Genomic DNA, 113,929 nt, shown 5'->3' with positions numbered 1-113,929 from the left:
TCGAGCTCGGCGATCCGGCCGTCGCGCTGCGGGTAGTAGTTGTTGGTGTCGATGACGACCTTGCCGCGCAGCTCCTCGACCGGGACGGCCTTGTAGGCGCTGAGCGGGACCGTCACGACGACGAACTCTCCAGCGGCCGCCGCCTCGGCGGGCGTCGCCGCGCGGGCCTTCGGGCCGAGTTCCGCGACGAGACCGGCGAGCGAGTCGGGCCCGCGCCGGTTGCTGAGGACCACGTCGTGGCCTGCCGCGACCGCGAGACGCGCGATCGTGCCGCCGATGTTTCCACTGCCGATGAATCCGATTGTGCTCATACCCGGTCACAACGAGCGCGCAGCGGCGGTCATTCCGCTGGTTTGCGGTGATTCGCGTCATCGGAGGTGACCGCGAGCCGGGCGCGGTGCGTGCAGTCTCGCATCGCGCCCGGCTCGCGGGCGTGTTGCCTAGCCGCGCTTGTACTTCTCCCACCAGGTGAAGGCGCCCTTGTAGGCGTCCGGGGTGTTGTCGGCAGCGTGGCTGGCGAGGCCGTTCTTGCCGTAGAAGTAGTCGTGGACCTGGGCTTGGGCGACGCCCGCCATGTCCGTGTCGCCCACCGCATTCGCGTGGATGTGGTAGGTGAAGCCCTGCTCAGGGGTGCGCAGCCACGCCGCGAACCCGACGTCGCGCAGGGCCTTGACGGTCTGCCAGCGCTGCGTCGTGGTCATGGAGCTGACCGCGATGTCGACGACGCCGCCGCCGTCGTGCGTTCCGGCGGAGCTGGGGTTGCCGGTCGTGTAGGAGCCCTGGGTGAGGGTGATGCTCCAGGAGAGTTTGCCGTCGGCCGCGGCGAGCATGTTCTTGGTGCGGGTGTTGACGCGCTTGCCGCCGTAGGTGTCGGTGCTCGATCCGACGTTGATCGGGCGGGTGACGGTGTACAGGCCGGTGTCGGTGCCGAGCTTGGTGAGTGAGGTCGGGCCGGGGATGCCGTTGGCGTCGAGTCCGGTGTAGCCCAGGGACTTCTGGTAGTTGGCGTAGGCGGTGACGGTGGTGGTGCCGTAGTGGCCGTCGACGGAGCCTGCGGCGAGGAAGTTCTTGGCGTCGAGTGCCTGTTCGACGACCTTGACGTGGGGTCCGGCGGTGAGTGTGGTGCCGGTGCCGGACTTCGGCGGGTCGACCATCGCGGCGACGAGCACGAGTTCCATGTCGACCACCGCTGCGGCCTCGGCGGCGCCTGCCGTGAAGACGGCGGGGACCGTGGCGGCGGTGATCCCGCCTGCGGCGATGAGCGCGCGGCGCAGGAGCGTGCGCCGGGAGTGGGTGTCGGGTGTTGCTTCGGAGGTCATCTGTTGGTCCCTTCCTGGAGCTTCGCACCGAGGGGTGATCGACGCGACAATTGTCGAGTAACGGAACCATATCGGAGAAATCTTTCGTTGAGAAGTCCTCCAGTGAAACAAATCTTCATCTTGGCGGGAATCGCCGGTCCTCCACGTTGGGCGGCGGGCAAATATCATTGAGCGACACTCGTCTGAGAGGTGGACATGTCCCCGACCGTCGAAGTCGCGATCTCCACGGAGACCGCCAAATACGCCCCCGACAGCCCCCAATGGCGACGCGAAGTCGCCGCCCTCCACACTGAGCTGAGCAGTGAGACCGCTTCTGTCGCAATACGATCTGAGACCGCCTCGGGCACCAAGGGCGCTGCGGTTGACGTGATCCTGGCGCTCGGCACCTCCGGCGCGCTCGTCGCCGCAGTCGAGGTCATCCGCGCCTGGCTCGGCCGCGACAAGACCCGGACCATCACCGCGACGTGGACCGACGAGGACGGCAAGGAGCGGCGTTTCACCCTCACGGGCGAGAACATCGACCAGCAGTCGCTCACCGCGCTCAGCGAGTCGATCGGCCGGATGATCGAAGGCCGCTGATGCCCGACCGCCGCTACCGGGCCCTCCTCATCGGCAACGCCGTGTTCAGGCGTGACCCGCAGGGACTCCCGAAACTCCAAGGGCCTCGCGCCGACGTGGACGCCCTCTGCGAGGCCCTGGCCGACCCCCAGTCGGGCATGTTCGCCACCGAAGACATCGAAACGCACATCGACCGCAGCCATTCGAACCTGCGCGAGGAGCTCTACCGCTTCTACATCGAAGAGGCCACAAGGGACGACGTACTGCTCCTCTACTACAGCGGCCACGGCAAGCTCGATCTGCAGGGCCGACTTCACCTGTGCACCAGCGACACCCTCGTGAGCAGGCTCCGAGTGACCTCGCTGCAGTACAAGGAGCACATCGACGCTCTGATTCAGGAATCGCCAGCGGCAGCGACGGTCACGATCCTCGACTGCTGCCACAGCGGCGCCTTCCGCGGCGGCGAACTGAAGGTCAAAGCGACGGGCAACGGCCGCTGCGTGATCACCAGCGCCAGCGCCACCGAACTCGCCCTCGACGCCCTCGGTCCCGGCGGCACCAGCCCGTTCACCAACGTCCTGGTCACCGGCCTCCGATTCGCCCCCACCGAGAGCCAGTTGTCCGCCCAGGACCTCTACGACTACCTGGAGACCGAACTCAGGCCTGCCGGAACCTCCCGCCCCCAGTTCTACTTCGACGGAACCGGCTCGATCGTCCTCGCCCGCCGATCCGTACCCGCTTCGGAACCGTCGATACCGCCGACCGCCGAATCGGGTCACTTCATCCAACACGTCATGACCGGTACGGACCTCGGCGAGTTCAACATTCCCGGGCCCACGGCGGATCGAGACTCGCCGTCTTCATCACTGGGCCTGCACCTCCCGGAGCCGCGCACCCACCTCTGGAGGCTGCTCAACGAAGCTGTTGCATCCGCGCTGTCGGAAGATGATGAGAACGACAAGGACCCGAGCGAGCGCTTGCGCGAAGTCTTCGAAGCGGCAGCTCAGCTCGACGATCGGTGGCCGAAGGCGGTACTCAAGCGGCTTCCCCAAAGCCGCGAACAGTTCATAGTGGTCGAGGCCCTGTGCGCCGGGCTCGCGAGGATAGATGCCCGCGCGGCGATCGAGTTCGCGCAACGGTTCACTTTCGGGAGCGCCGAGCGAACCGGCGCCCAACTCGCCATCGCTGCTGCCCTGCCTGATTCGGAGCTCGTTCTGGCGCAGCAGATCCTGCAGGAGGCCATCGCGTCTTGCAAAGACGGGTATGGAGACAGGGAGACGCAGTTGCTAGTGCGGCTCTTTGAGATCCAGTGCAGCGCCGAGATACCGGAGCCTCCAGCGGATATCGCGCCTCTCGCCCGAGTCGCGAGGGCGCTCAATCAGATCGCCCCCGATATTTGGGGAGACCTCATCGAAGACCTGGAATCCCTGCTTTGGAACCAACCGGATCAGGCGGTCTGGACGCCGGTCCAGGCTGAAGCGGCTTTGCGGATGGCGAGATTCGCGCCCTCCACCGCTCAGCGGTTCTTCAGCCTCGACGGCCACATGCTTCACGAGAGCGATTTTGAACGACTCCCCATCGAGGACATCACCTGCGGCGGCTCCGCAATGCTCGCTATCGATCCCCCTATCGGCCATCGTCTTCTCGAAATCGCTGAGCGACGCTGCCGATCCCATGCCGACTGGGTCAAGCTGTTCAATGCCCTGCTCGATGCGCTGCAGACCTCGCCCGGCCCTTCGCCAGCGCAGGCCGAACATCTCATCACAATGGTCGAACGGGCCGTCGATCACGTTGCAGAGGAGGAACGGTGGCGGCTCTCCCACGCGGCTGATGCGCTCGTCGCCACCGCGCCCGTAGCCGCCAGTCGGCTCCTGCGGATCGACTCCGATGAGGACCGCATGCGCCGCGGCCTGATTCGGGTCGCCAAGCAGGCCGCGGCCGTCGATGCCGTGACGGCCAGGCCCATCGCATATGCGGCCGAGCGTCTCGTGCTGTCGATCCTCGATGAAGTCGCCGAGGCGAACGAGCTGATCTACCTCGCTGAGGCCTTCGCGGCGATCGATCCCGACCATGCGGTGCGGCTGATCAGGTCGATGCCGGAGAACGGGCTCAGCCAGTCGCTCGCGATCTCGAAGGTCGCCGCGGTGTTCGCGGCGACGTCGCCGGACCGGATCGCGCGACTTGTCCGCGATCTCGCCACCGGCGAGAAAGCCGAGCGGGTGGCGACCGACGTATACGACGGCGTCGCCGAGGTCGATCCCGAACGGGCGCTGGAACTTGTGGCATCGCTGCCCGAGTCGCCGTATAAGTCCAGCGTCATTGCGACTGCTGCCGAGGCGATTGCCGCGTTCGCGCCGCACCGCGCTGCGGAGGTCGCGGCCACCATCGACGACGAATACCGCCGCGGCCATACGCTGCTTTCGATCGTGCAAACCATCGTGAAAGACGATCCGGATTGGGCAGCCTTGATCGCTCTCACCATCCCGGACACAGCCGAATGCGCCTACGCCCGGGTCTCCGCACTGTGCATGGCGGGTCTGGCCCTTCCGGCCCAGGCGGAGGAGCTGCTCACCAGGGCAGAAATCACCGCTGGCCAGATGGACAACGACTATCTCAAAGGCTCGCTGCTGTGCGACATCGCCAACGCACACATCGAGATCGGCTCCGTGCCGCTTCGCGCGTCCCGACTGCTCTCACAGGCCGAACTGTGCGCCTCAGCGAGCGCCGAGGACGACGCCGACCGGCGGACCGCGCTGCTCGCCGAGGTCATGGTCGGCTGGGCCTCGATCGCGCCTAGGAAGGCCGAGAGGATCGCGGAGGGACTGCCCGACGACTGGAAGGACCGGGACACGCATTTCGAGCGCGCGGCGACAGCCTTGGCCGCTGACGACCCTCGCAGGGCCGAGCAGTTCATCGCGATGATCGGCGGACAAGATGAACTGCTGCGGGCGCAGAGCGCACTTGTCGAGGAATTCTGCAGATCCGCGCCCGGGCGCGCCGAGCAGCTGGCCCTCACGATGAAGTCCGGTTCAGAGCGGACTCAGGCGCTGCTCACCGTCGCCGAGGCCGAGCAGCGGCGCCGGTCCTGGTAGCGGAAGGCAGGGAAGTCGGCTTCGGGACCGGTCCCGGGCCGGATGGTTAGCGTCGGGTGCATGGATCGTGGATCGCCTGAATACGTCGAGTCCGACTCGTCGATCAGATTGCGCGGCTTCCTGTTCTGGCTGCTGAATGTCGCGACACTGGCGCTGGCTGCCTGGCTGGCGGTCGCCGATCGGGCTCCGTGGTCGGCACTGGTGACCGCGATCGCCGTCGGCCTGGCCGCCTTCCCGCTGGGGCTGCTGATCTTCTTCGCGGCGGCGTCGGCGGGGAACCGGGTCAAAGGGGCGCTGGCGACCGGGGCGTTCAGCGGATTTCTGGCGTATCAGATGCTCGACTGGGTCGACCCCGACACCGCTGGCGACGCACTCGTCGCCGTCGTCCTGTGGGCCGTCGGACTGGCGCTGGTCAGCTGGTGGGCTTGGCGCGCCGAGCGGCGCGCAGAGTCGTAACGCGAAGGGCGGCAACGCTTTCGCGTTGCCGCCCTAACGGTGTGCGTGTGGTGTCAGACGATGCGGTCGAGGATGATCGGGCCGCGCTTTGCGGGTTCGGCGCCGACCTTCCACTGGCCCTCGAGGGTTTCCTTCGCGGCGGCGAAGCGCTCGGGGGTGTCGGTGTGGAGGCGGAACACGGTCTCGCCCTGCTGCACGGGCTCGCCGACGGTCTTGAGGATCTCGATGCCCGCACCGAACTGGACCGGCTGGCCCTGGCGTTCGCGGCCCGCGCCGAGGCGCCAGGCCGCCACGCCGACCGCGTAGGCGTCCATCTCCGACACGAAGCCGTCGGCGTCGGCCTTGATCTCCTCGAATTCGCGGGCGACCGGGAGCGGCGCGTCGACGTCGCCGCCCTGGGCGGTGATCATCTTGCGCCACTTGTCCATCGCGCGGCCGTCGTTGAGGGCCGCGGCGGGGTCGGCGTCGGGCTGTCCGGCAGCGGCGAGCATCTCCTTGGCGAGGGCGACCGTGAGCTCGACGACGTCCTCGGGGCCGCCTCCGGCGAGGACCTCGACCGACTCGCGCACTTCGAGGGCGTTACCGGCGGTGCGGCCCAGCGGGATCGACATGTCCGTGAGGAGCGCGCGGGTGTCGACGTCGTGGTCCTTGCCGAGGCGGACCATGGTCTCGGCGAGTTCGCGGGCCTGGGCGAAGTCCTTCATGAACGCGCCGGAGCCGACCTTGACGTCGAGGACGATGGCGTCCGCGCCTTCGGCGATCTTCTTGCACATGATCGAGGAGGCGATGAGCGGAATGGCCTCCACAGTGGAGGTGATGTCGCGGAGGGCGTAGAGCTTCTTGTCGGCCGGGGCGAGGTCGCCGGTGGCCGCGCAGATGACCGCGCCGATGTCCTTGAGCTGCTCGATGACGCTCGCCTCGGTCATGTCGACCTGGAAGCCGGGGATGGACTCGAGCTTGTCGAGGGTGCCGCCGGTGTGGCCGAGGCCGCGGCCGGAGAGCTGCGGGACGGCGACGTCGAAGACGGCGACGAGCGGGGCGAGCGGGAGGGTGATCTTGTCGCCGACGCCGCCGGTGGAGTGCTTGTCGACACAGGGCTTGCCGACCGCGGAGAGGTCGAGCGTGATGCCGGAGCGGATCATCGCGGCCGTCCAGTCGGCGATCTCGCGCGGCTGCGCGCCGTTGAGGAAGATCGCCATGGCGAGGGCCGACATCTGTTCGTCGGCGACGACGCCCTTGGTGTAGGCGTCGATGACCCAGTCGATCTGGGCGGTCGAGAGTTCGCCGCCGTCGCGCTTGGTGCGGATGACGTCTACAGCGGTGATCATTGGGTTTCCCTCACAGACAATGGAATTCGAGGAGGGCGGGACAGTCTTGGCGCTGCTTGCGAGCCATAAATTGGCACTGTTCCCGCCCTCGCCCTACAGGTATTCGGGGCCGAACGCGCCCGGGAGCAGGGCTCCCACGGTCGTCGGCTCCGGCGCGGCGTCCACCAGGCACTCGGCGCCGCCGTGCTCGTAGAGCAGCTGGCGGCAGCGGCCGCAGGGGGTGAGGGGCTCCCCTTGGCCGTCGACGCAGGCGATCGCGACCAGGCGCCCGCCGCCGGTGCGCGCGAGCTCGGAGACCATGCCGCACTCGGCGCACAGGGTCAGGCCGTAGGAGGCGTTCTCGACGTTGCAGCCGGAGACGATCCGGCCGTCGTCGACGAGCCCGGCGACACCGACCGGGAACTTCGAGTACGGGGCGTACGCGTTGGCCATGGCCTGGCGGGCCTTGTCCCGCAACGTCTCCCAGTCGATGTCGGCCATGGCTACTTGTCCCCCGGGTTGTACGGCACGCCGTCGGCCGCGGGGGCCTTGGCCTTGCCGATGAGGCCCGCGACGACGACGAGCGTCACCGCGTACGGCAGCATCTGCAGGAACTCGCCGGGGACGACCGAGCCGCCCGAGGCGTCCAGGTCGCGGGCGACCTGGGTGGTGAACCCGAAGATGAGCGCGCCCGCGAGCACGCCGAGCGGGTTCCAGCGTCCGACGATCATGACCGCCAGGGCCACGAAGCCGAGACCGGCCGTCATGTTCTTGCCGAACGCGAGCGAGTTCGCGATGGTGAACCAGGCGCCGCCGAAACCGGAGATGAGACCGGCGAGGGCGACGTTCCAGAACCGCAGGCGGTTGACGTTGACGCCCATGGAGTCGGCGGCGGCCGGGTGCTCGCCGACCGCGCGGGTGCGCAGGCCCCAGCGGGTGCGGTAGAGCAGGAACCACACCACGAACACCAGCGCGAGTCCGATGTAGACGAAGATCTTCTGCTGGAACAGGACCGGGCCGAGCACCGGGATGTCCGCGAGCGGGCCCCAGTTGATCGTCGGCACCGAGAAGGCGCTGTTGAGCCCCTCGGCCTTCTTCAGCTGGTCGTACATGAAGCTGGTGAAGCCCAGCGCCAGCAGGTTGAGGATGACGCCCACGACGACCTGGTTGACCTGGTACTTCGTGGCGAGCAGGGCGAGGAGCATCGTCGAGAGGAACCCGGCGAGCATCGCGCCGACCATACCCGCATAGACGTTCCCGGTGATGTTCGCGACCAGGACGCCGGTGAAGGCGCCCATGAGGAACTGGCCCTCGATGCCGATGTTGATGACGCCCGAGCGTTCGCACACGACGCCCGAGAGCGCGCCGAACAGGTAAGGGAGCGAAAGGAACAGGGCCCCGGCGAGGATCGACTCCGCGCGGAACACCGTGCCCGGCTGGGAGTACGCCCAGAACAAGAGGCCCAGGACGAACGCGGTGACCGCGATCCCCGAGGCGAGCTTCAAGCGGCGCTTCGGGATCCCGGCGAGCATCCAGACGCCCGCGGCGGCGGTGACCGCGCCGAGGACCGCCACGCACACCGTCGTGGGCAGGGCCCACTCGAGGTCGGTGAGGGTCCGGTCGAACGCGATCGTGGTCGTGTCGCCCGAGCCGACCACCGCGAACGCGATGACGAGCAGGGCCAGGCCGAGCACGGTGAAGGCCGTGCCGGGCTTCGCGAACCGGGTCGGGACGCTCTCGTCGACGACCGCCGGTGAGGAGGTCATGGTGTCCACTGCCATGGGGCTCACCAGCCTTTCGCTTCGAGGGTGACCAGGCCGCCGCGCGGCGTGCGCAGGTGCAGGATCGCCTTGACCAGTGCGGGAGCGGCGATGAAGAGCACGATGATCGCCTGCAGGAGCGTCGAGATGTCGACCGGCACGTCAGGCTGGGCCGACAGGGCCCCGGCCTTCAGCGCGCCGAACAGGATCGCCGCGGCGACGATGCCGCCGGGGTTCGCGCGGCCCAGGAGCGCGACGGTGATGCCGTCGAACCCGTACTCGAGGGCCGTGTTCGTGGTGATGCCCGAGGAGCCGACGCCGAGCGACAGCGCCGCGCCGGCGAGGCCCGCGAGGCCACCGGCTACGGCCATCGTCGTCGTGTACGTCGAGCCGATGCGCATGCCGGCGGTGGCCGAGGCGTGCTCGTTGAAGCCGACGGCGCGGATGCGGAACCCGAACGTCGAGCGGGACAGCAGCCACCACGTGAACACGGCGGCGAGGATGCCCAGCGGCAGCGCCCAGTTCACGCGCAGGCTCTCCGACAGGCCCGACAGGAGCTTCGGCATCACGGCCGTCTCGTTGACGGGCTTGGTGATGAGGTCCGACTTCGTCTCCGAGTGGAGGAACTCGGTGCCGATGGCCCACACCAGGAACAGCCCGGCGATGTTGTTCAGCATGATCGAGGAGATGACCTCGTGCGCGCCCGTCGTGGCCTTGAGCAGGCCCGGCACGGCGCCGAACGCGGCGCCCGCGATCGCCCCGGCGATGATCGCCAGCGGCAGGTGGATCACGGCCGGGAGGCTGAAGGAGAAGCCGATGATGAGCGCGCCGAGCATGCCGAAGATCATCTGGCCCTGGGCGCCGATGTTGAACAGCCCGGCGCGGAACGCGAGGCCGACGGCGAGGCCGGTGAAGATCAGCGGGGTCGCGTACGTGAGCGTCTCGGACAGCGGGCGGAGCAGGTCGCCGAACTCGGCGGTCCCGGCCGCGTAGCGGTCGAGCGTGTTCAGGTTGAGGACGGCGCCCTCGAACAGCGCGATGTAGGAGTCGCGCACGAGGTACCAGGAGGCGGACAGGGCGTCCTGGGGGCGGGCGAAGAAGTACGTGTAGGTGGAGCGCACGTACTCGTCGGAGACGATGAGGAGGACCGCGCCGATGAGGAACGCCAGCAGCAGCGAGTAGATCGTGACCATGACCGAGTTGGCCTCGGTCAGGTAGCGGCCGAAGAGGCGCATGAAGCTCGGCTTCGCTTCGGGGGTCTCGCCCGCCTCAGGCTGGTCGGCGGCCGGGGCTTTCGTATCCGTGCTCATCGGTCACCTCCGTTGGCTTCCTCGTCGGTCTCGGCCGTGTCGGCCTCGGTCTCGGGTGCGATGTCGGCGCCGACCATGAGGCGGCCGATCACCTCGCGGGGCGTGTCGGGGGCGACCTCGCCGACGATGCGGCCGTTGTAGATCACGGCGATGCGGTCGGCCAGGGCGTAGATCTCGTCCAGTTCGGACGAGATGAGCAGGACCCCGGTGCCGGTGTCGCGCTCGGCGACCAGGCGCGAGTGGATGAACTCGGTCGCGCCGACGTCGACGCCGCGGGTCGGCTGCGCCGCGACGAGGAACCGGCGGGGCCGGGAGAACTCGCGGGCGATGATGACCTTCTGCGCGTTGCCGCCCGACAGCGACGAGACGGGCTCGTCCGGGGACTGCGTGCGGATGTCGAACTCGGCGATCGAGTCGACCGCGCGCTTGCGCACGGCCGCGGCGTTCACCGCGCCCCGCTTGCTGAACGGCGAGTCCCGGTACTGGTTGAGGACGATGTTCTCGGCAACCGTGAACTCGCTGATGACGCCGTCGCGGCCGCGGTCCTCGGGGATGTAGCCCAGGCCGTCCGCGATGCGGTGGGCCGGGCCCGTGCCGTGCACGTCCTTGCCGTCGATGGCGATGCTGCCCTCGTCGGGCTTGATGAGGCCGAGGATCGAGCGGGCCAATTCGGTCTGGCCGTTGCCCTCGACGCCCGCCAGGCCCACGATCTCGCCCGAGTGGACGGTGAGTCCGAGCCCGTCGAGGACTTTCACGCCCGCGTCGGAGACGACGGTGAGGTCCTTGACTTCGAGTCGTGCCTCGCCCGGCTCGGCCGGGGACTTGTCGACCTGGAGCGTGACGGCGCGGCCGACCATCGCGGAGGCCATCTCGGCCTCCGAAGCGGTCGGCTCCAGCTCGGCGACGACCTTGCCGCGCCGGATCACCGTGATGGTGTCGGCGACGGCCTGGACCTCTTTGAGCTTGTGGGAGATGAACAGGATCGACGTGCCGGACTCGGCGAGGTTCCGCATGATCTGCAGGAGCTCGGTGATCTCCGCGGGCGTGAGCACCGCGGTCGGCTCGTCGAGGATGAGCAGTTCCGTCTTCGGCCCCGACAGGGCCTTGACGATCTCGACGCGCTGCTGGACGCCCACGGGCAGGTCCTCGCAGATCGCGTCGGGGTCGAGTTTGAGGCCGTACTCCTCGGAGACCTGGCGTACGGCCTGGCGCGCGGCCTTGGCCGAGAGCACCCCCAGACCCTGGGTGTGCTCCCGGCCCAGCTGCACGTTGTCAGCGACGCTGAAGGGCCCGACGAGCTTGAAGTGCTGGTGCACCATCCCGATCCCGGCGGCGATCGCGTCGCCCGGACCGGTGAAGGAGACCGGCTCCCCGTCGATGAGGATCTCGCCGCTGGTGGGCGTGAGGATCCCGTAGAGCATGTTCATGAGCGTCGACTTGCCCGCGCCGTTCTCGCCGAGGATGGCGTGGATCTGCCCGGGCTCGACCACGAGGTCGATGTCGTCGTCGGCGGTGAACGAGCCGAACTTCTTCGTCAGGCCCTTCAGTTCGAGTCGCAATTCGTGTCCTTAGCTTCGATCCACTCGGCTACGAGGCGGCGGGGCTGGCCGGCGACTCGACGACGATGGTGCCGTCGATGATCTGCTGGGTCAGCGCCTCGATCTCGGCCTTGGTGTCGGCCGAGACGGCGGAGTCGAAGTCGTGGAACGGGGCGATACCGACGCCGCCGTTCTCCAGGGTGCCCACGTAGGAGCCCGAGATGGCCTCCCCGCCGTTGGCGGCGTCGTAGGCGGCGAGGACGGCGTCCTTCACGGCCGTCTCCAGGCCCTTCTCAGCGGAGGTGATGATCTCGGCGCCGTACTCGGTGGACTCGAAGCCGTCGGTGTCGACCCAGATGGCCGAGACGTCGGGGTTCTCCGAAGCGGCGGTCAGCGCGCCGATGCCGGCGGGGCCGGCGACCGGGAACAGGATGTCCGCGCCCTGGCTGATGAACGTGTCCGAGGTGCTCTTGCCCGCGGCCGCGTCCTCGAAGCCGTTGATGAACGTGCCGGTCTGCGCCGCCTCGTCCCAGCCGAGGAGCTCGACGTTGGTGCCCTTGTCCTCGTTGTGCTTCGCGATGCCCTCGGCGAAGCCGTCCATGAAGATGGTCACCGGCGGGATCTGGATGCCGCCCCAGGTCGCGACCTTGCCGGTCTGCGACTGCGCGGCGGCGACGTAACCGGCGAGGTACGCCGACTGCGCGGTGTCGAACTGGATCGAGTAGACGTTCGCGACCTCGGAGAAGCCGTCGACCGTGGCGAACGGGATCTCCGGGTTCGCGGTGGCGATCGTGTTGACGTTCTCGGTCATGAGGCCGCCGACGCCGACGACGAAGTTGCAGCCGTCGTCGACCGTGGCCTGCAGGTTCGGGTCGTAGTCGGTCTCGGAGGAGGACTCCTTCACCTCGACCTCGATGTCCGAGTTCTCGGCGGCGGCGGCTTCCATGCCGGCCCACGAGGACTCGTTGAAGGACTTGTCGTCCACGCCACCGGAGTCGGTGACCATGCAGGCTTTGAACGAAGCGTCGGCGTTGTCGCCGCTGCCGTTCTCGGACGGGGCCTGGCCGCAAGCGGCAAGGGCGGCGAGGCCGACGGCGGAGAAGCCCGCCAGGGCCAGCTTGAACGGCTTGACAGCCATCTCGGTCTCCTTTGACAATCCAAGGGGTAAGTCGATACCCGCATAATCATGGCCGCAGTCGGTGGCCTTTGACACCGACCTTGATGATTTCGTTACCGAAACATCCTATGACTGAGATCCAGCGGTGAACTGGTGTTTCACCCGGGCTACGGCGCGATTGCAGCTCCGGGCGCCTCCGAACGGTCACAAGTGGGTGAATTCCCGGTGGCCCGCTACGTCCAGAAGACGGCCACCCCGGCGGTCACCGCGATGAGCGCGCCCGTCGCGTAGAAGTGCCCCGCGGCGACCTTCTCACGCTTCTTCCACACCGGGATCGCGATCATGACGCCCAGCAGGAGGGCGAGCAGGAACTTCACGCCGAGCTTGGCGTGGTTCGCGTCGCCGTCGGCGCTCGCGATCCCGTACAGGACGATGCCGGTAGCGAGCTGGGTCGCGATGCCGTACAGCATCGCCGAGTTGAAGTTGAACCTCTTGGAGAGCAGGGACACGAGCCAGCCGCCGAAGACGGCCGCGAACCCGAGCAGATGGAGGTAGCGCAGCAGCAAGTGGACGAATTCCATGCGCCGGAGTATTCCAGAGGACCCGACGACCCCTTGCGCGAGCGGCCCGACCCGAGCCCCGGTCACACGGGCCCCGCGGCATCGACGGCGCGGAATATCCTAGGTGGACCCCCATCCCTGAGGAGGCCCGCGATGGCCGATCCGCTCTCCGTCCCCGATCTCGACGACGAGCCGCGCGCACCCGACCCGGACCCGATCCCCGGACCGGGGTTCGCGGCCGTCGCCGCACTGTGGCTCTTCGCCACCGCCTTGGGCGTCGGCTTCCTGTTCACCGCGGTCGTGCTCGTGTTCGACCTGACCGCCGACGACGGCAGGGCGGGCGTGACCGCCGAGGCCGTGATCGCCCTGGTGCTCGGCACGCTCGCGGCGCTCCACGCGGTCGTCGCCGCGCAACTGCTGCAGGCGCGCGAATGGGCGCGGAAGGCGGCGGTGCTCATCGAGACCGGAGCCGTCGCGGCCAGCCTGGTCGGGACCGTCGCCGCGTTCAGACTCGACGCCGCGATCGCTTCGCAGGCCTCCGGGGCGTGCCTCCTGGCCGTGCTCCTCCACTGCGGCGTCATCGCGCTCGTGACCGCCCGGTCAGTGCGGGACTGGTGCGGTGAAGTGCAAGAACAGCCGGGCGACTGACGCCTTCGACGCGGACGGCCGGGCCCCGCAGGACCCGGCCGTTCGCATTCACTTAGCTGACGCGGTGCGCTCCCGCGGCCGCGCGGGCCACGAAGACGCGCGGGGTCGGCAGGCCGTTCGCGGCCGCCGCCTCCAGCACCGCGGCCTCGACCTTCGCGGCCGCGGCCGACTCGACGAGCGCGATCGCGCTGCCGCCGAACCCGCCGCCGGTCATGCGCGCGCCCAGGGCGCCCGCGCCGAGCGCCGCGTCCACGGCCGAGTCGAGCTCGACCGAGGAGACCTCGTAGTCGTCGCGCAGCGACACGTGCGAGGCGGTGAGCAGGTCGCCGATCCCGGCCACGTTGCCCCGCTTGAGGATCTCAACGGTCTTCAGTACCCGCTCGTTCTCGGTGAGGATGTGGTGCATCCGCCGGTTCAGGCGCTCGTCGTCGAGCTTCGCGTGCTTCGGCGCGTCGCGCAGGAACGGCACGCCGAGCTGGCGGGCCGCCTCCTCGCAGTCGGCACGGCGCAGGCCGTACTCGCCGTCGACGTGCCGGTGCGGGGCCTGCGTGTCGATCACGAGCATGACCAGGTCCTCGGCGGCCAGGTCGAACGGGACCTGCTCGCGCGAGAAGTCCCGGCAGTCGAGGAACATGACGTTGCCCTCGGTGCACAGCAGCGAGGCGGACTGGTCGAGGACGCCCGTGGGCGCGCCCACGTACTCGTTCTCGGCCTTCTGCGCGATGCGCGCGGCCTCGGCGCGGTCGATCTCGTGGCCGTACAGGTCCGCGAGGGCGATCAGGACCGCGCACTCGAGCGCGGCCGAGGACGACAGGCCCGCGCCGTGCGGCACGTCGGAGTTCACGGCGACGCGCACCGGCCCGACCGGGTAGCCCGACTCGTTCAGCGCCCAGGCGGTCCCGGCGAGGTAGGCGGCCCAGCCCTCGACGCCTTCGAGGGAGTCGGAGCGGACCGTCGAGCCTTCGCCGTACGTCGAGTGGAACTCCCAGGAGTCCGACTTCGCGACCGCGACCGCCGCGTAGAACGGCAGCGCGAAGGGCATCACGAAGCCCTCGTTGTAGTCGGTGTGCTCGCCGATGAGGTTCACGCGGCCGGGCGCGGCCCAGGTCCCCTCGGGTTCGGCGCCGAAGACGTCGCGGAAAGCGGCCGCGGCGGTCTCGGCGAGTTCGACGGCGTGGAGGTCAGGAGTGGGCATGCTGGTAGTACTTCCAGGCGTCGGCGACCATGCGGTCGAGGGTGTCCCGGCTGGGCTTCCAGCCGAGTTCGGTGTGCGCGCGCTCCGAGGAGGCGACGAGTTCGGCCGGGTCGCCGGCGCGGCGCGGGCCGATGGTCACGGGGAAGTCCACCCCCGTGATCTTCTTGACGGTGGCGACGACCTCCTTGTTGGAGAAGCCGTTGCCGTTGCCGAGGTTGTAGATCTTGTGCTCCCCGGCCTCGGCGGCCTTGAGCGCGAGGAGGTGCGCGTCGGCGAGGTCGGCGACGTGGATGTAGTCACGGACGCAGGTGCCGTCCGGGGTCGGGTAGTCCTCGCCGAACAGGCCGAACGACTCGCGCTTCCCGGCGGCGGCCTCGAACGCGATCGGGATGATGTGCGTCTCCGGCTCGTGGTTCTCGCCGTGCCAGACACCGCTCTTGTCCTCGTAGGCGCCGACGACGTTGAAGTAGCGCAGGGAGACCGCGGCGAGGCCGTAGGCGGTGACCTCGGAGGCGATCGCCATGTCGCTGGAGAGCTTCGTGGCTCCGTAGGTAGAGGTGGGGGCCTTGACGGCCTCCTCCTTGATGGGGACCTCGAGCGGGTTGCCGTAGACCGCGGCCGTGGAGGAGAACACGAGGGTCTTCACGTTCGCCTCGCGCATGGCGTCGAGGAGTGCGAACGTTCCGGCCGTGTTGGCCTCCCAGTAGATGTCCGGCTTGGCCATCGACTCGCCCGCGGCGATGAGGCCCGCGAAGTGCAGGACCCCGTCGAAGGTGGCGTCGAGGACCTCGCGGGCGTCGCGGACGTCCTTCTGCACGAGCTGCGCCCCGGCCGGGACGCGGGAGGCGTCGCCGGTCGAGCAGTTGTCGAGCACGACCACGTCGTGGCCCGCTTCGAGCAGCATCGTGGCGACGATCGAACCGATGTAACCGGCGCCGCCGGTGACGAGGTACTTCACAGTGCTCCTTTGAGAATGTCAGCAGACGTCTCGGGGCCCAGGTCGTGGACCCAGCCGCCCATCACGGACTCCGAGGACGCCAGGAACTTGACGCGGCCGGGGCCGCGGCGGATCGAGACGAGTTCGAGGCGCAGGCGGCCCCACTCGCGGTCCTCGCCGACCGGCGCCTGGTGCCAGCCGGCCATGTACGGCATCTGCTCGCCCGGGTAGGCGGCGTCGCAGCGCTTGAGGATCTCCAGGTAGAGCGGCGCGAACGCGTCGATGTACTCCTCGGGCAGCTCGGCCAGGTCGGCGAAGCGGGCCTTCGGGTAGACCTGGACCTCGAAGGGCCAGCGCGCCGCGTACGGCGTGAAGGCGATCCAGTGGTCGTTCTCGGCGATGACGCGCGGGCCGGCGGACTCGGACGCGATGATGTCGTCGAAGAGGTCGCGGCCGGTGGTCTCCTTGTGGCGCTTGGCGGCCGCGAGGTACTTGCGGGTCTGCGGGGTCACGTACGGGTAGCCGTAGATCTGGCCGTGCGGGTGGTGGAGGGTCACGCCGACCTCGACGCCGCGGTTCTCGAAGCAGAAGACCTGGGCGATGTCGCCGCGCGCGGAGAGCTCGGCGGTGCGCTGGGCGAGGGCGCGGACGATGAGGGCGACGCGTTCGGGGCTGAGGTCCACGAGCGAGGAGTCGTGGTCGTCGGAGAAGACGACGACCTCGCAGCGGCCCGAGGCGGGCACCGAGCTCTCGAGGTTCGCGGGGGTCTCGGTCGGCGCGAGCGGGCCGGGCTCGGCGAAGCCGCCGAAGCTGGGGAAGCGGTTCTCGAAGACGGCGACCTCGTAGTCGGGGGCGGGGATCTCGGTGAGCTCGTCGCCTTCGCTCGGGCAGAGCGGGCAGGCGACGGGCAGGTTGGGGCGGCCGGAGCGCCCGGCCGAGACGGCCACCCACTCGTCGCGGAGCACGTCGTAGCGCAGTTCGCCGGCGCTGACGCGGTCGCCGAGGTCGCGCTTGTCGGCGTAGGCGGCGCGGCCGGTGCCCGGCCCGGTCGAGTAGTAGAGGATCTGGCGGCCGTCGGCGAGGTCGCCGGACTCCATGTTGAAGTCGGTCATGGTCTCTTCTCGGTGGTGTTCGTGCGTTTCCCGGGGCCGTGGTGTTCGGCCGGAACCGGAGCGAGCACGACCTGGTCGACGTGTTCGCGCAGTTGGCGCCGGGCCTCCTCGTCGAGGAGGGAGTCGGTGACGATGACGTCGGCGTCGTCGATGGACGCGATCGTGGCGATGCCGACGACGTCGAACTTGGTGTGGTCGGCGACGACCACGAGGCGGCGACCCTTCGCGGCGAGGGTCGCGACGGTCTCGGCCTCGAGGAGGTTCGGGGTGGTGAACCCGGCCCGCAGGGACATGCCGTGGACGCCGAGGAAGACGGTGTCGACGTTGACCTTCTCGAGGGAGGCCACCGCGAACGGTCCGACGAGCGCGTCCGAGGGGGTGCGGACGCCGCCGGTGAGGATGACGGTCTGGTCGGCGCGGCCGGCGCGGTAGAAGACGTCGGCGACGGGGACCGAGTTGGTGACCACGGTGAGGTCGGGGACGTCGGTGAGGCGGTGGGCGAGGGTCCAGGTGGTGGTCCCGGCCGAGAGGGCGATGGCCTGGCCGGGGCCGACCAGGGTCGCCGCGGCGTCGGCGATGGCCTGCTTCTCGGCTTCCTGGCGGACCTGCTTGACGGCGAAGCCGGGCTCGGTGGTGGAGCCGAAGTCGACGGCGGTCGCGCCGCCGTGGACCTTGGCGACGAGGCCGCGGTCGGCGAGGGTCTCGAGGTCGCGCCTGATGGTCATGTCGGACACGCCGAACTCTTCGACCAGTTCCGCAACGCGGACCGCACCGGTCCGGTGGACGCGTTCGGCGATCCGGCTCTGTCGCTGTTGCGCCAGCATGCCGCCTCCTCATGTTTCGAGAGCAGAGTGCTCAAGATCCAACACAATTAAACATCAGGATCGGCGGCGCCGCAATACCGGGTGGCCGCCTTCTCGGCGTGGATGTCAGAATCGGTCCATGACCACTGCCGACCGCAAACCGCGCGTCCTGTCCGGGATCCAGCCGACCTCGGACTCGTTCCACCTCGGGAACTACCTGGGCGCGATCCGGCAGTGGGTGGCGATGCAGGACTCCACGGACGCTTTCTACTTCGTCGTCGACCAGCACGCGATCACCGTCGATCACGACCCAAAGGTATTGCACCAGCGCTCACGCGTGAGCGCCGCTCAGCTCCTGGCGCTGGGCGTCGACCCCGAGCGGTGCACGCTGTTCATCCAGTCGCAGGTGCCCGAGCACGCGATGCTGGCGTGGATTCTGAACACCGAGACCGGTATGGGCGAAGCGTCGCGCATGACCCAGTTCAAGGACAAGTCGGCCAAACAAGAACGCACAACCGTCGGGCTGTTCACCTACCCGATCCTCCAGGCCGCCGACATCCTGCTCTACAACACCGACCAGGTCCCCGTCGGCGAGGACCAGCGCCAGCACCTGGAGCTGACCCGCGACCTCGCGATCCGGTTCAACACCACGTACGGCCAGACGTTCACGGTGCCCGAGCCCTACATCGTCAAGGAGACCGCGACGATCAAGGACCTCGCCGAGCCCGAGAAGAAGATGTCGAAGTCCTCGCCGTCGCCGCGCGGGTGCCTGTACCTGCTCGACGAGCCGAACCAGATGCGCAAGAAGATCAAGAGCGCCGTCACCGACTCCGACGCCGAGGTGCGCTACGACCCCGAGCACAAGCCGGGCGTGTCGAACCTGATGAACATCTACGCCGCGCTGGGCGCCACCACGCACGAGAAGCTCGAGTCCGAGTACGCGGGCCGGGGCTACGGCGACTTCAAGACCGACCTCGCCGAGGTCGTGGCCGACTACCTCGGTCCGATCTCCATCCGCACCAAGGAGTTCCTGGCGGACAAGGCCGAGCTCGACCGCATCCTCACCGAGGGCGCGGTGAAGGCCCGCCACGTCGCCTCGCGCACACTCGCCAAGGCCTACAAGAAGGTCGGCTTCTACCCGCCGGTGGCGCTTTAGTGGCGCCGACCGGCACGGCCGCACGGGGCGTCACCGTCGGCGTGGCGATCCCCGTGCCCTCGCCCTGGCGGCAGGTCCTCGACGACGCCCGGATCGCCTCCGGCGACCCCCTCGGCGGCATCGTCCCCGCCCACCTGACCCTGTTGGGCCCCACCGAGCTCCCGCCCGGCGGCCTCGACGCGTTCAAGGCGCACCTGGAGGCGGTCGCCCTGGCCTGCCCGGCGTTCACCCTCCACTTGCGAGGCACCGGGAGCTTCCGCCCGGTGACGGACGTCGTGTTCGTCGCCGTCGCGGAAGGCATCGCGGTCTGCGAGCAGCTGGAGTCGGCGATCCGAAGCGGGCCGATGCAGCGCGAGCGGTCGTTCCCGTACCACCCGCACATCACGATCGCCCAGAACGTCCCGGCCTTCGCGCTCGACCAGGCCTTCGACTCGATGTCCCGCTTCGAGGCCAAGTTCCGCGTCGACGCCTTCACGCTCTACACCCACCCGAGCCCGGGAGCCTGGACCGGCGAGACCCTCGCCGGAGCCCCCATCCCCTGGACCCCGAAGGCCACCTTCCCCCTCGCCGGGAACTGAAGGGCCGCAAGCGCGCCTATACGCACGTCAAGCGAGCTTCACCGGTCGGCCACCCATGCCGTCCAGTGCCGTCCGATCTCCGACCTCCTTGTTGCCGGTGGGATTTATGATGAATCCCCACCGGAACGCGAGGAGTCTTCATGACCGGCGAAACATCTTCGGGAACCCCGTTCGCGGAGGTCCTCAAAGAGACCCTGGCACTGTCCAAACAGGTACAGGCCAGCCAGAACGCCGACCCCGGAGAAGGCGATCAGGTCGTCGAGCGCGCCGAAGGCCTGATCAAGGTGACGGCGAGCTCCAACGGCGAAATCCGCATCACCCTGGACCCCAAGGCAATGCGCATGGGCTCCGAGTTCATCGGCGAAGAGCTGTCCGGTGCCGTCAACGAATCGCTCGCCGCGCTGAACGAGCAGCGGCTCGCCGCCCAGAACCTCGACCTCGACGCGATCAACCAGCAGGTCGAAGCCCTTCAGGAACAGGCCAGCGCCCAGCTCAACAACTTCATGGACGGCATCCTCCGCGCCCACCAGGCCGCGGGCGAGTCGGAAGCGGGCAAGGAGTAACCCGTGGCGGGATCGATCGACATGGACCCCGACCTCCTGGCCGAGATCCAGACTCAGCTCACCACCGTCGGCGACGACTTCAACACCATCGCCGAGAACTTCGTCGGGAAGATGGAGGCGCTCTCCGAAGCCTACGGAGGCGATGAGGTCGGCGGCCTCATCCTCGGCATTCACCAAGAGGTGCTCACCGCCTTCCAGCAGTGCCTCCAGGACGCCGGCGCCGACATCGACGCCGTGGGCTCCATCCTCGGCGAGGTCGGCACGGTCACCCGTGAGCTCGACGACGAAGTGGCCGGTATCTTCAACGAACTCCTCGGCGACCTGGGGGCCTGATCGCATGGTCATCAACCTGCCTCCCCAACTGGGGGAGATTCTCAACATCCTCGGCTTCGACTGGCCCGCATCGAATGAAGACCAGCTCTTCGAGATGGGTCAGGGCTGGATGGAGGTCGCCGGAGAGATCGACGCGAAACTCCAAGAAGCCGCCCAGAGCGCCCAGCGGGCCTGGGCCGACAACGTCGGCCAGAGCATCGACGCCTTCAAAGAGTGGTGGGAGGCCGACGACTCCCCCGCCGAAGCCCTCCGCACCGCCGTGTCCGGCGCCAACCTCGGCGGCGCTGCCCTCATGATCTGCGCAGGCATCGTGCTGGCGTTGAAGATCGCCGTCATCGTCCAGCTCGTGCTCCTGGCCATCCAGATCGCCGCCGCCATCGCCGCCGCGGCCGCCACCCTGGGCATCGCGGGAGCGGCGCTCCCCGCCATCTACGCCCTGGGGCGCAAGATCATCTCGAGCATCCTGCAAGAGGTCGTCATGCGACTGGCGATGGGGGCGTAGGACGCGATGGCCTGGAAACGCGCACCCGGAACCCCCTCATCGCAGCTCGCCACCCCGGCGATCCGGAAACTGCTGCTCGGCCGCAAACTCGAATACAAGGCGCGAGGCCACGCCGACCGCCCGATCTTCGACAAAGGCTCGAACAACAACCTCGCGATCCCGAACAAGCCGACCTACAACCCCGCGACCAAGAAATGGACGCTGCACGTCCAGCGGCACGAGGGCTGGAACGCCAAGGACTACCGCAAGAAGACCGACGCGATGATCAAGGCCGGCAGGGACGGCAAGCTCAAATATGTGAAGAATACCAAGCCGGAACGCAAAGGCGCCCAAGGCAAGAAGCGCGACCTTCAAGAGGAGAAGGCGATCCGCAAGGCCATCAAGATGGAGGATCGCGGCAACGTCGAAGGCGCGCAGAAGTACCTCGACAAGCGTCTGCGCACCCTCGACACCCAGGAAGCCGACCACATCAGGGAGCTGCAGATCGGCGGCAAAGACCTCCTGCACAACAACCTGCGCATGATCGACGCCGAGACCAACAACGGCATGGGCTCCCAACTGCGCAGCCAGATCGTCCAGGCGACGAACATGGGCATGAAGAACGGCGACCTCATCGAGATCGTCGAACTCCCGGGGATCCGCCGTAACATATAGGCGCCGACGGACCGTTTGCTGAAAGGGCACGATGAGCACCGACTTCGAGCAGATCACAGCGAAGATCGACTACCTACTCTCCCGCGACGACATCGCCTTCCCTCCGAACGTCTACTGGGACTGGAAGACCGAAGGGCTGCGGGAGCCGCTCACCGACGAGAGCCTCACCCCCCAGGAACGGCTCCTCGCCGTATGCGACGACCTGCGCATGGGGCAGCTGTGGTTCTACGGAGCCGACCGCCGCCGCGAACGGCTGGTCGACGAGTCCGAGACCGAGTGGGCCGGCGACCACGACTGGATCATCATCGGCGAGTCCGCGCTGGCCGAGACGACCGCGATCCTCCTCCACGCGCGGACCGGCGAGGTCGCGTTCTACGACGCCGACGCCTGGGACTGGGACCTGCGGGACAACTTCGTGTTCGTCAAGCAGTCCCTCGCCGCCTTCGTCGACGAGGTCGCGCTCGGTCTCGACTACCAGCTCCTCTACTACCAGAACCTCGAGGAACTGGCCGAGGTCCTCGGATTCGAGGACGACGAGTTCCAGGGCATCGAAGCCGACCCTTGGTACCATCTCCTGCGGGAAATGCGAGCGGACCTCTCCGGCGACGCCGCCGTCCCACGCGACAGAAGGCAGGAACTCCTCCGCCGCCTCGAAGCCGACGAGGACGAGGACTGATCCGCGGTCGCGGTCCGACGAGAGCTGAATCGAGAGGCACATGCCCACCCGCGAGGAATACCTGGAGCTGTGGGGCGAGGAGAACACCGTCCCGGTCCCCGTGGCCGAATGGCGGTCGAAGTTCGCGGCCCCGGCCCCGACCTGGCCGGAGGTCGACCTGCTGCCGATCGACATGTCGGTGGCGTTCACGTCCTACATCGACGGCGAGTACGACCTGTTCGACGAGTTCGAGATCCGCTACGAGGAAGAGGGCGACACCCAGACGTTCCTCATCCTCGGCAAGATGCCCGAGACGGCGACCTCGTTCTTCGTGCTCGACCCGGACACCGGTGTCATCCACCTCATGGACCCCGAGGACATGACGCTCGAGACGGTGAACGCGACCTTCGCCGCGTTCGTGCGGTTCCTCTACCGGTTCGCGCAGTTCGTGGAGGCCGACGAGGGCGAGGAGAACCGCCCGGCCAAAGCCCAGGTCCTGGAACGCGAGCTGAAGGCGATCGACCCCAGCGCGTTCCAGCGCCGCGACAACTGGTGGAACATGGTCGTGCTCCTGCTCAAAGGCGAGCTCGACTGATGGAACTGGATCCGAAGACCGCGTTCGTATGGACGCCCGACGACCTCATGGAGCTGCCGCGCCGCGGCCTCGTCGAGCTCGGGGTGCCCGCCGACAAACTGCCGGACGAGGACTGGGTGCCGCGGCGGCTCGCAGGCTTCTACGACGCCGACGCGATACCGGAGCCATTGCATGCGTTCTCGGTGATCCAGTTGCGGGCCGGTTCCATGACGATCGACGCCAAGCTCGTGGTCCTCGGCATCGTCCCCGGATCCCCCGGCCTCCTGTACCTCCTCGACACCGGGACAGGCGAAGTACTGCAGTTCGACCGGAACACCAACGGCGTCCGCGGGGTGAACTCCTCGTACCGGTGGTTCGTGGAGTTCCTGTGGCAGTTCGAGGCGCGGAAGAAGCAGACGGGCGCCGAACGCTTCGCCGACGTCCTCAACCCCGGCTTCCGCGCGACCCTCGACGGCATCGACCCCTTCGCCTTCCAAGCGGACCAGTGGTGGCCGGGCGTCTGGAAGGAACTGGGCTGATCTCGCCGCAGGGCAGGCGGGCAGACGACTAGGACCGAGCGGCTGGTGCCGTTCGGTCCTCGGGCGTCGCCGCTTCGGGCTAGAAGTCGAAGAGGTCTTCGAAGACGCTCTTCTTTTTCTTCTTCTTGTAGTAGTAGTCGTCGCGACGGTGGTCGTCGTAGTGGTCGCGGCGGTGGTCGTCATGGCGGCGGTCGTCGTAGCGACGGTCGTCGTGACGGCGGTCGTCGTATCGGGGGTCGCGCGGCGGCGGGCCGGAGGGCGCGACGGCGGCGGGCGGGCCAGCGTGGAACGACTGCTCGAACTTCATCAGGTGCTCGAGCTCGCCGCGGTCGAGGAAGATCCCCTTGCATTCGGAGCACTGCTCCACGACCACGCCGTTGCGCTCGTACTGGTGCATCGGGTTCTGACATTTCGGACAGAGCATCTGCATCATGACAACAACCTATCGTGAATTCCGCATGGATGCCTAACCCCAAACGGCCTCTCCACCTGTGAGTTCTCACAGTTAGAACGGCAGGAGTCGAGAATCCGACGAACGGCGTCCAGCCGTCGACACGGGCACGGAGTTCATGCCAGCGTCGTTCTGGTGCGGGCAATCCCCGCAAGTCGACTGAAATGGAGTAGACCGTGAAACGAATGATGATGGGGTTCGTCGGACTCGCTGCCGCCGCCGCGTTCACCGCCGGGACGGCGTCCTCGGTGCAGGCCGCGGAACCTGCGGCGACCGCGATCTGCTCGGCCGTCGCCGACGAGAACCGCGCGGTCTGGGCCGGGCCCGGCACCTCGGGCGGCACGGTCGGCTCGGTCGTCGCGAACCGCACCTACGACGCCGACTGCGCCCTCGTCCCCGGCCAGTCCTACACCGCGTGCGGCGCGACCACCAGCCAGTGGGCGTACGTCAACTACGCGGGCGACGAGTGGGGCTACGTGCCCAGCTCGTGCGTGACCTGGGCTTCGTAGACAGGCGAAGGGCCGCACGGACATCCGTGCGGCCCTTCGGAAGTGCCTAGTGGGTGAAGTGCCTCGTGCCGGTGAGGTACATCGTGATCCCGGCTTCCTTCGCCGCCGCGATCACCTCTTCGTCGCGGACCGAGCCGCCCGGCTGCACGACGGCCTTGACGCCGCCGTCGATGAGGATCTGGAGCCCGTCGGCGAACGGGAAGAACGCGTCGGAGGACGCGACCGAGCCGCCGGCCCGCTCGCCCGCGCGCTCGACCGCGAGCTTCGCGGAGTCGACGCGGTTGACCTGGCCCATGCCGACGCCGACCGAGGCGCCGCCGGAGGCGAGGAGGATCGCGTTCGACTTCACCGAGCGCACCGCGCGCCAGGCGAACGCGAGGTCGGCGAGGGTCGCCTCGTCGGCCGCGTCGCCCGTGGCGAGGGTCCAGTTCGCCGGGTCGTCGCCGTCGGCGTCGATCCGGTCGGGGCGCTGCGCGAGCACGCCGCCCGAGATCGGCTTGAGCTCGAGGTCGGCCGGGACCCACTCGGGGGCGCGGAGCAGGCGGATGTTCTTCTTCGCCGAGAGGATCGCGAGCGCCTCGTCGGTGAACGACGGGGCGACGACGACCTCGGTGAAGATCTCGGCGATCTGCGCGGCGGCCGCGGCGTCGATCTCGCCGTTGGCGGCGATGACGCCGCCGAAGGCGCTGACCGGGTCGCACTCGTGCGCGGCGCGGTGCGCGGCGGCGATCGAGTCGCCGACGGCGATGCCGCACGGGTTGGCGTGCTTGATGATCGCGACGCACGGCTCGGTGAAGTCGTGCGCGGCGCGCCAGGCGGCGTCCGCGTCGGTGTAGTTGTTGAAGCTCATGGCCTTGCCGTGCAGGACCTCGGCCTGCGCGAGCCCGGCCGCGCCCGGCGCGGCGTAGACGGCGGCGGCCTGGTGCGGGTTCTCGCCGTAGCGGAGGTCCGCGAGCTTGGCCATGGGGACGGCCTGGAAGTCCGGGAGCGCATCCTCAGTGGACTGCTCGGCGAGCCAGGTGGCGACGGCCGCGTCGTAGGTCGCCAGGTGCGCGAAGGCCTTGGCGGCCAGGCGGAGCCGCTCGGCGGCGGTGGTGCCCTCGACGGCGGCGGTGCGCACGAGGTCGTAGTCGGCCGGGTCGACGACGACGGCGACGTTCGCGTGGTTCTTGGCCGCGCCGCGGGTCATGGAGGGCCCGCCGACGTCGATCTTCTCGACGATGTCGTCGAAGCCCGCGCCGGAGGCGACGGTGTCCTGGAACGGGTAGAGGTTGCCGACGAACAGGTCGAACGCCTCGATGCCGAGCTCGGCGAGCTGCTCCCGGTGCGATTCGCGGCGGACGTCGGCGAGCATCCCGGCGTGGACCTTCGGGTGGAGGGTCTTGACGCGGTCGTCGAGGATCTCGGGGAAGCCGGTGAGGTCTTCGACCTTGGTGACGGGGATGCCGGCCTTACTGATGCGCGCGGCGGTCGAGCCGGTCGATACGAGCTGGACGCCCGCTTCGTGGAGGTCTGCGGCGAGTTCGACGACGCCGGTCTTGTCGAACACTGAGATGAGGGCTCGCTGAATGCGCTTCCGCTCGGACATGAATGCACTGCTCCTGATGGTCTATATGACTGCGGCCCAGGCGTTCGACCGCAGTAACAGGTTCAGCAGTGCCGCTCCCTGGTGGTGCTCCACCCAAGTGCGTCTTCGTCGGGTTTCCCCTCAACAACGAGCTGCCCGGTCCGTGCCACGGGAAACTTCGGAAGACGACTTCGCCAGTCGCGACGAGCCGAGCGTAACACGGCCGCTCCGGCCTCCGGCTCGACGACCGTGCGTGAGCGTCGCCACCACGGACGGGAGCAGAGGGCGGCCAGGACCGCGCCGGCCGCGTTCATGAGCGCGTCGTCGACCGAGACGACCCGGCCGTTGAGGAACGCGAACTGCAGGGCCTCGAGGGCGACGGCGGCCAGGACGGCGCCGACGGCGACCTGGCCGAGGCCGATCCTGAACCGGACGGGCAGGAAGAACCCGGCGGCGGCGAACACGAACAGGTTCCCGGCGAGCTGCTCGACGATGCGGCGCGGCGAGGCGCCGACCAGGTCGGCGAGGTCGACGAGCGGGACGAGCTGGAGCGCGTTCGCGCCCTCGCGGGGCGTCAGGCCGAGGAACAGCAGCGGCACGGAGCCGACGACCGCGCCGACCTCGGCGAGCGAGTGGAGCCAGGCCTCGCGGCGCGTGCGGCCCCGGCGGATGCGCCAGGCCGCGAGCGCCCAAGCCGTGGCGAACGCGAACGGCAGCAGGGCGAAGGCGACGTAGAGGGTGTTCGCTTCGAGGGAGTTGACGGCGAGGGGCGGGGTCATGCCCGGAACCCTAGCCGAGCGCGTCGCGTCCGGCGCTAGCCGAGGCGGACGCGGTGGCCTTCGACGGTCCAGCCGCCCTTGACCATGCGGCCGACGGAGGCGACCAGCTGGGCGCGTTCGGCTTCCTTGATGCGCTCGGTGAGGGAGTCGACGGTGTCGTCGTCCTCGACCGGGACCGCGCACTGGGCGATGATCGGGCCGGTGTCGACGCCCGCGTCGCAGATGAAGAGGGTCGCGCCCGCGAGTTTGACGCCCGCGGCGAGGGCCTCGCCGGGGCCGTTCATGCCGGGGAACGCCGGGAGCAGCGAGTTGTGGGTGTTGATGTAGCGGCCGGGGAACGCGGCGAGGAAGCGCGGGCCGCAGAGCTTGAGGAACCCGGCGGAGACGACGAGGTCGGGCTCGTAGGAGGCGACGTCGGCGGTGAGGGCCTCGTCCCATGCGTCGCGGGTCGCGTAGTCCTTGACGCGGTGCACGAACGTGGGGATGCCGACCTTCTCGGCGCGCTCTTGGCCGAAGGTGCCCTCGCGGTCGGCGCCGACGGCGGCGATGACGGCCCCGTAGGCGGGGTCGGCGCAGGCGTCGATGAGCGCCTGGAGGTTCGAGCCGGAGCCGGACACGAGGACGACGAGCCGCTTAGGTGAGGTCACGTGAGTACGGTAACGCGTCGTCGCGGCTCGGCGCGGGTTCGGGGATGACCACCGTGTCCCGACGCACGAGCTCGGCTTCGGCGGCGCGGCGGTGGACGGCGAAGAGGCGGGCGACGAGGGCCGCGCCGACGAGGCCGATGAGGAACTGGACGCCGCCGACCCCGGCGACGGCGAGCGGGTCGGGCCCGATGTCGGCCATGAGGCCGGTGCCCGCCGCGCCTCCGGAGAGGTAGGCGAGGACGCCGAGGACGAGGGCGGCGGTCGCGGCGGCCACGATCCCGGCCGTCGTCACGCGCGGGACGCGCAGGTCGGGCGAGCGGTAGGTGAGGACGACGCCGAACACGGCCGCGAGCATCAGCGGCAGTCCGATGAGGATGGTCGCGTACTCGGGCAGGGGCGCGCTCGGGACGGCCGCGAAGACGGGGAAGGCCGGGAGCGGGCCGAGTTCGACCAAGGAGGTCTGCACGGCCGTGTCCGCGCCGACGGCGAAGCCCGGGCCGGTGATGTACGCGGCGGCCCAGACCGCGCAGTTCGGCAGGTAGACCAGGCTGAGGAGGGCGACGATCCAGGACTCGGACCCGTAGAGCGCCATGGTGTCGGCGACGACGGGCCCGCGCACGGCGAACGCGACGCCGGTGGCGGCCGCGCCGCACGCGAGGAGCGCCCCGGCGGTGATCATGCCGGTGCGCAGGCCGCGCCGCATCCACACCGAGGCGGTGTCCCACGGGAGGACCCCGGCCTCACGGGCCGCGCCGAACGCGGTGGCGGCGATGACCAGCGGCGCGGCGTGCAGGAGCGCCTGGAGGAGGTCGACGTCGAAGGGCCCGGTGGCGCACAGGGCCGCGGCGCCCGCGACGAGTCCGGTGTAGAGGATCGTGATGAGCCCGGCGGCGGCGCGCACGGCGGCGGCGTCGCGGCCCCCGATCGCGCGGGTGGTCCCAGCGGCGGCCTTCGCGAGCCGCCAGAAGACGAGGGCGGTGAGCGCGAGCGGGGCGACGCTCAGGTGGATGGGTCCGATGTCGACGGGCACGCCGTGCCCGGAGAGCCACGCGATCCCGGCGGCGGCGACGACCTGCGAGACGGGGCCTTCGGCTCCGGCCTGCCACCAGCCGAGGATGACGACGACGAGGATCGGCGTGAACACGACCGTGACGGCCCAGACGGTCGTGGCGAGCGCGGACGCGAGGAGCGCTCGCGGTCGCTTCGCCTTGGCGCGCTTGGCGTACGCGGCGGTGTCGACCACTTCGGTGTCGGCGGTGCGGCCGCGCTGCGGCGGCGCGGCGTCGGCGGAGGCGTCCCCGGACACGGTGACGCCCCGCTTCGGCGACGCTTGCGAGCCGTCGATGCGCCCCTTCGGCGACGCTTGCGAGCCGTCAATGCGCACGGTGTCCCGCTGCGCGGACCCTGCTCTGCCAGGGCGTCGGTTCGGTCGTCGCTCCACGCCGACCAGTCTGTCACAGCCGGGCACGTCCAGCGCGGTTCCCGTCCACGGCTTCGGAATGCGAGGATGGCAAGGAAACGTCCGGCTACTGGGGCCGGCCGGGAGGAGGCACCACATGGAAGGTCCGGGCGACTTCTACGCGACGGTGGACGTGGTCGACGTGGTCGACGGCGACACGTTCCGCGCCGTCATCGACGGCGAGAAGGTCCGCGTGCGCATCATGGGGATCAACTCCCCCGAGTCCGGCGGCTTCCGCGAGGAGGAGGACTGGGGCGCCGAGGCGAAGGCGTACGCGCGCAAGAAGCTCGAGGGCCGCACCGTGCACCTCTTCACCGACCCGGGCGACCCCGCCTACGACCAGTACGACCGGCTGCTCATGCACGTGGTCATGGAGAACGGCATGAACTACGCCGTCCTCGCCGTCGCCGAGGGCATGGCGCACACGTACATCCTGCGCCACCAGGAGCTCGTCATCGGCGACACGCTCCGCAAGGCCGAGAAGCTCGCGAAGGCCGAGCGGCGCGGCATGTGGTCCTCGAAAGTCCACGACTGACACGCGAACGGGCGCTCCCTCCTGCGAGGGGGCGCCCGTCGGCGTCTGCTCAGAACTCGGAGGTCGCGGGCTCCTGCACCCGCACGGGCCGCCCCGGGCGTTCGCCCGCGTACAGCAGCGGCTGCACGACCGCGGCGAGGACGCCGCCGACGAGCGGTGCGAGCAGGAACACCCACACGTGCTCCAGCGGCTCGCCCCCGGCGAACAGGGCCGGGCCGAGCGAGCGGGCCGGGTTGACCGAGGTGCCGGTGAGCGGGATGCCCACGAGGTGGATGATCGCCAGCACCAGGCCGATCGCGGCCCCGGCGACGGGCGTCTCGCCGCGGTTGCTGGTGACGGCGAGGACGGTGAAGACGAGCAGGAACGTCAGGAACACCTCGATGACGATCGCGCCGGTGAGGTTCACGGTGGCGCCGTAGTCGTTCGCGCCGAGCGCCCCGGTCTGGTCGGTGACGTCGCCCGCGGTCGTCATGAACTTGAGCATCGCCGCGCCGGCGATGCCGCCGACGAACTGGGCGATCCAGTACTTGACGGCCGTCGCGGCGTCGATCCGCTTGGCCAGCAGCGCCCCCAGCGTGACCGCCGGGTTGACGTGGCAGCCGGAGATCGGCCCGACCGCGTACGCGAGTGCGAACAGCACCAGCCCGAACGCGAACGCGACCCCGGTGAACCCGATCGTGTCGATGCCGTAGACCGCCGCCCCGACGGCGAAGAACACCAGGCAGAAGGTGCCCAGCAGTTCGGCCCAGAATTCGCGCATGTCATCCCCCTACGTCGCCGAAGCTTCGTGTTCGAGGGTCGCAGGATCGGCGATCACATGTGCGGTTTCAGCACATTTAGGACTGATGGTGCGACGAATTCAGGCGCGTTCGAGGTAGTGGAGGACGGCGGCGACGCGGCGGTCGGTCTGGTCGTCCGGGGTCAGGTCGAGCTTGAGGAAGATGTTGCGGATGTGCTTGTGCACGGCGTTCTCGGTGATGAACAGCCGCTGCGCGATCGCCTGGTTGCCCAGGCCCTCGGCCATGACCGACAGGACCTCCTTCTCGCGCGGCGTCAGGCGCTCGATCGGGTCGTCGGCGCGGCGCTGCGCGAACAGCTGCGCGACCACCTCGGGGTCGATCGCGGTGCCGCCCTGAGCGACCCGGTGCAGGGCCTCCACGAACGCGTCGACGCGGCCGACGCGTTCCTTCAGCAGGTAGCCGACGCTGCGCGCGCCGTCCGCGAGGAGGTCGGTGGCGAAACTCTGCTCCACGTAGGCGGAGAGGACGAGCACCGCCAGGCCCGGGTGGGCGCGGCGGGCGGCCACGGCCGCCTTGATGCCCTCGTCGGTGTGGGTCGGCGGCATCCGCACGTCGACGACCGCGATCTCGGGCCGGTGCTCCTCGACGGCGGCGAGGAACTCCTCGGGCCCGCCGACGGTGGCGACGACCTCGAAGCCCTCCCCCTGCAGCACGAGGTTGAGGCCCTCGCGCAGGAGGAAGTCGTCCTCGGCGATCACGATCCGCATGGCAGCTCCACTCTGATCTCGGTCGGCCCGCCCGCCGGGCTCTGGACGGACACGGTCCCGTCGAGCGCCTCGACGCGCCGCGCGATCCCGGCAAGCCCCGAGCCGGAGGCGGCGTCGGCCCCGCCGCGGCCGTCGTCGGTCACGGTCACCGTGAGCGTATTCCCCCTGCGCCGCACGTCGACCGACGCCTTGGTCGCACGGGAGTGCTTGGCCACGTTCGTCAGCGACTCGGCGGCCACGAAGTACGCGGTGGCCTCGACGCTCGCCGGGCACCGGCCTTCCACGTCCACCTCGAGCGTGCACGGCACCGCGCAGTCCGAGGCCAGCGCGCTCAACGCCCCGGCGAGGCCGCGGTCCTCCAGGACCGGCGGCAGGATCGAGCGGACGACCGCCCTGAGTTCGGCGAGTGCGCCTTCGACGGTGTCCTGGGCGCGTTCGAGGATCTGGTCGGCGCGCGCGGGGTCGCGTTCGATCTCGCGGCGGGCCGCGCCGATGAGGACGTTGACGCCGACGATGCGGTTCTGCGCGCCGTCGTGCAGGGCCCGTTCGATGCGGCGCAGCTCGACCGCGTGCGCGTCGAGGGCGGCCGCGCGGGTCGCGGTCAGGCGCGCGACCTTCTCGGACAGGTCCATGCCCGGGTCGGGGCCGAGGAAGGCCGTGCCGGGCTTGGTCTGGAGTTCGAGGATCTTGGTGCCGAACAGGATCCACAGGGCGAACACGGCGACGCCGGTGGCGCAGCCGAGGAGCGCGGCGGTCGCGGTCTCGGCCTCGACCAGGCCGTTGAGGATGTACTGCTCGGAGTCGGGGGCGAGGAACCACCACAGCGGGTAGGTGACGTCGTGGACGGCGGTGAACGGCATCTGGAGGAGCAGCGCGCCGAGGATGAGGCCCCAGGTGCCGTGGATGACGAGCCAGGTGAGGTCGCGGCGGACGCTCGGGTCGGCTTTGAGCTCGCGGAACGTGCGGGGCGCGTCGACGTACGGCCCGAGGTAGGGGGTCTTGACCTCGTGGCCGAGGCGGCGCAGCCGCCCGCGTTCGAGGCCTGCGACGGTGCGCACCCAGCGGGCCATGGGGCGGATGAGGAACCGGCCGATCCCGAGGAACGCGAGCACGGTGGAGAGCAGGAGCAGCGGGATCGTGTACAGCGCGAGGAACGCGAACCCGGCGCCGACGATGCCCCACCCGGTGGCGCGCAGCGACGCCTGCAGGAGCGCGACGATGTCGGCGGCCTCCCCTTCGGGGCGCAGCTGGGCGTCGACCCAGGCCTTCGCCTGCCGCAGCCTCGTGCGGACCATCCGCGCCCTCCTCTCGGTCGTCGTCGCGGAACCGACTTTGAAACCTACCCGGGGTTTCGCGGATCGGCGGTAGTGCTGGCTGTACCTCCGGGGCTGTACCAGGCCCCACCGTGAATCGGCCAGTCAGCGTCATTGGGCCGCACCGTGTTTCGCCATAGCGTTTCCCTTATCCGATCCCGTTGGAGGGCAACGCCATGAACGACCAGTACCGCATCACCGAACCGCCGCCGCAGCAGGGCGGCGTCGGGCACTTCACGATCATGACCGTCGCGCTGTGGATCGGCGTGGTCGCCGGGTTCGTGCTGAACACGGGCCTGCAGGCGGTCGGGCTCCACTTCGCGGCGATCCCGTTCGGGGCGATCGCGCTGGGCTGCGGCATCGCGCTCATCGTCCGCGCCGTGAAGACCCGGAACCGCCGATGAGCACGCTCGCCGCCCCTCGCCCGGCCGCGCTCGCCGACACGGGCCGGCCGCCCGCGCTGCTGCTGCGCGACGTCTCGAAGGTCTACGACGGCGCGCACACCGCGCTCGACCGCGTCTCGCTCGAGGTGCGGCGCGGCTCGTTCCTGGCGGTCATGGGCCCGTCCGGGTCCGGCAAGTCGACGCTGCTGCACTGCGCGGCCGGGCTCGACACGCCGACGTCGGGCGAGGTCCTCATCGGCGGGACCGAGATCGCGAAGCTCAACGAGAACCAGCGGACCCGGTTGCGGCGCAGCCGGATCGGGTTCGTGTTCCAGTCGTACAACCTGCTGCCGTCGCTCACGGTGGAGGAGAACCTGACGCTGCCGCTGCGCCTGGCCGGGACCCCGGCGGACCAGCGCTGGCTGCGGGACCTGGTCGAACGGGTCGGCATCGCGGACCTGCTGCACCGCCGTCCCGGGGAGCTCTCGGGCGGCCAGCAGCAGCGCGCGGCGATCGCACGGTCGCTCGCGGCCCGCCCGGAGGTGGTGTTCGCGGACGAGCCGACGGGGGCGCTCGACCTCGACACCGCCGCCGAGGTCCTCGACCTGCTGCGGGAGCTGGTGGACGACTCCGGGCAGACGGTCGTCATGGTCACCCACGACCCTGCGGCGGCCGCCCGGGCCCACGCGACCGCAGTGGTCGCCGACGGCCGCATCGAGCACTACATGCCGGGTGCGAGCGCCGAGCAACTGGCAGCGCTCCTCGCCGGACTGCGCAGGCGCTGACCGCGCGTCGCCGTGCGCAAGGCAGCAGGCCGTGTCGCTCGCGGCGGAGCGGAGGCATGTTGCGCCCGCCCGGCGCTGCCGGACCGCAGCCGCGACTCCTCACCGACCCCAGTACTGACCTGAAAGCCCGGCGGCGAATCGGCCCGCCGCGCGACCGCCATTCCCTCGACAACGGAGGCCCTGACCGTGCCACGCACGCAACCCGAACGCCCGGCAGCGGACCGGCGCTCCCGCCGGTCGGCGAAGGCCTCGCCCGCGTTTCCGATGCTCGGGCCGTCGCTCTCGATGGCCCGCAAGCGGATCGGCGGGCTGATCGCCGTCGCGTGCGCCGTGCTCGGCGGCGCGGCGATGGTGACCGCCACGGCCGTCCTCGCCGAGACCGGCGCGTCCTCGCACCTGCCCGCCGAGCGCCTCGCCTTCGCGGACCTCGTCATCGCGGCCGACCAGGCCTACCCGCTCCCGGAGAACCCCGACCTGCCGTTCAGCGAGCGCGTGCCCGTCGCGGCCGACCTCGCCGCGCAGGCCGCCGCCGTCCCCGGTGTCGCAGCGGCCGTCCCTGATCTCTCCTTCCCCGTCGACCTGACCACCGGCACCGGCACCGGTGCCGTCGTGGAGGGCCACAACTGGGAGACCGCCGCGTTGTCCACAGACCCTGTGGACGGCGTGGCCCCGACCGGTCCCGGCGAGCTCGTCCTCAACGCCGCGACCGCCAGTCGACTCGACGTCACCGTCGGTGACTTCATCACGGTAGCAACAGGGTCCGACATCGCCCCTGAACTCGACGAATACCGCGTCACCGGGCTCACCGACGCCCCCGGCGTACACTTCGACCCCGCCACCGCGACCGCGCTCGCCGCGCACCCCGGCGGCGGCGTCGACCTCATCGCCGTCACCGTCGACGGCGACCTCGAGACGGTCGAAGCCGCCCTCGCCGACGCCCTCGCGGGCGAAGGCGTCAACATCGTCACCGGCGAGGCGCTCGGCGACGCCGAGACGCTCGCGGGCGGCACCGCGCGCGGCGAACTCATCGCCCTCGCCGGGGCCCTCTCCGGCACCGTCGTCCTCCTCGTCGGCTTCATCACCGCCGGAGCGCTCTCCGTGTCCGTCGCGAACCAGCGCCGCGACCTCGCGCTCCTGCGCGCCGTCGGCGCCACGCCCCGCCAAGTCAGGCGGCTCATCGCCACCCAGGCCAGCGCCGCGGCACTCGTCGCGCTCGTCCCCGGCATCGCCCTCGGCTACGTCCTGGCCGACGGCTTCATCGCCGTCCTCACCGAAGCGCAGCTCGTCCCCGCCGCACTCCCGTTGGCGGCCAGCCCGATCAGCGGCCTCGCCGCCGCCGTCCTCCTGCTCGCCACGGTCCAGCTCGCTGCGCGCGGCGCGTCCCGCCGGACCTCGAAGATGCCCGCCACCGAAGCCGTCGCCGAATCCCGCGTCGAACCGCGCCGCCCCGGGGCCGGACGCACCGTCGCCGGGTTCGCGCTCCTCGGCATCGCGCTCGCCCAGTCGGTGCTGCCGCTGTTCGTGCGCAACGAGGCCGCGTTCATCTCCGCCGCCACGGCCACGATGATGGCCGTCATCGGCCTCGCCCTCGCCGGGCCCGTGATCGTCAAGGCGGTCACCGGGATCGCCCGCCGACGCCTCGACGGCGCCACCGCCGCCCCGGTCTGGCTGGCGGTCAACAACAGCCACGCATACGCGCTGCGCACCGCCGGGTCGGTCACCGTGCTCGCGCTCGCCATCGGCCTCACCACGACGCAGGTGTACAGCCAGACCACGCTGACGCGCACCATCGCCGACGAGATCGCGGCAGGATCGGCCGCCGACGCCACCGTCACCGGCCCGCTCACCGCGAGCGACATCGCCGACCTCGCCGCGCAGGACGGCGTCGACGCGGCCGTGCCGCTCGTCGCCACCACCGTCATCCGCGAGTACGACCTCATGGGCGACACCGAAGCCGAGGTCACCCCGGCGCTCGCGCTCGGGCCCGGCACCGACCGCGTCATCGACCCGGACGTCGCCGACGGCAGCCTCGCCGACCTGCGCGGCGACACCGTCGCCGTCAGCGCCGGGACCGCGCAGCTGTGGGACGTCGGCGTCGGCGACCGCCTCGAACTCGTCCTCGCCGACGGCACCACCACCGAGGCCGCCGTGGTCGCCGTCTACGAACGCGGCTTCGGGTTCGGCGGCCTCATCGCCTCCACCGACCTCCTCGCCGCACACAGCGGACCGCGCCTGTACGACACGGCCCTCGTCAACGGCGACGCCGCAGCCGCGACCGATTGGGCCGCAACGCAACCCGGCGTCACTGCGACCCCGGGCGACACGGCGCTGCGCGCCCCGACAGGGATCAGCCCCGACCAGTGGATCAATCTGCTCGTCATGCTCGCCATGACCGGGTACGTGCTCCTCGGCGTCGGCAACAGCCTCGCCGCCTCCACCACGCGGCGGCGCGGCGAGTTCGCGGCGCTGCGCGTCATCGGCGCGACCCCGCACCAGGTCCGCCACATGGTCCGCCGCGAAGCCCTCATCACCGCCGCCATCGCCGTCGGTGCGGGCCTGCTCGTCTCCGTCCTCCCCATGTCCCTCTTGGGCATCGGCTTCATGGGCGAGCCGTGGCCGCAGGGCCCGCTGTGGGTGGTCCCGGCCGTCGCCGCGGTTACCACGGCCATCGCGTACGCCGCCGTCGCCATCCCCACCCGCCAGGCCTTGAAGGTCCCGCCGACCATGGCGCTGGCGACCGTCGACTGAATGCAGGGGAACCGGGAAACACAGTGGGGGCCACCGTTTCCGGTGGCCCCCACTGTGCGGGTGTTGTTATGGAGTTCTCAGGCGGCTTCGACCGCGGCGCGGCGGCCCAGCAGCGCGGTGGCGCTGGCGAGGAGGCCGACGATCGCGACGACGGTCACGAGGTACAGGCCGGGCCGGTACTGGTCGAGGTTGGTGGCGATGCCGCCGGAGATGAGGCCGGTGGCGATGGCCAGGACGACCGCGCCGCCGATCTGGCCGGAGGTCTGGACGAGGCCGGAGGCCAGGCCCTGCTCGTCGTCGGCGATGCCTTCGGTGGCCTGCACCATGGTCGCGGAGAAGCCGATGGCGAAACCGAGGCCCAGCAGCAGGAACGAGGGCAGGTAGTCCAGGAAGTAGGCGGGCTGGGGGTCGCCGGCGCGGATCAGGAACCAGATGTAGCCGAGGACGAACGAGGTCATCGAGGCGATGATCATCGGCGTGGTGCCGAAGCGGTCGATGACCTTGCCGGCCTGCGGGGACAGGATCGCGACGATGATGCCGGCGGGGGCCAGCGCGAGGGCCATCTGCAGCGGGTCCCATTCGAGCGTGTTCTGCAGGTAGAGGGACACGATCGTCTGGAAGGAGATGTAGGAGCCGAAGATGGCCATCGCGGCGAGGTTCGCCCGCACGATCGACTTGACCTTCAGGATGCCGAGCCGGATCAGCGGCTCTTGGATCTTGTTCTCCACCACCAGGAACGCGCCGATGAGGATGACCGCGGCGGCCGTGGTGGCGATGGTGAGGGCGGTGAAGCCGGTCTCGGGGACGGTGACGATGGTGTAGACCGCGGCGAGCATGCCGCCGGTGAGGAGCGCGGCGCCGCCGAAGTCGATGCGGCCGTGCTCAGGGGCGCTCTTGGGGACCACGAAGAAGGCCAGGATGATCACGCCGACCACCAGGACGGTGGGCACGTAGAACGTCAGCCGCCAGTCGATGCCGGTGAGCAGGCCGGAGACGATGAGGCCCGAGGCGTAGCCGGTGGCGCCGAAGACGGTGAAGAAGGACAGCGCCTTGTTGCGGTCGTGGCCTTCCTTGAACGTGGTGGTGATGATCGAGAGCGCGGCCGGGGCGGTGAACGCGGCGGCGACGCCCTTGACGATGCGCGAGGCGATGAGCAGGCCCTCGTTGTCGACGAGGCCGCCGACGAGGGACGCGATGCCGAAGACCACGAGCGCGGTCAGGAAGACCTTGCGGCGTCCGAGCAGGTCGGACATGCGTCCGCCCAGGAGGAGGAGGCCGCCGTAGCCGAGGATGTAGCCGTTGACGATCCACTGGAGCGAGCTGGTCTCGAGGCCGAGTTCGGCGCCGATGGACGGGAGCGCGACGCCGACCATGGAGACGTCGAGCGCGTCGAGGAACATCGCGAGACCGGCGACGAACAGGACGGCCCACAGCTTTGGCCCCCATCGGCTCGGGGCATGTGATTCGGGATCGGGGGTGTCGGGGAGGTCGTCGGTGCGGGGCTTGCTTTCGGTGATCGTCATGCCGAGAAACTTACATGCCCGTGCATTGAATGTCAACGCATCTAATGAGTGGACATTAAATGTCTTGACATGGTAATCTCCTGGTCATGGAGGCTGAATCAGGCGTAGACGTGGGCGCGAAGTGGTCTGAAACACTGCGCGTGTACCACAACACATCGTGCGAGCTCGAGAACGAGCTGCAGTCCCGGCACGAACTGGGGCTCAGCGAGTTCGAGGTGCTCCTGATCCTGGGCCGCACCTGCGGCGACCAGGCCGGGGGCAAGGCCAAGATGAAGGACATCGAGGCCGAGATGTACCTCAGCCAGAGCGCCCTCTCCCGCACCGTCACGCGGCTGGAGAAGGCCGGGCTCGTGACCCGCGCCGCCTGCGACTTCGACCGCCGCGCGAACTTCCTCATGCTCACGCCCGCGGGCCGCGAGCGCTTCGAGGCCGCCAAGCCCACGCACCGGGCCGTCCTCGTCAAGCACCTCGCCGACCCGGCGGCCTCGAAGCGCGCGGACGCCTGCGCCTAGCGCGTTACCCCTGGGCGCGTGGCGATCACACCTCGGGCTGGACGGCTTTCCCCGACTCCCAGCCCCGGTCGGTATGGTGAAGGCGAGAGCAGTCACAACCGATCCGGCCCGTGGAGCGTGGATGCAATGACTCCCCCAGAGAACGAACAACCCGACGAGGACGGCGGCACCTTCAAGCTGAAGCCCGGTGCCGCGGCCCCCGGAGCAGGCGCACCGACGCCTGCACCGGCCGACGAGTCCGGCCTCGACCGGACCATGAAGATCCAGCGCCAGGGCGGCGCACCGGCCGGGGCCTCGACCCCGCCCCCGCCGCCCTCACCGCTCGGCAACCCGACCGGCCCGGCTGAGCCGAACGTCGCGTCGTTCGCCGAGACCACGGTGATGCCGCAGCAGGGCGGCTCGCAGACCGGGTTCCAGCCCGCCTCGCAGCCCCCGCCGCCGAACCCGCTCGGCTCGGGCCCGATCCCGCAGCCGCAGGCGCAGCAGCCCTACGGCCAGCAGCCGCAGCCGTTCCCGGGCCCGCCGCCCCAGCAGCAGCCCGGCGGCTACCCGCAGGCCCCGGCCGCACCGGCGGGCGACGCGCCCGACGGCATCAAGCGCATCGGCCTGATGGTGCTCATCGCCGCCGGCGTCGGCCTCCTGTCGAACATCGTGTCCATCGCGATGAACCCGGCGGGCGCGGGCTTCACCGTCATCGGCCTCCTCCTGGCCGCCGCGTGGGGCTACTTCGGATGGGCCCTGCCGAAGGGCAAGATCGCCTCGAGCGGCCTGCGCATGACCGGCATCGTGCTCATCATGATCGGCGCGGGCTTCTCGATCCTCGGCCTCTTCGGCTCGTTCGCCACCATGGCGATCCTGCCGGCCGCGGGCGCGATCGCGCTCATCCAGAGCATCATCCTCGCGGGTGCGCTCGGCTACGCGTCCTTCATCTACTTCAAGGACCAGGCCGTCAAGGACTACATCAAGGGCGCCCCGTCCATGGCGGGCGGCTACCCGCCAGCCGGCTACCCGCAGCAGCCGTACGGCCAGCAGCCGCCGCCTCCTCCCGGCTACGGCCAGCCGCAGCAGCCCCAGCAGCAGCCGGGCGCGTACCCGCCGCCGCCTCCGGGCTACCCGCAGCAGGGCCAGCAGCCGCCGCAGGCCCCCTACGGCGGTTAGGCCTACCGCCTCACGCCGGTCGCGACTAAGCTCACTCGTAAGCAACGGCCGCGGCACGCACGGTTCGCCAAGAGCGCCGTGGGTGCCGCGGCCTCCTGTACGAGGAGGTACATCTATGTCCGCTACCGGCACACCGATCAGGGTGGTCGTCGCGAAGGTCGGGCTCGACGGGCACGACCGGGGCGCGAAGGTCGTGGCGCGGGCGCTGCGCGACGCGGGCATGGAGGTCGTCTACACCGGCCTGCACAACTCCCCCGAGCAGGTCGTCGCGACCGCGCTCGCGGAGGACGCCGACGCGATCGGCCTGAGCATTCTCTCCGGCGCCCATATGACGCTGTTCCCGCGAGTGCTGCGACTACTCGACGAAGCGGGCGCGCGCGACATCGTCGTCTTCGGCGGCGGCATCATTCCCGATGAGGACGCCGCGGAACTGCGCGAAGCCGGAGTGGCCGCGATATTCGGTCCCGGGGCCTCGACGCAGGTGATCGCCGAATGGGTGCGCGAGCATGTGGCCTCACCCGATCAGGGCCGTCCCGCAGCCGTGTAACAGGCCTCTGCCTGCGCAAACGCCCGCCTCAAAAAATTCTCTGGGAATCCCGTAACCGGCCGCGAGCGCCCTCGTTCTTAATAGTGTCGGACGCAGTGCAATACAGCGGAAGACGCATCGGCAGCGGGCCGAAAGGCCGCTATTGAGAAAGGCCGCCGCGGCACCGGGAGTTCACTTCCGGTTCGGATCGCGGCAATATCGCACGGTTTGTAGAGCTGTGCCACAAACTGCCGATGCCCTGTCGATTGAGGGGTGGCGATAGGGCATCGTGCCTAAGGGAGTCAAGCCTTTGAGGGGTGGGCTTGATTCCCGCTAAGGGGACCGGACGCCTGAGGGGTGCGTCCGGTCCCCGCCTCTTTGCCCCGGTCCCCGCCGGCCCCCGGGGTTCGGCGCTCACTTTCCCCTCCGCAGGCTGTGAACGCCCTGCACCGGCCCGTGTCAACGGGTTTTCAGCCTGACTCGTCACACCGGCGCACTGCCAGGTGTAACCGCGCGGTGCCTGGGATTACCCTGCGATTACGGGCACCTGTACCCGAACCCCGCCCACCGGCGGGACGGCCCGGGCCCGGTCAAAGAAGACTAGCTAGTGGAGCGGACTCTACAGTGGATCTGTACGAATACCAGGGCCGCGCACTGTTCGCCCGGCACAACGTGCCGGTACTGGACGGCGGCGTCGCCACCACCACGCAGGAGGCCGTGGAGCTCGCTGAGCGCCTCGGTGACCGGGTGGTCGTCAAAGCACAGGTGAAGGTCGGCGGCCGAGGCAAGGCGGGCGGCGTCAAACTCGCCGACAACGTCGACGAGGTCAAGACCCACGCCACGAACATCCTCGGCATGGACATCAAGGGCCACACCGTCGAGAAGGTCATGCTCACCGTGACCGCCGACATCGACGAGGAGTACTACTTCTCCTACCTCCTCGACCGGGCGAACCGCACGTTCCTGTGCATCGCCTCGACCGCGGGCGGCATGGAGATCGAAGAGGTCGCGCACACCGCGCCCGAGAAGGTCGTCAAGCTCCCGATCGACGCCGGCGTCGGCGTCACCCCCGAGATCGCGAACGACATCGTGAGCAAGGCCGGGTTCCCCGAGGACCTGCGCGACCAGCTCGTCGACGTGTTCGTCAAGCTGTGGGGCGCGTTCGTCTCCGAGGACGCCACCCTCGTCGAGGTCAACCCGCTCGTGCGCACGCCCGAGGGCAAGATCCTCGCGCTCGACGCGAAGGTCACCCTCGACGAGAACGCCGACTTCCGCCACCCCGAGAACGCCGAGTTCGAGGACAAGTCCGCGGTCGACCCGCTCGAGCAGCGCGCCAAGGACTCCGGCCTCAACTACGTGAAGCTCGACGGCTCCGTCGGCATCATCGGCAACGGCGCCGGGCTCGTCATGTCCACCCTGGACGTCGTGTCCTACGCCGGTGAGAACCACGGCGGCGTCAAGCCCGCGAACTTCCTCGACATCGGCGGCGGCGCCTCCGCCGCGGTCATGGCGAACGGCCTCGAAGTGGTCCTGTCGGACCCGCAGGTCAAGTCCGTGTTCGTGAACATCTTCGGCGGCATCACCGCCTGCGACGAGGTCGCCCGCGGCATCCTCGGCGCCCTCCAGACCCTCGCCGACCGCGGCGAGGACGTCACCAAGCCGCTCGTCGCCCGCATCGACGGCAACAACGCCGAAGAGGGTCGCCAGATCCTCGCCGACGCCAACCACCCGCTCATCACCGTGGTCGAGACCATGGACGCCGCGGCCGACAAGGCCGCCGAGCTCGCGAACAAGGGGGCCTAGTCCAATGGCGATCTTCCTCAACGAGAACTCCAAGGTCATCGTCCAGGGCATGACCGGCTCCGAGGGCATGAAGCACACCCGCCGCATGCTCAAGGCCGGCACCGAGATCGTGGGCGGCGTCAACCCGCGCAAGGCCGGCACCAAGGTCGACGTCGACGGCGTGAGCCTGCCGGTGTTCGCCTCCGTCGCCGAGGCCATCGCCGAGACCGGCGCGAACACCTCCGTCGTGTTCGTGCCCCCGGCGTTCTGCAAGGCCGCCGTCATCGAGGCGATCGACGCCGAGATCGAGCTCGCGATCGTCATCACCGAGGGCATCCCGGTGCACGACTCCGTGACCTTCTGGAACTACGCCGAGTCCAAGGGCAACAAGACCCGCATCGTGGGCCCGAACTGCCCCGGCATCGCGTCCCCCGGCAAGTCGAACGCGGGCATCACCCCCGCCGACATCACCGGCACCGGCCCGATCGGCCTCGTCTCCAAGTCGGGCACGCTGACCTACCAGCTCATGTACGAGCTGCGGGACCTCGGTTTCTCGACCTCCGTCGGCATCGGCGGCGACCCGGTCATCGGGACCACCCACATCGACTGCCTCGCGGCGTTCGAAGCGGACCCCGAGACCAAGGCGATCGTCATGATCGGCGAGATCGGCGGCGACGCCGAGGAGCGCGCGGCCGAGTACATCAAGAACCACGTGACGAAGCCGGTCGTCGGCTACATCGCCGGGTTCACCGCCCCCGAGGGCAAGACGATGGGCCACGCGGGCGCCATCATCTCCGGTTCGGCCGGCACCGCCGAGTCGAAGAAGGAGGCCCTCGAGGCCGCCGGCGTCAAGGTCGGCAAGACCCCGAGCGAGACCGCGCGCCTCATGCGCGAGGTCATCGAGAACCTCTAGGGGCGTACAGCGAGACGAAGGGCCGGACGGTTTCCCGTCCGGCCCTTCGCCGTACCCGGGGACCCGTGCCGCGACGCCGACCCGGCGCCCAAGCGCGCCAACACGAACCCGCGCCGCTCCCCGCGTCGACACGGTCCCGCCGCGTATCCGGGCCGGTGATGAGACACGCCGGCCTGGTGTCCGGTCGATAGCATGGCCGCATGCCCGACGCGCCCCTCGAGCCCGCCCGCCACCACCCGCCAGCGCGCTGGTCGGCGGCCCGCAGCGCGGGCACGGTCGGATGGGCGCTGCTCCCGCTGATCCCCGCCCTCGGCGCGCCGATCGCCTGCGCCGTCGCCGCCGGGCGCCGCCCCAGTGCCCGCACCATCGTCCCGCTCGTCCTCTACCCCGCCGCGTTCGTCGGCTTCATCGCGTTCATCCTCCCGTTCCCCGTCGAGGCGACGCCGGGATGGGCCGACGCGGGCGGGCTCGTGTCCCTGCTCGCCTCCACCGTCGGGGCGTCCGCGCACCTCTTCGCGATTCGCCGGTACGTGTGGGCCCCTTGGGAACCGCGACCCCGGTCGCCGAGACCCCCGAAGCAGACCCAGGCCGGGGACGACTGGGTCGCACCGGCGCTCGACCGCGCCGCTCGGCTGCGCCAGGACGCCCGGCGGCTCGCCGAAGGCGACCCGGCGCTGGCGAAGCGCAGCGGCGTCGGCCGCCCCGAGCTGCCGCGCCAGATCGACGACGGCGGGCTCGTCGACGTCAACCACGCGCCCGTCGAGGTCCTGCGGGAGCTGCCCGGGTTCAACGAGGCGACCGCGCGGCTCGTGCGCGAACGCGTGGAACGCCTGGGCCCCTTCCAGAACATCGACGAAGTCATCGTCGAGATCGACATCGCGCCGGGCTTCGAACGGCACCTGCGCGAGTACGCGCTCCTCATGCCGTGACGGGCCCGGTGGCGGGACGCCGGGGCGGTCGGGCATATTGGTGCGTGCACTAGCCGCGCGGCCAGTCCGGTCGCCGTGACGCGTCAGGAGAAGCCGATGACCGAGACCGTGCTGTTCACCGACGCCGCCGTGCTCGACACCGCCGCAGGCGAACTCGTCCCGGGCCAGCGCGTCCTGGTGCGCGGCGGCACGATCGACGCGGTCGGACCGGACCTGGAGGCGCCCGGGGGCGCCCGCGTGCTCGACCTCGCCGGGAAGACGCTCATGCCCGGCCTCATCGACTGCCACGCGCACGTCAACGCCCACACCGCGAACCTCGCGGGCCTCGCCGACGACTCGCCCGCGTACGTGGCGTTGAAGGCCGCCAAGGAGATGCGGGAGATGCTGCACCGGGGCTTCACCACAGTGCGCGACCCCGGCGGCGCGGACTTCGGGCTGCGCGAGGCGCTCGACGAAGGGGTCGTCGAGGGCCCGCGCCTGTACTTCGGCGGGAAGGCGCTGTCGCAGACCGGCGGGCACGGCGACGGCCGCCCGCGCGGGCGGAGCGTCCGCGAGGACCACCAGTGCTGCCCCGACCTGAGCACCGTCTGCGACGGCGTCGACGGCGTGCGCAGGGCCGCGCGCGAGCAACTGCGCACGGGCGCGCACCACGTCAAGGTCATGCTCTCGGGCGGGGTCGCGTCGCCGACCGACCGGATCGACTCGACCCAGTTCTCGCTGGAGGAGATCCGCGCGATCGTCGAGGAGACCGAGGCCGCCAACCGGTACGTCGCCGGGCACGCGTACACCGCGCGGGCCGTCAACCGGGGGCTCGCGGCCGGGGTGCGGTCGATCGAGCACGGCAACCTCATCGACGAGTCCAGTGTGGAGCTTTTTCTGGAGCACGACGCGTTCCTGGTGCCCACCTTGGTGACCTACGAGCGCATGGCCGCCGAAGGCGCCGAGCACGGGCTCCCCGCCGCCAGTCTCGCGAAGAACCCGATCGTCCTCGAAGCAGGCCTGCGCGCCCTCGAACTCGCGCACCGGGCGGGCGTCAACATCTGCTACGGCTCCGACCTCCTCGGCGGGATGCGCCGACACCAGTTGCAGGAGTTCACGATCCGCGGCGCGGTCCTCCCCGCCGCGGACGTGATCCGCTCCGCCACGGTCACCGCCGCGCGGCTCCTCGGCGAAGCGGGCCGCCTCGGCCAGATCCTCCCAGGCGCGCTCGCCGACCTGCTCGTCGTCGACGGCGACCCGCTCCGCGACCTCGCCGTCCTCACCGACCCCGAAGCGAACCTGCGCCTGGTCATGCAGGGCGGCGACGTGAAGGCCGACCGGCTCGGGAGCCCCGGCCGCGATTGATCCTGGACTCGCCCGATACAGGCGTTTAAGCTGTGTGCCAAAGCAACTCCCCCGATGGCACCGCAGCCGTGAGGAACGCCGATGCCCGCAGGACAGCTCATAGCCGACCGGTACCGGCTCGACGCGCTCATCGGCAGCGGCGGCATGGGCCAGGTGTGGCGCGCCTACGACACCGGGCTGCGCCGCGACGTCGCCATCAAACTGCTCCACCGCAACGGGTTCGAAGACGACGCCGCCGCCCACGCCCGGTTCGTCCGCGAAGCCCAGGCCGTCGCCCGCATCCGCCACCCCGGCATCGCCGTCCTCCACGACTACGGCGAAGCGACCGACGACCGCGGCACCTACTCCTACCTCGTCATGGAGTACATCGAAGGCGAACCGCTCAACGCCGTCCTCACCGAAGGGCCGCTCCCGCCAGGGGAGGTCATGCGCCTGTGCGCCGAGATCGCCGACGCCCTCGCGACCGCCCACGACGCCGGGGTCATCCACCGCGACATCAAGCCCGCCAACATCATCGTCGGCGCCGACACCCACCCCCGCCTCGTCGACTTCGGCATCGCGCTCCTGCCCGACCAGACCGCGCTCACCGGCCCCGACGTGCGCCTCGGCACCCTCACCTACGCCTCCCCCGAGCAGATCGACGGCGAACCGCTCACCCCCGCCAGCGACCTCTACTCCCTCGGGGTCGTCGCCTACGAATGCCTCAGCGGCACACCGCCGTTCACCGGGCCCAGCCTCTCCCCCGTCGTCCACGGCCACCTGCACAAGCCGCCGCCCGAACTCCCCGACACCGTCCCCGACAACACCCGCGCCATGGTCCTGCGGTCCCTCGAGAAGGACCCCGCCCGGCGCTGGGAGGGCGCCGCCGACCTCGCCGCCGCCTGCCGGGGCGAAGCCCTGCCCGGCGACACCTTCCCGCTGCCGCCGCCCAGCAGCGGCAAACCGCGCCGCCGCGCCCTCCTCGCCGCTGCGATCGGCGCGCCAGTCGCGGCCGGAGCCGCCGCGATCATGCTGTGGCTCAACGGCACTCGCGAGACGGACGGCGGGACGGGCGGCGACCCGACCGCGGAGACCAACGCCTCCAAGGACATCGCCTCCACCACGCTCCTCCCGCACGACGGGCTCGCCATCGCCGCCCACGACGCCCCGATCGACGCGATGACCGCCCTCGCGGGCCCGGCCGGACCCGTGCTCTACACCGCCGCCGGGACCGAACTGCGGGCCTGGAACCTCGCCGACGGCACCGAACTCGCCACGACCATGCTTGATGAACCGGTCGTAGCCCTGCTCGCCGCTGCCAACCCGGCGGGCGGCGAACGCCTGGTCGCAGTCGACCACGCGTCAGGCGTCCACACCGCCGACGCCGGAAGCACCGAACTCACCCCGATCGGCACCTTCGACGACGCCACGACCGACTACGCGACCCACGTCCTCGACGGCGTCCCGACGCTCACCGCCATGACAGCCTTGGGCTGCAACATGATCGACCTCGACACCGGCACCGTCAGCCCGGGCATGACGTTCGCACCCGGCTTCGCCGAACACGCCGCCCTCGCCCCCAACCAAGGCGAACTCGCCGTCGCCCACGCCGAGGGCGACGGCGCGATCGCCGTCCACAACCCGATCGACGGCTCCCTGATCGGACGCACCCAGCCCAGCGCCGACTGGAACCCCGCGACCGGACGCACCGGCGGACTCTGGTTCGCCCGCAGCGAAGACGGCACCTCCCGCGGGTTCCTCTACAACGCGACCGACCAGCGGTACTACCAGGCAGACCTGTGGAACTTCAACGCCATCGGCGGACCGGTCGCGCTCGGGCCCCTCGACGCCGTCCGCGACACCTGGCTGCTGCCCGGCGACACCGGCGAATCGCTCCTCCTCATCGACCAGGACCGCGTCTTCCTCACCGACACAGAGGAAGGCGACCGGTTGGAACTCGTTGCCGAAGACGCGGCTGCGCCGGTCCGGCTGGCGTCGGTGCGCGCCCCTGAGCTGCGCGCCGCCATCGTCGGGTACGCCGACGGCACCATCAGGACCTGGCAGCGCTGACCGCAGGGCCGTGAACGACGGCGGCGGGGGGGGGGGCCCCCCCCCCCCCCCCCCCCCCCCCCCCCAAAAAAACCCCCCCCCCGTGTAGAAATTCGGGGGGGGGTCAGATGTTAACAAGCGCTTGTGATAACACCCCCGGTGGGCGGGGCGGCCCGCCCCCGGCGCCACCGCGCCCCCCACCTCGGCCGGGGGGGGGGGGCCCGGGGGGGGGGGCCCCGGGGGGGGGGGGGGGGGGCCCCCCCCCCCCCCCCCCGCCGCCGTAATCGGCTACAGGTCGCTGTTCGATCAGAGATCGCTGTGCCATTCGTTCGATCAGAGATCGAAGTGACACGCCACCTTGTGGCCGCTCGCCGCCTCACGCCACTCCGGCACGACCTCCGCGCAGATGTCCTCCGCCCAAGGACAACGCGTGCGGAACCGGCAGCCCGAAGGCGGATTCGCCGGAGAAGGCAGGTCCCCCTTCAAGATGATCCGCTCCCGGTTCGCTTCGACCTCCGGATCCGGCTGCGGCACAGCCGAAAGCAGCGCCTTCGTGTAGGGATGGCGCGGGTTCTCGTAGATCGTCTCCGAGTCCGCCTCCTCCACGAGCTTGCCCAGGTACATGACCCCGACACGGTCCGACAGGTGGCGGACCACCGCCAAGTCGTGCGCGATCACCAGGTACGTCAGCCCGAACTCGCCCTGCAGCTCGTCGAGCAGGTTCATCACCTGCGCCTGGATCGACACGTCCAGCGCGCTCACCGGCTCGTCGCACACGATCAGGTCAGGACGCAGCATCAGCGCCCTCGCGATCCCCAGACGCTGCCGCTGCCCGCCCGAGAACTCGTGCGGGAACCGCTCGAGCACCGACTTCGGCAGGCCCACCGCGTCGAGCGTCTCGACCGCGAGCTTGCGCCGCTCCGCCTTCGACCCGACCCCGTGGACCTTCAACGGCTCCGACAACAGCATGTCCACATTGTGCCGAGGGTTCAGCGAACCCAGCGGATCCTGGAACACCATCTGCATCTTCGAGCGGAAGCGGCGCAGCCGCTCCCCCTTCAACGCCGTCACATCGTCCCCGCCGAGCCGCACCCGGCCGGACGTCGGCTCCTCCAGACGCAGCACCGCCCGGCCGAACGTCGTCTTGCCGCAACCGGACTCGCCGACCAGGCCGTACGTGCCACCCGCGTCGACCTGGAGGCCGACGCCGTCGACCGCCTGGACGTGCCCCACCGTCCGCTCCACGACGATGCCGCGCCGGATCGGGAAGTGGACCTTCAGATCCTCGACCTCCAGCAGCGGCGCCGCCGTGGAAGCCGAAGCGGCCATGGACAAGTCCGGCTCCTCAGTGCGCTGCGCGGGAACACGCGGCTCATGTTGCTCGGTGCTCATGCGACCTCCTCGGCCATGACGCAACGGTGGGCGTGCACGGCGCCGACCAGCGCGGGCTCACCGTCCACACAGGGCGATGCGACACGGTCGCAGCGCGGCGCGAACGCGCAGCCGTCGTGCCAGCGGATCACGTCCGCTATCGAACCGCGGATCGGCGTCAACGGCTCATGGATCGGCAGGTCCAGGCGCGGAATCGAACCCAGCAGCCCCACCGTGTACGGATGGGTCGGCTTGCGGAACAGCTCGCGCACCGGCGCGGACTCGACCACACGGCCCGAATAGAGCACGTTCACCTCGTCGCAGATACCGGCGACCACACCGAGATCGTGCGTGATCATCAGCAGCGCCGTGCCCTCCGTCTCCACGAGGTCCTTGAGGAGCTCGAGGATCTGCGCCTGGATCGTCACGTCGAGGGCCGTCGTCGGCTCGTCGGCGATCAAGAGCCTCGGCGCGCACGCGACCGCGATCGCGATGAGCACGCGCTGGCGCATGCCGCCGGAGAGCTGGTGCGGGTACTCCCTGAGGCGGCGGGTCGGGTCGGGGATGCCGACGCGGTCGAGCAGGTGCGCGGCCTCCTTGGACGCCTTGTCGCCCTTGAGGCCCCGGTGGCGTTCGAGGACCTCGGTGATCTGGCGGCCGATCGGGACGACCGGGTTGAGGCTCGACAGCGGGTCCTGGAAGACCATGGCGAGGTCCTTGCCGCGGCGGCGGCGCATAGCGGCCGGAGTGAGCTGGAGGAGGTCGGTGCCGTCGAAGACGGCGCGGCCCTGGACGTCGGCGCCGCCGCGGCGGCCCCGTCCTCCGGAGGCGGCGACGGTCTGCGGCGTCGCGGCTTTGAGCGCGCCGACCGGTTCGGAGGCGGCGGCCTGGACCGGTTGGCGCGGCCCGCGGCCGCGGCCCTTCGGGAGCAGGCCCATGATCGCCAGGCTCGTCACCGACTTGCCGCAGCCGGACTCGCCGACGAGTCCGACCACCTTGCCTTCGGCGACCGAGAAGGAGACGCCGTCGACGGCGGTGGACGCGCCGAAGGCGACCCGCAGGTCTTCGACTTCGAGCAGTGCCACTATTCCTGCCTCCTCAGCCTCGGGTCGAGCGATTCGCGCATGGCCTCGCCCAGGAGGGTGAAGCCGAGCGCCGTGACGATGATGCCGACCGCCGGGTAGATGGCCAGTTGCGGTGCGCCGGAGAGGAAGCGCTGCGCGTCGGCGAGCATCGTGCCCCATTCGGCGCTGCCCGGGTCGGGGTTGCCGAGGCCCAGGTAGGAGAGCGCGGCGGCCTCGATGATCGCGGTCGCGAGCACGAGGGTCGCCTGCACGATCACCGGACCGAGGGAGTTCGGCAGGATGTGCGAGACGACGATCCGTCCCTTGGGGACGCCGATGGCGATCGCGGCGAGCACGTAGTCCGAGTGGGCCTGCGCCAGCATCGAACCGCGCAGCAGGCGCGCGAAGATCGGGATCTGCGCGACGCCGACGGCGATCATGACCGTCCGCAGCGACGGGCCCAGCAGGGCCGCGACGCTCAACGCCAGCAGCAGCATCGGGATCGCGAGCGCGACGTCGACCGCGCGCATGATGACCGCTTCGACGCGTTCGCCCCAGCGTCCGCCGAACGTGCCCGCCGCGGCGGCGACGCCGCCGATGAACGCGCCGGCGACGAAGCCGATGAACGTCGCCACGACGCCGACGAGGAGGGTCTGGCGTGCCCCGACGATCATGCGGGAGAACATGTCCCGGCCCAGGTGGTCGAGGCCGAACCAGTTCTCCGGGCGCGGGCCCGGGAAGATGTTCCGGTTGAGGAACACCTCGCGGCCCCAGGTCTGGGCCGTCGGGTCGTACGGGGCGACCCACGGGCCGATGACCGCGACGACCACGAAGAGGCCGACGATGACCGCGCCGGTGATCGCCATCGGCGAGCGGCGCATGCGCCGGATCGACTGGCGCCACAGGGAACCGGTGCGGGCGTCCCGGGCGGTCGCGGTGGCCTCGACGAGGCGGTCGAGCTTCTCGATTTTCGCGATGGTCATTTGCGCACCCGCACTCTCGGGTCGAGCAGGCCGTACGAGAGGTCCACGAGGAGGTTGATGACCACGTAGAACACGGCGATGACGAGGATGAAGCCCATGAGCGCGGGGTAGTCGCGCTCGGTCGTCGCCTGGTAGACGAAGGAGCCGATGCCGCCGAACGCGAACACGCTCTCGGTGAGCACGGCGCCCGCGAAGAGGCTGCCGAGCAGCAGGCCGATGATCGTGGCGATCGGGAGCATCGCGTTCCGCATGACGTGGCGCCCGCGGACGGTGGAGGGCTTGAGGCCCTTGGCGTCGGCAGTGCGCACGTAGTCCTCGCCGACCACGTCGAGCACGCTGGCCCGGGTGATGCGGACGATGACGGCGAGCGGGATCGACGAGAGCGCGATCGCGGGCAGAATCAGGTGCTTCACCGCGTCCCAGGCGATGTCGAGCTCGCCGGTGATGAGGCCGTCGAACACGCGCAGGCCCGTGACCTCGGTGAAGTCGGCTCCGGCGGTGAGGCGGAACGTGGTCGGCAGCCACCCGAGTTCCTGCGCGAACACCACCTTGAGCATGGCGGCGAGGAAGAAGATCGGGATGCACGTCCCCAGGAGCGAGCCGGAGACGGTGCCGAAGTCGATCCAGGTGCCGCGGCGCTTCGCCGCGAGGTAGCCGAGCGGGATGCCCAGTCCTACGGCGATGATCATGGCGGCCAAGGAGAGTTCGATGGTGGCGGGCAGGCGTTCGGCGAGCTCCGTCGCGATCGGACGCCCGCTCGACAGGGACGAGCCGAAGTCGAGGCGGATGATCCGGCCGAGGAACTCGCCGTACTGGGTCCAGACCGGTTCGTCCAGACCCAGGGCGGCCCGCAGCGCCTCCCGCTGCTGTGTCGTGGCGTTCTCGGGGAGCAGCCGGTTCTCGGGTCCGCCCGGAAGGGCTTTGAACCACGCGAACAGCAGCAGCGAGAGTCCCAAGAGCGCCACGGACAGCTGCAGGAGGCGCTTAACGGTGTAGCGCAGCATATTCGGCTGTAATCGATCCGATTAGGAGCCGGTGGTGAAGTAGACCTGCGAGAAGTCCTCCCGCGTCAGCGGGGAGACGTCCGGCGGGTACACGTTCGGCGCGAACGCGATCGACGGCGGCGAGGACGAGATCGGCAGGCCCGGGAGCTCGGCCATCACGGCCTCGTTCGCGGTCTTCCACAGTTCGACGCGGGTGGCCTCGTCGGGCTCGGTGTTCGCCGCGGCGATCGCGTCGAAGACCTCGGGGTTGTTGAAGCCCCACTCGGTGGACTCCGTGGCGAACCAGGTGCCGAGGAAGTTGTACGGGTCGGCGAAGTCGCCGGTCCAGCCCAGGAGGTACAGCGGGCACTCGCCGGAGCGGGTGGTCGGGATGTAGTCGACCCACGTGATCGGCTTGGCCTCCACCGTGACACCCGCGGCCTGCAGGTCGGAGGAGATCATGTCGAAGATGTCCTTCGGCGCCGGCATGTACGGGCGGGTGACGTCGGTCGGGTAGCAGAAGGTGATGGAGAGGTCCTCCGCGCCCGCGTCGGCGAGCATCTGCTTGGCCTTCTCGGCGTCGTAGTCGTAGGTGGCGACGTCCTCCGAGTAGCCCTCGAGGCTCGGCGGGATGAACTGGGTCGCCACCATGCCGCCCGCGGGGAGCACCGAGTTGACGATTCGTTCGCGGTCGATGGCGTAGGAGAGGGCCTCGCGGACCGCGTGGTCCTCAAGGGGCGCATGGGACTGCGTGTACGCGAGGTACAGCAGGTTGAAGACGCCGCGGACGGGGACCTGGTATCCGGCCTCGATGAGCGCCTGCGCGTCGGCGGGGGCGGCGAGGTCGTAGCCGTGGATGTCGCCGGCTTCGAGGGCCTGGCGGCGGGCGGTCTCGTCCGAGATGGTCTTGAAGATGACCGTCTTGACCTTGGCGGGCTCGCCGAAGTACGCGTCGTTGCGGGTGAGCACGACCTCTTGCGAGCTGTGGTCCCAGCTCTCGAGCTTGTAGGGCCCGGTTCCGGCGAGGGTGCCGACGGTCTGGGTGTACTCGGGGAGCGGCGAGTCGGCCGCGGGGAGCTCGACGTCGGCGACGGCGTCGATCGAGTTCGGGCTGATGATCGAGAGCGACTCGAGGGTGAACGCGCCCGGGAAGCTCGAGGTGTACTTGCTCAGGCTGATGGTCGCGGTGAGACCGTCTGCGGTGCAGCCCTTGTAGATCGACTCGGTCTCGATGCCCATCGCGGGGTCGTTCTCGGCGAAGCCGCCGAACACCGACGAGTAGTAGTACGTGAAGTTCGGGGACTGGAAGCCGCCCTTGAAGTTCGCCCAACGCTCGAAGTTCTTGCACACGGCCGCGCCGTCCAGTGCCGCGCCGTCGTGGAAGGTCACACCCTCACGCAGGTGGAACGTCCACTCCGTGCCTTCCTCGTTCTGCTCGTAGGACTCGGCGAGACCGGGGACGGTGTCGGTGCAGTCCGCGTCGAGGAGCGTGTCGAAGACCTGGCGGTTGACGCGGAAGGTCTCCCCGTCGGAGGCGAGGATCGGGTCGAGGCTGGTCGGGTCGCCCGGGGTGCCGAAGACGAACGGCTGCGACTCGTTCATCGCGGCGTCCGCGGCGGGCTCGCCGTCGGTGCGCTCAGGACACGAGAAGTCGAAGTCCTCGGCGGTGTCGGCGTCCCCGCCGCCATCGCCGTCGGAGGAACAGGCGGTGAACAGGCCCAAGGCCATGGCGGCGCCGGCCGCCGCGGCGAGGGCGCGCCTGATTGGGGTTGGTGACGTGCGCATAGGTTGTCTCACCCGTCGGTCGTTGGGTATTCGGAGGTAGAGACAGCCTAAGACCAGGTGAGTTACACCACTGTTAAGCGTTATGTGATCGTGACCGTTTCGGCGAATATTGTTACCCAAATCGTAAGGATCGCACCGAAGTGAAACCCGTTGCGCCCCAGCAAGACCCAAAATCACCAGGCGCGACCACGAGTAACGGACAGTACATCTGCCGACTACACCCGAAGCCGCCGAAGGCCTCCGTGCAACCCCGCGAGACTCCACCCGACCCGCCGCACAACCCGTTGAACCCAACTGGCCCCAACCCCGGCCGGCTCGACCCCGCCAGCCGCACAACCCGTTGAGCCCAACTGGACCAAGCCCGGCCCGACTCGACCCAGCTCGCTTACAACCCCGCCCGGCCCGACTCGACCTATCCCGGCCTATCCCCTAGTCGACATCCCGCCGACCGGAGAAGGCCCGGCCCAGCGTCACCTCGTCCGCATACTCCAGGTCACCCCCGACAGGCAGCCCGCTCGCCAAACGCGTCACCTTGAACCCCATGGGTTTCACCAGCATCGCCAGATAGGTAGCGGTCGCCTCGCCCTCGGTGTTCGGGTCCGTGGCGAGGATCAGCTCCTTGGTCTCTCCCTTTTGGAGTCGAATCATGAGCTGGCGGATACGCAGGTCGTCCGGGCCGATGCCCTCCAACGGGTTGATCGCACCCCCGAGCACGTGGTACCGGCCGCGGAACTCCCCGGTGCGCTCGATCGCCAGCACGTCCTTCGGCTCCTCGACGACGCAGATCAACGCCTCCGACCGGCGCGGGTCCCTGCAGATGCCGCACTGCTCCGCCTCGGTCACGTTCCCGCAGGTCTCGCAGAACCGCACCTGGGCCTTCACCCGCTCAAGCGCCGAGGTCAGACGCTCCACATCGGCGCTCTCAGACGCGAGCAGGTGAAAGGCCAGCCGCTGGGCGCTCTTCGGCCCGATGCCCGGGAGCTGCCCCAGCTCTTCGATGAGGTCGCCCAAAGCCCCGTCGTACAAGGATCTTCTCTTTCCTGCGGCTCGTTCGTGATCAATGTGAATGCGGTGCCCGCGATTGCGTAAGCCCGCCAAAGCCTTCCAGCCCCGCGAACCCCTGCTGCCAAGGCCCACTCCGAACCACGTGCCCGAGAGGCTGCTGCTTCTGTATTGCGGGAGTCTTCGCGCTACTTACCCGAGAGGCTTCTGTTTCTGCTGCTTGCGGGGGTCTTCGTGCTACATGCCCGGGAGGCCGAGGCCGCCGGTCATGCCGCCGAGGGCGTCGCCGAGCGGGCCCATCTTCTCGGCGGCGAGGCGCTTGGCGTCGGCGTTGGCGGCCTGGACCGCGGCGAGGATGAGGTCTTCGAGGGTCTCGACATCCTCGGGGTCGACCGCCTTCGGGTCGATCTTGACGCCCTTGAGTTCACCGTCACCCGTGACCGTGGCGCTCACGAGCCCGCCGCCGGCGGAGGCGGTGACTTCGGACTCGGCCAGCTCGGCTTGGGCCTGCATCATGTCGGCCTGCATCTGCTGCGCCTGCTGCAGCATCTTCTGCAGGTCTCCTCCTGCGAACATGTCCATGTCGCTCCTCGCTGTCGGCTCCGGGTCTCCTTGGTGTCCCGCCAGCCTATCCGTCTCGAGCGACATCCGTGATTGTGGCGGGCGGCCGGGCTGGTGTGTCCGGCCGCCCGCGCCTTGCTCCCGCGGGAGCGGAAGGGGTGGGCTGGCACCTGGCGGGGACCACGCGCGGCTGGACTGCCGCGCGTGACCTCGGTATGGCGACGTATCGCGATTCCCTCTTGTCGCCGCCATCCCGCCGGTGCCAGATGGCTTGGTGTCCGTTTCCGTTTTTGCTATCTACTACAACACGGCCGTAGTCAAGTGGCAACGGAAAGTTTTCTGCCTGTGGATAACTTTGGGCGGAGGCAGCGTTTGGGCAGGTCGTTGCCTGTGGATAACTTTGCGAGGGTTGTTCAGGCGATTTGCTTGGCGCTGAAGGCGGTCGTCAGGAGTTTGACGGCCTGCTCCTCGCTCGTGCCGAAGCCGCCGGGGGCCACCGGGTCGTCGGGGCTCGGCTCGTCGTAGTCGTCGGCCGGGGGCTCCTCGAAGGACTCCGCGGCGGGCGCAGGGGCCTGGCGAGACGGCGTGCTCTGCGGGCGGCCCGCGCTCTGCGGCATGGCGGGCGCGGTGCGGCTCGGCGCCGGGCTAGGCGCTGCTCCCGTCACCGCTTTTGGGAGGGTCCCGGCCTCCCCGACCTCGCACCGGATCTTCCAGCTGCCGCCGAGCACCTCGTTGAAGACGCCGACGACGATCCCGTAAGCGGGTTCCTTCTGCAGGTTCTCGGCGTGGAAGGCGTGCTTGAACGCGAGCACCACCTCGTTGTCGGAGGCGTCGGCGATCGTCGCGTCCTGCAGCAGCGCGGCAGTGGTGCGCTTCTTGTCCTTGACCGCCATCATGATCCGGTCCCATTGGCGCCGGATCGACGCAGCGGTCATGCCGCCCGCGTCGGCGGCCGGCGCGTATGCGGGCGCCTCCGGCTCAGGGGCCGGGACGGGTTCGGCGTCGGCCCAGTCGTCGGCGGGGGGAGCGGCGGGCGCTGCGGAAGGAGCTGGTGCGGCAGCGGGCACCGGGGCCTGCTGCGGCGGGTTTGCCTGCGCCGCTTCGTCTTCCCACGGCGGGACGGCGGCCGGGACGGGTTCGGCAGGTATCGCGGCCGGAGCAGGCGCGGGGGCCGCGGGTTCGGCCGTCCTCGCCAGCGCGGCGCGTGCGGCTGCGGCGCCGGTGGGGCTCGCGGTGTCGCGGGCGGGGGCGGCGAAGGCGGCTCCGGCGGCGCGTTGTTCGAGGGTTTCGAGGCGTTGGGTGAGTCCGGCCATGGATTCGTCGGAGCCGGGGAGGATGGCGCGGACGCAGGCGAGTTCGAGGAGGAGGCGTGGGGCGGTGGCGCCGCGCATGCCGGCGAGTCCGGCGGCGATGACTTCGGCCATGCGGGTGAGGGTGGAGGTGCCCATGCGGGTGGCTTGGCTGGTCATTTTGGCGAGTTGGTCGGCGGGGGCGTCGACGAGTCCGGTGGTGCCTGCGTCGGGGACTTGGTGGAGGACGATGAGGTCGCGGAGTCGTTCGAGGAGGTCGCCGGCGAAGCGGCGGGGGTCGTGGCCGCCTTCGGTGACGCGTTCGACGGTTTCCATGACGGCGCGGCCGTCGGCGGCGGCGAAGGCTTCGCACATTTCGTCGAGGAGGCCGGCGTCGGTGACGCCGAGGAGGCCGGCGGCGCGTTCGTAGGTGACGCCTTCGGGTCCGGCTCCGGCGATGAGCTGGTCGAGGACGGAGAGGGTGTCGCGGGCGGAGCCGCCCCCGGCGCGGACGACGAGGGGGAGGACGTCGTCGGCGACGGTGGCGCCTTCTTCGTCGCAGAGTTTGCGGCAGAGTTCGCGCATGGCGGGGGGCGGGATGAGGCGGAAGGGGTAGTGGTGGGTGCGGGAGCGGATGGTGGGGAGGACTTTGTCGGGTTCGGTGGTGGCGAAGATGAAGAGGACGTATTCGGGGGGTTCTTCGACGAGTTTGAGGAGGGCGTTGAAGCCTGCGGCGGTGACCATGTGGGCTTCGTCGATGATGTAGATCTTGAAGCGGGAGTCGACGGGGGCGAAGACGGCGCGTTCGCGCAGTTCGCGGGCGTCGTCGACGCCGCCGTGGCTGGCGGCGTCGATTTCGATGACGTCGACGGAGCCGTGGCCGTCGGCGGCGAGGGCTTTGCAGGATCGGCATTCGCCGCAGGGTTCGGGGGTGGGGCCTTGGGCGCAGTTGAGGGAGCGGGCGAGGATGCGGGCGGAGGAGGTCTTGCCGCAGCCGCGGGGGCCTGAGAAGAGGTAGGCGTGGTTGAGGCGGCCGGCGCGGATGGCGTTGATGAGGGGTTCGGTGACGTGTTCTTGGCCGACGACCTCGGCGAAGGTCTGCGGCCGGTATTTGCGGTACAGCGCGAGTGCCACGTCTTCCTCCTGCTGGCCGGGTGGTGCGTCTTTGTCAGGGTACGGCGTGGGTCCGACATGGGGCGGCTCGACCGGTGGAGTTGGTGTGGCGGGCACAGCGGGGGTGTGGTCTGGGTGCGGCGGGTGTCGTCTGGTGTCGCGAACTCGCTGTTTTCGGGCGTTCGGAGGGGTGGTCCCGCTCACGTGTAAGCGGTATCCTCAAACGGTAGCAAGACATTTAAACGTTTCAATTAAAGGAGTTCCCCCTTGCGCACTCCCGCTCCGCCCCGCCGCAGGCGAAGTCTCCTGCGGTGGCTCGCCGCCGCCCTCGTCACCGTCTGCACCGCCGCGGGCCTCACCGCCCTCACCGCCGCTCCGGCCGCCGCCGTCGAGACCAACGTCTGGTACCGGATCGTCAACGACCACTCCGGCCTCGCCGTCAGCATCGAGGGCGCGTCCGCCACCGCGGGCGCCAAAGCCGTCCTCGCCACCCCTTCCACCGCCACCAGCCAGCAGTTCCGTTTCGTGGACTCGGGCAGCGGCTACTACCGGATCCAAGCCCGGCACTCGAATCAGGTACTCGACGTCTACGCCAAGTCCACCGCGAACGGCGCCGACATCGTCCAGTGGTCCGACAACAACGGCACCAACCAGCAGTGGCAGGTCAACACCCAGTCCGACGGCAGCGTCGAACTCGTCAACCGCAACTCCGGCAAGGCCCTCGACAACTGGGAGTGGGCCACCACCGCGGGCAGCCGCGTCTCCCAGTACGACCGGAACAACCTCGAGTCCCAGCACTGGAAGCTCGTGCCCCTCGGCTCCACCGGCGCCGCCGGGAACGGCTCCCTCACCGACCCGAACGTCCAGTTCTACGGCCGCTGGGACCGCGACGACGCCACCTGGCACCAGATGGGCTGGGCCGGCGGCTACGTCGAGACCGCCTTCTCCGGCTCCTCCATCGGCGTGAAGCTCCGCAACACCATCGACATGTGGTACTCGATCAACGGCGGCGCCGAGACGTGGATGCGCGCGGTCTCGGGCAACGTCACCGTCAGAAGCGGCCTCTCCGGCACCCACACCATCCGCATCGGCTTCCGCGAGCGCGCCGGGTCCTACACCGGCGACCCGTCCTTCGGCGGGTTCATCCTCGCCTCCGGCGGCGCCACCAGCTCCACGGTCCGCCCGGCTACGCACATCGAGTTCATCGGCGACTCCATCACCGTCGGCCAGCCGAACGCGGACCGCCCCTTCTCGACCTACGCGTGGAACTCGGCCGAAGCGGTCGGCGCCTCCCACATGCAGGTCGCCGAAGGCGGCGCGTGCGTCTCCCCCACCGACTGCCGCGGCATGATGGACTGGTTCCTGCGCACCACCAACCAGGACGCCAACGACCTGTGGGAGTTCAACACCTACGAGACCGACATCGTCGTGATCAACCTGGGCACCAACAACAAGGTGACCGCCGCCCAGTTCCAGGCCGACTACATCACGCTCCTGCAGCGGGTCCGCCAGTCCTACCCGAACGCGGAGATCCTCGCGATGGGCGTCTTCCGCGAACGGCTGCTCACCGAAGTCCAGAACGCGGTCGCGAACCGGAACGCCGCGGGCGACGCGAAGGTCCACTACGTCGACACGCGCGGCTGGGTCGACCCGGCCACCGACACCAGCGACAACGTGCACCCGCACGACGCCGGGCACGCCAAGATCGCGGGCCTGCTCACACCGGTCCTGCGCCAGTACCTCTAGGCGCGCGGACGACGCGACGGCCGTCCCTCCCGGGGCGGCCGCCGCTCCTTTTCTATTGGGCCGCAAGGGCCTCCGTCGGCGAGAGGCGGGACGCCCGGATCGCCGGGTACAGGCCCGCGACCGCGCCGATGAACAGCGTCGCGCCCACGCCCCCGACACTCGCCCAGTACGGCACCACCGCCGGCCAGCCCTGCGACGACGCGTACCCCACGGTCACCGCCGTCCCGATGAGGACCCCGCCGAGGCCGCCGAGCGCACTCAGCAGCAGCGACTCCGCCAGGAACTGCACGCGGACCTGCCCGCGCGTCGCCCCCAGCGAACGGCGCAGCCCGATCTCACTGCGCCGCTCCAGCACCGAGATCACCATCGTGTTCGCGACCCCGACACCGCCGACGAGCAGCGCCACCGCGCCCAAGCCCAGCAGCATCCCGGTGAACGCGCTGTCCACCGCCTGCTGCGCCTCGAGCGCGTCCGAAGGCCGCGACACCGACATCTCGTCCGGCGCCGACGGATCCGCCGTCGCCGCCAGCACCCCCGCCACCTCGAGCACGTACGCGTCCTCAGCGCGCGTGTACACCGTCGTCGCATGCCCGTCGAACCCCAGATAGGACGCCGCGGCCTCCCAGCCGACCAGCGCCGTCAAGTCCAGCTCGGGGGCCAGCGCCACCGGTTCGAGCACGCCGACCACGGTGAACCACTGGCCGCCGATGTAGACGTCGACGCCCGCGCCGGTCACGCCGAGCTGCTCGGCCGCGCTCGCGCCGAGCACCACGGCCGGGTAGCGGGACGTGGCCTCGTTGAGCCAGACGCCGTCGGCGAGTTCGGCGCCGACCGCGTCGAGCAGGGCGAGTTCGGCGGCGCAGACGGTCATGCCGCCGCTCTGGCCCTCGGGGATGCGGTCGGTGCGGTACACGTTGACGTCGGGGACCTGGCCGACCGCGGCGACCTGCGTGACGGGTGCGATGCGGGCGATCATGGCGACGGCCTCGTACGGGAGGACGCCGACCTCGCCGCTCATCATCGACGTGCCCGGGGAGACCGTGAGGAGGTTCGTGCCGAGCGCGGCGAGCTGGCGGTCGAGTTCGGCGCGGCTGGAGGAGGAGATGCCGACGACCGCGATCATCGCCGCGATGCCGATCGCGATGCCCAGGGCCGAGAGCCACGCCCGGAGGGGGCGGGTGCGCAGGCCGGTGGCGCCGACGCGGAGGACGTCGCCGGGGTGCATGCGGGCGGCCCGCAGTGTCTTCGCGGAAGGCCCTGTGGCGGGTGCGGTGCGGCGCAGGGACCGCATCCTCGCGGAGCCCCTGGGCGGCTTGGTGTCCGCGGCCGTCTCGGCGGGTCCGGCCGGTGCGGCCTCGGGTTGGCCGGGGGCCGGTGGCGGCCACGGCGGGCGTTCGCCGGGTCCGTTCGGCGGGGCCGTCATTCAGACCACCTCCCCGTCGCGCATGGCGACCTGCCTGGGCAGGGACGCCGCGATGTCCTGGTCGTGGGTGATGACGACGACGGTGGTCCCGGCGTCGTGGAGTTCGTGCAGGAGCGCCATGACGCCCGAGCCGGACACGGAGTCGAGGTTCCCGGTCGGTTCGTCGGCGAGGAGCACCGCGGGTTCGCCGACGATGGCCCTGGCGACGGCGACCCGCTGGCGTTCGCCGCCGGAGAGCTCGTTCGGGAGGTGGTCGAGGCGGTGCGCGAGGCCGACGCGTTCGAGGGCCTGGGCGGCGCGGGCGCGGCGTTCGGGTCCGCGCCGCCCGGAGTAGAGGAGGCCGTCGGCGACGTTGTCGAGGACCTCTTGGCCGACGGCGAGGTGGAACTGCTGGAAGACGAAGCCGATCCTGGTGGCGCGCAGCGCTGACAGCTGCTTGTCCTTCAGGCGTGCGACGTCGAAGCCGTCGATGCGGACGGTCCCTTCGCTGGGCCGGTCGAGGGTGCCGATGAGGTGCAGCATCGTCGACTTGCCCGAACCGGACGGGCCGACGATCGCGCACATCTCGCCCGCGTCGATGCGGAGGGAGACGCCGCGCAGCGCCCTGACCCCGCCCGGGTAGGTCTTGGAGACGGCGTCGAGTTCGACCACCGGCCGTGCCTCGGCGGGGGCGGTCATGACGGCACCACGACGGCCATGCCCGCTTCCAGGCCTTCGCCGGTCACTTCGACCGAGCCGTCGGCGAAGAGGCCGGTGTCGACGGCGATGATCTCGGTCGTGTCCCCTGAGGCGATCTCGAGTCCGTAGCCGCCGCCGTTGAGGCCGAGCAGGGCCTCGACGGGGACGGTGAGGACGTCCTCGGCGGTGTCCCCGGCGAAGCCGACGTCGACGGCGGCCTGGTCCAGTCCGTCGAACACGGCCGGGTCGTCGGCGGTGACGGTCACCTCGAGGTACGTGGCGGCCTCAGCGTCGCCTTCCGCTTCGGACACGACGGTCTCGGCGTCGGCGACCGTGCCGGGCGCCTCGGTCCCGTCGGGGAGGGTGACCTGGACGGCTTCGCCGACGGTGACCAGCTCCTGGTCCTCCAGGTCGACGTCGACCGTGACGACCTTGCCCAGGCCCGTGTAGTCGAGGACGGGCGAGCCCGGCTGGGCCGGGTCGCCGGGTTCGACGCCGACGGTGTCGACGCGGACCTCACCGGGGGCGTAGACGACCTGGCCGAGTTCCACGATTCCGGTCTCGGTCAGGCCGAGATCGTCCTGCCAGTCCTCGAGGGCGGCCGCCGTCGCGTCCGTGTACTCGTCGTCGACGGTGAACCCGTCGTAGCCGAGCGCCGCGAGGTTCTCCTCGAACTGCTCGACGTCGGCGCCTTCGGAGCCGGACGCGAGGGTCCGGTAGGCGGGCAGGCCGCCGTAGAGGAGGGTGACCGGCTGGTCGTCGACGGCGTAGAGTTCGCCGCCTCGGCCGATCACGTCGCCCGCGCCCGGCAGGGCCGTGAACGTTCCCGACCGCAGGCAGTCGAGGCCGATCACGTCGCCGTAGCCGAGGTCGCCGGTGGCCGTGACGGTCTCGGTGAGGGTCTGCCGGACGACCTCGGCGGTCGCCGGAGTCTCCTGCGTCGCCTCGGCCTCGACCTCCTGGAAGAACGCGCGCGGGTCGAACCCGAGCGCGGCCGCGGCGGCCCCCGCGGCGGCGACCGCCACGGCGGTCACGGCCAGGGCCCTGGCGGCGCCGCCCTTGCGGCGCTGGCGGGACATCACTCGTCCTCGCTGTCGTTCTGGGGGCCTTCGCCGCGTTCGGGGCGCAGTTCGGCGCAGGCCTCGTCGGCCGCCTGGAACTCCTCGGACTCGGGGTCGAAGCCCATGTCGCCGTTCATCATGATGCCGCCGTTCGGCTGCGGGTCGGGGAAGTCGGGGACGCCGTTCTCGCGCATGCACGCCGCGTAGTCCAGGAGCGCCTCGTAGATCTCGGGGTCGATGGTCGCGCCCTCCTCCGGCCCGGGCTGGAGGTCCTCGCAGGCCTCTTCGGCCGCTTTGAACTCCTCGGACTCGGGGTCGATGCCCTGGGGGAGGCCGAGGCGGACGCCCTCGCCGTCCTGCTCGGGGTCGGGGAAGTCCGGGACGCCGTTCTCGCGCATGCACGCCGAGTACGCCAGGGCCTCCTCGAAGCCGTCCAGTTCCTCGCCGCCGTCTTCGGACGCGGTCTCGGTGGCGGTGCCGCCGACGTCGGCCACCCCGCCGCCGCCGTCGTCGTCGCTGCAGGCGGCCGCCGAGAGGGCCAGGAGGCCCAGGAGGAGTGCGATCGTGTGTCGCCGCATGGATGTTCGTCCTTTCATCGCCGCCGGGGAGGTCCCGGCGGCAGCACCAGTACAGTCGCGGCGGCGTTGCCCGGCCGTAAGCCGCGGCGGCAACGCCCCGGCAACGCCGCCGCCCGGTCAGGCCCCGTCGTGAAGGGCCCCGTCGTCGGGCCGCTCGTCCTCGCACGCGTCGAGGGCGGCCTGGTAGTCGTCGCTGTCAGGGTCGATGCCGAGCTCGTCGAAACGGACGTTGAGGCCGTCCTCCTCGGGGTCGGGGAACTGGTCGATACCGGCTTCGCGCATGCATTCGGCGTAGTCGAGGAGCGCGGCGTAGGCGTCGGCGTCGACCATGTCCTCGGCGGCCGGGCCCGGCATGTACTGCTCGCACGCTTCGGCGGCGGCCTCGAACGCGTCGCTCTCGGGGTCGATCCCCTCGGGCAGTTGGAGGCCGCCACCGCCCTCGTGCTCCTCAGGGTCGGGGAAGTCCGCGATGCCGTTGTCCCGCATGCACTCCGAATACTCGAGTGCTTTCGCGAGCTCCGCTTCCTGCTCGCCCTGCGGGTCGTCGGCGGTGCAAGCGGCCGCGGCCAGCGCGAGCAGGGTCAGGAGGGCGGGAAGATGATGGCGCATGGGGGGTGCTCCGTTCTCACGCGGCCGGGCCGGTCCCGGCCGCCCCTCCAGTGGACCCGCCGGGGTGTTGCGCGGCCGTCGACCGGATCGGCAATGCCGGAGCAACAACGGGCGGGCCATGATGGAGGGCATGAGGATCCTGGTGGTGGAGGACGAGCCGCTGCTCGCCGACGCCGTGGCCGAATGGCTGCGGGGCGAGGCGCACGCGGTCGACGTCGCGTTCGACGGGGACGCCGCGCTCGAACGGCTCGGCGTCAACGACTACGACGTGGTCGTGCTCGACCGGGACCTGCCCGGCGTGCACGGCGACCAGGTGTGCCGGACGATCAGCGCCGGGTACGGGGAGACGCGGGTGCTCATGCTCACCGCCGCCGCCGACGTCGACGACCGCGTCACCGGGCTCGCGCTCGGCGCCGACGACTACCTGCCGAAACCGTTCGCGTTCCGGGAGCTCGCCGCCCGGGTCGCGGCCCTGGGGCGGCGGGCGCGCCCCGCCGCGCCCCCGGTGCTCGCGCGCGGCGGCATCACGCTCGACACGCACCTGCACCAGGTGTTCCGCGACGGCCGGTACGTGCCGTTGTCCCGCAAGGAGTTCGCGGTCCTCGCCGAACTGCTGCGCGCCGACGGCGCGCCGGTCTCGGCCGAGCAGCTCCTGGAGAAGGCCTGGGACGAGCACACCGACCCGTTCACGCAGGCCGTGCGCATGACCATCCTCAAACTGAGGCGCAAACTCGGCGAGCCGCCGGTGGTCCTCACGGTCCCGGGAGTGGGGTACCACCTGAAATGAGATCGCCTGTGCGCCTGACGCTCCGCGCCCGCCTCACGCTCGTCTACGGCGGCCTGTTCGTGCTCGGCGGGATGCTGCTGCTGTTCCTCACGTACAGCCTCGTCGCGAACGCCGTGCCCGGCACCGGCGGGGACACGAACGAGCTCCAGTCGTCGGTCAGCGGCATGGAGCCGCTCCCCGAAGACGCGGTCCTCACCGAGAGCCGCCGGATCGTCATGGTCGGCGAGGTGTGGGGGGAGGCGCTCGGGGAGATCACCAACCAGGGCGTCCTCGCGCTGTTCCTCGTCAGCCTCGCCACCATCGCGCTCGGGTGGTTCATCGCCGGGCGCATGCTCCGCCCCCTCCAGCACGTCACCGACACCGCCGCGCAGATCGCCGAGTCCCCCGCCGCCGACAAGGGCCTGCACCAGCGGATCAGGATCAGCGGGCCGCGCGACGAGCTCCGTGAACTCGCCGAGACGTTCAACCGCATGCTCGAACGGCTCGACCAGTCCTTCGACGGCCAGCGCGCGTTCATCTCCAACGCCTCCCACGAGCTGCGCACCCCGCTGACGGTGACGCGGGCGCTCCTGGAGGTGGCCGTGCACCGGCGGGACGCGTCGGCGGACGTGCGGCTGCTGGGCGAGACGCTGCTGGAGGTGAACAGTCGGCATGAGCGGCTCATCGACGGGCTGCTGCTGCTCATGCGCTCCGACCGCGAGCTCACCGATCGCTCTTATGTGGATCTTGCGGACGTGGCGGTGCATGTGGTCGCGCAGACGCCGTCCGGGGAGGTGACGGTGACCGCCGACTGCGAGGAGGCGCCCGCGCTCGGCGACCCGGTGCTTTTGGAGCGCCTGGTCCAGAACCTGGTGGAGAACGCGGTCCGGTACAACACGGGCGAGGACGGCTGGGTGCGGGTCGCGACGCGCCGCGACGGCGCCGCCTCGGTCCTGGAGGTCGCCAACTCCGGGCCGGTCGTGCCCGCGTTCGAGGTCGAGGGCCTGTTCGAGCCGTTCCGGCGGCTCGGCACCGAACGCCTCGCGACAGCCTCGAAAGGCGCCGGGCTCGGCCTGTCGATCGTGCGGGCGATCGCGAAGGCCCACGGCGGCGAGGCGGCGGCCGTCGCCCGCCCCGAGGGCGGCCTGGTCGTGACGGTGCACCTCCCCGCGGCCGACTGACCGCACGGGCTGGATACGACGAAGGCCCCGGCCGGAGCCGGGGCCTTTCGTGTTGGAGCCGCCTGACGGAATCGAACCGTCGACCTTGTTATTACGAGTAACACGCTCTGCCGACTGAGCTAAGGCGGCTGGGTCTCCCACGCACCCGACAGAGCCCGCTTATCCTTGCTGCCTTCCGGCCCTGGGGAGGTTCACAAGATGACGCCGCATGGGAGACGGGGAACAGACTACCGCACTCCGCCGCCGTTGCCGAACCGGGAGCGCCCTCACGGTCGCCGGCGTCACGACTCGACACGCTTTCCGAGCGTGCGCAGTGCAACGCAGGTCACCCCAGGGAACCCGCTTGGCGGGCGTTCGGAGCGTCCAGTAAAGTGCTCTGCGGAGGATTCGCATAGTGGCCTAGTGCGCACGCTTGGAAAGCGTGTTGAGTGAAAGCTCTCAGGGGTTCGAATCCCCTATCCTCCGCCACTGGCGAGAGAAGGAAGCCGGAGCACCCGCTCCGGCTTTTTTCGTGCCCGAAGGCGGACGCGGGCAGTGCTCGGCGCTGGGGCGGGCCGGGGACGATGAACGGGGCGGGACCTTTCGGTCCCGCCCCGTTCATCGTCTTACGGCAGTGCCGCTAGGCGGCGCCGCCCTGGCCGACCTGGCCGCCGCGCGGCCCGGCGCCCGGGCTCTTCGGCGGCATGGTCCCCGTGCCCGCACCCGGGCTCTTCGGGGCCCGCTCGCCGGCGAGCTCGGCCGGAGGCGTGTCCGGCACGCCCGCGGGCTTGTCGGCGCCGCGGAACGTCAGGTGCGTCTTCTCGACGTCCTTCGGGTCCCCGTCGACGTCCACGATCACGATCTGACCCGCCGTGAACTCGTTGAAGAGGATCTTCTCCGAGAGCGTGTCCTCGATCTCGCGCTGGATCGTGCGACGCAGCGGCCGCGCGCCCATGACCGGGTCGTAGCCCTTGTGGCCCAGGTACAGCTTCGCGTTGTCCGTGAGCTCCAGGGCCATGTCGCGGTTCGCGAGCTGGTCCTCGATGCGCTTGACCATGAGGTCGACGATCGCGACGATCGCCTCCTGCGTGTGCTTCGGGAACACGATCGTGTCGTCGATGCGGTTCAGGAACTCGGGGCGGAAGTGGTTCTTCAGCTCCTCCGAGACCTTCTCCTTCATCCGGTCGTAGTCGCCGCCCTCGGACGCGTCCGCCTGGAAGCCCAGCGACACGGCCTTGCCGACGTCCTTCGTGCCGAGGTTCGTCGTCAGGATCAGCACCGTGTTCTTGAAGTCCACGATGCGGCCCTGGCCGTCCGTCAGACGCCCGTCCTCGAGGATCTGCAGGAGCGTGTTGAACACGTCCGGGTGGGCCTTCTCGATCTCGTCGAACAGGACCACCGAGAACGGCTTGCGGCGCACCTTCTCGGTGAGCTGCCCGCCCTCGTCGTACCCGACGTACCCGGGAGGCGCGCCGACGAGGCGCGACACCGTGTACCGGTCGTGGAACTCGGACATGTCCAGCTGGATCAGCGAGTCCTCGGAGCCGAACAGGAACTCCGCGAGCGCCTTCGCCAGCTCGGTCTTGCCCACACCGGACGGGCCGGCGAAGATGAACGAGCCCGACGGGCGCTTCGGGTCCTTGAGCCCGGCGCGAGTACGGCGGATCGCCTTGGAGACGGCCTTGACCGCGTCCTCCTGGCCGATGATGCGCTTGTGGAGCTCCTCCTCCATGCGCAGCAGGCGGGAGGTCTCCTCCTCGGTCAGCTTGTAGACCGGGATGCCGGTCCAGTTCGCGAGGACCTCGGAGATCATCTCCTCGTCGACCTCGGTGACCTGGTCCAGGTCGCCGGCCTTCCACTCCTGCTCGCGCTTGGCGCGCTTCTCGTGGAGGCGCTTCTCGGTGTCGCGCAGGCGCGCGGCGGCCTCGAAGTCCTGGGCGTCGATCGCCGACTCCTTCTGGCGGCGCGTCTCGGCGATCTCCTCGTCGATCTCGCGCAGGTCCGGCGGTGCGGTCATCCGGCGGATGCGCATGCGCGCGCCCGCCTCGTCGATGAGGTCGATCGCCTTGTCCGGCAGGAAGCGGTCCGAGATGTACCGGTCGGCGAGCGTCGCCGCCTGCACCAGGGCGCCGTCCGTGATGGACACGCGGTGGTGCGCCTCGTAGCGGTCCCGCAGGCCCTTGAGGATCTCGATGGTGTGCGCCAGCGACGGCTCGGCCACCTGGATCGGCTGGAAGCGGCGCTCGAGCGCGGCGTCCTTCTCGAGGTACTTGCGGTACTCGTCGAGCGTGGTCGCGCCGATCGTCTGCAGCTCGCCGCGGGCCAGCATGGGCTTGAGGATCGAGGCCGCGTCGATCGCGCCCTCGGCCGCGCCCGCCCCGACGAGCGTGTGGATCTCGTCGATGAACAGGATGATGTCGCCGCGGGTCTTGATCTCCTTGAGGACCTTCTTCAGGCGCTCCTCGAAGTCGCCGCGGTAGCGCGAACCGGCCACCAGCGCGCCCAGGTCAAGCGTGTACAGCTGCTTGTCCTTCAGCGTCTCGGGGACCTCGCCCTTGTTGATGGCCTGCGCCAGGCCCTCGACGGCGGCGGTCTTGCCGACGCCGGGCTCGCCGATGAGCACCGGGTTGTTCTTGGTGCGGCGGCTCAAGACCTGCATGACGCGTTCGATCTCGCGCTGGCGCCCGATCACGGGGTCGAGCTTGCCGTCGCGCGCGGACTGCGTCAGGTTGCGGCCGAACTGGTCGAGCACGAGCGAACCGGACTGCTGCGCCTCCTGGGAGGTGCCGCCGGCGGTCGCGCCCGCGGGCTCCTTGCCCTGGTAGCCCGACAGGAGCTGCAGGACCTGCTGGCGCACGCGGTTGAGGTCCGCGCCGAGCTTGATGAGGACCTGGGCGGCCACGCCCTCGCCCTCGCGGATGAGGCCGAGCAGGATGTGCTCGGTGCCGATGTAGTTGTGGCCCAGCTGCAGCGCCTCGCGCAGGCTCAGCTCCAGCACCTTCTTCGCCCGCGGGGTGAAGGGGATGTGCCCGGACGGGGCCTGCTGGCCCTGGCCGATGATCTCCTCGACCTGCTGGCGGACGCCTTCGAGGGAGATGCCCAGGCTCTCCAGGGCCTTCGCCGCCACGCCCTCGCCCTCGTGGATGAGGCCGAGCAGGATGTGTTCCGTGCCGATGTAGTTGTGGTTGAGCATCCTGGCTTCTTCTTGAGCCAAGACGACCACGCGTCGGGCACGGTCCGTAAACCGTTCAAACATGCGCTTCTGCTCCTCGCGTCCGCCGCTACTTGTCGTCGTTACTGGTCGTGGCTTGCAAAACCCTGTGGGTACACCTTATCTCCCGGGTCTGCGGACGACGGGTGCCACGTGGGTGACAACAAGCGTGCCCCTTCGACCATTCCCGGTGATAACAGGTTCGCTGTGAGCGCAATACCCGCCGCTCCGGGGCGGCAATCCAATGGTGCCGGACGGGTACGACACCCGGTCGACTCGCCGTCCCGAACAACGGAACGCCGCCCCGTTTCCCTTCCTCTGTTCGCTTGACGCGAAATACCCGCTCCCCTGAGGGGGAGCGGGCATCGAAGTCGGTTCGCCGGAGGGCTGACTAGTTGTGCGCGGCGTTGTATTCCTCGACGATCGCCTGCGGGATGCGCCCGCGGGGCGAGACGCGCTTGCCGCTGCGCTCGGCCCACTCGCGGATGGCCTTGTTCTGCTCGCGGTCCACGGTCTGGCGGCGCGGGGCGACGGCGCCGCGGACCGGGCCGCGCGGTGCGCCCAGGCTGTAACGGCCGAGTCGGGTGCCGGCCTCCTGGAACTTCTCCAGAGCGTCGCGCAGTTCCTTGGCGTGTCCCGCCGAGAGGTCGATCTCGTAGGCCTGCCCGTCGATAGCGAATTTGACGGTCTCCTCAGCCTTGCTGCCGTCGATATCGTCGATCAGGATGACCTGTGTCTTCTTCGCCATGGCAAATTCCTCTCGAACTGTAGCGACTAGCGCTGCCGGTACAACCGTCCTGCTAGTGCCAGAGCATATACGAGTCCATTAGCGAAGGGAAAGAGGGTGGAGCAGTCGATTTGTGAATACGCGGCTACCGTCCAGGTCACCTGGCTGCTTTTATGGGGCCGAGTCGCCCCCGATCCGGGCGAAAAGGGACCGCGCCGGAGGCGCCCCGAGAAATGGGGCGGCCATCCGGCGCGGTTCCTTTGGCTTTGCTATTCGGGTTTCACCAGCGGGAAGAGGATGGTCTCTCGGATACCGAGTCCGGTGAGCGCCATAAGCAACCGGTCGATTCCCATGCCCATGCCGCACAGCGGCGGGAGGCCGTACTCCATCGCGCGGAGGAAGTCCTCGTCGACGCCCATCGCCTCGTCGTCGCCCTTCGCGGCCAGTCTGGCCTGCGCCTCCAGGCGCTCGCGCTGGATGACCGGGTCGATCAGCTCCGAATAGCCGGTGGCGAGTTCGAAGCCGCGGATGTACAGGTCCCATTTCTCGGTGAGTCCGGGAGTGGTGCGGTGACCGCGCGTGAGCGGGGAGGTCTCCTCCGGGTAGTCGAACACGAAGGTCGGCGCCGTGATGTGGTCGGAGACCAGCAGCTCGAACAATTCCTCCGCGAGTTTCCCGGCGCCCCACTTCGGGTCGACGCCGAGTTCGACTTTCTCCGCGTAAACCCGCAGCGTCTCGAGCGGGGTGTCCACGGTCACTGTTTCTCCGAGCGCTTCGGAAAGGGACCCGAAGAGGGTGATCTCGGCCCACTCGCCGCCGAGATCGTACTGGGTGCCGTCCGCGAGTTCGACGGTCTCGGAGCCGAACACCGAACGCGCCGCGCCTTGAATGAGCGACTTCGTCAAGCCCGCGATGGTGCGGTAGTCGCCGTAGGCCTGATAGGCCTCCAGCATCGCGAACTCCGGCGAATGCGACGAGTCGGCGCCCTCGTTGCGGAAGTTCCGGTTGATCTCGAATACGCGGTCGATGCCGCCGACGACGCACCTTTTCAGATAGAGCTCGGGGGCGATGCGCATGTACAGGTCGATGTCGTACGCGTTCATGTGCGTCACGAACGGGCGCGCGGTCGCCCCGCCCGGCTGCACCTGCATCATCGGGGTCTCGACCTCGACGAAGTCGCGGCCGTCGAGCTGGTCGCGCAGCGAGCGCACGACCTTCGCGCGGTTGCGGGCGTTCGCGCGCGCCTCCGGGCGGACGATGAGGTCGACGTAGCGCTGGCGCACGCGCGTCTCCTCGGCGAGCGGCTTGTGGGCCACGGGCAGGGGGCGCAGGGCCTTGCCGGTGATCTGGAACGAGTCGGCCATGACCGACAGCTCGCCGCGCTTGGAGGTGATGACCTCGCCGGTGACGCCGATGTGGTCGCCGATGTCGACCAGGCGCTTCCAGTCGGCGAGGGCCTGCTCGCCGACCTGGGCGAGGGAGATCATCACCTGGAACTCGGCGCCGTCGCCGTCGCGCAGGCGGGCGAAGCAGAGCTTCCCGCCGGTGCGCACGAAGATCACCCGTCCGGTGGTGCCGACGGTGACGCCGGAGGCCTCGCCGTCCTCGGAGAGGCCCGCGAACTGCTCGCGGAGCTCGGCGAGGGTGTGGGTGCGCGGGTAGCCGAGCGCGTAGGGCTCCTTGCCTTCGGCGAGGAGGGCGGCGCGCTTCTCGCGCCGGATCTGCATCTGCTCGGGAAGGTCGTCGCCGCTGTCGGTGTTCTGCTCGTGCTCGGTCACGCCCTCAAGGGTAGATGTCGCCCGAGCCGGTCAGCATGCGAGTTTCCCCTCATCGCGCCGTGTCACACCGCCCTCGCGGCCCGCGAGACGGCCCGGGCTATAGGGCACGCCCCTTCCCACCCGCATCCACCTCCGACCACCATGTGAAATAAGACGATGCTCCCACAGGGGTCCGACATGCCCGGAAATGCGAAACCTATTCGGCGCAGATGGCGCTCTCGATCGCGAAGGCCGGGTAGCCGACGACGCGGTCGGGCGTGCCCGCCGTGTCGGCCGACGTGGCCAGGGCGAGCTGGCGCGGGCGACGGCCGGTGGCGTCGGCCCAGGCGAGCGTCGCGCGCAGGGCGAACACCCCGCAGGCGTGCTGCGACGCGATCTCGCGCGGCCGCAGGCTGCGGATGGCCTCGGCCGTCGCGGCGTCGATCCGCTCGGCGGTCGCCTGGTCGTGGTAGTGCGACAGGTCCGTGGAGCAGACGATGACGGAGTCCTCGCCCGCCTCCTCGCGGAGCGCGGCGATGAGGCGCGCGCCGTCCGGGGACTGGCTCATGCCGAACGCGACGGGCGTGACCTCGATGTCGGGTCCGAGTGCGACCTGCAGGAACGGCAGCTGCACCTCGAGCGAGTGCTCGGCCTCGTGCGGCAGGCGCGAGGAGCCGACCACGTTGGTGGCCGCGACCGCGACCTCGCCGAGCGGGGTCGCCCAGCGCGCGTAGGGCGCGGCGGCGTGCCCGCGGAGCGGGTAGTGGTGGGAGGGGCCGACGAGGACGACGCGTTTGACGCGGCCGCGGTGGGCGGCCAGGCGGGCGTAGACCTGGGCGGCGACGGGTCCGGAGTAGCGGTAGCCGGCGTGCGGCGCGATGTAGGCGGCCGCGAGCGGTTCGCTCACGGGTCCCACGGCGTCGATGAGCCGCTCGATGTCGGCGCGGAGCAGCCCGGGGTCGGCCGGGTAGAAGGCTCCGGCGACGGCAGCGGGCCGTACGGTGTCTGATTTGATCGAAGGCATCGCAGGTCTTCCGGTGGTGGTTCCTATGGTCGGTGTGAAGGCTCTGGTCGGTGAGCCGTATGTTCGTGTGCCGGTGCTCGTCTGGTTGACGGCGGGGCTATGCGGATCGGTTGCCGCTTGGGACCCCAGTCTCCCGCCGGTCCGTCGAAAACTCCGGGAACGGCCGCGCCGCAACGGCCGCACTGTCCGCTATCCGACACTGCATACCGGTCAATTCGGTACCAATCACGCACTATGAGGGCTTCGCCACAGTCCGCGCAGACCGTGGTCTGGCCTTCGGGGTCGTGCACGTTGCCGGTGTAGACGTACCGGAGCCCCGCGTCGTGCGCGATCCGCCTGGCCCGGCGGAGTGTCGCGACCGGGGTCGGCGGCACGTCGCGCATCTTGAAGTCCGGGTGGAACGCGGTGAAGTGCAGCGGCACGTCGGTGCCGAGCTGCTCGGCGATCCATGCGCATTCGGCGGCGATCTCGCCGTCGGAGTCGTTGTGGCCCGGGATCAGGAGCGTGGTGATCTCGGTCCACACGTCGGTCTCGTGCACCAGGTATTCGAGTGTGTCGAGGACTGTCCTCAGTGAAGCGAACGCGATCTTGCGGTAGAACTCCTCGGTGAACGCCTTGAGGTCGATGTTCGCGGCGTCCATGTGCGCGTAGAGTTCTTGTCGCGCTTCGGGTCTGATGTACCCCGCCGAGACCGCGACCGCCTTGAGCCCGGCCTCGCGGGCCGCGTCGGCGCAGTCCGCAGCGTATTCGAGGAACACCGTAGGGTCATTGTAGGTGAACGCGATCGACCTGCAGCCCAGGCGTTTCGCCGTCGTGGCGAGCGTCTCGGGCTCGGCTTCCGAACTGAGCGTGTCGATCTCGCGGGACTTGGAGATGTCCCAGTTCTGGCAGAACCGGCAGGCGAGGTTGCACCCGGCAGTGCCGAACGACAGCACCGGCGTCCCGGGCAGGAAGTGGTTGAGGGGCTTCTTCTCGATCGGATCGATGCAGAACCCCGAGGAGCGCCCGTACGAGGTGAGCACGATCTGGTCGCCCCGGCGGGCGCGCACGAAGCACAGCCCGCGCTGGCCCTCGCGCAGGCGGCAGGCGCGCGGGCAGACGGTGCACTCGAGGCGGCCGTCGTCGAGGGCGCGGTGGAACCCGGTGCCGACGGTGAAACCGTCGGCGCCTTCGACCCGTGGCCTACGGGGAGTGAGGGTGGCCATACTCATACCGTAGCGCCCGCTCCGTTGCGGCCGCGTTTCGGCTCGGACACGAGCCCGATGCACGCGAAAGGGGTCGTGCCGAAGCACGACCCCTACGGTCTTGACCTGCTAACGGACCCCGATGGGACCCGAGAGCACTAGTTCAGGCGCTCGCCCGTGGTGGCGTGGAAGACGTGCTCGTGGCCCGGCTCCGGGACGACGTACACGGTCTCGGCCAGACGCGGGACGTTGGCCGACTCGGTGCGGACGACGAACCGCTCCGAGGAGCCGTTGTACGCGGCGTGGCCGTACACGTAGGCCTCCGAGCCGAGCTCCTCGACGAGGTCGACCTCGATCGGGATGCCGCCGGAGGTCTCCGAGCCGAGCTTGCAGTGCTCGGGGCGGATGCCGATGGTGACCTGCTTGTCGCCGCCGTCCTGGGTCGCGGCGTCGCGGACCTCGCGCGAGAGCGGGAGGGTCACGTCGCCGAAGAGGCCGCCGGCCTCGGTCAGGGACACGGTCTTCAGGTTCATGGCCGGGGAGCCGATGAAGCCCGCGACGAAGGTGTTCTTCGGCTTGTCGTACAGGGTGCGCGGGGTGTCGCACTGCTGCAGCAGGCCGTCCTTCATGACCGCGATGCGGTGGCCCATCGTCAGCGCCTCGACCTGGTCGTGGGTGACGTAGACGGTGGTGATGCCCAGGCGCTTCTGGAGCGAGGCGATCTGCGAACGGGTCTGGACGCGGAGCTTGGCGTCGAGGTTCGACAGCGGCTCGTCCATGAGGAACACCTGCGGCTCGCGCACGATCGCGCGGCCCATGGCGACGCGCTGGCGCTGGCCGCCGGAGAGGGCCTTCGGCTTGCGGCCGAGGTAGTCGGTGAGGTCGAGGAGCTTCGCGGCCTCTTCCACGCGCTGCTTGATCTCGGCCTTCGGCATGCGGCGCAGCTTGAGGGCGAACGCCATGTTGTCGAAGACGGACATGTGCGGGTAGAGCGCGTAGTTCTGGAAGACCATCGCGATGTCGCGGGACTTCGGGGGGAGGTTCGACACGTCGGTGTCGTTGATGAAGATCGAGCCTTCGTCGACCTCTTCGAGGCCGGCGAGCATCCGGAGCGAGGTGGACTTGCCACAGCCGGAGGGGCCGACGAGGACGAGGAATTCGCCGTCCTGGATCTCGATGTTGAGCTTGTCGACGGCGGGCTTCTCGGTGCCCGGGTAGATGCGCGAGGCACCCGCGTACGTCACTGTTGCCATGATGTTCAGTCCTTTTCCTGGCAGGTACGTGCCAGACGATCCGTGGTAAAAGGCGGTTGTCGCATCACAGAGCGGGGACTTCGCCGGGGCGGCGCGACCCTGCGCTGCGATCACGACCGCGTGATGCGCAGCACCGTGCGGTCGTGAGGTGAGCCTAGCCGCGGGGGAATGCCTTTGCCAAGTGGCAGCCGAACGTTTGTCCGGTTTCCCTCGAAGGTTTACCGAAACGTTATTCGACGCGCAGGGCCTGCAGCAGGCCCTCGTCCCCGGCCACGTCGCAGATCCCGAACGGCAGGCGGCCCCACAGGGCCAGCGCGATGTCCGAGGCCGAGCCCGCCGCGCGGGCCTGCAGCTCGGTGCGCGAGTCGGGCTGGTCGAGCAGCGCGACGCGGCCGCCGCGCAGGCGCACGAACCAGGTCGCGTCCGCGTCTTGGGCGAACAGCTGCACGAGGCCCGAGGCCTCCGGGTGCGCGCCGCGGCGGGCGCCGACCGGCAGGAACGCCTCGAACACTTCGGTGATCGCCTCGGAGGCGAGCGCGGCGGGGACGGGCGCGGTCGCGCCGACGGCCATCTGCACGTCCCAGCGGGCCATTCCGGTGGCGACGGCGACCCGGCGGTGCCAGAACTCGGCGCGCCACTCCACGGGCGCCCACGTCCACGCGGGCGAGTCGGCGCCGCGGGCCTCGATCGCGTCGAGGACGGCGGCGAGGGACTGGTCGAACACGTCGAGGATGGCGGCGCCCTGGGCGGTCGCGGGCGGCGGCTGCGGTAGGTCCTGGTCCTCTGCGGGGCGGGTGAAGAGGGCTTCGACGGCCCAGCGGTACTCGCGGGCGAGCTCGAGGAGGATGCCGCCGACGGTGGAGTCGGGGCGGGAGGGGGCGACGCGGTCGAGGACGCCTGGTCCGCACGCCGAGCGCAGGCCCGCGGCCTCGGTCTTCAACTCGGTGAGGTAGTCGGTGATGCGCAGCTTAGCCATGGTGACCGCCGTTCCTCGTAGCCTGCGTAAAGCTTAGGCTTTCGGGTGTGACACACGCCAGCCCAACGAGCGAGCAGGTCTCGAACGGCCCGATTCCGGGCAAATCCCTCAGCGAGTACACGACGCTGAGGATAGGAGGTCCGGCGCGCGAGCTGATCGAGGCCTCCTCCTCCGAGGAGGCGGTCGGGATCCTGCGCGCGGCGGAGGGGCCGACGCTGGTCCTGGCGGGCGGTTCGAACGTGGTGATCGGCGACGGGGGCTTCGACGGCACGGTCGTGCTCCTGCGCGGCGAGGGGGTCGAAACGGTCGGCGAAGGGCTGGTCCGGGTCCAGGCCGGGCACGTGTGGGACGAGTTCGTGGCGTGGACCGTCGCGAACGGCTTCTCAGGGGTGGAGTGCCTGAGCGGCATCCCCGGTTCGGCGGGCGCGACCCCGATCCAGAACGTGGGCGCGTACGGCCAGGAGGTCGCGAACACCATCGAGTCGGTGCGGGTCTGGGACCGCGAGGCCGACGAGGTCCGCGACTGGTCCCCCGCCGAATGCGGGTTCGCGTACCGCCACAGCGTCTTCAAGCACTCGGACCGGTACCTGGTCCTGAGCGTCGACTTCCGGCTCGAGGCGACGGGCGAGTCCCAGCCGATCGCCTACGCCGAGTTGGCGAGGCGCTTGGGCGTGGACGTGGGCGACCGGGTGCCGCTGAGCGACGCGCGCGAGACGGTCATCGCCCTCCGCAGGGGCAAGGGCATGGTCCTGGACGAGGGCGACCACGACACCTGGAGCGCGGGTTCGTTCTTCACCAACCCGATCATCAGCGCCGAAGACCTCCACGAGGTCGCCGAGCGGGCCGGAGGCGAACCCCCGCACTGGCCCGCGGGCGACGACCGCGTCAAGGTATCGGCGGCCTGGCTCATCGGAGCCGCGGGCTTCGAGAAGGGCCATCGGCGGGGGCCGGTCAGCCTCTCGACGAAGCACACCCTGGCCCTCACGAATCGGGGCGGCGCGAGCGCGAGGGACCTCTTGGGCCTCGCAGCCGAGGTGGCCGACGGCGTCGAGGACGCCTTCGGCATCAGGCTCCACCCCGAACCGGTCATGGTCAACGCGGCAGCGTAGGCCGACCAGTCGCGACCTTCTCGATGAGCGCGCGGACGAACGCCTCCGGGGACATCGAGTGCCATTCGGCGTGAGCCCTCAGGCGCTCATACAACCCGTCGGGCATATCGATCGTCAGGTCGCCGCAGTCCTCGTCCACTCCGCCACGGTATCGAGCAGCTTCGCGGCCACGCGCGCGCAACACGGCGAGCTAGCGGAGGAGGGCTGCCGCTTCCAGGGCCGCGTAGGTGGCGATGACGCCCGCTCCGGCTCGTTTGATGCTGGTGAGGGATTCGAGGACGGCGGCGTTGCGGTCGATCCAGCCGCGTTCGGCGGCCGCCACGATCTGGGCGTATTCGCCGCTGATGTGGTACGCGGCAACGGGAACCGGGCTGCGCTCGGCCGCGGCCTTGACGATGTCGAGGTACGGGAGCGCGGGCTTGACCATGACGATGTCGGCGCCCTGCTGGATATCGAGGTCGATCTCGTGGAGCGCTTCGGTGACGTTCGCGTTGTCCTGCTGGTAGGTGCGGCGGTCGCCCTGCAACTGGGATTCGACCGCGTCGCGGAACGGGCCGTAGAACGCGCTGGCGTACTTCGCGGCGTAGGCGAGCAGGCCGGTGTCGGTGTGGCCCGCTTCGTCAAGGGCCACACGGACGTAGCCGATCTGGCCGTCCATCATCCCGGAGGCGCCGAGCAGGTCCGCGCCCGCTTCGGCGAGGGCCAGGCCCATCTCGCCGTAGCGCACGAGCGACGCGTCGTTGTCCACAGTGCCGTCGGGGCGGAGCACGCCGCAGTGGCCGTGGTCGGTGAACTCGTCGAGGCACAGGTCGGGGATGACGACGAGGTCGTCGCCGACCTCCTCGCGGATCGCCCGCGTGGCGACGTTGAGGATGCCGTCCGGATCGGTTGCGGCCGAACCGATCGCGTCGCGCACGAGCGGGATGCCGAAGGGCATGAGCCCGCCGATCCCGGCCCGCGCGGCCTCGACCGCGAGCTTGCGCACCGAGTCCACCGAGTGCTGGTGGACGCCCGGCATGGAGGCGATCTCGACCGGCTCGGTCAGGCCTTCCTTGACGAACACCGGCAGGACCAGGTCCGCGGGGTGGACGCGCGTTTCGGCCACGAGACGGCGAAGGGCCGCAGTGCGTCGCAGCCTCCGAGGGCGGATGACCGGGAACTCGGGACTGTTCGGCACTGCGACCACTTCCTTTGCGTAGCTAGCGGAACCTCAGGGCGGTCGGGCCCTGGATCTTCTGGCCCCGGCGGGTCTTGATGGGGCCTTCGGCCAGGCGCTGCTTCAGCTCCATGGCGTACTCCGCGAGGGCCTCGATGAGGTCCGGCACGGAGGCGTTGTCGGGCTTGGCGTCCACGCGCAGGCCGAACTCGGTCGCGGTGTCCGCGGTGGCCGGGCCGATGCACGCGACGACGGTGCGCTGGTGCGGCTTGCCGGCGATGCCGACGAGGTTGCGCACAGTGGACGACGAGGTGAAGAGTACCGCGTCGAAGCCGCCGGACTTGATGGCGTCGCGGATGTCCGCGGCGGGCGGCGAGGCGCGCACGGTGCGGTAGGCGGTGACGTCGTCGACCTCCCAGCCGCGCTCGGTCAGGCCCGACACGAGGGTCTCGGTCGCGATGTCGGCGCGCGGCAGCAGGACCCGGCCGACCATGTCGAGGATCGGGTCGTGCGGCGGGAACACCTCGAGGAGGCCCTCGGAGGACTGCTGGCCGGTGGGGATGAGCTCGGGCTCGATGCCGAACTCGCGCACCGCGTTCGCGGTGGCCTCGCCGATGCAGGCGATGCGCAGGCCGCCGAAGGCGCGCGCGTCGAGGCCGTGCTCCTTGAACTTCTCCCAGATGGCCTTCACCGAGTTCTGGCTGGTGAAGACGATCCACGCGTAGCGGCCGTCGACGAGGCCCTTGATGGCCCGCTCCATCTGGGCGGGCGTGCGCGGCGGCTCGACGGCGATGGTCGGGACCTCGCACGGGATGGCGCCGTAGGCGCGCAGGCGCTCGGACATGATGCCCGCCTGCTCCTTCGTGCGCGGGATGAGGACCTTCCAGCCGTAGAGCGGGCGGCCCTCCCACCAGGCGAGCTCGTGGCGGTCGTCGACGCCGGGGCCGATGGTGAGCACGACCTGCCCGGCGTAGCCGAGGGCCGCCTCCACGAACGTGTCCACAGAGGACGTGGTGGTGTACTCGGTCTCGCCGGTCGCGTCGCCCGTGACGGCCACGGCCGTCTCGCCCGAGACGCCGCCCGCGAGCAGGATGTCGCGCAAGGACGACAGGTCCGAGACGTCGGCGGTGACGGTGAGGCTGCCGCGCTTGATCGCGTCGGCGATCATGAGCGGCTCGATCGAGGCGATGTCGTCGATGTCGATGACCGTGCGGATCTCCCCCGGAGGCATGCCCGCGTACACGGCGACGGCCTGCGCGTGGCTCATGCCCGGGATGACCTCGAAGCGGGCCTGCTCGGCGCTGGCGGCCTTGATCTCGGCCTTCGCGAGCCGGTTCGGGTACGCGTCGCCGACGATGAGGCGGGCGATGTTCTCGCCCTCGCGCGCCGCGGCGGCCATGAGCTTGCCCTGGTCGCCCGGGGAGGACTCGATGAGCTTGATCCTCGAGTCGTCGCCGTTGAGCTCCTTGGCGGTCTCGATGAGCGACTGCGGGAGCGACCGGTCGTAGTAGACCCGGTCGGCCTCGCGGATCGCGTCGAGGGCGCGCTTGGTCAGCAGTCCCGGGTCGCCTGGGCCGGTCCCGACGAAACGCACACGGCCCACCGGCTTACGGGCACTGGTCATGTTCTCTCCATCAACAGTCGTCTAAAGCTTCTTCAATAGTTGCTCGGCGCCGGCCTCGAGGAGGTCGTCGGCCAGCGCCCGCCCCACGGCGGCGGCACGGGCGGCCAGTTCGGCGGCGCCCGCATCGCCTGTGTCGGGGAGAGCGGCGGTGGTCGAGAGCCGCTCGATGACGGAACCGTCCTCGGCACCGACGGCCCCCCGCAGATACAGGTCGACCTCGTCCGGTGAGGCGCCTTCGGCGACATCGGCGAGTGCGGCGACGGGAGCGCTGCATCCGGCTTCGAGTCGTTGGAGAAGGGCGCGTTCGGCGGCGACGGCGGCCTGTGCGTACCGGTCGTTGAGCTTACTTGAGATCCGCGCAGATGTCATGTCGGCTTTGCGGCATTCGACCGCCAATGCCCCTTGTGCTGGGGCGGGAAGCATCACTAGCGGGTCCAGGTATTCCGTGATCTCCGCCTGGCGTCCGATGCGGCCGATGCCCGCCGCGGCGAGGATCACCCCATCGAGGTCGTCGTGGATGCGGCCGATGCGCGTGTCGATGTTGCCGCGGATCGGGACGCATTCGAAGCCGCGTCCCATGGCGTTGAGCTGCGCGATGCGCCGGGGCGAGCCGGTGCCGATCCGCGCGCCCGGGCCCAGGTCGGCGAGGGTGCGGCCGCCGGAGGCGACGAGGACGTCGCGCGGGTCGGCGCGCGGGGGCACCGCGATGACGAGGTGCTCGGGCTGGGCCGTGGGCAGGTCTTTGTATGAGTGGACGGCGATGTCGATCTCCTCGCGCTCCAGCGCCTCGCGCAGCTGGTTGACGAAGACGCCGACGCCGAGCTGGGCGACGGGAACGGTGGTGCCGTCTCCTGTGGTCTTGATCTCGACGAGTTCGACCTGCTCCCCCGAGAGGCGCGCGATCTCGTCCGCGATCATGCCGCTCTGCGCGAGCGCCAGCTTCGATCCCCTGGTCCCGACTCGGATCACAGGTGGTTTCCCTTCTTAAGGCCGGTGCGGCGAAGGCGCTCCGGGCTGCGGTGGGGCAGTGCCGAGGGTCCCGTCGGGCGTGTCGGCCGCGACGGGGTTGATCTTGAGCGCGTCGGCGAGGTCGCCGGTCTGCGGCTCGGCGACCTGGGCGGCGTCGAGCGCGAACAGGTCGCGCAGGGCGCGGGCGTAGTCGGGCGCGCCGGGCTGGCCGGCGAGTTCGCGCACGCGCACGGTGGGCTCGTGGAGGAGGCGCTGCACGACGCGGTGGACGGTGCGGGCGACCTCGGCGCGCTGGTCGTCGGTGAAGTCGCCGCGGCGGGCGACGCGGGCGAGCTCGGCGTCGACGATGTCGGCGGCCACTGAGCGCAGGGCGGCGACGGTGGGGGTGACGGCGTCGGCGCGCAGGGCCTCGTTGTAGGCCGCGATCTCCTCGGCGAGGAGGGCCTCGACTTCGGCGAGGGTGTCGGCGGCGGCTCCGGCGGCGTCGGCGCGCTGGATCTCGGCGATGTCGACGACGTGCACGCCGTCGAGCCGGGAGACCTCTTCGGCGACGTCCTTGGGCAGGGCGAGGTCGCAGACGACGAGCGGGGCGGTGCGGCCCGCCAGGTGCGCGGCGCGCAGGACCGGCTCGGGGGAGGCGGTCGCGCAGACGAGCAGGTCCACTTGCGCGGCAAGGGAAGCGAGGTCGTCGTAGGCGGCGGTCTCGGCGTCCCAGACGGCGGCGAGGCGTTCGGCCTTGTCGCGGTCGCGGTTGGCGACCTTGAGGGATTTGACGCCCGAGCGGGCGAGGGTCGCGGTGGCGAGGCTGCCCATGGCCCCGGCGCCGACGACGGCGGCGCGGGCCTGGGCGAGGCCGAAGAACCCGGCTTCGGCGAGCTTGCGCTCGGCGAGGTCGAGGGCGGCGGTGACGACCGAGGGCGCGGCGGCGTCCACGTCGGTCTCGGCGTGGATCCGCTTGCCGACGCGCAGGGCCTGCTGGAACAGTTCGTGCAGGTGGCGGCCGACCTGGTCGGCTTCACGGGCGGTCTCGTAGGCGTCGCGCAGCTGGCCGAGGATCTGGGGCTCGCCGGCGACCATCGAGTCGAGTCCGGCGGCGACGCGGAAGGCGTGGGCGGCGGCGTCGGCGCCGTGGCGCACGTACCCGCAGGAGGCGAAGTCGAGCTCGGATTCGGCGTCGCCGAGGCCCCAGACGCGGTGGAGCTCGTCGACGATCGCGGAGAGGCCCCCGTGGAAGGTGGCGGCGGTGGCGTAGACCTCGACGCGGTTGCAGGTCGAGAGCACGACGGCTTCGCGGACCTCGCCACCGCGCAGCAGCGCGCGCGAGAGGTCGGCGGCGGCCTCGGGGCCCACCGCGAGCCGTTCCAGGGTCTCGACCGCGGCACTGCGGTGCGAGATGCCGACTACCAGGAGGTTCACTTCACCGGTCCCGTCTCTTGACGTTCACATTCCCGAGCGTCTTGTGGTGTTCGTGGAAGGAGAGGATCTGCAGCTCGACGGCCAGGTCGACCTTGCGGACCGCCACGCCCTGCGGCACGGCGAGCACACATGGCGCGAAGTTGAGAATGCTTGTGACACCAGCATCTACGAGTAGGTCGGCCACGTGTTGGGCGGCCGCGCCCGGTGTGGCGATGACCCCTATGTTGATGCCCTCGTCACGTACCGCGGCGGTCAGGAGCGCCACGTCGCGCACCCGGATCCCGTCCAGGTCCCTCCCAATGATGCCCGGGTCGGCGTCGAAGAGGCCAACGATGTCGAACCCCCGTTCGGAGAACCCGGGGTATCTGGCCAGCGCCTGGCCCAGGTGGCCCAGGCCGATGATGGCGACGCGGGAGTCTTTCGTGAGTCCGAGCACACCGGCGATGTAGGCGGCGAGGGCGGCCACGTTGTAGCCGACGCCGCGCATTCCGGAGGCCCCGAGCTGGGAGAGGTCCTTGCGGAGCATCGCGGAGTTGACGCCGGTGGCGGCCGCGAGGATCTCAGAGGAGACGGTCTCGACGCCGGACTCCCCCAGCGAGCTGAGCGCCCGCAGGTACTCGGGCAGGCGCCTGACCGTCGCGGCCGGGAGGTCGGCGGCCGCCGCGGGAGGGCCGCTGGGGGCCCGGTGGTCGGTGCCTTCGCCGGTGGTCGTCAATGGTGGAACTCCAGGTCCGCTAGTTCCGCGCCGCCGTTCACCGGCGCGCAACCCAGCTTAGGAGAAGGACCGTGCGGGAACTCGCACAGGCGACGCTAACGGCGCAGGACGCGGCTCGGCGGCTCGCGGGACCGGTGCGGTACACCCCCGTAACACTGGGCGGAGCCCAGCTGTACCGAAGCCCGGTGATTCCCGGCGAGCCGCCGTTCGATGTGATCTTGCCCTAAAAATCCGGCAATGCCCGTAAATCGGGGTTTTTCGGCGCGTCGTCCTCGGTGCGCGCGGCGTCACGAATTCGAGGAGGCCTCGAGATCGCGCTCGAGGCGCGGCACGTCGACGTCCCAGTAGCTGTGCTCGCGGCCGTCGAGCAGCACCACGGGGAGCCGGTCGCCGTATTCGCGCGCCAACGCAGCGTCGTCGGCGACGTCGACCTCCGTCCAGTCCAGGCCCGCGCCGCGCGCCACGCGGTCGAGGTCGGCGCGCGCGGCGCCGCACAGGTGGCAATCCCTTGTAGTCAGCAGCGTCAGCCTGTTCACCCTGCTCCCTCCCTGAACCAGAAGATCGCACAGTCTGTGCGACACCCTCCGTCATTCCTCGATCACTATTGAGCCAGAACCGGTCCGCGAACGCGGACCTCCAAACATTTGGGGAGGTAATGGTGGGATTCCGCCCCCGCGAAGAAGGGTACGTCGGTGCGCCGGGCGAGCGCCGACATCGCCCGCAGTCAAGCCGTCACCGAACGCGACACGCCGAACGCAAATACGCGTCGGCGGGCTTCCTGATTTCTAGACTCAGGCGGGTCAGTCCCTGCGGGACCCGATCGCATGACTCGGCCCGACCCCTCACACGAGGAGGCCACTAGTGCCCGGTATTGCACCAGCAATGGTGTCGCCCTACGCGAACCGCACGATGCTCTACGCAGACTTCGCCCCCTACGCGAACGGCACCTACTTGAACGGCGGCGCCGTCCTCACGGCCCTGACGCGGCTGCCGGCCCCGACCTTCGAGCGGCTCCGGCAGGCCGTGTGGACGGTCCTGAGCCTCGACACCGGCACCGCCGAGCAGCACCACGTGCGCTCCGGCGGCGGCGCGGGCGGGGCCGCCGAGGCGGCCGGACCCGACCAGCACGACCCGAGCACCGACCAGGTCGACGGCGACGAGGTCGCCGACCTCGTGGCGCGCGCCCAGGACGGCGACCCGAGCGCCTTCGGCGAGATCTACGACCGCTACAACGAGACGGTCTACCGCTACATCTACTTCCGCGTGAACAACGCCCAGCTGGCAGAGGACCTCGCCTCCGAGACGTTCCTCAGGGCGCTGCGCCGCATCTCCAGCTTCAGCTGGCAGGGCAGGGCCTTCGGGGCCTGGCTGGTGACGATCGCGCGGAACCTGGTCGTCGACCACTTCAAGTCGGGCCGCTACCGGCTCGAGATCGTCAAACCGGACGTCCTGGGGACCGACTCCCCCGAGACCGACCCGACCACCTCGCCCGAGACCGCCGCGCTGGAGAAGCTCACCAACGCCACCCTCCTCACCGCGGTCAAGAAGCTCAACCCCGACCAGCAGGAGTGCATCGTCCTGCGGTTCCTCCAGGGGTTCACCGTCGCCGAGACCGCCCGCACCATGGGCAAGAACGAAGGCGCGGTCAAGGCCCTCCAGTACCGGGCCGTGCGCACCCTCGCGCGGCTGCTGCCGGACGGCTTCCGGGGCTGAGAGTCGAGGCGTTTCCGATCCCTTCTTTCCCTCTCCATACTCCGACGGCTCAGGCTGCTGTCGGAAACCCGACAAAAACCCGTCTCCGCGGGATCCGACCCGCGAACCCGTCATCACCGATCCGCCGGGACCCTCCCGACCGGACCGACACTGCCAGGTCAGGGCCGCACACCGGCCCTATGCCGCCGTGGAATCGCGCCGCGAGGCGGACAAAGTGGTCCGCGTCGCAAGGTTCTCGGCGAACCGTAACCTCAGGGGCTACTCGTGCGTTGTTCTCAGTACAGGAGCAGGATCCATGCAGTGAGAGGGGGTGTGCCCGGTGACTTTGAACCCTATGGAGCGCCGCCGCGCGGAGGAATTCGCACGGCTGCTTGACTCCGAGGAACCCTCCCTCCCTCACCAGCGCAGCGCTGACACCACGGCCGCGTCAGTGCACACAGATGCGGCAGAAGCGTTCGCCGAGCTCGTCGGCGTCACCGAGCGGCTCGGCGGTCTCAGCGAGCAGCTCATGGCCGCGAGCCGGCCGTCGCAGCAGTGGCAGGACGCCACCAGGCGGCGGCTCATGGCCGTCGCGGCCGACGAGGGCATCGGCGTCACCGCCCGCGCCCGCGCCAGCGCCGCCGTCCCCGAGACCAGACGCGCCCCCGTGCTCGACGACATGTTCCCCCGCCGCCCGCGCGGCGGCAGGCGCCTCGCGATCGTCGCGGCCCTGCTCACCGGCACCGTCGCCGTCTCCGGGGTCTCCGCGGCCTCGGGCGACGCCCTGCCAGGCGACTCGCTGTACGGCGTCAAGCGCTCCACCGAGCGCGCGCAGCTCGCCTTGGCGGGCAACGACCTCGGCCGGGCGCAGCTGTACCTGGAGTTCGCGCGCACGCGTATCCAGGAGGCCTCCGAGGTCGTCGGCGACGACGCCGCGGTGGCGAGCGCCCTGAGCGACGCGACGTCGGAGCTGCGCAGCGGCACCGCCCTGCTGGGCGAGATCGCCGTCGAGAGCGGCGAGCCCGCCCCGCTCGACTACGTCGACCTGTTCACCAACGAGCACCGCTGGGTCCTCGAAGACCTCGTGGCCGAGCTCGACGGGGACGCGCTGACGGCGGGCGAGGAGCTGGTCGCGGTGCTCGAAGCCGCAGCGGTCCGGTCGGTGGAGCTGCGCGGCGCGCTGGACTGCACCGAGTCCGGAGGCGAGACCGACGAGCTCGGCCCGATCCCGGGCTCGTGCGCGAAGGACGCCGTCGACGCGACGGCCCCGGTCGAGCCGAGCGGCTCCGAGGGCGCCGAGACCGGCGCGGCGGAGACCGGCAGCGGCGAGACCGGCGCTGAGGCCGAAGGCGAGGCCGAGCCCACCACGGGCGGCGACCCGAGCGGCGGCGGCACGGACCCGCAGACGGACCCGGCCACGGGCGGCGCGACCGACCCGGCGACCACGGGCGAACCGGCCGGCGAGACCGAGGACGAGGACGTCCTGGGCGAACTCACCGGGATCATCTCGGACCTGTTCGAGAACTAGAAGGTGTGGAGTACCGGGCCGGGACGCCGAAAGGCGTCCCGGCCCGACGCGTCCGGGGACGAACCGCCCAATGCGAGGCAGCGCTTCCCAACGCACGTAAGCGGGTCCATATAACCAGGGCCACACTGGAAATTCACCGGGCTCGCGTCCTGGCGTTACAGGGCGTCTGCCTGAGGCTTGTAGGCTTTTAGAGTGTCTGAGATCGAGGCTTCCTCCAACGCCTCCGCCACACCCCGTCCACGAACCGTGCGGGCTGGCGGCACCGCGCTGACCCATTCCGTCGTCGTCGAACCCGCCGCTCCGGGCGACGACGAACTCGCCCACCTCCCCACCGCCGCCTTCTTCGACGTCGACAACACCCTCATGCACGGCGCGTCCACCTACTGGCTCGCCCGCGCCCTCGCCAAGCACGGCGTGCTCTCCGGACGCGACATCCTCAGCTTCGCGTGGAAGCAGGCCCGCTTCAAGTTCGGCGCCGAGAACCACGGCCACATCTCCTCGGTGAAGTCCTCCGCGCTCGAACTCGTCGCCGGGTTCCCGGTCGACGAGATGCGCAAGCTCTGCGAAGAGGTCGTCGACCGCGACATCTCCCCGCGCATCCTCGCGCCCGTGCGCCGCCTCGCCGAACGCCACCTCGAATCCGACCAGGAAGTGTGGCTCGTGACCGCCAGCCCCGTCGAGCTCGCCGGGGTCCTCGCCTCGCGACTGGGCCTCACCGGCGCGCTCGGCACGATCGCCGAGATCGAGGACGGCTGCTACACCGGCCGCCTCGTCGGCGACCTCATGCACGGCCCCGCGAAGGCCGACGGGATCGCCCAGCTCGCGGCCGAACGCGGCCTCAACCTCGAGCAGTGCACCGCCTACTCGGACTCGGCGAACGACCTGCCGATGCTGCGCAAAGTGGGCCGCGCCATCGCCGTCAACCCGGACGCGCGCCTGGCCCGCCAGGCCCGCCACTACGGCTGGCCCGTCCTCGACTACCGCCGCGGCCGCCGCGCCGCGAAGCTCGCCCTGCCGACCGCGGCCGCCGCGGGCGTCGGCGCGGGCCTGCTGTACCTGTACAAGTCCCGCGAGCGGGACTAGACCCGAAGGGGCCCATGAACGACCTCGGGCAACGGCTCACGCTCGCCGGTGCGGCGGTGCTCGCCGTCGCCTGGCTCGCCTGGCCCTCCCCCGACCGCGCCGAGACCGCCGTCGTCCCTCAAACTGCGCCGACCGTGTGGGAGACCTGGGACGCCGAACCCGCCGACCTCCCCGGGACCATCGACGGCCGCGCCTGGACCCCGCTCGCCGCGCTCGACGACCCCGCCCCCGGCGCGACCGCGCTCCTCGGCACCGACGAAGCCGGGAGCCTGCTCTATGTGGAGCGGCCCGCCGAAGGAGAAGCAAGCATCGCGGTGATCGCCGAACCCGGCGGCGTGCCCGGGGTGGTCGCCGCCGCCGCCACCGACGACCGCATCGCGTGGCTGCAGTCCGTCCCGGACGAGCAGGGCCGCGTCGTCTCCGAACTGTGGACCGCCGAACGCGGCGCCGACGGCAGGCCCGGCGGCGCCCGGCTCCTCACCGCCGACACCGGCGACGTGATCACCGCAGGCAGCGCCTACGACCTCCAGTTCGCCGCCGAAGGGCTGCACTGGCTCGCCACCGCGCGCAGCGAAGCGCTCGTCACCGAGCACCGGTCCGTGGGCGTCGACGGCGGCGACGTCGAAACCGTCGGCCACCGCGGCGCGTGGCAGGCCGCCGCGTGGCCGTGGCTCGCCAGCGCCGGGTCCGACTCGCTCGGCGGGGCGCAGCTGGTGCGCACCGACACCGGCGCGGGCGTCAAGGTGTTCTCCGGGTCGGACGAGCTGACCCTGTGCTCGGCGACGTGGTGCCGCCTCATCGTGACCGCCGACGACGGCTCGCGCATCGACCTCGTCCGTCCAGACGGGAGCGAGCGGGTCACCGTCGCGGAGGGCTTCACATCGGCGGTGTCCCCGGACGTGGGCCTCATCGACCGGTTCGAGCCGCTCGCGCAGTCGCAGGCCGCCGCGGGCGACGCGACGACGGTGACACTGTTCGACCTGCAGGACGGCGAGGAGTACCTCGTGGCCTCCAGCGCGGGGCAGGCGGGCGCGGACGCGAAGTCGCTGTGGTGGTCCACCGGGACGGGCGAGCTCCTCGAATGGCACGTGCTGGACCTCACGGACCTCGCTTAATGCGAGGCGTTCGCGCACCGGGCACGGGTAACGTCGAAGCCGTGATCACTCCTGGAGTCCCCAGCGCAACGCCGGAACCGGGCCCGGCCCGGCCCGCGATCATGGGTGTCCTCAATGTCACCCCCGACTCGTTCTCCGACGGCGGACGCTACCTCGACTTCACCGACGCGGTGGCGCACGGCGAGCAGATGGGCGCCGAGGGCGCGGACCTCATCGACGTGGGCGGGGAGTCGACGCGGCCCGGCGCGGACCGGGTGGACCCGGCGACGGAGATCGCGCGCGTGGTCGACGTGGTCGCGGCCTTGTCCGAACGGGGCCTTGCGGTCTCGATCGACACGACCCGGGCGGCGGTCGCGGCGGCGGCGATCGGCGCGGGTGCGAGCGTCGTGAACGACGTGTCGGGCGGCCTGGCCGACCCCGACATGGCGCGGGTCGTCGCGGACACGGGCGTGCGGTGGGTGCTCATGCACTGGCGCGGGCACTCCGCGGACATGCAGCGGCTGCAGCACTACGAGAACGTCGTCGCCGACGTCAAGGCCGAGCTGGAGGACCGGATCGAGGCGGCCCTGGACTCCGGTGTGGACCGTTCGAAGCTGATCCTCGACCCGGGGCTGGGCTTCGCGAAGTCCCCTGAGCACAACTGGCGGCTGTCGGCGCACCTCGACGAGTTCGTGGGCCTGGGGTTCCCGGTGCTGTTCGGGTCCTCGCGCAAGTCGTACCTGGGGAAGCTCCTGGAGGACGAGAGCGGGAAGCCGCGCCCGGTGGGGGCGCGGGAGGCGGCGACGCTGGCGACGTCGGTCATGGCGTTCGAGGCGGGCGCGTGGGGCGTGCGGGTGCACGACGTGGCCGGGACGGCCGACGCGCGGGCCGTGTGGATGGCGACGCGCCGGGCCCGGTAGCTGACCGATCAACGACAACGCGCGGGCGCCGCGCGTCGCTCTGTGCCGCCCTTGACCAGGCGTGGAGCAGCTCACCGATCGGACCGGTGGGATTGCGAACCCATCTCGAAACTTGGAACAGCGGTTGCGGGTTCGGTCGAAACACCCGTAGCATTCGCCTCGTACTTCATCCAGAGCAGCTGAGGGGTCCGGCCCTGTGACGCTGCGGCAACCACCGACCCGCCCATCGCGGCGAGGCGGCAGGTGCCAATTCCGGCCCGCTGCGCGGGGAAGATGAGGGAGGAGCCTTCTCGTATGTCCAATGCACTCTTCAAAGACAGCCCGGCCAAGGGTCTGATCTGCCGTAACTGCGGCGCCACCTATGAGCTCGTGGCCCAGCACGCCTGTTGGCAGTGTTTCGGGCCGCTCGAGGTCGACTACGACCAGGCGGCGCTGGCGAAGGTCACGCGCGAGCAGATCGAGGCCGGTCCGCAGAACATCTGGCGGTACGCGCCGCTGCTGCCCGTCGGCGTCGACCCCGAGGACCGGGTGAGCCTGAACCCGGGCCTGACCCCGCTCATCGACGCGAAGAACCTCGCGAAGGCCCTGGGCATGCGCCAGCTCTGGGTGAAGGACGACTCGGCGAACCCCACCCACTCGTTCAAGGACCGCGTGGTGTCGACCGCGGTCTCGGCCGCGAAGAAGCTCGGCTTCGACCGCTTCGCGTGCGCCTCGACGGGGAACCTGGCGAACTCGGTGGCCGCGCACGCCGCCCGCGCGGGCGTCCCGTCGATCGTGTTCATCCCGCACGACCTGGAGCCGGGGAAGATCGTGCAGTCGGCGATCTACGGCGGCAAGCTGGTCGCGGTGCAGGGCTCGTACGACGACGTGAACCGGCTGTGCTCGGAGCTGACGGAGACTGACGACTTCGAGACGACGGCGTTCGTGAACGTCAACATCCGCCCGTACTACGCCGAGGGTTCGAAGACGCTCGGGTACGAGGTGGCCGAGCAGCTCGGCTGGCGGCTGCCGGAGCAGGTCGTGGTGCCGATGGCCTCGGGCGAGCTGTTGACGAAGATCCACAAGGCGTTCGAGGAGGCCGCGGAGATCGGCCTGGTCGAGCCGGGCAAGGTCCGAGTGTTCGGCGCGCAGTCGGCCGGGTGCAGCCCGATCGCGGACGCGTACGCCGAGGGCACCGACGTGATCACGCCGGTGAAGCCCACGGGCATCGCCAAGAGCCTCAACATCGGCGACCCGGCGGCGGGCCCGTATGCGATCGAGGCGTGCCGGTCGACGGGCGGCGGCATGGCGAAGGTGACCGACGACGAGATCCGCGAGGGGGTGCGGTTGCTCGCCGCGACCACCGGTGTGTTCGCTGAAACGGCCGGCGGCGTGGTCGTCGCTACGCTCCGTAAGCTCCTGGAGTCGGGACAGTTGGATCCTGAGGCCGAGACCGTCATTTACAACACCGGTGAAGGGCTGAAAACGCTCGACGCGGTGTCGTCGCTGGTGGGGCCCACGCACACGGTGAAGCCTTCATTGAAGGCGGCTAAGGAAGCGGGACTTCTGGAGTCCTGAGTAGAGCGGGGAGTTTTGGAAAGTGGACTTGTAAAACGCTTTCCGAACTCCCAAAATTATCACTCAGTGTGACCGTTGTGAAGTGGTGTGTCGGGTACCCGACAGAAATTGATCGTCCGTCGGGTCTTGACCCTATTCACTGAATAAGCAAGAATTCTTCTTGCGGGAGGCCGCAGCCGTCCTGTCGCCACTCACCCGGTTGACTGCGAGTCCTGGGGCTAGAACGTGTCGAGCAGCGCCAGCCGGTGTCAGGAACTGCGGTCTCCCGACCAATCCTCTTCCCTGCCTGCGGTCTTCGCAACCGTTATGCCCGGATTGCCGCTCCCCCAAACCTTTCCGTGCCGCTTTCAGTGAAATGCCCGGCCCCAATGGGCTTGCCTGCGTCGGACCCCTGCGCCAGACTCTGGCCATGACGCATTTCGACATCGTGCCGCTCGACCCCGGCAACCAGGCCCAGATCCGCTCGTACCTAGCGCTCCTCGAGGCCGTCGACGCGCGCGACCGCCCCGGCGCCCGGCCGTTCAACGCCGCGCACGCCCTCGCCTCGATGGCGGCCGGACGCGAGGACGCCCTGGTCGAACGCTGGCTCGCGGTGTGCGACGGCAAGGTCCTCGGGCACCTCTTCCTCGTGATGCCGCAGCTCGACAACACCCACGCGGCGCACTTCGACATGGGCGTCCATCCCGCCGAGCGCCGCCGCGGCGTCGGCTCGGCGCTGTTGCGCCACTTGGAGGAACGCGCAGCCGAGGAGGGCCGGAGCACGCTCTCATCGTGGCTGCCGGAGCCGGGCCCGGGCGCGCCGGAGATCAGCACGACAGGCGCCGAGTTCGCGATCGCCAAGGGCTACAAGCGGTCCCTGCAGGGCGCGGTCCGCGCCGTCGACCTCGACGCCGTGGACGAGGACGCCCTCGACGCGCTCTGGGACGCGGCCTCGGAGAAGGCCGGGGGCTTCGAACTGGTGCCCTTCACGGGACTGCCTCCTGAGGAGCTCATCGACGGCATCGCCTACATGCACGCCCGCATGTACACCGACATGCCGCTGGGCGAGTGGGACCTCCAGGAGGCCGAGATCGACCGCGGCCGCATCAAGCTCTGGTCCGACATGCGCCGCCTGCGCGGCGAACTGCACCTCCAGGTCGCGGCCGTGCACAAGGAGAGCGGCGACATCGCCGGGCTCACCGAGATCGTGATCGGGGGCGGCGCGGAGGAGCACTGCCAGCAGGGCGACACGATCGTCGACCCGCGCTTCCGGGGCCACCGCCTCGGCACGCTCCTCAAGATCGCGAACCAGCGGGCCGTGCGCGCGTGGCGGCCCCGCATGAAGTACGTGTGGACCGGGAACGCCGTCTCCAACGAGCACATGATCGCCATCAACGAATCGGTCGGGTACCGGTTCGTGTACGAGGAGAACGTCTACCAGAAGAAGCGCTAGCGGATCAGCCGCTCGTGCATGCGGCGGCGTTCGGCGTGGAGCCTCGCGATCTTCTCGCGCAGCACCGCGTCGCCGTCGCCCTTGCGGGACATGGCTTCCCGGAGGTCGTGGATCTCCTGCTCGACGTCGAGGCCGCGCCGGTTGAGCAGGTGCAGCGTCTCGTGCGGCTCGGGCTCGGGCGTGCGCTTGAGCAGCCGCAGGCCCTCCGGGGTGATGCCGAACTGGGCGAGCGCGTCGGCGTCGAACGTCACCGCGTTCGGATGGTCAGCCACTTTGGACATCCGCTCGGAGCCTTCGCGCTGCTGGTCCGACAGGCCCGTGTGGGCGTAGAGCCACCACATGGTGTCGCCGTCGATGTGGCGGACGCTGACGCCGGCGGGCACGAGCTTCTGCGCGAGCGTCGAATGGTTGCGGCGGTAGACGCTCAGCGCCCGCGACGCCGGTTCCAGGAGGCTGAGGCCGATCGACGGGCTGTGGTGGTAGGTGCGGTGACCGGCGGCCTCGGCCGGGACCCAGTTGCAGCCCAAGGTGGGCGAGAGGATCGCGGGCGCGGCGCTGCCTTCGGCGAGGTAGGCGGCGGCGGTCTCGTGGAGCTTGCCGACGAGGTCGCGGTGGACCGCGTCGTCGTCGTCCAGGCGCGTGGTCAGGGCCCAGCCCTTGCCGCGCGCGCGGGCCTCCTCCCGGGTCCAGGCGACGAGGTCGGGCACGAAGTCGCGTTTGAGCTCGGTCTCGGCGAGGCGGATCCAGGGGCGGGACGCGGCGAGCGCGTCGAGGCGCGCGCGGGCGACCGGCGGCATCTCGCGGTCGATCGCGATGAGCCACACGAAGTCGCGGTGCGACTGCGCGTCGAGCGAGGCGAGGGTCAGCTGCTCGAGCAGGAGCTGCCGGTACGCGAACCACTGCTCGTCGAACACGCCGATGCCGTGCCGGGTGGCGATGACGTGCAGGAACTCCGAGGACGCCGGGAGCGGCCCGTGGGCGGCGCGGTCGGGGAGCGCGGCGCGGAGCCTGCGGCGCAGCTTCGCGGGCAGCAGTCGCGTCAGTCGCATGGGGTTCCCTCCCGGCGGCCGGTGCGGCACGCCATCGGGCAGGCTAGTCCGCTTCGGTAACGGGCGCACCAACTCCGGGCAAACGGGACGCGAACCAGTCAGTCTCTTGTGGAGGTTCAGCCTTCGCGGTTGCCGGCGTAGCTCTCCAGATACTCGAGCTGCTCGGGGTCGAGGCTGGGGCGGACGCGCTCCATCGCCTGCGCCACATGGGAAGCGGTGACGATGCTCGCGTCCAGGGACTCGCGCATCGCCGTCAGGGCGGCCTCGCGCACCAGCGCGGCGCAGTCGGCGGCGGAGTACAGCCACAGCTCGTCGGCGACCTCGTCGAGATTCACGTCGTCGGCGAACGGGACGTTCTTGGCGTTGGCGCGCAGGATGTCGGCGCGGCCCTGCGAGTCCGGCGGCGGCACGTACACAAGGCGTTCGAGGCGGCCGGGCCGCAGCAGCGCCGGGTCGATCATGTCGGGCCGGTTCGTCGCGCCCACGACGACGACGTCGCGCAGCGACTCCGCGCCGTCCAGCTCGGTGAGCAGGGCGGCGACGACCCGGTCGGCGGTGCCGCCGTCGGTCCCGGCCCCGCGCACGGGCGCGAGGGCGTCCAGCTCGTCGAAGAACATCAAGGTCGGGCTGGCCTGGCGGGCCCGGCGGAACAGCTCGCGCACGTTCTTCTCGGACTCGCCCACCCACTTGTTGAGCAGCTCGGATCCCTTGACGCTGAGCACGTTCGCGTGCCCCTCGCCCGCGACCGCCCGCACGATGTAGGTCTTCCCGCACCCGGGAGGTCCATAGAGGAGGATGCCGCGCGGGGCCTCGATGCCCAGGCGCGTGAACGCGTCCGGGTACGTCAGCGGCCACAGCACCGTCTCGGTGAGCGTCTGCTTCAGGTCCTCCATGCCGCCCACGTCGGCGAGCGTGAGCCCGCCGAGCTCGACCGAGTCGCCGGACATGCTCGTGGGCCGCACCGATTCGAGCGCGCCGTCGAAGTCGGCGGTCTGCAGCGCCGTCGCGCCGCCGCCCTTGGCGCGCATCGCGGCGCGGACACCGGCCTCGCGGACCATGACGGCCAGGTCGGACGCGACATAGCCGGGGGCGCGGTGCGCCACCTGCTCCAGCTTCACGTCCTCGGCGACCTTCATGCCGCGCGTGAAGTAGACGAGGAGGTCGCGGCGGGCGTCGGCGTCCGGCATCGGCACCACGACCTCGTGCTCGAGCTTCCCGCGCAGGCCTGCGTCGACGTCCTCGACGCGCGCGGTCGTGCACACCACCGCGTGCTCGCCCGCCTCCGCCAGGACCTCGTCGACGAGACGGGCGAACATGGTGCCCAACGGGGTCCGCTTCCCGGCCGGGGCGATCGCCTCGACCCCGCGCACGAGCAGGACGCCCGGGACGGCGAGGGCCGCGACAGCGGCACGCAGCTGGTCGGCGGCCGCGTTCGCCTCCAGGGCGGCCAGGTCGTGGCCCGAGACCTCGCTGACGCGCGCGCCGACGGCGGCCGCCACGGATCGGGCCACGGTGGCCTTGCCCGCGCCCGACGGGCCCGAGACGAGGACGCCGAGCGCCATGTCCGTGCCCACGACCTTCAGGACCTCGCGGTGGTTGAACCCGAGGTCGAGCAGCTCGCGCAGCTCCTCGGCGGGGATCCGCGCCCCGGCCAGCTCCTCGTAGGGGATCGGCGCGATCCCGGGCTGGGCAGCGGGCTGCGCGCGCACGGCCTCGCGCGGCTCGGTGCGCGGGCGGGCCGCGGCGGCCTCCCCGCCGGAATAGGACGCGGGCATCGGCGCGCGGGCGCGGCCGAGGTTCGCGACCCGGCCGGACTCGAGCGGGATGTCGATGGAGGCGGGGACGTCGGACTCCCACTCCACGCGCGTGTCCGAGGTGATCATGGCCGCGCTCGCCGGGCTGGCCTCGACCACGTTGAGCACCATGGTGGTCCAGCCGATCCCAAGCGTGTTGTTCAGCGTGCGGCGCGTCGCCGAGACGATCTCGCGCTGCGCGTCCCCCAGCTCGATCGGCAGGAGCGACACGTCGTCGCCCTCGCCCACGACCTTCGACAGGAGCGCCAGCCGCAGCGTGTCAGGGTCGACCACGGCCACCGCCGAAGCGGGGCCCGACAGCACCACCCGGTCGGCCGCCGCCAGTCCCACGGGGCTCAATCGCACCGGGTCCCCGTCGCGCGCACCGATGTTCCCCAGCGTCAGGTCGTCGGCGTACAGCGCCCGCCGCGACGCGTACCGGTCGGCGGCAAGCGCGATCGCGGCCGTCGTGCGCCGCCCCGTCAGCTCCACGGCGTCGCCGGGACGCAGGCCCAGCGCGGTCAGGGCCTCGGGATGGAGGCGCACGATGCCGCGCCGGGCGTCGAGCCCGGCCTTGGCGCGGGTCGCGGTCAGAGTGAGGGAGCCGTCGGTCACGCCGCCCAGCCTATTACGGCCCGGCCCCGCGCGGCGACACGCGAGAGGCGGCCCACTGCCGCGCTACTCCTCGGCGGGAGTGAGGTCCATGCGGTAGACCTGGCGGCCGTCCTCGACGAGGATCGCGGCCGTCGCGCCCTGGTCGGCGAACTCGCGCCACCGCTCGCCCAGCCACGACTCCGCGTCGCCCTGGCTGCCCAGGTCGCTGTCGGGGGTGTCGATCGCGTTGCCTTCGGCGTCTTCGAGCTTCCAGGTCCAAGTCATGGAGCAACAGTACGCGACCGAGCGTCACCAGTCGAAGCGGTCGTGCGACGGCGCCGTCACCGGCGTGCGCTCCACCGGGGGCGGCTCCTCCTCCCGGCGGCGCGGACCGAACGCCATGCCCAGCGCGATCAACGTCCACAAAGGCAGGAGCGCGAGCCAGAACCAGGCCGGGGACACCGGCACGAACGGGATCGTCCACACCGCCCGGTCGACCGCGTCCAGGACCGCCGCCGCCCCGATGAGACTCGTGAACAGCCCGAAGAACACCATCCCGCACTGCCGCCAGGACCGACCCGCCAGCAGCCAGCCGACGCCCCACAGGCCGACCGCGAGCGCCTCGTAGTCCGCCCGGCCCGACCAGACCGCGAGCACCAGCAGCAGGCCGCCGGACCCGGTCGCCAACGCGGAGAACGTCATCCGGCCCGCGCGCGGCGGGTGTTCGGCACGCGCGGCCGCGAGCCAGCCCGCGCCCGTGAGGAACAGCAGCCCGGCGGCGAAGACGACGGCGGCCTGGAACTCGAGCCGGTCGGTGAACCGCGCCCCGAACCAGTCGCAGCCCTCCGGGACCCCGGCCGCCGTGTCGCCGATGCCGCAGTGCCCGACCTTGAAGGCCCGCAGCGGGTCGCCGACGAGCCGGGACGGCGTGTTGGCCCCGTCGCAGTCGGGCAGGGAGGCGGGGAGGGTCCGGAAGGAGCCGGGCTCGGCGAAGCAGTTCCCGGCGCCGACGCCGTCCCACCACAGGTCGAGGCGGTTGCGTTGGCGCTGGCCGTCCTCGCGGACGCCGAAGGCGTTGTCCTCGAAGCGGTTGCGGTCGCCGCTGCCGTCGAGTCCGGCGGTGCCCCAGGCGGCGATGGCGGCGGTCTGCTGGTTCCAGAGCCGGTTGCCGGCGACTTCGACGCCGGTGCCGTCGGCGACGAGGATGCCGACGCCGGAGGGGAAGGTGCGGCCGGGGCAGAGGGTCTGGGCCCAGTCGCGGTCGGCGGGGTCGGCGTCGCAGGCGCGGGTGCCGAGCCGCGCGTAGTGGTCGGTGTTGTTGCCGTAGACGAGGTTCGCGGTGGCGCGCACCTCGTGGCCGGGGGCGGTGCCGGTGATGGCGAGGCCGGTGGTGTTGCCGTGCAGGCGGTTCCCGTCGAGTTCGAGGGTGTCGCCGCCGGAGGCGAGGAGGCCGACGAGGTTCCCGGAGGCGTCGCAGCCGCTGACGAGGCCGTCGACGTTCTGGAGGGCGATCCCGGCGGTGTCGGCGGTGTCGGCGCGGCAGCCGGTGAGCGCCACGGCGGAGGAGTCGGCGATGCGGATGCCGTCGCCGCCGCTGTGGGTCGCGGCGACGTTGTCGAGGGTGGCGCCGGTGGTGGCGGTGAGCTGGAGGCCGGTCGCGCGGGCCTGGCCGAAGGCGATGCCGCTGAGGTGGAGGCCGTCGGCTTCGCGGGCGGCGAACACGGTGTCGGCGTTGAAGTCGGCGGTGACGAGGACGTCGTCGGGGGTGTTGCCGAGCCCTTCGATCTGGAGGCCGGTGAGGCCGTCGACGGTGATCGTGGATGCGGTCGGGTAGCGGCCGGGGAGGACGAGGATGCGGTCGCCGGGCGCGGCGGCGGCGATCGCGGAGGCGAGGTCGCGGTGGCCGCTGGCGAGGCAGTCCTCGTAGAGGCGTTCGTTCTCGACGCGGCGGAGGTCGGCGTCGTCGTTGCGTTCGGCGAAGTCCTCGGCGTCGTCGGTGCAGACGAGGAGGGCGGGGCCGTCCTCGCGGTAGGCGGGGGGCGCGGCGGCGGGCGGCTCGGGGTCGCCGGGCTCGGGCGAGCGGCTTTCGGCGACGATCCCGGCGAGGAACGCGGAGGCGCCCAGGCCGAGGAGCGCGGCCGCGAAGAAGACGGCGGCCGCGAGGCGTTGCTCGGAGCGGGGCGCGGGGGGCACGGCCCCAGGGTAGCCCGGCGGGGACGGTCTGTGAAGGGCCGGAATGCGCTGGCGCGCAGGCGTTCCGGGCCCCGATCGCTCCCCGGGCAGTCCCCCGCCCTCCCAGGGGGGCGACCCCGATATAAGCGTCTCGCGGGGGTACGACAGAAAACCCCGGTTCTTACCGTCGTAAGGAGAATTGTCACCCGAAAGAGTGAGCGCACGGCAGACACGGCATACCGTCCCTGGAGGGGGCGGTATGCCGCGCTCGCGCAGCGGACTACGCCGTCTGCACTGGAGGCCAGTACAGAGAAAGGGAGAACCACTCACAATACAATGAGCGGTCCTCCCTCGCTGAACTCAGTCGGCCTGAGCGAGCAACCCTGAAGGGCTGCTTACATCATGCCGCCCATGCCGCCCATGTCGGGCGCGCCGCCGGCGGACTCCTTCTCCGGGGCGTCGGCGACGACGGCCTCGGTGGTGAGGAAGAGCGCGGCGATCGACGCGGCGTTCTGCAGCGCCGAGCGGGTGACCTTGGTCGGGTCGGGGATGCCCGCGGCGAGCATGTCCACGTACTCGCCGGTCGCGGCGTTCAGGCCGTGGCCGGTGGGCAGGTCGCGGACCTTCTCCACCACGACGCCGCCTTCGAGGCCGGCGTTCTCGGCGATGGCGCGCAGCGGGGCGCCGAGCGAGCGGCGCACGATCTCGACACCGGTCGCCTCGTCGCCGTCGGCCTCGATCTTGTCGAAGGCGATCGCGCCGGCCTGGGCCAGCGCGGTGCCGCCGCCGGCGAGGATGCCCTCTTCGACGGCAGCCTTGGCGTTGCGCACGGCGTCTTCGACGCGGTGCTTGCGCTCCTTGAGCTCGACCTCGGTGGCCGCGCCGACCTTGATGACGGCGACGCCGCCGGCGAGGCGCGCGAGGCGCTCCTGCAGCTTCTCGCGGTCGTAGTCGGAGTCGGAGTTGTCGATCTCGGCGCGGATCTGGTTGATCCGGCCCTGGATCGCGTCTTCCTCGCCGCCGCCGTCGACGATGATGGTGTCGTCCTTGGTGATGACGACCTTGCGGGCCTGGCCGAGGAGGGACAGGTCGGTGTTCTCGAGCTTGAGGCCGATCTCCTCGGAGATGACCTGGCCGCCGGTGAGGATCGCGATGTCGCCGAGCATGGCCTTGCGGCGGTCGCCGAAGCCGGGGGCCTTGACGGCGGCCGACTTGAAGATGCCGCGGATCTTGTTGACGACGAGGGTCGGGAGGGCTTCGCCGTCCACGTCCTCGGCGATGATGAGGAGCGGCTTGCCGGTCTGGGTGACCTTCTCCAGGGTCGGGAGGAGGTCCTTGACCGCGGAGATCTTCTGGTTGGCGACGAGGATGTACGGGTCCTCGAGCACGGCCTCCATGCGGTCCTGGTCGGTCACGAAGTAACCGGACAGGTAGCCCTTGTCGAAGCGCATGCCCTCGGTGAGCTCGAGGTCGAGGCCGAAGGTGTTCGACTCCTCGACGGTGATGACGCCTTCCTTGCCGACCTTCTCCATCGCCTCGGCGATGATGGCGCCGACGGTGACGTCACCGGCGGAGATCGAGGCGGTGGAGGCGATCTGCTCCTCGGTCTCGACCTCGGTGGAGGTGGACTGGAGGTGCTCGACGACGGCGGCGACGGCCTTCTCGATGCCCTTCTTGATGGCGATCGGGTTGGCGCCGGCGGCGACCGCGCGGAGGCCTTCCTTGACGAGGGCCTGGGCGAGGACGGTGGCGGTGGTGGTGCCGTCACCGGCGACGTCGTCGGTCTTCTTGGCGACTTCCTTGACCAGTTCGGCGCCGATGCGCTCGTACGGGTCCTCGAGCTCGATCTCCTTGGCGACGGAGACACCGTCGTTGGTGATCGTCGGGGCGCCCCACTTCTTGTCGAGCACCACGTTGCGGCCCTTCGGGCCGAGGGTCACCTTGACGGCTTCGGCGAGGGTGTTCATGCCTCGTTCGAGCCCGCGGCGAGCCTCCTCGTCGAATGCGATCATCTTCGCCATGGTCGATGGCTTCCTTTCGGATAACGTTCGTGGTCGACGCTGAGGCGGCATTCCCGCGACGGTGAACCTGTTCAGGCTCGACCACCTCATCGCGTTAGCACTCGCCAGGTGCGAGTGCCAGCTCCAGGTATAGCACTCTCGCCTTGAGAGTGCCAATCCGGGGCGCGGAACACGTGGTGAAAAGCAAGAGGCCCGGGCCGGAGCCCGGGCCTCGCCGCGTCTTGCTACTCGTTCGGCATGGGATGTCCGGGCTCGCCGGGGTCGGCCGGGTCGACGGCGACGCCCGCGGCCTCGGCGGAGAGGGAGGTGGCGGAGACGGATTCGGCGCGGCCGCGCAGCCAGGCGTAGGTGCACAGGGACGCGGCGAGGATCCAGATCATGGGCACGAGCAGGAGCAGGGCCATGACCGCTTCGGTGAGGATGGTGAAGGCGGCGGCGAGCCAGGGCGCGAAGAGGCCGTGCCAGATCCCGGCGAGGAGGACGCCGACGAGGCCGATGACGAGGTTGGCGGCGAAGGCGACGAGGACGACGATGCAGATGCGGCCCAGGGCGGCCCAGAACGCGGAGTGCGTGAGCTGGATGGAGCGGGCGTAGGGGCTGCGGCGGGCTTCGAAGACGGCGGCGGGGGCCATGAGGCTGAGCGCGAAGATCGCCCACAGGCCGGGCAGGACGCACAGGACGAGGCCGGCGGCGATGGTGAGCCAGGCGAGCAGGAGCCACAGGAAGAACCTGCCGCCGCGTTTGAACCCGAAGGAGAAGGCCTCGCCGAGGGCGAGGAACCCGCCTGCGGCTTCGGCGGCGGCGGTGCGGACGGCGGCGAGGGCGGCGGAGCCGGAGACGTAGAGGACGGCGAGGGTGAGGATCGCGCCGATGACGGCGACGGCGGCGCTGGGGCTCATCGCGCGGACGATGGTGCCCCAGTCGGTGTCGGTCACTTCGATGTCGGGGGTGCGGACGGTGTTGTTGTAGGCGCCGAGGATCCAGCGGGGCAGGACGACGCCGATGAGGAGGATGAGTCCGACGGTGCGCCAGGAGCGCTGGACGACGTCCATGGAGGCGTGCCACCAGCCTTCAAAGGTGTCGGTCACGAGGGGGTCGCCGCCGGAGAAGCGGCCGGAGGGCTCGCCCTGGCCGGAGTTCCAGTATGGATCGTCGCTCATAGGCCGGATCGTAGACCAGCGAAAGGCGCATATCAGACAAACGGCTGCAACGCATCCGTTCGGGGATGACACGTTCGCGCGTTCGCCTGCCTGGCGGTGCGCGAGCCACTAGCGTACGCAGGTATCGGCGCACGTCGCGCCGGTCAGCCGACCACTTTGGGAGCGCCGATGTCCCACCGCGAGACGCGACCCGTCGGCCGCGAGAAGACCTTCTTCGGGCATCCCCGCGGCCTGGCCGTCCTTTTCGGGACCGAGATGTGGGAGCGGTTCAGCTTCTACGGCCTGCAGGGCATCCTGCTCACGTTCCTCGTCGCCGACACCGCGCAGAACGGCCTCGGGCTCTCCGACACCGTGGCCGTCCCGATCGCGTCGCTGTACTCGGGCCTGGTGTACCTGACGGCGCTGCCCGGCGGGTGGCTGGCCGACCGGATCCTGGGGCCGCGGCGCGGCGTCCTCATCGGCGGCATCATCATCATGGCCGGGCACATCTCCATGGCCATCCCCGTCTCGAACCCGGCGACGGTGTTCTTCGGCCTGTTCCTGGTCGTGGCCGGCTCGGGCCTCTTGAAGCCGAACATCTCGGTGATGGTCGGCAAGCTCTACGACGACGACACCGACGCGCGCCGCGACGCCGGGTTCTCCGTGTTCTACATGGGCATCAACCTCGGCGCGTTCCTCGGCATCCTCATCACCCCGTACCTGGCAGGGGACGACCGCTGGCACCTCGGCTTCGGCGCCGCCGCCGTCGGCATGGCCTTCGGCCTGCTCTGGTACGTGCGGGGCTGGCCGCGCCTGACGCACGCCGGGATCGGCCCGGCCCGCCCGCTCAGCGCGGCCGAGAAGAAGAAGACCAAGCGGATCCTGCTCGTCTCGGTCGTCATCGCCGCCATCGCGATCGCGATCTGGGCGTGGACCGGGACGCTCACGCTCGCGACAGTGCCCACGGTGGTGACGGGCCTGTCGATCGCGGCCGCCGTCTGGTACTTCGTGTACATCTTCGGCGAGGCCAAGGACATCACGCCCGCCGAGAAGGCCGGGCTGCGCGCCTACGTGGGGCTGTTCATCGCGTCGGTCGTGTTCTGGATGCTGTACCTGCAGATGGGCTCGGTGCTCACCGCGTTCGCCGCGAACTCGGTGGACCTCGACTCGTGGGGCTTCCACCTGCCCGCGGGCGGGGTGCAGAACTTCAACTCGATCTTCATCCTCGTCTTCTCGCCGATCTTCGGCGTCATCTGGCTCAAGGCCGGGACCCGGTTCGGGACGGCGTACAAGTTCGCGATCGGCGTGTTCCTCGTGGGCTTCTCGTACGTGTTCCTGGGCTGGCTGCAGACCCGCGCCGACGACGGCGTGCTCGTCGGGCTCGGGTGGATGGCCTGGGTGTACCTGCTGCTCACGTTCGGCGAGCTGTGCGTGTCGCCCGTGGGCCTGAGCGTGACGACGCAGCTCGCGCCGCCGAACCTCAAGGGCCAGATGATGGGCGTGTGGTTCCTCGGCCCGGCCGTGGGCACGCCGCTGGGCGGCCAGGCGTTCGCGTTCCTCGTCCCGCGCGTGGGCGAGGCCGCGTTCTTCTACATCCTCGCCGGGCTCGCGATCCTCACCTCGGTGGTCCTGGCGGTCTTCAGCCCGGCCCTGCACCGGCTCATGGGCCGCGGCGGGCACGGTCCGGACGCGACCATGGAGACGCCACCCGAACCCGAGTTCGGCCGGGACGGGCGCGAGTAGCGGTCAGTCGCGGACGCCGAACCACTCGCCCGCCTGGGCGACGAGGCGGCGCACCGGGTGCTGCGGCGGCAGCTCGGAGCGGCGCGGCCCCGGGTGCAGGGCCGCGAAACCGGGCTCGATCAGTCGCGGCTTGAGCGGGTCGACGGGCTTGATCCACGACGCCCTGGCGTCCCCGTCCGGGTCGGCGACCCAGCGGCGGCCCACCCGGTCGAGGCCGACCGGGTACACGGTGGCGCCGTCCGCGCCGACCCTGATCCGCAGGAAGCACTTCTGGTCGATGACGCTCATGCCCGCGAACAGCTCGTTCGCGTTGACACCCAAGCGGTTCGCGACCACCAGGTACAGGCCCACGAGCCAGGTCCCGACGAGCCCCGCCACGGGCAGGTACGCGAGGTAGGTCCACAGGCTCACGTCGTCGAACATCGTGATGACCTGCGCCCCGCCCCACCACAGGGCCACCTGCACGAAGCCGTGCAGGCCGCCGAGCACGTAGTGCCGCGAGGTGCGGCGCCCCTGCCCCGGGTGGGCGAAGCCGACGCCCGCGCCGAGGAGCACCGCCGTGACCGCCACGAACGTGCCCGTTCCCTCCAGGATGGACACCGTCGCGATGAGGCCCACGACCGCCATGAGGGCGACGAACCCCCGGTTCAGCCACGGCAGCCGCGCGAAGATCCCGAACGCGTACCCCATCGACTTCGCCTTCGACGGGTACTCCTTCGTGAGCCGGTAGTCCCGTTCGCGCGCATCGGGTTCGGGCACCGACTTGCGCGGCGCCGTCAGGTCGTCGGGGAGGGTGTGCGTCGGCGACAGGTACGCCCCGCCGCCCCCGGCCGTCACCAGGTGCCGCGAGCCGTCGACCTCCTCGTAGTGCGCGTAGTGGTGCCGGTCCCCGGTGAGGACGAGCGGCACGCGGGCCCCGCGCGGCACCACCACGTCCCTGATGAAGTGGTCGATCCGGTCGAACGAGCGCGGATCGTCCTCCGTCCACAGCCACGACGGCTGCGGCACGCACAGGATCACCTGGTCGCCCTCGCGCATCCGCTCCGCCGCGTGCCGGAAGTACTCGATCTGCGTCTGGTCCAGGTGCGTGTCGAACTGGGCGTCCACCGCGAACAGCCACCACCGGTGCGGCAGCTCCAACGCGAAATAGGACCGCTTCTGCGCGGTCTTGTACCCGCCCACCGACCGGCCCTCGGTGAACTGCCGCGCGAACGCCGTCAGACCGTCGAACCAGTCGTGGTTCCCCGGGATCGCGTACAGCGACACCGGATGCGACGGGTTCGCCGCCTCGTACGGGCCCTTCATCCGCTGCTCGTACTCGAGCCAGTCCCCCGCCGGGTACACCTCGTCGCCGCCCATGACGAGCACCGAGCCGCGCGGCAGCCGCTCCCCGCCGACCTCGATGTGGTCCTGCGCGAGCAGGTACGCGACCGAATAGGTGGCGTTGAAACCGTCGCCGACGTCCGCGACGTAGTCGATCCACAGCTCGTCGGTGTCGGCGTGGTTGTACACGCCCTGCGGGCGGCCGCCGATGATCTCGCGCTTGTCCACATAGCCGCCGAAGACCCGCGCGAGCCCGAACCGCATGCTCGTGTCCAGGAGCGTGCGCGGCGACAGCCAGCGCACGGGCCCCTGCGGCCGGAAACGGAGCTGCTCGGGACTGAGGTCCTTGGGGCGGTGGGACATAGACCACATCATGGCACGTTCTGCGCGCCAGCGGTACCCGCGAAAGGGGTGGGCGGAGGCGGGGGCGCGGCCGTAAGCTCCCGGCATGACGAACGCACGCCACGCCGACCTCGGCGACATCGACGAGATCATCCGCCTCCGCGAAGTGATGCTCGCGCCCTGGTTCGACATGGGCGACACGGGATGGAAGGCCGAGACGGCCGCGATCCTGCACCGCCGCCTCGACGAGCCGAAGCCGAGCATGGCCGTCACCGTGGTGGAGGCCCCGGACGGCTCGGGGCGGCTGGCGGCTTGCGCGACCGGGGTGATCAGCGAGCGGCTGCCGAACCCGGTGAACCCGTCGGGGCGGTACGGGTGGATCTTCAACGTGGTCACCGACGAGCAGTGGCGCAAGCGCGGCTACAGCCGCTTGTGCACGACGGCGCTCCTGGACTGGTTCGCCGACCAGAGCGTGCAGGTGCTGGAGCTGCTCGCGTCCGAGCAGGGCAGGGGGCTGTACGAGGAGCTCGGGTTCAGCGTCTCGGAGGAGCCGGCGATGCGGCTGAACACTAGTCGTTGACGCTCATCGACGGGAGCCGGAACCAGCCCGAGGCGGCGAGCAGGAGCAGCAGGAGCACCGCGAGGGCGAGGGCGGCGAGCACCAGCGCGGGCAGTGCGAAGGCGATGAGCGCGATCACGGCGAGGGACGCGAGCGCCAGGATCCGTGAGACCGCGACGCGTCCGCTGGCCGCGCGCCGGGCGGCCAGGTCGCCGAGGAGGAAGAGCGCGGGGCCGCCGAGGACGGCGGCGATGGTGGCGGCGTCGGCGTTGCCCCAGGGGTCGGTGAGGACGAGTGCGACGCCTGCGATGACCGTGAGGCCGCCGGTGGCCATCAGGGCGAGGGCGAGCGGGTGGCCGCCGTGCGCCTTGTCGTCGTCGGCTTGCACGGCCCGCACGTCGAAGTAGAGCTTGCAGAGGACCGCGACGGTCGCGAGTCCGATTCCGATGACGCCCACCGCACCACCTCCTGATCGGTTCACCCGAATCTAGCGGGAAAGGGCGGCCGGAGTCGGAACTCCGGCCGCCCTTCGCTGTGGTGGACGGTCGCTAGCCGAGGGTGCCGTGGAGGCGGAGTTCGGCGATGTCGATGAGGGCGCCGTTGGCGATGCGCAGGTAGCGGTAGCTCTCGGCGTCGTCGGCCGGGAGGTTCTGCCACGAGAGCGTCTTGAAGGACGGGTCGGTCAGGGTGGTCCAGTTCTGGAGGTCGTTCGAGCCTTGCAGGACGAGGTCGTCCATGCGGACCAGGCCGTTGTTGTCCTGGCGGGCAAGGAGGTCGAAGCGTTCGGCGGTGACCTGGTTGTCGGCGCCGAAGTCCCAGATCAGGTAGAACCGGCCGTCGACGGCGGCCACGTCGCTGAAGGTGGCGGGGTTGCCGTCGAGCATCAGCGCGGCGTGGGCGGCCTTGGCGGTGTCGGCGGTGCCGTCGGCTTTGACGACCTGGGCTGCGGCGAGGTCGACGAGGTCGCGTTCGTCGGTGCCGTAGAGGGCGGTGCCGTCGGTGGTGCCGTGGATCGCGGCGGCGGCTGTGCCGTCCTCTGTGGTGTGTTCGATCGCGACGTCGAGGATCCCGCCGCCAGTGATCTCGGCGAGGGTGCCGGTGGCCGTCCAGGACAGGGAGTCCGCGCTGGTCGCCGCGAGCTCCTGGCCGCCGATCGTGACGGCGACATCGGTGATCGGCTTGGCGCTGGTGAACGTCACGGTGACGGCGTCGCCGCTGGTGACCTTGCCCGCCAAGGCGTCAGATGAGGCGACGGAGACGTCGGTGATGTCGCCGGGGACTTCGGAGCGTTCGCCGAAGACGCGGAACTCGCCGATGGACCAGATGCCCGGGTAGGCCGGGTCGATCGGGATGCCCGGGTTGTCGACCTGGATCTTCAGGTAGCGGAACTCCTTGCCGCGCTGTTCGGCGACGACCGGGATGGTCTCCATGTCGTTGGTCTCGGCGGTCTCGCGTTCGGTGAGGAGCGTCCAGCTGCTGCCGTCGTTGGAGCCGTACACGTTGGTGCCCTGCGAGCGCATCGGGAACGAGTAGCGGGCCTGGAAGCCGAATTCGTCGGCCGCGACCCGGTACTGGGTGCCGAAGTCGAGGGTGAACGACGCGGTGCGGAGGTCCCCGGCGTGGCTGGTGCTGTCGCCGTCGGCGAGCGCGTCGACCGCTCCGGTGCTGATGCCCACGGGGGCGACGGCGTCGGTGTAGTCGAGCGAGCCGTCCGCGAGGTGCGGGTTGAGCAGTTCGAGCGCTTCGATCGCTTCGATCAGGGCCTCGAACGCGGTGCGGAACTCGGCGTCGGTGCCCTCCCCGGCGGCCTGCTCGGCGGCGGCGAGCGCGGCGTCGTAGGGCTCGCGGGTGGCGGTGGTGTAGACCGCGCCCTCCTCGGTGCCGTCGGCGACGGCGGCGTCGATCATCTTGGGCTTGTTCTTGGCGACGTAGAGGTCGAAGGTGCGGGCGGCGACGGCCTGGCCGTCGTCGGCGACGATCTGGATCTCGTTGGAGCCCTGGTCGTGCCGTGTCGGCTTCCAGGTGACGGTGCCCGTGGCGGCGTCGAGGGTCGCGCCCCGGGGCAGGTCGGCGGCGGTGTAGGCGGGTGCGCCGCCGGCGTCGGCCGCGCCGAGTTCGAAGGTGGAGGTCGCGTTGGGCCACAGGTAGTAGCGGTCGCGGGTCTGCTCGAACGCGGGCGGGGTCAGCTGGGTCTGGGCGTTGAACATGAGGGCGTCGAGGTCGACGTGCGCGCCGTCGCCGCTGACGCGGTAGAAGTGGGTGTTGAGCCCGCCCGCGGGGTAGGTGACGTACCGCCATTCGCCTTGCGTGTCGGGCAGTTCGATGCGGGCCATGGTCTTGGGGTCGGTCTCGTCCTCGTTGCGGGGGTCGGCCTCCTCCTTGTCGAGGACTTCGAGGACGGCGGGGCCGTCGGTGCGCACGAGCACGCCCATGCGGCTGCCGCCGGGGAACATGATGCGGGAGACGACGCTGGTGGTGCCGTCCTCGTCGGCGGTGGCGCGGGCGAAGGTCGTGCCGCCTTCGGTGATGATCTCGGTGCCGTCGTCGAGCGGGATGGCGTAGTGGCCGAAGGTGAGCGCCGTGTCCTCCACAGTGGTGGGCTGGGTTCCGGCGAGTTCGGGCGGGAACGCGACCCAGTACTCGATGCTCTTGTCGCCCGGGGCCCAGAAGTTCTGGACGCCGGTGCCGTAGTTGTAGAACGGCCCGTCCATGCGCTCGTGGAGGAGGGCGAGGTTCGGGGCCTCGGCGGCGACGTCGACGCCTTCCTTGTACGTGTACTGGTAGTACAGCTCGGAGAGGGCGTTGAAGATCCGGCCGCGGTAGGCCTGGGAGATGGTTCCGCCGGTCTCGCGCTCGTCGACCCAGGGGGTGTGCTGGCCCATCATGAAGCCCGCGAAGGCGTCGGCGCCTTCGAGGAGGCGGTTGCCGAGGAAGCCGTAGGCGGTGACGGCGTCGTCGGCGGTGGAGACGGTGCCGTCGACGGGGTCGATCCTGGTGCCCTGCACGTCGAGGAAGCGCGCGAGGGCGGCGAAGTTGTCGATGTTGCATTCGGCGTGGGCCTGGTCGCGGCCCATCTCGCGCAGCTGCGTGAACTCCTCGCCGTACGGGTTGAGCGGGTCGTCGGCGGCGATGACCTGGATCTGCTCGGCGAGGGAGCCGTTGATGTAGTTATCGAACGTCGAGTTGACGGTGAACCACTCGACGCCTTCGGCGTAGCCCGCGGCGTCGTCGGCGTAGATCGCGGTGGCGATGCGGCCGTAGAGGCCGAAGTTGTGCTGGTTCATCCACTTCTCGTTGGAGAAGTTGAAGACGTCGACGATCGGGTTCGCGAAGTTCCCGAGGAGCTTCTCGTCGTCGGCGGCGGTCCATGCGACGCTGTAGCCGTCCTGCGTGCCGGGGGTGTCGTCGGCGAGCGGGTCGGTGGCGCGGATGATCTCGGCGGCCATGAGGAACTGCGAGAGCGGCTTGCCGGTGTGGATGTGCGCGTCGGGGAAGTACGCGTACCCGTCGGGCTTCATGTTCGACCAGGTGCGCAGGCCCATGATCGCGCCCTTGCGGTACACCTCGTCGCCGGTCATCGTCCACAGTAGCGCCTGGGTGAGGACGCCGAAGGAGTCGCGGGTGAGGCGGTTGCGCATGCCGCCCTGGGTGAACGTGTCGGTGACGGGGACGTCGGGTCTGCCGCGCACCATGTTGTCGACGGTGTAACCGGCGGCGGCCCAGGGCCGGACCTGCGTCATCGCGTCGAAGTAGGAGGCCCAGGGCTCCTGACCGGAGCGGACCATCTCCTGGGCGTTGCGGAGGTCGTCGGCGGTGAGGCCCACGCCGGGGTGCACGAATCCGGCGTCGCTCACGGTCTCGTGGATCGCGACGACGTTGGCGGTGAGCAGGTCGTCGTAGGACGTTTCGGCTTGCGCCGCTTGGGGGACGGCGGCGACCGCCGCTATCCCCGCGGTCAGCGCGGCGGTGAGCGCGGTGAGGCGCGGCCGCTTTCGTTGCCCGACTTGCGTCATTGCAGGCGTCCTTTCTCAGGGGCGGGGCAGCTGGATATGGGAATCCGTCAATGCGGACCCTAACCGCTGCGGAAGCGAGAATCAAGGCTCTGGCAGATAACGCTATCTCTTCGATCCGAGCGCGCCCGAGACCCGGCCACGGCCGGTTACCGAATCGTTATTTCTTTCTATAACGTTGTCTACCAGGAAGATCAAAGCCATCTCCGGGCCCGTCGGCGTCAAGTGATGGAGATTGGTCGATGCGGAGGTCTCGACAAACCGCGATCTGAGATCTAACTTAGAAACCGATATCTATCCGGCGACCCCGAAGGACCCCGAGTGGCACCACGACCTCGCGCACTCCTGGCCATGGACCCCGTGTTCCTCCACCAGCTCTTCCCCGAGCCGCTCATGCGGCGCCTGTCGGCCGTGCTCGACTTCGACCCCGAGTTCATCGCCCGGGACTACACCGACCCCGCCGCGAAGGCCGCGCTCGCCGAAGCCGAGGTGGTCGTCTCCTCCTGGGGCGCACCGCTCCTGGCCGACGACGTCCTCGCCGAAGCACCCAAGCTCAAGGCGGTGCTGCACGCCGCGGGCACCGTCAAATGGATCATCGGCAAGGCCGGCTGGGAGCGGGGCCTGGCCGTCTCCAGCTCCTCGGGCGCGAACGCCCTGCCCGTGGCCGAGTACACGCTCGCCGCGATCCTCCTGGCGGGCAAGGGCATCTTCCAGCTCCGCGAGGACTTCCGCAAGGAGCGCACCTTCACCCTGGGCTACGTCCACCCCGAGGTCGGCAACTTCGGCCGCACCATCGGCCTCGTCGGCGCCTCCAAGATCGGGCGGCGCGTCGCGGAACTCCTGCGGCCCTTCGACTTCACCGTCCTGCTCGCCGACCCGTACGTGGACGAGGCCGAGGCGACCGCGCTCGGCGCCGAGCTCGTCGCGCTCGACGACCTCGCGGCCCGCGCCGACATCGTCAGCGTCCACGCCCCCGACCTCCCCGAGACCGAGCACCTCATCAACGCCGACCGCCTGGCGCTCATGCGCGACGGCACCGTCGTGGTCAACACCGCGCGCGGCCGCCTCGTCGACACCGACGCGCTCACCGCAGAAGTGCTCAGCGGCCGCCTCGCCGCGGTCATCGACGTCACCCACCCCGAGCCGCTCCCCGCGCACTCCCCGCTCTACGACCTCCCGAACGTCTTCCTCACCCCGCACGTCGCCGGCTCGCACGGCAACGAGCTGTCCCGCATGGGCCTGTTCATGGTCGAGGACGCCGAGCGGTACGCCGCGGGCGAACCGCTCCTCCACCGCGTGGACCCGACGACCCTCGAAAGACAGGCCTGATAGAAACCGTTATCCATTCGATTTGCGACCAGCGGCGACCTCGCCGAACCAGCATCCAGACGGCAACGAATTGGCATCATCCTGCTAATACGTTGCGGCGCAAGTAAACACAACTCACCGGGAACCGAGAATCCGGGACACGAAGCATTGACTGATTTCCATGCCCAGTGATACCGTTATCTCCCCGGCGACCTGGAACAAGACCCGGCAGGCCATCCCTCCCGGTCGCCGCCATAACCTTCACAGCAGCCACATCCCTCACCCCTGTATCAACGTTGATTTAAGGAGGCCCCTCATGGTCGAATTCAACCGCCGCAAGTTCCTCGGCGCCGTCGGTGCGGCCGGAGCAGCAGCCGCGGTCGGCACCACCGCAGCCGGATGCTCCGAGAACGCGGGCGGCGCGGCGGGCGGCGACTACGACATGCCCACGTACCAGCCCGCCCCCGACCTCGACGTCCAGCCGTACTACGCGACTGAGACCGACGGCATGGAGAACGTCTACACCGAGTACCCCAAGGAGTACTTCAAGTCGGTGGAGCGCGAGCCCGGCTCCGGCGGCACCGTCACCAGCTTCCAGCTCACCTGGGGCGACCCGTCCAAGCCCCTGGACGAGAACCCGTACTGGCAGGAGCTCAACGAGCGCCTCGGCGTGAGCTTCGAGCCGCAGTTCGTGCCCCAGCCGGTGTTCGACCAGAAGTTCGCGACGATGCTCGCCTCCGGCGAGGTCCCGGACCTGGTGTTCGTCAACGACCAGTCCGCGGTCAACCTCCAGGGCATCCGCGACGGCGCGTTCGCCGACCTCTCCGAGACGCTCTCGGGCGACAACATCCTCAAGTGGCCCAACCTCGCCGCCCGCAAGGAGGAGATCTGGCAGGCCAGCCTCAAGGACGGCCGCATCTACCAGATCCCCTCGATCGTCTGGGCGCTCACCAACCTGCCCACGATGCGCACCGACCTGGTCGACCAGACCTCGATCGGCCGCGCCCCCAAGGACGCCGACGAGCTGTTCACCATGCTCAAGGAGGTGTCGGCGCTCGGCACCGGCCCCGGCGGCCAGAAGGTCTACGGGCTCAACAAGTACGACGCCCACCCCGGCACCGCCTCGATGTTCCAGCGGCTGTTCAAGACCGGCCCCGAATGGCAGCTCAACGGCGACGGCGACCTCGTCCACATCACCCAGACCGAGAACTACAAGGCCATGCTCGAATGGCTCGCGCGGGCCTGGGCCGAGGGCATCTTCGACCCGGTCTCCATGTCCCCCACCCCGACCGACATCGTCTCCGGCGCGGCCCTGCGCTACGACGCCGTCGGCGCTGCGATCGGCGCGACCGGCCTGTCCCAGTGGGAGGCCGACCTGCCGGGCGCGAAGTACGACTTCTTCGACATGCCCGGCTTCGACGGCTCCGACCAGCTCGTCGTCCGCAACATCCCCTACGGCAAGTCGACCTGCGTCTCCGCCGCCGCGGCCGAGGACGAGGACCGGCTCACCGAGATCCTCAACGTCCTCGACTACTTCTCGGCCCCGTTCGGCTCGGAAGAAGCCCTCTTCATCGGCTCCGGCCAGCAGGGACGCCACTTCGAATTCGACGAGTTCGGCATGCCCGTCACGAACATGGACAACATCACCGAGCTCGGCGTGCAGTACGTGGGCGTCTCCTCCGGCGACAACTCCTACCGCATCCACCCCAACGCCGCACCATGGGCCGACTCCTTCGTCACCGTCATGGAGTCCATGGCCCAGAAGTCGATCGCGCGGCCGCTCGAAGGCCTCGAAGCCGCCTCGCAGACGTTCGTCACCAAGGGCGCCCAGCTGAAGCAGCTGTGGACCGACTTCGAGAACGGCGTCATCACCGGCCGCGAGAGCGTCGACGACCTGGAGTCGTTCGCCTCCAACTACATGTCGCAGGGCGGCACGCAGGTCAAGGACGAGTACACCCAGGCCCTCAAGGACGCCGGCAAGTGAGCGTCACCGCCGAGAAGGCCGGCCCCGCGACCCGCACCGAGCGGGTCGCGGGGCCGCCCGCGCCCAAGCGCAAGACCACACTGCGCCAACGCATCTGGCGCGAACGCTGGTCCTACACGTTCATCGTCCCCGGGGCGCTGTTCTTCCTGGTGTTCGCGTACGTGCCGATGCTCGGCAACGTCATCGCGTTCCAGGACTACTCGCCGTTCCGCGGCATCGAGGGCTCGCCGTGGGTCGGCATGGCCAACTTCAACGCGATCTGGACCGACCCCGAGATCCTGCAGGCCCTGCGCAACACGCTCATCATCGCGGTGTTGCAGCTGGTCTTCGCGTTCCCGGCCCCCATCGCCCTCGCGCTCCTGCTCAACTCGCTCATCTCCGACCGCGTCAAGCGCTTCGTCCAGACCGTGGTCTACCTGCCGCACTTCCTGTCCTGGGTCATCGTCATCTCCGTGTGGCAGCAGGTCCTGGGCGGCGGCGGACTCGTCGCCGGGATCCTCGACGGGATGGGGATGCCGGGGTTCGACGCGATGACGAACGCCGACACCTTCAAGATCCTCGTCGTCCTCCAGGGCATGTGGAAGGACGTCGGCTGGGGCACGATCATCTTCTTCGCCGCCATCGCGGGCATCCCCTCGGACCGCTACGAGGCGGCGGCGATCGACGGCGCGACGCACTGGCAGCGGACCTGGCACATCACGCTGCCCGCGCTCGTGCCCGTGGCGACGCTCCTGCTCATCCTCAACATCGGGTCGATCCTCACCGTCGGCTTCGAGCAACTGCTGCTCCAACAGCCCATGGTCGGCGCCGCGGCCGCCCAGGTGCTCGACACGTTCGTCTACTTCCGCGGCGTCCTCGGCGGCCAATGGGGCGTCGCCACCGCCGCGGGCCTGCTCAAGGGCGTCATCGGCACCATCCTGGTGCTCTCGGCGAACCGCCTCGCCAAGCGCATGGGCGGAGAGGGGATCTTCTGATGACATCACTCGCCAAGGGCCACACCGGCATCCCGCCGTGGATGAGCCCACCCTCGATCTGGGTCAGGGCCGTCAAGGCGATCGTGATCGTGCTGATCGTGATCACGATGATCTACCCGCTGGTGTACGTCATCGCGATGAGCTTCGCCGCGCCCGCTCAAGCCCGCGCCGGAGTGGTCTTCCCGACCGAGTTCTCGCTGGACGCCTACCGGGCGATCTTCAACGGCGGCACCGTCACCCAGGGCCTGATGAACTCGTTCTACATCACCGTCGTCGGCACGCTGCTCTCGCTGGCCGCGACCTCGATGCTCGCCTGGGGCCTGGCTCGCACTCGCCAGGTCCCAGGTGCCAAGGCGGTCCTCATCATGGTCCTGGCGACCATGTTCTTCGGCGCGGGCATCATCCCGAACTTCATGCTCATCAAGTACCTCGGTCTCCTGGACTCGACCTGGTCGCTGATCATCCCGGGCCTCATCTCGGCCTTCAACATGATCGTCATCAGGAACTTCTTCCAGGGCCTCCCAGAGGAACTCATCGAAGCCGCGAGGATCGACGGAGCAGGCGAATGGCGGATCTTCCTCCAGATCGTCCTGCCGCTCTCCAAACCCGTGCTAGCGGTCATGGGCCTGTTCTACGCAGTGGGCTACTGGAACACGTACTTCAACGCGCTCCTCTACATCAACGACAGCGAGAAGTGGCCCATCCAAGTGGTCCTCCAGCAGTACGTCCTCGCGGGCGTCGCCATCCCGGGCGCAGTGGTCTCCCCCGACCAGCCCCCGCCCCCCGGCGTCACCCTCCAGATGGCGGTCATCGTCCTCGCCACCGTCCCCATCCTCATCGTCTACCCGTTCCTCCAGCGCTACTTCACCTCCGGAGTCCTCACTGGAGCCATCAAAGGCTGAGAACAAGGGGCCGGTCACCGCAAAAAGCGGCGACCGGCCCTGACTTTTCTGTTTTTGTAGGGTTCGGCGATGGCGCGCCGCTTACGGGCGCGAACGTGTCGCTTACGCTGCAGCGGTTTTCAGAGGCAGGTCGTGGAAGTCCTACAAATTCTGAACCGTTCAAACCTGGACTTCACTATAGGTGTTGTTGACTTCACTTAAAGTGATGCATAGATTCTCCTTCGACCGGCAACCCACCGATCGATTCCGGAGGAACCATGAACTGCCGCAAAGACTTCAGCGACGTTCCCACCCAACTTTCGCCCCGCCAGGCCGTTTCGTACTCGACCTTCTTCCTGCATGTGCTGACAGGGCGCAAATCTGCCGCTGAAGCCCGGCTGCTCGCCACCGACGCCGGATGGACCGCTTTCACCAGGGTGCGGCGCCGGGTGCCGACACGGTTCCGCCAAGTCCGGGTGGTCGACGCCAAATGCCCGACCCGCGATGCCACCGAGATCGTCGCGATGGTCGAGAACGGCAGTGCGCACCAGGCGATGACGTTCACGTTCCGTGCGACAAGGCACGGTTGGCGGCTTGACCATTGCGACCTCATCCATGCCAACCGGCGGCACCGGCCCATGCACCGGCTCTAGTCCACGAGACGGCCCCCGGCGCTTCAGGCGGTTTCTAGGGGTGGTTGCAACACCGCTGGTTAGTCGCTGTCGGCCAGGAGCCTAGCAAGACGCTCGGCTGGGGTTTCCCAGCCGAGCGTTT

General features: G+C 70.1%; 100 protein-coding genes, 2 tRNA genes, 1 other RNA gene, 2 pseudogenes and 2 riboswitches (1 of these 107 cut by a window edge). Of the genes and pseudogenes, 45 read left to right on the top strand and 60 right to left on the bottom strand.

The annotated features are described in order from the left end of the window. On the bottom strand, positions 1-311 hold the start of the coding sequence (locus ACGGCP_RS17975; protein WP_392967477.1) for an NADPH-dependent F420 reductase. The gene continues 385 nt to the left of window position 1, outside the view; only the first 311 of its 696 coding nucleotides appear in the window; its start codon is at positions 309-311; its stop codon lies beyond the left edge, outside the window. 129 nt (positions 312-440) lie between these two features. Then, positions 441-1,319: a peptidoglycan-binding protein gene (locus ACGGCP_RS17970; protein WP_392967475.1), complete on the bottom strand. Its 879-nt coding sequence runs from the start codon at positions 1,317-1,319 to the stop codon at positions 441-443. 195 nt (positions 1,320-1,514) lie between these two features. Between ACGGCP_RS17970 and ACGGCP_RS17965 the strand changes: the two genes are divergently transcribed. From ACGGCP_RS17965 to ACGGCP_RS17955, 3 genes are read left to right on the top strand one after another with little or no spacing between them, the layout of a single operon-like run. Further along, positions 1,515-1,898: a hypothetical protein gene (locus tag ACGGCP_RS17965; protein ID WP_392967473.1), complete on the top strand. Its 384-nt coding sequence runs from the start codon at positions 1,515-1,517 to the stop codon at positions 1,896-1,898. Continuing rightward, entirely contained in the window at positions 1,898-4,969 is a 3,072-nt protein-coding gene (locus ACGGCP_RS17960; RefSeq protein WP_392967471.1) for a caspase family protein, read from the top strand. Before ACGGCP_RS17965 ends, ACGGCP_RS17960 begins: the two co-directional genes overlap by 1 nt. A gap of 60 nt (positions 4,970-5,029) precedes the next feature. Further along, on the top strand, positions 5,030-5,425 hold the full coding sequence (locus tag ACGGCP_RS17955; RefSeq protein ID WP_392967469.1) for a hypothetical protein: 396 nt from the start codon (positions 5,030-5,032) through the stop codon (positions 5,423-5,425). A gap of 53 nt (positions 5,426-5,478) precedes the next feature. Here ACGGCP_RS17955 and ACGGCP_RS17950 read toward each other — a convergent pair whose 3' ends face one another. The 7 genes from ACGGCP_RS17950 to ACGGCP_RS17920 all read right to left on the bottom strand — a co-directional run bounded on the left by ACGGCP_RS17950 (position 5,479) and on the right by ACGGCP_RS17920 (position 13,038). Then, positions 5,479-6,753 (bottom strand): thymidine phosphorylase, encoded by a 1,275-nt coding sequence (locus ACGGCP_RS17950; protein WP_392967467.1) that lies wholly within the window; start codon positions 6,751-6,753, stop codon positions 5,479-5,481. Positions 6,754-6,846: 93 nt separating this feature from the next. Then, the gene (locus ACGGCP_RS17945) at positions 6,847-7,233 is read right to left on the bottom strand and encodes a cytidine deaminase (RefSeq protein ID WP_392967465.1); all 387 of its coding nucleotides are present in this window, start codon (positions 7,231-7,233) and stop codon (positions 6,847-6,849) included. 2 nt (positions 7,234-7,235) lie between these two features. Then, positions 7,236-8,513 (bottom strand): ABC transporter permease, encoded by a 1,278-nt coding sequence (locus tag ACGGCP_RS17940; protein ID WP_392967464.1) that lies wholly within the window; start codon positions 8,511-8,513, stop codon positions 7,236-7,238. A gap of 5 nt (positions 8,514-8,518) precedes the next feature. After that, positions 8,519-9,802 (bottom strand): ABC transporter permease, encoded by a 1,284-nt coding sequence (locus ACGGCP_RS17935; RefSeq protein WP_392967462.1) that lies wholly within the window; start codon positions 9,800-9,802, stop codon positions 8,519-8,521. Next, positions 9,799-11,361, bottom strand: a complete 1,563-nt coding sequence (locus tag ACGGCP_RS17930; RefSeq protein ID WP_392967460.1) for an ABC transporter ATP-binding protein — start codon at positions 11,359-11,361, stop codon at positions 9,799-9,801. Before ACGGCP_RS17930 ends, ACGGCP_RS17935 begins: the two co-directional genes overlap by 4 nt. Before the next feature lie 28 nt (positions 11,362-11,389). Beyond that, positions 11,390-12,478 carry a BMP family protein gene (locus ACGGCP_RS17925; RefSeq protein WP_392967458.1) on the bottom strand — a complete coding sequence of 363 codons (1,089 nt, stop codon included), beginning with the start codon at positions 12,476-12,478 and terminating at the stop codon, positions 11,390-11,392. Positions 12,479-12,690: 212 nt separating this feature from the next. Continuing rightward, on the bottom strand, positions 12,691-13,038 hold the full coding sequence (locus ACGGCP_RS17920) for a hypothetical protein (RefSeq protein WP_392967456.1): 348 nt from the start codon (positions 13,036-13,038) through the stop codon (positions 12,691-12,693). A gap of 132 nt (positions 13,039-13,170) precedes the next feature. Here ACGGCP_RS17920 and ACGGCP_RS17915 point away from each other — a divergent pair, with 132 nt between their 5' ends. Further along, positions 13,171-13,665 (top strand): hypothetical protein, encoded by a 495-nt coding sequence (locus ACGGCP_RS17915; RefSeq protein ID WP_392967454.1) that lies wholly within the window; start codon positions 13,171-13,173, stop codon positions 13,663-13,665. A 52-nt stretch (positions 13,666-13,717) separates the two neighbouring features. On the opposite strand, the gene galK is transcribed toward ACGGCP_RS17915, so the two are convergent. Genes galK through ACGGCP_RS17895 form a run of 4 tightly spaced genes read right to left on the bottom strand, consistent with a single transcriptional unit; the run spans position 13,718 to position 17,733 of the window. Further along, positions 13,718-14,860: a galactokinase gene (gene galK / locus ACGGCP_RS17910; RefSeq protein ID WP_392967452.1), complete on the bottom strand. Its 1,143-nt coding sequence runs from the start codon at positions 14,858-14,860 to the stop codon at positions 13,718-13,720. Continuing rightward, positions 14,847-15,818, bottom strand: a complete 972-nt coding sequence (gene galE, locus ACGGCP_RS17905; protein ID WP_392967450.1) for a UDP-glucose 4-epimerase GalE — start codon at positions 15,816-15,818, stop codon at positions 14,847-14,849. The genes galK and galE overlap by 14 nt, the downstream gene beginning before the upstream one ends. Continuing rightward, entirely contained in the window at positions 15,815-16,909 is a 1,095-nt protein-coding gene (gene galT, locus ACGGCP_RS17900) for a galactose-1-phosphate uridylyltransferase (protein WP_392967448.1), read from the bottom strand. The genes galE and galT overlap by 4 nt, the downstream gene beginning before the upstream one ends. Then, a complete protein-coding gene (locus ACGGCP_RS17895) occupies positions 16,906-17,733 on the bottom strand; it encodes a DeoR/GlpR family DNA-binding transcription regulator (protein ID WP_392967447.1) in 828 nt (275 codons plus the stop codon). Before ACGGCP_RS17895 ends, galT begins: the two co-directional genes overlap by 4 nt. A gap of 118 nt (positions 17,734-17,851) precedes the next feature. Between ACGGCP_RS17895 and trpS the strand changes: the two genes are divergently transcribed. From trpS to ACGGCP_RS17850, 9 genes are all read left to right on the top strand, one after another. Further along, positions 17,852-18,868: a tryptophan--tRNA ligase gene (gene trpS / locus ACGGCP_RS17890; RefSeq protein WP_392967445.1), complete on the top strand. Its 1,017-nt coding sequence runs from the start codon at positions 17,852-17,854 to the stop codon at positions 18,866-18,868. Next, on the top strand, positions 18,868-19,446 hold the full coding sequence (locus ACGGCP_RS17885; RefSeq protein ID WP_392967443.1) for a 2'-5' RNA ligase family protein: 579 nt from the start codon (positions 18,868-18,870) through the stop codon (positions 19,444-19,446). Before trpS ends, ACGGCP_RS17885 begins: the two co-directional genes overlap by 1 nt. Positions 19,447-19,586: 140 nt before the next feature. After that, on the top strand, positions 19,587-20,009 hold the full coding sequence (locus tag ACGGCP_RS17880; protein WP_392967441.1) for a hypothetical protein: 423 nt from the start codon (positions 19,587-19,589) through the stop codon (positions 20,007-20,009). Positions 20,010-20,012: 3 nt separating this feature from the next. Beyond that, the gene (locus ACGGCP_RS17875; RefSeq protein WP_392967439.1) at positions 20,013-20,342 is read left to right on the top strand and encodes a hypothetical protein; all 330 of its coding nucleotides are present in this window, start codon (positions 20,013-20,015) and stop codon (positions 20,340-20,342) included. A 4-nt stretch (positions 20,343-20,346) separates the two neighbouring features. Next, positions 20,347-20,844: a hypothetical protein gene (locus ACGGCP_RS17870; RefSeq protein ID WP_392967437.1), complete on the top strand. Its 498-nt coding sequence runs from the start codon at positions 20,347-20,349 to the stop codon at positions 20,842-20,844. Between the two features lie 6 nt (positions 20,845-20,850). After that, the gene (locus ACGGCP_RS17865; RefSeq protein WP_392967435.1) at positions 20,851-21,498 is read left to right on the top strand and encodes a hypothetical protein; all 648 of its coding nucleotides are present in this window, start codon (positions 20,851-20,853) and stop codon (positions 21,496-21,498) included. Positions 21,499-21,529: 31 nt separating this feature from the next. Further along, on the top strand, positions 21,530-22,174 hold the full coding sequence (locus ACGGCP_RS17860; protein WP_392967433.1) for a hypothetical protein: 645 nt from the start codon (positions 21,530-21,532) through the stop codon (positions 22,172-22,174). Between the two features lie 40 nt (positions 22,175-22,214). Further along, positions 22,215-22,748, top strand: a complete 534-nt coding sequence (locus tag ACGGCP_RS17855) for an SUKH-4 family immunity protein (protein WP_392967431.1) — start codon at positions 22,215-22,217, stop codon at positions 22,746-22,748. Beyond that, on the top strand, positions 22,748-23,266 hold the full coding sequence (locus tag ACGGCP_RS17850; RefSeq protein ID WP_392967429.1) for an SUKH-4 family immunity protein: 519 nt from the start codon (positions 22,748-22,750) through the stop codon (positions 23,264-23,266). The genes ACGGCP_RS17855 and ACGGCP_RS17850 overlap by 1 nt, the downstream gene beginning before the upstream one ends. Before the next feature lie 79 nt (positions 23,267-23,345). On the opposite strand, the gene ACGGCP_RS17845 is transcribed toward ACGGCP_RS17850, so the two are convergent. Next, complete coding sequence (locus ACGGCP_RS17845; protein WP_392967427.1) at positions 23,346-23,699, bottom strand: zf-TFIIB domain-containing protein; 354 nt, start codon at positions 23,697-23,699, stop codon at positions 23,346-23,348. Positions 23,700-23,893: 194 nt separating this feature from the next. On the opposite strand from ACGGCP_RS17845, the gene ACGGCP_RS17840 reads away from it, so the two are divergent. Beyond that, positions 23,894-24,226, top strand: a complete 333-nt coding sequence (locus ACGGCP_RS17840; protein ID WP_392967425.1) for a hypothetical protein — start codon at positions 23,894-23,896, stop codon at positions 24,224-24,226. 46 nt (positions 24,227-24,272) lie between these two features. Here ACGGCP_RS17840 and purH read toward each other — a convergent pair whose 3' ends face one another. The 4 genes and pseudogenes from purH to ACGGCP_RS17820 all read right to left on the bottom strand — a co-directional run bounded on the left by purH (position 24,273) and on the right by ACGGCP_RS17820 (position 28,660). Next, positions 24,273-25,814 carry a bifunctional phosphoribosylaminoimidazolecarboxamide formyltransferase/IMP cyclohydrolase gene (purH, locus tag ACGGCP_RS17835; protein ID WP_392967423.1) on the bottom strand — a complete coding sequence of 514 codons (1,542 nt, stop codon included), beginning with the start codon at positions 25,812-25,814 and terminating at the stop codon, positions 24,273-24,275. A 27-nt stretch (positions 25,815-25,841) separates the two neighbouring features. Next, positions 25,842-26,005, bottom strand: a riboswitch (ZMP/ZTP riboswitch). A gap of 78 nt (positions 26,006-26,083) precedes the next feature. After that, positions 26,084-26,572 (bottom strand): annotated as a pseudogene (locus ACGGCP_RS17830) (VanZ family protein); the annotation flags it as partial. 35 nt (positions 26,573-26,607) lie between these two features. Further along, the gene (gene purN, locus ACGGCP_RS17825) at positions 26,608-27,219 is read right to left on the bottom strand and encodes a phosphoribosylglycinamide formyltransferase (protein ID WP_392967421.1); all 612 of its coding nucleotides are present in this window, start codon (positions 27,217-27,219) and stop codon (positions 26,608-26,610) included. After that, the gene (locus ACGGCP_RS17820) at positions 27,206-28,660 is read right to left on the bottom strand and encodes a DUF6350 family protein (protein WP_392967419.1); all 1,455 of its coding nucleotides are present in this window, start codon (positions 28,658-28,660) and stop codon (positions 27,206-27,208) included. Before ACGGCP_RS17820 ends, purN begins: the two co-directional genes overlap by 14 nt. 115 nt (positions 28,661-28,775) lie before the next feature. Between ACGGCP_RS17820 and ACGGCP_RS17815 the strand changes: the two genes are divergently transcribed. Further along, a complete protein-coding gene (locus tag ACGGCP_RS17815) occupies positions 28,776-29,213 on the top strand; it encodes a thermonuclease family protein (RefSeq protein ID WP_392967417.1) in 438 nt (145 codons plus the stop codon). A gap of 49 nt (positions 29,214-29,262) precedes the next feature. Here the strand turns inward: ACGGCP_RS17815 and ACGGCP_RS17810 are convergent, their stop codons facing one another. The 3 genes from ACGGCP_RS17810 to ACGGCP_RS17800 form a co-directional block, all read right to left on the bottom strand. After that, positions 29,263-29,973: an MIP/aquaporin family protein gene (locus ACGGCP_RS17810; RefSeq protein WP_392967415.1), complete on the bottom strand. Its 711-nt coding sequence runs from the start codon at positions 29,971-29,973 to the stop codon at positions 29,263-29,265. Between the two features lie 99 nt (positions 29,974-30,072). Beyond that, positions 30,073-30,720 carry a LuxR C-terminal-related transcriptional regulator gene (locus ACGGCP_RS17805; protein ID WP_392967413.1) on the bottom strand — a complete coding sequence of 216 codons (648 nt, stop codon included), beginning with the start codon at positions 30,718-30,720 and terminating at the stop codon, positions 30,073-30,075. Continuing rightward, the gene (locus ACGGCP_RS17800) at positions 30,708-32,015 is read right to left on the bottom strand and encodes a sensor histidine kinase (RefSeq protein ID WP_392967411.1); all 1,308 of its coding nucleotides are present in this window, start codon (positions 32,013-32,015) and stop codon (positions 30,708-30,710) included. Before ACGGCP_RS17800 ends, ACGGCP_RS17805 begins: the two co-directional genes overlap by 13 nt. A gap of 194 nt (positions 32,016-32,209) precedes the next feature. Between ACGGCP_RS17800 and ACGGCP_RS17795 the strand changes: the two genes are divergently transcribed. The 3 genes from ACGGCP_RS17795 (at position 32,210) to ACGGCP_RS17785 (ending at position 35,949) form a co-directional block, all read left to right on the top strand. Next, complete coding sequence (locus tag ACGGCP_RS17795; RefSeq protein WP_392967409.1) at positions 32,210-32,437, top strand: hypothetical protein; 228 nt, start codon at positions 32,210-32,212, stop codon at positions 32,435-32,437. Continuing rightward, entirely contained in the window at positions 32,434-33,201 is a 768-nt protein-coding gene (locus ACGGCP_RS17790) for an ABC transporter ATP-binding protein (RefSeq protein WP_392967407.1), read from the top strand. The genes ACGGCP_RS17795 and ACGGCP_RS17790 overlap by 4 nt, the downstream gene beginning before the upstream one ends. Positions 33,202-33,387: 186 nt before the next feature. Next, entirely contained in the window at positions 33,388-35,949 is a 2,562-nt protein-coding gene (locus tag ACGGCP_RS17785; RefSeq protein WP_392967405.1) for an FtsX-like permease family protein, read from the top strand. A gap of 77 nt (positions 35,950-36,026) precedes the next feature. Here the strand turns inward: ACGGCP_RS17785 and ACGGCP_RS17780 are convergent, their stop codons facing one another. After that, entirely contained in the window at positions 36,027-37,472 is a 1,446-nt protein-coding gene (locus ACGGCP_RS17780) for an MFS transporter (RefSeq protein WP_392967403.1), read from the bottom strand. Between the two features lie 86 nt (positions 37,473-37,558). Here ACGGCP_RS17780 and ACGGCP_RS17775 point away from each other — a divergent pair, with 86 nt between their 5' ends. The 8 genes from ACGGCP_RS17775 (at position 37,559) to ACGGCP_RS17740 (ending at position 46,685) form a co-directional block, all read left to right on the top strand. Beyond that, a complete protein-coding gene (locus ACGGCP_RS17775; RefSeq protein WP_392967401.1) occupies positions 37,559-37,984 on the top strand; it encodes a MarR family winged helix-turn-helix transcriptional regulator in 426 nt (141 codons plus the stop codon). A 126-nt stretch (positions 37,985-38,110) separates the two neighbouring features. Then, complete coding sequence (locus tag ACGGCP_RS17770; RefSeq protein ID WP_392967399.1) at positions 38,111-39,142, top strand: hypothetical protein; 1,032 nt, start codon at positions 38,111-38,113, stop codon at positions 39,140-39,142. Between the two features lie 115 nt (positions 39,143-39,257). Further along, positions 39,258-39,689, top strand: a complete 432-nt coding sequence (locus tag ACGGCP_RS17765) for a cobalamin B12-binding domain-containing protein (RefSeq protein ID WP_392967397.1) — start codon at positions 39,258-39,260, stop codon at positions 39,687-39,689. Between the two features lie 603 nt (positions 39,690-40,292). Continuing rightward, positions 40,293-41,471, top strand: coding sequence for an ADP-forming succinate--CoA ligase subunit beta (gene sucC, locus ACGGCP_RS17760; RefSeq protein WP_392967395.1), 1,179 nt, complete (start codon positions 40,293-40,295; stop codon positions 41,469-41,471). 4 nt (positions 41,472-41,475) lie between these two features. Further along, on the top strand, positions 41,476-42,363 hold the full coding sequence (gene sucD, locus ACGGCP_RS17755) for a succinate--CoA ligase subunit alpha (protein WP_392967393.1): 888 nt from the start codon (positions 41,476-41,478) through the stop codon (positions 42,361-42,363). 200 nt (positions 42,364-42,563) lie between these two features. Continuing rightward, positions 42,564-43,292, top strand: a complete 729-nt coding sequence (locus ACGGCP_RS17750) for a ComEA family DNA-binding protein (RefSeq protein WP_392967391.1) — start codon at positions 42,564-42,566, stop codon at positions 43,290-43,292. Positions 43,293-43,388: 96 nt separating this feature from the next. After that, on the top strand, positions 43,389-44,636 hold the full coding sequence (locus tag ACGGCP_RS17745) for an amidohydrolase family protein (protein WP_392967389.1): 1,248 nt from the start codon (positions 43,389-43,391) through the stop codon (positions 44,634-44,636). An 81-nt stretch (positions 44,637-44,717) separates the two neighbouring features. Beyond that, entirely contained in the window at positions 44,718-46,685 is a 1,968-nt protein-coding gene (locus ACGGCP_RS17740) for a serine/threonine-protein kinase (RefSeq protein WP_392967387.1), read from the top strand. 312 nt (positions 46,686-46,997) lie between these two features. On the opposite strand, the gene ACGGCP_RS17735 is transcribed toward ACGGCP_RS17740, so the two are convergent. The 8 genes from ACGGCP_RS17735 to ACGGCP_RS17700 form a co-directional block, all read right to left on the bottom strand. Further along, positions 46,998-48,056 (bottom strand): ABC transporter ATP-binding protein, encoded by a 1,059-nt coding sequence (locus tag ACGGCP_RS17735; RefSeq protein WP_392967385.1) that lies wholly within the window; start codon positions 48,054-48,056, stop codon positions 46,998-47,000. After that, positions 48,053-49,120 (bottom strand): ABC transporter ATP-binding protein, encoded by a 1,068-nt coding sequence (locus tag ACGGCP_RS17730; RefSeq protein ID WP_392967383.1) that lies wholly within the window; start codon positions 49,118-49,120, stop codon positions 48,053-48,055. Before ACGGCP_RS17730 ends, ACGGCP_RS17735 begins: the two co-directional genes overlap by 4 nt. Beyond that, a complete protein-coding gene (locus ACGGCP_RS17725) occupies positions 49,120-50,082 on the bottom strand; it encodes an ABC transporter permease (RefSeq protein ID WP_392967381.1) in 963 nt (320 codons plus the stop codon). Before ACGGCP_RS17725 ends, ACGGCP_RS17730 begins: the two co-directional genes overlap by 1 nt. After that, entirely contained in the window at positions 50,079-51,086 is a 1,008-nt protein-coding gene (locus ACGGCP_RS17720; protein WP_392967379.1) for an ABC transporter permease, read from the bottom strand. The genes ACGGCP_RS17725 and ACGGCP_RS17720 overlap by 4 nt, the downstream gene beginning before the upstream one ends. A gap of 21 nt (positions 51,087-51,107) precedes the next feature. Continuing rightward, a complete protein-coding gene (locus ACGGCP_RS17715; RefSeq protein ID WP_392967377.1) occupies positions 51,108-52,850 on the bottom strand; it encodes an ABC transporter substrate-binding protein in 1,743 nt (580 codons plus the stop codon). A 429-nt stretch (positions 52,851-53,279) separates the two neighbouring features. Beyond that, complete coding sequence (gene recR, locus ACGGCP_RS17710; protein ID WP_392967375.1) at positions 53,280-53,876, bottom strand: recombination mediator RecR; 597 nt, start codon at positions 53,874-53,876, stop codon at positions 53,280-53,282. Between the two features lie 213 nt (positions 53,877-54,089). Beyond that, the gene (locus ACGGCP_RS17705; protein ID WP_392968031.1) at positions 54,090-54,428 is read right to left on the bottom strand and encodes a YbaB/EbfC family nucleoid-associated protein; all 339 of its coding nucleotides are present in this window, start codon (positions 54,426-54,428) and stop codon (positions 54,090-54,092) included. A 398-nt stretch (positions 54,429-54,826) separates the two neighbouring features. Next, a complete protein-coding gene (locus ACGGCP_RS17700; RefSeq protein WP_392967373.1) occupies positions 54,827-56,836 on the bottom strand; it encodes a DNA polymerase III subunit gamma and tau in 2,010 nt (669 codons plus the stop codon). Positions 56,837-57,082: 246 nt separating this feature from the next. On the opposite strand from ACGGCP_RS17700, the gene ACGGCP_RS17695 reads away from it, so the two are divergent. Next, entirely contained in the window at positions 57,083-58,561 is a 1,479-nt protein-coding gene (locus ACGGCP_RS17695) for an RICIN domain-containing protein (RefSeq protein WP_392967371.1), read from the top strand. A gap of 52 nt (positions 58,562-58,613) precedes the next feature. Here ACGGCP_RS17695 and ACGGCP_RS17690 read toward each other — a convergent pair whose 3' ends face one another. From ACGGCP_RS17690 to ACGGCP_RS17670, 5 genes are all read right to left on the bottom strand, one after another. Continuing rightward, positions 58,614-59,852, bottom strand: coding sequence for an ABC transporter permease (locus ACGGCP_RS17690; RefSeq protein ID WP_392968029.1), 1,239 nt, complete (start codon positions 59,850-59,852; stop codon positions 58,614-58,616). 132 nt (positions 59,853-59,984) lie between these two features. Then, positions 59,985-60,662 carry an ABC transporter ATP-binding protein gene (locus ACGGCP_RS17685; protein WP_392967369.1) on the bottom strand — a complete coding sequence of 226 codons (678 nt, stop codon included), beginning with the start codon at positions 60,660-60,662 and terminating at the stop codon, positions 59,985-59,987. After that, positions 60,659-61,741, bottom strand: a complete 1,083-nt coding sequence (locus ACGGCP_RS17680; protein ID WP_392967367.1) for a peptidoglycan-binding protein — start codon at positions 61,739-61,741, stop codon at positions 60,659-60,661. Before ACGGCP_RS17680 ends, ACGGCP_RS17685 begins: the two co-directional genes overlap by 4 nt. After that, entirely contained in the window at positions 61,741-62,301 is a 561-nt protein-coding gene (locus tag ACGGCP_RS17675) for a hypothetical protein (protein WP_392967365.1), read from the bottom strand. The genes ACGGCP_RS17680 and ACGGCP_RS17675 overlap by 1 nt, the downstream gene beginning before the upstream one ends. Before the next feature lie 117 nt (positions 62,302-62,418). Continuing rightward, on the bottom strand, positions 62,419-62,910 hold the full coding sequence (locus ACGGCP_RS17670) for a hypothetical protein (protein ID WP_392967363.1): 492 nt from the start codon (positions 62,908-62,910) through the stop codon (positions 62,419-62,421). 130 nt (positions 62,911-63,040) lie between these two features. On the opposite strand from ACGGCP_RS17670, the gene ACGGCP_RS17665 reads away from it, so the two are divergent. Both ACGGCP_RS17665 and ACGGCP_RS17660 read left to right on the top strand, forming a co-directional pair. Then, positions 63,041-63,697: a response regulator transcription factor gene (locus ACGGCP_RS17665; RefSeq protein WP_392967361.1), complete on the top strand. Its 657-nt coding sequence runs from the start codon at positions 63,041-63,043 to the stop codon at positions 63,695-63,697. 8 nt (positions 63,698-63,705) lie between these two features. Continuing rightward, positions 63,706-64,857 (top strand): sensor histidine kinase, encoded by a 1,152-nt coding sequence (locus ACGGCP_RS17660; RefSeq protein ID WP_392967360.1) that lies wholly within the window; start codon positions 63,706-63,708, stop codon positions 64,855-64,857. Positions 64,858-64,910: 53 nt separating this feature from the next. Here ACGGCP_RS17660 and ACGGCP_RS17655 read toward each other — a convergent pair. Next, positions 64,911-64,986, bottom strand: a tRNA-Thr gene (locus ACGGCP_RS17655). After that, positions 64,984-65,077, bottom strand: an RNA gene (gene ffs / locus ACGGCP_RS17650) — signal recognition particle sRNA small type. Before ffs ends, ACGGCP_RS17655 begins: the two co-directional genes overlap by 3 nt. Positions 65,078-65,237: 160 nt before the next feature. Here ffs and ACGGCP_RS17645 point away from each other — a divergent pair. Beyond that, a tRNA-Ser gene (locus tag ACGGCP_RS17645) sits at positions 65,238-65,325 on the top strand. 256 nt (positions 65,326-65,581) lie between these two features. Here the strand turns inward: ACGGCP_RS17645 and ACGGCP_RS17640 are convergent. The 7 genes and pseudogenes from ACGGCP_RS17640 to ACGGCP_RS17610 all read right to left on the bottom strand — a co-directional run. Then, positions 65,582-68,092 (bottom strand): annotated as a pseudogene (locus ACGGCP_RS17640) (ATP-dependent Clp protease ATP-binding subunit); the annotation flags it as partial. 346 nt (positions 68,093-68,438) lie between these two features. Continuing rightward, the gene (locus ACGGCP_RS17635) at positions 68,439-68,795 is read right to left on the bottom strand and encodes an Lsr2 family protein (protein ID WP_208498769.1); all 357 of its coding nucleotides are present in this window, start codon (positions 68,793-68,795) and stop codon (positions 68,439-68,441) included. 248 nt (positions 68,796-69,043) lie between these two features. After that, positions 69,044-70,501 (bottom strand): lysine--tRNA ligase, encoded by a 1,458-nt coding sequence (gene lysS / locus ACGGCP_RS17630; protein WP_392968027.1) that lies wholly within the window; start codon positions 70,499-70,501, stop codon positions 69,044-69,046. Between the two features lie 247 nt (positions 70,502-70,748). Next, positions 70,749-71,555, bottom strand: a complete 807-nt coding sequence (gene amrB / locus ACGGCP_RS17625) for an AmmeMemoRadiSam system protein B (RefSeq protein ID WP_392967358.1) — start codon at positions 71,553-71,555, stop codon at positions 70,749-70,751. Between the two features lie 23 nt (positions 71,556-71,578). Further along, complete coding sequence (gene amrS / locus ACGGCP_RS17620; protein ID WP_392967356.1) at positions 71,579-72,766, bottom strand: AmmeMemoRadiSam system radical SAM enzyme; 1,188 nt, start codon at positions 72,764-72,766, stop codon at positions 71,579-71,581. 131 nt (positions 72,767-72,897) lie between these two features. Beyond that, complete coding sequence (locus tag ACGGCP_RS17615; RefSeq protein WP_392967354.1) at positions 72,898-73,992, bottom strand: ABC transporter ATP-binding protein; 1,095 nt, start codon at positions 73,990-73,992, stop codon at positions 72,898-72,900. A 229-nt stretch (positions 73,993-74,221) separates the two neighbouring features. Next, positions 74,222-74,968: a hypothetical protein gene (locus tag ACGGCP_RS17610; RefSeq protein WP_392967352.1), complete on the bottom strand. Its 747-nt coding sequence runs from the start codon at positions 74,966-74,968 to the stop codon at positions 74,222-74,224. Between the two features lie 47 nt (positions 74,969-75,015). Here ACGGCP_RS17610 and ACGGCP_RS17605 point away from each other — a divergent pair, with 47 nt between their 5' ends. Next, the gene (locus ACGGCP_RS17605) at positions 75,016-76,077 is read left to right on the top strand and encodes a UDP-N-acetylmuramate dehydrogenase (RefSeq protein ID WP_392967350.1); all 1,062 of its coding nucleotides are present in this window, start codon (positions 75,016-75,018) and stop codon (positions 76,075-76,077) included. Here the strand turns inward: ACGGCP_RS17605 and ACGGCP_RS17600 are convergent. The 7 genes from ACGGCP_RS17600 to ACGGCP_RS17570 all read right to left on the bottom strand — a co-directional run bounded on the left by ACGGCP_RS17600 (position 76,061) and on the right by ACGGCP_RS17570 (position 82,493). Beyond that, complete coding sequence (locus tag ACGGCP_RS17600) at positions 76,061-76,216, bottom strand: hypothetical protein (RefSeq protein WP_392967349.1); 156 nt, start codon at positions 76,214-76,216, stop codon at positions 76,061-76,063. The two genes, ACGGCP_RS17605 and ACGGCP_RS17600, sit on opposite strands and share 17 nt — an antisense overlap. 51 nt (positions 76,217-76,267) lie before the next feature. Continuing rightward, complete coding sequence (gene hemB / locus ACGGCP_RS17595; RefSeq protein WP_392967347.1) at positions 76,268-77,254, bottom strand: porphobilinogen synthase; 987 nt, start codon at positions 77,252-77,254, stop codon at positions 76,268-76,270. A 22-nt stretch (positions 77,255-77,276) separates the two neighbouring features. After that, a complete protein-coding gene (locus ACGGCP_RS17590; protein WP_392967345.1) occupies positions 77,277-78,857 on the bottom strand; it encodes a uroporphyrinogen-III synthase in 1,581 nt (526 codons plus the stop codon). 21 nt (positions 78,858-78,878) lie between these two features. Further along, positions 78,879-79,826, bottom strand: a complete 948-nt coding sequence (gene hemC, locus ACGGCP_RS17585) for a hydroxymethylbilane synthase (RefSeq protein ID WP_392967343.1) — start codon at positions 79,824-79,826, stop codon at positions 78,879-78,881. A gap of 15 nt (positions 79,827-79,841) precedes the next feature. Continuing rightward, complete coding sequence (locus ACGGCP_RS17580) at positions 79,842-81,242, bottom strand: glutamyl-tRNA reductase (RefSeq protein WP_392967341.1); 1,401 nt, start codon at positions 81,240-81,242, stop codon at positions 79,842-79,844. Position 81,243: 1 nt separating this feature from the next. Further along, a complete protein-coding gene (locus tag ACGGCP_RS17575; protein WP_392967339.1) occupies positions 81,244-81,957 on the bottom strand; it encodes a redox-sensing transcriptional repressor Rex in 714 nt (237 codons plus the stop codon). A gap of 287 nt (positions 81,958-82,244) precedes the next feature. Beyond that, the gene (locus tag ACGGCP_RS17570) at positions 82,245-82,493 is read right to left on the bottom strand and encodes a glutaredoxin family protein (RefSeq protein WP_392967337.1); all 249 of its coding nucleotides are present in this window, start codon (positions 82,491-82,493) and stop codon (positions 82,245-82,247) included. A gap of 373 nt (positions 82,494-82,866) precedes the next feature. Between ACGGCP_RS17570 and ACGGCP_RS17565 the strand changes: the two genes are divergently transcribed. The 7 genes from ACGGCP_RS17565 to ACGGCP_RS17535 all read left to right on the top strand — a co-directional run bounded on the left by ACGGCP_RS17565 (position 82,867) and on the right by ACGGCP_RS17535 (position 91,263). Continuing rightward, positions 82,867-83,670: a sigma-70 family RNA polymerase sigma factor gene (locus ACGGCP_RS17565; protein WP_392968025.1), complete on the top strand. Its 804-nt coding sequence runs from the start codon at positions 82,867-82,869 to the stop codon at positions 83,668-83,670. A gap of 430 nt (positions 83,671-84,100) precedes the next feature. Next, entirely contained in the window at positions 84,101-85,177 is a 1,077-nt protein-coding gene (locus ACGGCP_RS17560; RefSeq protein WP_392967335.1) for a DUF5667 domain-containing protein, read from the top strand. 192 nt (positions 85,178-85,369) lie between these two features. After that, positions 85,370-86,260 (top strand): HAD family hydrolase, encoded by an 891-nt coding sequence (locus tag ACGGCP_RS17555; protein WP_392967333.1) that lies wholly within the window; start codon positions 85,370-85,372, stop codon positions 86,258-86,260. Between the two features lie 14 nt (positions 86,261-86,274). After that, the gene (locus ACGGCP_RS17550; protein ID WP_392967331.1) at positions 86,275-87,375 is read left to right on the top strand and encodes a hypothetical protein; all 1,101 of its coding nucleotides are present in this window, start codon (positions 86,275-86,277) and stop codon (positions 87,373-87,375) included. A 101-nt stretch (positions 87,376-87,476) separates the two neighbouring features. Beyond that, a complete protein-coding gene (gene folP / locus ACGGCP_RS17545; protein ID WP_392968023.1) occupies positions 87,477-88,274 on the top strand; it encodes a dihydropteroate synthase in 798 nt (265 codons plus the stop codon). A gap of 163 nt (positions 88,275-88,437) precedes the next feature. After that, positions 88,438-88,554, top strand: a riboswitch (SAM riboswitch). 14 nt (positions 88,555-88,568) lie between these two features. Next, positions 88,569-89,831, top strand: a complete 1,263-nt coding sequence (gene thrC, locus ACGGCP_RS17540) for a threonine synthase (RefSeq protein ID WP_392967329.1) — start codon at positions 88,569-88,571, stop codon at positions 89,829-89,831. Between the two features lie 409 nt (positions 89,832-90,240). After that, positions 90,241-91,263 carry a GNAT family N-acetyltransferase gene (locus tag ACGGCP_RS17535; RefSeq protein ID WP_392967327.1) on the top strand — a complete coding sequence of 341 codons (1,023 nt, stop codon included), beginning with the start codon at positions 90,241-90,243 and terminating at the stop codon, positions 91,261-91,263. Here the strand turns inward: ACGGCP_RS17535 and ACGGCP_RS17530 are convergent. From ACGGCP_RS17530 to ACGGCP_RS17505, 6 genes are all read right to left on the bottom strand, one after another. Next, positions 91,260-92,312, bottom strand: a complete 1,053-nt coding sequence (locus ACGGCP_RS17530) for a glycosyltransferase (RefSeq protein ID WP_392967325.1) — start codon at positions 92,310-92,312, stop codon at positions 91,260-91,262. The genes ACGGCP_RS17535 and ACGGCP_RS17530 overlap by 4 nt on opposite strands. 116 nt (positions 92,313-92,428) lie before the next feature. After that, positions 92,429-94,720 carry an AAA family ATPase gene (locus tag ACGGCP_RS17525; protein WP_392967323.1) on the bottom strand — a complete coding sequence of 764 codons (2,292 nt, stop codon included), beginning with the start codon at positions 94,718-94,720 and terminating at the stop codon, positions 92,429-92,431. 63 nt (positions 94,721-94,783) lie between these two features. After that, entirely contained in the window at positions 94,784-94,984 is a 201-nt protein-coding gene (locus ACGGCP_RS17520; RefSeq protein ID WP_392967321.1) for a hypothetical protein, read from the bottom strand. Positions 94,985-95,008: 24 nt separating this feature from the next. Next, positions 95,009-96,892, bottom strand: coding sequence for a right-handed parallel beta-helix repeat-containing protein (locus tag ACGGCP_RS17515; protein ID WP_392967319.1), 1,884 nt, complete (start codon positions 96,890-96,892; stop codon positions 95,009-95,011). A 374-nt stretch (positions 96,893-97,266) separates the two neighbouring features. Beyond that, entirely contained in the window at positions 97,267-98,892 is a 1,626-nt protein-coding gene (gene groL, locus ACGGCP_RS17510) for a chaperonin GroEL (RefSeq protein WP_392967317.1), read from the bottom strand. Positions 98,893-99,116: 224 nt separating this feature from the next. Then, entirely contained in the window at positions 99,117-100,052 is a 936-nt protein-coding gene (locus ACGGCP_RS17505) for a hypothetical protein (protein WP_392967316.1), read from the bottom strand. Between the two features lie 168 nt (positions 100,053-100,220). Between ACGGCP_RS17505 and ACGGCP_RS17500 the strand changes: the two genes are divergently transcribed. Beyond that, positions 100,221-101,774 (top strand): peptide MFS transporter, encoded by a 1,554-nt coding sequence (locus ACGGCP_RS17500; protein WP_392967314.1) that lies wholly within the window; start codon positions 100,221-100,223, stop codon positions 101,772-101,774. Between the two features lie 3 nt (positions 101,775-101,777). Here ACGGCP_RS17500 and ACGGCP_RS17495 read toward each other — a convergent pair whose 3' ends face one another. Then, positions 101,778-103,460: a metallophosphoesterase gene (locus ACGGCP_RS17495; RefSeq protein ID WP_392967312.1), complete on the bottom strand. Its 1,683-nt coding sequence runs from the start codon at positions 103,458-103,460 to the stop codon at positions 101,778-101,780. A gap of 85 nt (positions 103,461-103,545) precedes the next feature. On the opposite strand from ACGGCP_RS17495, the gene ACGGCP_RS17490 reads away from it, so the two are divergent. Continuing rightward, positions 103,546-104,019: a GNAT family N-acetyltransferase gene (locus tag ACGGCP_RS17490; RefSeq protein WP_392967310.1), complete on the top strand. Its 474-nt coding sequence runs from the start codon at positions 103,546-103,548 to the stop codon at positions 104,017-104,019. Here the strand turns inward: ACGGCP_RS17490 and ACGGCP_RS17485 are convergent. Together ACGGCP_RS17485 and ACGGCP_RS17480 are read right to left on the bottom strand one after the other, a co-directional pair. Next, positions 104,009-104,455: a low temperature requirement protein A gene (locus ACGGCP_RS17485; RefSeq protein ID WP_392967308.1), complete on the bottom strand. Its 447-nt coding sequence runs from the start codon at positions 104,453-104,455 to the stop codon at positions 104,009-104,011. The genes ACGGCP_RS17490 and ACGGCP_RS17485 overlap by 11 nt on opposite strands. 91 nt (positions 104,456-104,546) lie before the next feature. After that, complete coding sequence (locus ACGGCP_RS17480) at positions 104,547-108,011, bottom strand: putative Ig domain-containing protein (protein ID WP_392967306.1); 3,465 nt, start codon at positions 108,009-108,011, stop codon at positions 104,547-104,549. A gap of 318 nt (positions 108,012-108,329) precedes the next feature. Here ACGGCP_RS17480 and ACGGCP_RS17475 point away from each other — a divergent pair, with 318 nt between their 5' ends. From ACGGCP_RS17475 to ACGGCP_RS17455, 5 genes are all read left to right on the top strand, one after another. Then, a complete protein-coding gene (locus ACGGCP_RS17475; RefSeq protein WP_392967304.1) occupies positions 108,330-109,337 on the top strand; it encodes a hydroxyacid dehydrogenase in 1,008 nt (335 codons plus the stop codon). 295 nt (positions 109,338-109,632) lie between these two features. Then, positions 109,633-111,300, top strand: a complete 1,668-nt coding sequence (locus ACGGCP_RS17470) for a twin-arginine translocation signal domain-containing protein (RefSeq protein ID WP_392967302.1) — start codon at positions 109,633-109,635, stop codon at positions 111,298-111,300. Beyond that, positions 111,297-112,274 carry an ABC transporter permease gene (locus ACGGCP_RS17465; protein ID WP_392967300.1) on the top strand — a complete coding sequence of 326 codons (978 nt, stop codon included), beginning with the start codon at positions 111,297-111,299 and terminating at the stop codon, positions 112,272-112,274. Before ACGGCP_RS17470 ends, ACGGCP_RS17465 begins: the two co-directional genes overlap by 4 nt. Next, positions 112,274-113,176 (top strand): carbohydrate ABC transporter permease, encoded by a 903-nt coding sequence (locus ACGGCP_RS17460; RefSeq protein ID WP_392967298.1) that lies wholly within the window; start codon positions 112,274-112,276, stop codon positions 113,174-113,176. The genes ACGGCP_RS17465 and ACGGCP_RS17460 overlap by 1 nt, the downstream gene beginning before the upstream one ends. 257 nt (positions 113,177-113,433) lie before the next feature. Next, on the top strand, positions 113,434-113,808 hold the full coding sequence (locus ACGGCP_RS17455; protein WP_392967296.1) for a hypothetical protein: 375 nt from the start codon (positions 113,434-113,436) through the stop codon (positions 113,806-113,808). Positions 113,809-113,929: the final 121 nt, after the last annotated feature.

This window comes from Glycomyces sp. NPDC048151, from assembly GCF_043202775.1.
In the GTDB taxonomy this organism is placed as follows: domain Bacteria; phylum Actinomycetota; class Actinomycetes; order Mycobacteriales; family Micromonosporaceae; genus Glycomyces.
This window is presented reverse-complemented; position numbering and strand designations above follow the sequence as displayed.

Bases quoted from the DNA above. Each gene is read 5' to 3' on its own strand.
- ACGGCP_RS17970 (WP_392967475.1), bottom strand. From the start codon at position 1,319: ATGACCTCCGAAGCAACACCCGACACCCACTCCCGGCGCACGCTCCTG.
- ACGGCP_RS17965 (WP_392967473.1), top strand. From the start codon at position 1,515: ATGTCCCCGACCGTCGAAGTCGCGATCTCCACGGAGACCGCCAAATAC.
- ACGGCP_RS17960 (WP_392967471.1), top strand. From the start codon at position 1,898: ATGCCCGACCGCCGCTACCGGGCCCTCCTCATCGGCAACGCCGTGTTC.
- ACGGCP_RS17955 (WP_392967469.1), top strand. From the start codon at position 5,030: ATGGATCGTGGATCGCCTGAATACGTCGAGTCCGACTCGTCGATCAGA.
- ACGGCP_RS17950 (WP_392967467.1), bottom strand. From the start codon at position 6,753: ATGATCACCGCTGTAGACGTCATCCGCACCAAGCGCGACGGCGGCGAA.
- ACGGCP_RS17945 (WP_392967465.1), bottom strand. From the start codon at position 7,233: ATGGCCGACATCGACTGGGAGACGTTGCGGGACAAGGCCCGCCAGGCC.
- ACGGCP_RS17940 (WP_392967464.1), bottom strand. From the start codon at position 8,513: ATGGCAGTGGACACCATGACCTCCTCACCGGCGGTCGTCGACGAGAGC.
- ACGGCP_RS17935 (WP_392967462.1), bottom strand. From the start codon at position 9,802: ATGAGCACGGATACGAAAGCCCCGGCCGCCGACCAGCCTGAGGCGGGC.
- ACGGCP_RS17925 (WP_392967458.1), bottom strand. From the start codon at position 12,478: ATGGCTGTCAAGCCGTTCAAGCTGGCCCTGGCGGGCTTCTCCGCCGTC.
- ACGGCP_RS17920 (WP_392967456.1), bottom strand. From the start codon at position 13,038: ATGGAATTCGTCCACTTGCTGCTGCGCTACCTCCATCTGCTCGGGTTC.
- ACGGCP_RS17915 (WP_392967454.1), top strand. From the start codon at position 13,171: ATGGCCGATCCGCTCTCCGTCCCCGATCTCGACGACGAGCCGCGCGCA.
- galK (WP_392967452.1), bottom strand. From the start codon at position 14,860: ATGCCCACTCCTGACCTCCACGCCGTCGAACTCGCCGAGACCGCCGCG.
- galT (WP_392967448.1), bottom strand. From the start codon at position 16,909: ATGACCGACTTCAACATGGAGTCCGGCGACCTCGCCGACGGCCGCCAG.
- ACGGCP_RS17895 (WP_392967447.1), bottom strand. From the start codon at position 17,733: ATGCTGGCGCAACAGCGACAGAGCCGGATCGCCGAACGCGTCCACCGG.
- trpS (WP_392967445.1), top strand. From the start codon at position 17,852: ATGACCACTGCCGACCGCAAACCGCGCGTCCTGTCCGGGATCCAGCCG.
- ACGGCP_RS17880 (WP_392967441.1), top strand. From the start codon at position 19,587: ATGACCGGCGAAACATCTTCGGGAACCCCGTTCGCGGAGGTCCTCAAA.
- ACGGCP_RS17870 (WP_392967437.1), top strand. From the start codon at position 20,347: ATGGTCATCAACCTGCCTCCCCAACTGGGGGAGATTCTCAACATCCTC.
- ACGGCP_RS17865 (WP_392967435.1), top strand. From the start codon at position 20,851: ATGGCCTGGAAACGCGCACCCGGAACCCCCTCATCGCAGCTCGCCACC.
- ACGGCP_RS17860 (WP_392967433.1), top strand. From the start codon at position 21,530: ATGAGCACCGACTTCGAGCAGATCACAGCGAAGATCGACTACCTACTC.
- ACGGCP_RS17855 (WP_392967431.1), top strand. From the start codon at position 22,215: ATGCCCACCCGCGAGGAATACCTGGAGCTGTGGGGCGAGGAGAACACC.
- ACGGCP_RS17850 (WP_392967429.1), top strand. From the start codon at position 22,748: ATGGAACTGGATCCGAAGACCGCGTTCGTATGGACGCCCGACGACCTC.
- ACGGCP_RS17845 (WP_392967427.1), bottom strand. From the start codon at position 23,699: ATGATGCAGATGCTCTGTCCGAAATGTCAGAACCCGATGCACCAGTAC.
- purH (WP_392967423.1), bottom strand. From the start codon at position 25,814: ATGTCCGAGCGGAAGCGCATTCAGCGAGCCCTCATCTCAGTGTTCGAC.
- ACGGCP_RS17815 (WP_392967417.1), top strand. From the start codon at position 28,776: ATGGAAGGTCCGGGCGACTTCTACGCGACGGTGGACGTGGTCGACGTG.
- ACGGCP_RS17810 (WP_392967415.1), bottom strand. From the start codon at position 29,973: ATGCGCGAATTCTGGGCCGAACTGCTGGGCACCTTCTGCCTGGTGTTC.
- ACGGCP_RS17805 (WP_392967413.1), bottom strand. From the start codon at position 30,720: ATGCGGATCGTGATCGCCGAGGACGACTTCCTCCTGCGCGAGGGCCTC.
- ACGGCP_RS17800 (WP_392967411.1), bottom strand. From the start codon at position 32,015: ATGGTCCGCACGAGGCTGCGGCAGGCGAAGGCCTGGGTCGACGCCCAG.
- ACGGCP_RS17795 (WP_392967409.1), top strand. From the start codon at position 32,210: ATGAACGACCAGTACCGCATCACCGAACCGCCGCCGCAGCAGGGCGGC.
- ACGGCP_RS17790 (WP_392967407.1), top strand. From the start codon at position 32,434: ATGAGCACGCTCGCCGCCCCTCGCCCGGCCGCGCTCGCCGACACGGGC.
- ACGGCP_RS17780 (WP_392967403.1), bottom strand. From the start codon at position 37,472: ATGACGATCACCGAAAGCAAGCCCCGCACCGACGACCTCCCCGACACC.
- ACGGCP_RS17775 (WP_392967401.1), top strand. From the start codon at position 37,559: ATGGAGGCTGAATCAGGCGTAGACGTGGGCGCGAAGTGGTCTGAAACA.
- ACGGCP_RS17770 (WP_392967399.1), top strand. From the start codon at position 38,111: ATGACTCCCCCAGAGAACGAACAACCCGACGAGGACGGCGGCACCTTC.
- ACGGCP_RS17765 (WP_392967397.1), top strand. From the start codon at position 39,258: ATGTCCGCTACCGGCACACCGATCAGGGTGGTCGTCGCGAAGGTCGGG.
- sucD (WP_392967393.1), top strand. From the start codon at position 41,476: ATGGCGATCTTCCTCAACGAGAACTCCAAGGTCATCGTCCAGGGCATG.
- ACGGCP_RS17750 (WP_392967391.1), top strand. From the start codon at position 42,564: ATGCCCGACGCGCCCCTCGAGCCCGCCCGCCACCACCCGCCAGCGCGC.
- ACGGCP_RS17745 (WP_392967389.1), top strand. From the start codon at position 43,389: ATGACCGAGACCGTGCTGTTCACCGACGCCGCCGTGCTCGACACCGCC.
- ACGGCP_RS17740 (WP_392967387.1), top strand. From the start codon at position 44,718: ATGCCCGCAGGACAGCTCATAGCCGACCGGTACCGGCTCGACGCGCTC.
- ACGGCP_RS17735 (WP_392967385.1), bottom strand. From the start codon at position 48,056: ATGAGCACCGAGCAACATGAGCCGCGTGTTCCCGCGCAGCGCACTGAG.
- ACGGCP_RS17725 (WP_392967381.1), bottom strand. From the start codon at position 50,082: ATGACCATCGCGAAAATCGAGAAGCTCGACCGCCTCGTCGAGGCCACC.
- ACGGCP_RS17720 (WP_392967379.1), bottom strand. From the start codon at position 51,086: ATGCTGCGCTACACCGTTAAGCGCCTCCTGCAGCTGTCCGTGGCGCTC.
- ACGGCP_RS17715 (WP_392967377.1), bottom strand. From the start codon at position 52,850: ATGCGCACGTCACCAACCCCAATCAGGCGCGCCCTCGCCGCGGCGGCC.
- ACGGCP_RS17705 (WP_392968031.1), bottom strand. From the start codon at position 54,428: ATGTTCGCAGGAGGAGACCTGCAGAAGATGCTGCAGCAGGCGCAGCAG.
- ACGGCP_RS17690 (WP_392968029.1), bottom strand. From the start codon at position 59,852: ATGCGGTCCCTGCGCCGCACCGCACCCGCCACAGGGCCTTCCGCGAAG.
- ACGGCP_RS17685 (WP_392967369.1), bottom strand. From the start codon at position 60,662: ATGACCGCCCCCGCCGAGGCACGGCCGGTGGTCGAACTCGACGCCGTC.
- ACGGCP_RS17680 (WP_392967367.1), bottom strand. From the start codon at position 61,741: ATGTCCCGCCAGCGCCGCAAGGGCGGCGCCGCCAGGGCCCTGGCCGTG.
- ACGGCP_RS17675 (WP_392967365.1), bottom strand. From the start codon at position 62,301: ATGCGGCGACACACGATCGCACTCCTCCTGGGCCTCCTGGCCCTCTCG.
- ACGGCP_RS17670 (WP_392967363.1), bottom strand. From the start codon at position 62,910: ATGCGCCATCATCTTCCCGCCCTCCTGACCCTGCTCGCGCTGGCCGCG.
- ACGGCP_RS17665 (WP_392967361.1), top strand. From the start codon at position 63,041: ATGAGGATCCTGGTGGTGGAGGACGAGCCGCTGCTCGCCGACGCCGTG.
- ACGGCP_RS17635 (WP_208498769.1), bottom strand. From the start codon at position 68,795: ATGGCGAAGAAGACACAGGTCATCCTGATCGACGATATCGACGGCAGC.
- lysS (WP_392968027.1), bottom strand. From the start codon at position 70,501: ATGCAGATCCGGCGCGAGAAGCGCGCCGCCCTCCTCGCCGAAGGCAAG.
- amrB (WP_392967358.1), bottom strand. From the start codon at position 71,555: ATGCCTTCGATCAAATCAGACACCGTACGGCCCGCTGCCGTCGCCGGA.
- amrS (WP_392967356.1), bottom strand. From the start codon at position 72,766: ATGAGTATGGCCACCCTCACTCCCCGTAGGCCACGGGTCGAAGGCGCC.
- ACGGCP_RS17615 (WP_392967354.1), bottom strand. From the start codon at position 73,992: ATGGCAACAGTGACGTACGCGGGTGCCTCGCGCATCTACCCGGGCACC.
- ACGGCP_RS17610 (WP_392967352.1), bottom strand. From the start codon at position 74,968: ATGGCTAAGCTGCGCATCACCGACTACCTCACCGAGTTGAAGACCGAG.
- ACGGCP_RS17590 (WP_392967345.1), bottom strand. From the start codon at position 78,857: ATGACCAGTGCCCGTAAGCCGGTGGGCCGTGTGCGTTTCGTCGGGACC.
- ACGGCP_RS17565 (WP_392968025.1), top strand. From the start codon at position 82,867: ATGCTCTACGCAGACTTCGCCCCCTACGCGAACGGCACCTACTTGAAC.
- ACGGCP_RS17550 (WP_392967331.1), top strand. From the start codon at position 86,275: ATGAACGACCTCGGGCAACGGCTCACGCTCGCCGGTGCGGCGGTGCTC.
- folP (WP_392968023.1), top strand. From the start codon at position 87,477: ATGGGTGTCCTCAATGTCACCCCCGACTCGTTCTCCGACGGCGGACGC.
- thrC (WP_392967329.1), top strand. From the start codon at position 88,569: ATGTCCAATGCACTCTTCAAAGACAGCCCGGCCAAGGGTCTGATCTGC.
- ACGGCP_RS17535 (WP_392967327.1), top strand. From the start codon at position 90,241: ATGACGCATTTCGACATCGTGCCGCTCGACCCCGGCAACCAGGCCCAG.
- ACGGCP_RS17530 (WP_392967325.1), bottom strand. From the start codon at position 92,312: ATGCGACTGACGCGACTGCTGCCCGCGAAGCTGCGCCGCAGGCTCCGC.
- ACGGCP_RS17520 (WP_392967321.1), bottom strand. From the start codon at position 94,984: ATGACTTGGACCTGGAAGCTCGAAGACGCCGAAGGCAACGCGATCGAC.
- groL (WP_392967317.1), bottom strand. From the start codon at position 98,892: ATGGCGAAGATGATCGCATTCGACGAGGAGGCTCGCCGCGGGCTCGAA.
- ACGGCP_RS17505 (WP_392967316.1), bottom strand. From the start codon at position 100,052: ATGAGCGACGATCCATACTGGAACTCCGGCCAGGGCGAGCCCTCCGGC.
- ACGGCP_RS17500 (WP_392967314.1), top strand. From the start codon at position 100,221: ATGTCCCACCGCGAGACGCGACCCGTCGGCCGCGAGAAGACCTTCTTC.
- ACGGCP_RS17495 (WP_392967312.1), bottom strand. From the start codon at position 103,460: ATGTCCCACCGCCCCAAGGACCTCAGTCCCGAGCAGCTCCGTTTCCGG.
- ACGGCP_RS17490 (WP_392967310.1), top strand. From the start codon at position 103,546: ATGACGAACGCACGCCACGCCGACCTCGGCGACATCGACGAGATCATC.
- ACGGCP_RS17480 (WP_392967306.1), bottom strand. From the start codon at position 108,011: ATGACGCAAGTCGGGCAACGAAAGCGGCCGCGCCTCACCGCGCTCACC.
- ACGGCP_RS17470 (WP_392967302.1), top strand. From the start codon at position 109,633: ATGGTCGAATTCAACCGCCGCAAGTTCCTCGGCGCCGTCGGTGCGGCC.
- ACGGCP_RS17460 (WP_392967298.1), top strand. From the start codon at position 112,274: ATGACATCACTCGCCAAGGGCCACACCGGCATCCCGCCGTGGATGAGC.
- ACGGCP_RS17455 (WP_392967296.1), top strand. From the start codon at position 113,434: ATGAACTGCCGCAAAGACTTCAGCGACGTTCCCACCCAACTTTCGCCC.